The following is a 114,923-nucleotide window of genomic DNA, read 5'->3' on the forward strand; positions in this document are numbered from 1 at the left end:
TACCCTGCGAATTGAAGTGATTTAAGCCTTCTTCTTAGCTGGCTTTGCAGCAGCTTTAGCTTCTGCAGCAGCAGCTTTTTTCTCAGCTGTTTTAGCAGCGCCATCACCGGTAGCCTTAGCAACAGCTTTAGTACCGAATTTCTGACGGAATTTCTCAACACGACCAGCGGTATCCATAATTTTTTGGGTGCCGGTGTAGAAAGGGTGTGATTCAGATGAAGTCTCGATCTTGGCCAATGGATATTCTTTGCCATCTTCCCACTTGATTGTCTCTTTAGTAGACATGGTGGAGCGAGTCTTGAAGCTGAAGTTATTAGAAACGTCTACGAAGACGATTTCACGATATTCGGGGTGAATGCCAGGTTTCATTTTGAGTCCTATGAGCGGGTAGCCGTTTAAGTTAAAAGAACCTAAATACTTTCCCAGTTTTTAAAAGCAGTGATTGGTGCAGCAAAGGCAAAATTATGCCATGAAATCAACAACAAAGCGCACTTTTGGGGTCTAAAAGGGGCTAAAGCAAGCCCCTGAGCCTGTAAACAGCCCCTAAATTAGCCTCCGCGACGCATCAGGTCAAAGAATTCACTGTTGTTCTTGGTCGATTTGAGCTTATCCACGATGAAGTTCATCGCTTCAATATCGTCCATATCGGCCAGCAATTTACGCAATACCCAGATTTTCTGGAGGTTTTCTGCCTTAACCAACAATTCCTCGCGGCGGGTGCCAGACTTATTGAGGTTAATCGATGGGTAAACGCGACGTTCAGCCAAGCGACGCTCAAGGTGAACTTCCATATTGCCCGTGCCTTTGAACTCTTCATAAATCAGGTCATCCATGCGGCTACCCGTTTCAATTAGGGCAGTGGCGATGATGGTTAATGAACCGCCTTCTTCAATATTACGAGCTGCACCGAAGAAGCGTTTTGGACGTTGCAAGGCATTGGCATCCACACCACCAGAGAGCACTTTTCCAGATGAAGGAATTACGGTGTTGTATGCGCGAGCAAGGCGGGTAATGGAGTCAAGCAGAATGATGACATCTTTACCCATCTCGACTAAACGCTTCGCCTTTTCAATCACCATCTCAGCAACTTGCACGTGACGCACTGCTGGCTCATCAAAAGTGGAAGCAACCACTTCACCACGAACGGAGCGCTGCATCTCGGTCACTTCTTCAGGACGCTCATCCACTAGGAGAACAATCAAGATTGCATCAGGGTTATTGGCGGAGATAGCGTGAGCGATATGCTGCATCATCACTGTCTTACCGGATTTAGGTGAAGACACAATCAAACCGCGTTGACCAAAGCCAATCGGAGAAATCATATCGATGATTCGGCCGGTTAAATTTTCTTCTGCCTTGATATCGCGCTCTAACAAAATCGTACGATTTGGGTGCAGTGGAGTTAAGTTCTCGAACATGATGCGGTTTTTGAGGGCCTCTGGAGCTAAACCGTTGATCTTGTCGACTTTGACTAATGCAAAGTAACGCTCACCATCTTTTGGTGTTCGCACTTCACCTTCAACGCTATCACCCGTGTGAAGGTTAAAGCGGCGAATCTGTGCAGGGGAAATATAAATATCGTCAGGAGAAGCCATGTAGGAGGCTTCAGGAGAGCGCAAGAAACCAAAGCCATCTGGCAATACCTCTAAAGTACCGTCACCAAACACCATTTCACCGGCTTTAGCGCGCTTTTTCAGAATGGCAAACATTAATTCTTGTTTGCGCATCCGTTGCGTATTTTCAATCTCCAAGCTAGCTGCCATTTCAAGCAGGGCGGATACGTGGAGGACTTTGAGTTCAGTTAATTGCATGTGGTTCTCTGGTGTTGATAAAGAAAAAAGGGATTAGATCAATTGGTTTTGGGGTATCGCTGCGCTGATGGAAATCAAGCAGATGTGGAAAAACAGAATTTGGGAGATTTACTTAAAAGATGGGGGGAGGTAATTGCTGAAAATGAACGCTTTGCTTTGTAAGTGCGAGGCGCTGAACTACTGTTAAACGCAATATTACACTAAAAAATGGGGCAGGCAAGTGCAATTAGCAGGTAAAAACCACAGGCTCAGCTAGTGAACCCGTGGTGTGGGACTATTTACAGATGACTATCAATAAAGGTAGACAACTGGGATTTGGCCAAAGCGCCTACTTTTTGAGCAGCTACGGTGCCATTTTTGAATAGGATCAAGGTCGGAATGCCGCGAATGTTGAACTGTGCTGGAACACCTTGGTTCTCATCCACATTCATTTTTGCGATTTGCAACTTGTCACCATACTCACCAGAAAGCTCTTCTAGGATTGGACCAATCATTTTGCAAGGACCGCACCATTCAGCCCAAAAGTCGAGGAGAACAGGTTTATCAGACTTCAGGACGTCTTGTTCGAAAGAGGCGTCAGTTACGTATTTAATACCGGCACTCATGAAAATTCCTTATTTAGACTTATTTAGTGAGTTATTTAATTGTGGCGTTACAAAGCTTATATTAGCAATAAGCCAAACATTCTGCCGAATTTTCCAAATAAGCCCTAAAACACCAATCCAACAGCCCCTGTAATGCTTCACCCATTTCCGACCATTTCAAAGCAAAAGCAGCCACAGGCTTGGGCAATTACCCCCAATAGCCAGGCGCTGACAGAATTGGCCAAAGGTATTTGGGATTGTGCGAAACAAACCCAAAAACGTCCCTTAGTAGTCCTTAGCACTGCCGGACCACTGATTGGGGTGCGGGCAGCCTTAGAGCAAAACCGACCAAAGGATCTGCCAAGTAACATCGCCTTCTTGCCGCAAGTCATTAGTTTTGCTGATTGGTTAGAGGCGGCGCCAGGCGCATGGAAGTTTCCAAAAAAGCAAACGGATTTAGAGAGATGGTTATCAGTCTTTGTGAATTTGCGTAAACACAAAGTATTGCAAAGCTGGTTTAAGGCAGAGAGTGAAGCGGGTGCGTGGGGATTAGCACAAGCTGTCATTGATGCCTGCGATTCATTATCAGAAGTGGTGGTTCCGCAATTACAAGGCGAGTTAAATGACTTGCTACAAACCCATACACTCGATACCGAAGCCTGGCTAAAAAAAGTAGCGCTGGTTTTAGATCAAGCCATTGCCAAAGCCTATGTAGGGCTCTCACGCAATGTGGTCGATGAAGAGTCTGCAGTTCTCTTAACTTTCTGGCGTTACTTAACAAACATTGGGGATCCAGTCATTCGCAAACATTTAGCGATGGCTGCCCAGATGCAATTAGCAAAAACCAATGCAGAAAAAGACTCCACTACAGTACGTCCACTCATCTGGGTACAGACTGCTGATCCAAAGCCGATTGATCAAGAGTTAATCGATGGATATCTCAATGATTATGCTCAATTTGCATGCGTAGTCCGTGTAGATCTCAACTGGCAATCGGTTGCCTTATGGCCTGAGGCGCTTTGTGGGCTGGATGCAGAAGGACATATTGTAGTTGTGAGCCCCCAAGAAGACGCTCAAATTAAGAGCAACATTCAAGTTCATCAGCAGGATGACTGGCGCTTACTGGCAGCAAGACGTTTTGAAGAATTAGCCTGGACTGCAACTAAATCGATTGAGTCTCATTTGATTGCTGGTAAGAAAAATATTGCGCTAGTTGCGCAAGATCGATTAGCAGCACGCAGAGCACGTGCATTACTCAGTCGTTTAGGCGGCGCATTACGGATTCGTGATGAAACTGGCTGGAAATTATCGACCACTAGAACTGCCGCAGCATTAGATAGCTGGCTAGAAATCATGCGTGCTCCTAAAGAGGGGCCCAGCGCAAGTGCTTTACTCGAGTTTTTGCAAAACCCCTATTTCGATCTTTCTCATAGTCTCAATACATCACCCGAAGCGTGTAATGGCCTTACTGCTCAGCTTGAAGATATTTTGATTGCCAGTCAGGCGAAGTCTGGTTGGGAAACTTTTATGATGGCAATAGAGCGAGCCAATAGTTACGCTGCCAGCAATGGCGATTCACCCAACACGCACTTAATCGATCTCATCAAGTTTGTCAGACATCTACATACTGGCTGGCAACAGTCAATGGTCGATTGCTCTAGCGCCTATGCGCTCTTACAAAAAAATCTTCAAGAAACTGGTATGGCACAGCGCCTTGAAAAAGATGCCGCAGGTAAGCAGCTCCTCAATGTATTAAAGGGATTTGATTTCAGTAGCGGTATCTATAAAGACGTCAAGATGCGTTTACCAGAATGGTTAAGCCTTCTTAAGACAGTGATTGAAGAAGCTTCTTATGAAGAGGCTGGTCAAGAGGCGCAAGCAACCCTCAGTATTTTGCCGCTGAGCTCAACGCGACTTCGTCAATTTGATGCGGTAGTTGTAGTGGGGTGTGATGAGCAGCAATTACCCGCATTTTCTGAGCCGCCCTTATTTTTCTCAGACACACTCAATCGATACTTGAAGTCATCTACGATTGCAGCGCAGTACATCCAGCAAGCAAGAGACCTTTCTCAGTTGTTAGTGTCATGTAAAAACGTCGATTTGCTTTGGCAGAGCAAAAGTAAAAGCGGAGAACCGCTGAGGCCATCGGCTTGGATTGCGCGTTTACAGACTCAATTAAAAGACTGGCGAGTAGTTGATGCGAAGCCAGATACGTATGAAGGTCAATCTCAGCCTATTACGATGTCGGTCAGCACGCCTAGTCAGAATTTGGCTATTCCAGTCACTGTTTCGCCCAGCGCCTATAAGGCTTTACGTGATTGTCCTTATCGCTATTACGTCAGTAACTTATTGGGCCTGCGTAAGGCAAAAGAATTTGAAGAGGGCTTTGATGCTTCTTTAGCAGGGCAGACATTACATGCACTGCTCAAGACCTTTTTCCAAGCACTCAAGACTGAACAAGAGAAGTCACATTCACCAACACATCAAGGTAGCGAGGCGCGACGTCAGTGGATGGTCGATCATCTCATGAAGTATTCAGAAAAAGAGTTTGAGCGCCTCATTGCTGGAGATGCCCGAGTATTAGGAGCCTTGAGAGATTGGCAAAAACAAATCCCTAGCTTTGTTGATTGGCAGCTCAAAAGAGAAAGTGATGGTTGGCACTATCACGATGCTGAGCTACCCATTGGCTTTACATTAAGCTTGAGCGACCCTGATGGTATCCAAAGAGATATCCGTATTGCAGGGCGCGCTGATCGATTTGATATTCATGAGTCTGATGGTACTGCGGCGGCAGTGATTGACTATAAAAATCAGAAGATGAAAAAGATTGTCGATCGCGCAGAGAATATCTTGGATGATCCACAGCTTTTAATCTATGCTCGCGCTGCCAATGAGAATGCCATTGCAGCCCATCTGCCAGGACGGACAGTAGGAGAGGCGCAGTGGGTCTCACTCAAAGCAGAGCTTGATAAAGGCGAGGATAAGAATATTCGGGCGCATACGGTAGAAGATATGCCAGATGTGATGACTCAGTTTTCTGAGCAGATCGAGAAAGATCTCAATAGTTTGTGGGCGCGCAAGCCCATGCAAGCATTTGCTCCTGATAGCGTATGTCAATACTGCGAAGCCAGAGGCGTCTGCAGAAAGGGGATGTGGTGAGCGAAGAGTTCGATTACCCCTTAGCCTGCAATCCCGAAAGATCGGTCATTGTTTCTGCTTGTGCAGGCAGTGGCAAAACTTGGTTACTAGTAGCTCGCATGATCAGGCTACTGTTGGCTGGTGCAAAGCCGCAAGAAATCTTGGCACTCACTTTTACACGTAAAGCCGCACAAGAAATGCGTGATCGTCTGTATGGTTTGCTAGAAGAATTTTCTGTCGCTGATGATGAGAAGCTCATACATGACTTATATATCAGAGGCCTGACAAAAGAAGAGGCCAAAAACTTGCTACCTCAAGCTCGGGCTCTGTATATCAAAGTCTTATCAAGTCCACAGGCCATCGTGATTGACACCTTCCATGGTTGGTTTGGACGCTTATTAGGTGCAGCGCCTGTATCAGCAGAAGTTCAGCCTGGCTTTAATCTGAGAGAAGACGCCAAGCGTCTACAAGAAGAGTGTATGCAAGACTGGTGGGGCGATCTACCTGACAATCTTAAAAAACACTATGACGTACTCCTAGCTGAATTTGGTGCAAGCGAAACCCAAAAGTTCTTGATGGGTAATTACAGCCTTTTTAAGCAAAGAGGTGCATGGACATTTTTCCAAGAGGCTTGTGCCTCTAAAAACATTAAAGCAATTGATTATTTAGATCAGGTCTTACCATACTTAAACCAGCAAAACCCACTACAAATCTTTTGGGAATGCCCCGAAACTAAAGAAAATCTAGAAGTACTCTACAAGTGCTTTAGTAATGGCACACCAACCCAAATAAGTAAAGCTCCTTATCTTGAAGAAGTGATGGCGCATCATGCTGCCGGTAGATCTGTGATGGATATTGCCGATCAGTTTGAAACTTATTTTTTGACACAAAACCGCACACCATTAGCAGATATCGAAAAAACTTCTGCTCCAATACTCAAGTACCTTAGTAAAACGGGCGGAGATCCCGCACAAATTACGATCATTCGTAATGATTGGGTGCTGGCCTATGAAGCGCTATTTGCTTGGCAAAGCGAGCATCTAATGCATGAACTCAATGCAGCTTGGTTTGCTATGAGCGAAGCAATGCTCAGCCATATGGAAAAAGCCAAAGAGGCTATGCGAGTACGCGACTTTGATGATCTAGAAATTGGCGTGAGTCAATTAATGACGAATTCTGCTAATGCTTCGTATTTGCAGGCCCGCTTAGATGCGAAGTACAAACATATTCTGATTGATGAGTTTCAAGATACCAATCCATTGCAATGGCAAATATTGCGTTCTTGGTTAGACGGCTATGGCGATGATGGTTCTATGCCAAGCGTCTTTATTGTGGGGGATCCCAAACAATCTATTTATCGTTTCCGCCGCGCCGATCCAAGACTGTTTGATAGCGCTCGAGATTTTCTGGTGAATAAGTTAAATGCCAAGCCTTTATCGCAAAATAAGACTCGCAGAAATGCACCTGCCATTAATGATGCAGTCAATGATGTGTTCTTAGCGGGCGCCTTGCCCGAGAGTTATCAATACACTAGGCAGACAACTGCCTGGAAGCCTTTGCTAGATGGCCTTCCAGTAGAAGACTATGCAGCAAAAGGTGTAGCGCAATTACTACCACTCATCGAGCGGGTGGAGAAGGTGCAGCCAGAAAGATCTGGTACGGCTTTTGATAATGCTATTAAAGATGCCAGCCAAACAATTGATGTGCAACAGCGCTATGAAGAGGGTAAGCAAGTTAGTCGCTTGATTCATCAAGTGATTGCGACGCATCAAGTAATGGATAAAAAGGATGGTAAGGAGTATTGGCGTGCTGCAAGAGCGAGTGACTTCATCTTATTAGTTAAGCGTCGTAAATATTTGCCGCAATTTGAGAGGGCTTTGCGAGAAGCAGGTCTAGCTTATGACAGCTCACGTTTAGGAGGCCTCTTAAATACTCTAGAGATTGATGACTTGATTGCCTTGCTGACAGTCTTGGTTTCTCCAAGACATGATTTACCCTTGGCTCAGGTGCTACGCAGTCCGATCTTTGGCTTTACTGAAGCGCAGATGCAAGTACTTAGTATGAGTACTGGTGGTAATGAGGGCTATCGCTCTTGGTGGGATGCCTTGCAAGCGAGTCAAGACAGCGAGATTCAGAGGACAGCAAGGTATTTAGAGCATTGGCGTACTTTAGGTGAGGCATTGCCAGTTCATGACCTACTCGATTTGATTTATCACGAGAGTAATTTGCGAGTGAGCTATGCCATTGCTGCTCAAAATCTGGCACGTGCGCAAGTCTTAGCAAATTTAGACGCCTTTTTAGAGCTCGCCTTAAATCAAGATGGCGGACGCTATCCAAGCCTGAGTCGTTTTATTGATGATATGAATGCGATGCGTCGTGGCGATGATGATGAGACGCCCGATGAGGGAGATGTAGAGGCGGAAGCTGATACCAATGAAGATATTGGTGAGGTAGATGAGCAAAGCGAGATGTCAGAAGAAGATCGGCATCAGCGTGTGCGCTTAATGACGATTCATGGGGCTAAAGGATTGGAGTCACCGTTTGTCATCATGCTCGATACCAATCACACTGAGTGGAGAGCGCCACATCGAGGCGTTCTGCTCGATTGGTCTCCAGAGCATGCTAGCCCAAGTCATCTCTCTCTGTATACCTCTAAGACATTGACTGGTGAGCGCAGTGATATTTTCAAAAAAGAGAATGAAGTGAGTCAGAATGAAAATTGGAACTTACTATACGTTGCAATGACCAGGGCCAAGCAGGGCTTATGGCTTAGCGGCGTTCAAAGTAGAACTAAAACGGGTATTAATGAGCGTTCCTGGTATGGCAGAGCCCTCACTGCAGGAATGCCAATTTTAGATATCGTTGATCTTAAAGAAGTTCTCCAGACTCAGAATGAGTTCAAGGTAGAGTTAGGTAGCATGCCATTTAAGATCGATCACTTTGAGATCGCATGGGATCAAGCCAAGAAAGAGTATCAAGACTCAATTTTAAAGATTGAGAGTGGAGCGCTAGCGAAGGAGCTGGAAGTAAAGTCTTTAGAGCAGGCAAAAGAAGAACCCGATCCAGAAATTCTGGAAGAGGGTACGAACTTTCATAGGCTGCTTGAGTTCTTGACCGCTGACTCAAACAACCCAGCCAAACCGCCTATGCCAAGTGAGCAAGAGATAATGAATTGGCTAGGCGTAGATCAAGAGCATGCCCAAAAGTTAATGACTCGAACCAACACGGTATTAGAAGCGCCGGAATTGAAGAGCTATCTCACTTCAGGGCAGTGGATTGCCGCTTGGAATGAGCTTGACATTGCGAGCGAAGAGGGTAAGAGTTACCGCATGGACCGCTTGGTCGAGTTAGATGACCACTTAGCGATTATTGATTACAAGCTCACGATTCCAGAGCCTAATAGCGAGAAATATGAAAAGTATCGCAAGCAGTTACAGGGCTATCAGACTGAGCTCACACGCATCAGAAAAGATAAACCTAATAAGGCTTACTTAATTTCTTCTAAAGGTGAGATGGTAGAAGTGAAGTAGGGCGTTAAGCGGCGGCCTTGAACTTGTTAGTAATCAGGGCGCCCTTGTTCAGCTTCTTTATCAATTCTCAGGGTAACTTGCTCTTTAGTTCCGCTGCCTATAGACCTCCCCCACCAACCCATTTTGAACATAGTAGGGTCGGATATGCACAAAAAATGTGCAAAATTTCATAAAGGCTACATCTTTTTTTGGTAGTCTATTAATAATAAAAATCTTAGGTAAGGTTTTTTATCCTTGGCGTTGCAAGGGTTAGCTCATCAAAAAGAAAAAGGGCGTTAGGAGATGACTGAGGGAATATTAATTGGAGGCTTGGTAGTGTTAGGCGGCTTAGTTGCTAGCTACATGAAGAAGCACCCTTTTTATCTCCATAAAACTCAAAAACGTAAAGAGCACTACCAACATAAATTACAAGACGCGCTCGCTCAAACTTACGGCACAACTGACGCCTATTGGTTGTCACGCGCGATTGCCGATAATATTTTTGATTTTGGTACGAGAACTTATCATGATTACCATGTTGAGCGTTTCGAGAAAAAAGCAAAATCTGAAAGGCCACATCTCTTCGAGTTAAAAATTGAAGAGCCCAGAATTTTATGTGAGCACTTAACAGAGCGTGCTATTGAGTTAAAAGTTCCGCTAAGTGCTTTTACTATGCATATGCGATCTCTCTGGCTAGAGTACCTGATACCCGTTGGCCGTTTGACGCCAGGAGCGGTTGAGCGTTTGCCTGGCTCAAATCTTTACGTTGCTGAGTTAAAAAACTTACCCGTCTCCCAAGAAGATATGCAAACCTTCATGCGTAAAACGGGGGAATCTTAAACACTTAAGCTCACTTAATCATTCCTGCATTCTTCGCATCTTCCATCGCTTGCGGAATTTTCTCTTTCATGAAGGCCGGCATTTTTGCCAACGGCACATCCACAATCACAAATCCAGTCTCTTCCAGTTTCTTTTTGGTTTCAGGGTCAGCATTGAGTTTGGCAAAGTAATCAGACAGTTTTTGTTGTAATACCAGTGGAGTCGCTTTAGGTACAGCAACACCACGATAAGCGCCGTCTACCCAGTTCAAGCCAAGCTCTTTAAAGGTTGGCACATCTGGCAGGGCAGGGTTACGTTTTTCAGTAGCAATGGCCAGTGTACGTACCTTACCTTTTTGCTGAATCGCTAATGGCAGATACCCCATTGCGCCATCTACGTGCATCCCAATCAAGGCAGTAATTAAATCGCCGGTACCTTTAAAAGGTACGTAAGTAACTTTGACACCTGCCAATTTATTTAAGCGCTCTACCGCCATATGGTTGGCAGAGAACTGTGCCGAGCCCGCTAGGGTCATCTTGCCAGGATCTTTTTTAGCGGCAGCAATAAATTCTTGGTAGCTCTTGTAAGGGCTATCGGCAGAGACCATCAAAGCATCTGGAGTGAAGTGGTAGTAATAGATCGCATTAATGTCTTCAGTTTTGTACTGAATACCTTCTTGTAAAGGTTGCAAGATCGTATGCGGAATATTGACACCCACTACGGTAGTGCCGTCAGCAGGATAGGTATTAAGAGCGCTCCATACCAAAGCACCGCCAGCACCAGCACGATTCATCACCACCATTGGCTGATTAAACTTTCTGGCAGAGATATCGGCTTGGTAACGCGCTACTAAATCAGACTCACCGGCAGCAGGAAAGGGAATGATGTACTGAATGGTTTTATCTGGGAAGGGCTGAGCATTAGCCCCCGATAGCAAACCAAAAGCAAGCAAGCAAGCACTCAGTAATTTAAATAGCTTCATTTGGAAATCTCCTCGATAACTGCATTAGTAACATCACTCATCATCGCGCTGCCGCCAAGATCGCGAGTGTGTAGTTTTGGATTGGCCGTCACTTTTTCAATTGCAGCCATTAATTTAGCGCCTAGGGCTTTTTCACCTAGGAAGTCGAGCATCATCACTGCGGACCAGAAGGTGCCAATGGGATTGGCAAGGCCTTTGCCCATGATGTCAAATGCAGAACCATGAATGGGTTCAAACATGGATGGATAGCGGCGCTCTGGATCTAGATTAGCGGTTGGTGCAATACCTAAACTACCTGCCAGTGCCGCGGCTAAATCACTCAGTACGTCTGCATGCAAGTTGGTAGCCACAATGGTGTCTAAAGACTCGGGGCGATTAACCATACGCGCTGTTGCGGCATCAACCAATTCTTTATCCCAAGTGACATCCGGAAAATCTTTAGCAACGATGTTGGCGATTTCATCCCACATCACCATGCCATGACGCTGCGCATTGGATTTTGTGATAACGGTCAGATGCTTGCGGGGGCGTGACTGCGCTAACTTAAAAGCAAAGCGCTGTACACGCTCCACTCCAACGCGCGTCATGATGCTCATATCGGAAGCCACTTCAATGGGGTGGCCTTGATGTGCTCTGCCGCCAACACCAGAGTACTCACCTTCGGAGTTCTCACGCACGATCACCCAATCGAGTTGACCAGGCTTGCAATTGCGCAATGGTGTTTCAATTCCGGGAAGAATGCGAGTAGGGCGCACGTTTGCATACTGATCAAAGCCTTGGCAGATTTTGAGACGCAATCCCCACAAAGTAATGTGATCGGGAATTTTTGGGTCACCAGCTGAGCCAAACAAGATGACGTCTTTAGAGCGCAAAGGCTCCAGACCATCGTCGGGCATCATGATGCCGTGTTTACGATAGTAATCACCACCCCAATCAAAGTGCTCAAACTCAAAAGCGATTTCAGGATGTTTTTTACTTAAGGCGTTTAGAACCTTTTCGCACTCAGGAATGACTTCCTTGCCAATTCCGTCACCCGGAATGGACGCTATCTTGTACATCTTCATGTATCTCCTACTGTTTTTATATGTGACTGCATTGGCAGATTTATGACCCATTATGCAATCCCTGACCCCCTAAAGACCTCAAAACAACAAAAATAGCCTCATTTTTACGGTTTTTACATATACTGTATAAACATACAGTATATTAATGACTATGAGCCAACCAATGAGTGCCACTAAAGTAAGCCTAAGCCAGAGCCCACAAGCCTTGGGAGCTTATTTTGCCGCCTATGAGACTAGGCTTCTGAGTCACCGGATTTCGGCAGGATTTCCTAGTCCAGCAGCGGATTACGCTGAAGATGGCCTCGATTTGAACCATTACCTAGTGCAGAACAAGCCAGCCACTTTCATGTTCACCGTGAAGGGCGATTCGATGCTGGGGGCAGGCATTTGTGATGGCGACAAGGTAGTCGTTGATAAAGCCCTTAAGCCAAAACACAAAGACATCGTGGTGGCGGTAGTCGATAGCGAGTACACCATCAAGCGCCTGTATCAATTACGCGGCCGCATTGAACTCCAAGCAGAAAACCCCAACTATCAAGCCATCACCTTTAACGAAGGCAGTGAGTTGCAAATTTGGGGTGTGGTTGTTGGGGTAGTGCGCAAGTACAGCAATGCCAGTAGCAGATATAACAAAGAGGCAAAGTCATGAACCCCCTTTTTGCACTCGTTGATGTCAATAACTTTTATGTTTCTTGTGAGCGCGTGTTTCAGCCCAAGTTAGAAGGCGTGCCGATGGTAGTGCTCTCCAATAACGATGGCTGCGCAGTAGCACGTAGCGCGGAGGTCAAAGCGCTGGGTGTCAAGATGGGTACGCCTTGGTTTCAGATGCAAGAGCTTGCTAAGAAGCACGGCATTCAGGCTTATTCATCGAACTACACTTTGTATGGGGATATGAGTAGCCGCGTAGTACAAGTGCTCAAGGCTTTCACACCAAATCTCGAGGTCTATAGCATCGACGAGAGCTTTTTGCAGATCGAGACTGTCTTAAAACAATATCAAGACACGATTGAGCTAGGAACAAAAATTAAGCAGCAAGTCAAAGACACCACTGGTCTACCAGTTTGCGTCGGTATTGGGGCGAGTAAGACCTTAGCCAAGTTAGCCAATCACTTGGCTAAAAAACACAAACAGTTTGCTGGAGTGTGTGATGTCAACGCCATGGCAAAGCCAGAGCTCTATCAGTGGATGAGTGAGACAGCAGTAGGTGAGGTGTGGGGTGTTGGTCGGCAAATCGCCAAAAAACTCACAGCCCAAAATATTCATAGTATGTTTGACCTCCTGCAGGCTTCACCACAGGCAATGCGCCAACAGTTTGGGGTAGTAATGGAGCGCCTTTGTTATGAGCTGCGCGGGACTTCTTGCCTGGAGCTCGAAGAAGTGGCGCCAGCCAAACAACAAATCATTGCCTCACGCAGTTTTGGAAAACTCGTTACTAGTCAAGCAGAGCTTGCCCAGTCAGTAGCTACCCATGTAGCGCGCGCAGCGGAAAAGTTGAGAACCCAAAATAGCACTACGGGCGCGCTCACGGTATTTATTCAGACTAATCCGTTTAAGCAATACGAGCCACAACATCATCAGAGCATCACCATTCCACTGCCTGATGCAAGCGATAACACGCTGACATTAACCAATGCAGCCCTTGCAGGCCTCAAGCAAATTTACAAACCAAACTTTCGGTATAAGAAAGCAGGCGTCATTCTCAATCTCATTAGTGATAAGCCTACTATGCAGCAATCCTTATTTGAAGATGTCGAAAGTAAAGGCAAATCTGCACATCTGATGAAAGCGATGGATCAGATCAATACGCGTTTTGGTAATGCAGTACTCAGATCAGCGGCAGCAGGAACAAACAATACAAAGCAAGGGTGGCAAATGAAATCAGGCAATAAGTCACCAAACTACACCACGCAGTGGGATGAGCTACCAATCGCAAGATAAGAAAAGAAAATAAAGATGAAAAAACCACAGCAAAACAGTTATTTTTTACAAGCTCATTTCGTGAGCTTTTGACCCACTAATCTGAATACGTAGCAACACACTCAATAGCGAAAGAGGAGAAAGCAAATGGAAACAATTGGCAACTTGATGAATAACTTTAACGGCATCTCATTGGCAGTCATCATGATTTTGTCTTACTGCGCAGTGCTCAAAAACACCAAGCGTCATGAAAGCGCAACAAAGCCAGTATTTAATCGTAGATACGAGTAAAGATCAGTAGCAGCAGGAAATAGGCAGTAAATAAGCAGTAAACCGCAGCAGGCAAAAGCAGAGGGGAATAAGGAAATCACGGATTCCTTATTCCCTAATTCTTTTTGGGCCCTGTATAAGGCTATTAGGCATAATGCTCCTAAGTAATAGATGCATTTTCATTAAGCAACAAAGGGACAAAGTTCGTTAATATTGAAAAATGAATGAAGACAAGCAAACCTATCTAGATAAAAAATTGCGCCCATTACCACGTTGGATATTTATGTCGCGTTGGTTGCAAGCACCTTTATATATTGGCCTTATCGTTGCCCAAGGCGTTTATGTTTGGCAGTTCTGGATAGAGCTCTACCATCTGATTTCCATGATGGCGAATAAGGATATGACTGAAACGGCATTAATGCTTGTCGTCTTAGGTTTAATAGATGTAGTGATGATTTCTAACTTGTTAGTTATGGTCATCGTTGGTGGTTGGGAGACTTTTGTATCGCGTTTGGAGCTAGAAAACCATCCTGACCAGCCTGAGTGGTTATCTCATGTGAATGCCGGTGTTCTGAAGGTGAAGCTAGCAACCGCCATTATTGGCATTTCATCGATTCATTTGCTCAAGACCTTTATTAATGCCGCATCCTATGATGAAAAGACATTAATGTGGCAGACCCTCATCCACGTTACCTTTGTATTGTCTGCCATTGCCATTGCCTATACCGAAAAAATAGTAACTTCAGCCCATAAACCGCATTGAGAATGAGGGTAGGTAGGCCTAGGCCCACTCAGAAGTCTAGAAGCATGTTTTCAATGAATGTTCAAGAGGCCAAATGACATCAAACCCTTGTTTTGAATGCGGCCAGTGTTGCCAACATTTTCGGGTGAGTTTTTATCATGCTGAAATTGAAGGTAATGGTGTTGGCACAGTGCCAGCAGAGCTCACTACCAAAATATCAGAGCACCTCGCGTGCATGAAGGGTACAGAGAAGGGCGGAGCACCTTGTATCGCCCTTATTCATAATAAAGAAGAGGGTTGGCGCTGCTCTATCTATGAAGATCGACCAAGCCCATGCCGAGAATTTAATATTCTCAATGAAGACGGCACACCCAACCCCGATTGCCTAAAGCTACAGCAAGTAGCCAAACAGAAAAAAGTCTTACTTAGCCAAATTTAGACTCTTCACGATTTGACTAAATGCTGCGTACTCTTGAGTGAGCTTATCTTGCAACTCTTTACCAGTGAGTACAGCAGAAGACTCCCCTGACTCATCTAAGTAACGTAAGGTATCTGGCTCTTTCATCGCCTTACTGTAGGCTTGGACAATTTGATTGATGCGTTCGGGCTTTGTGTCCTTAGGGGCAAGAATGACACGCCATAGCAAAGTCTCTTCTTTAGCAAGGCCAAGATCTTTTAAAGAACTAGCATTTGGGAACTGTGCATTTCTATTAACCGAGGAAACTAATAAACATTTAGCCTTACCCACATTGGCGTGTTGTAGTACTGGTGGAATAGAGCCCACATAGATATCAATCTGATTCGATAAGAAGCCGATAATGGTTTCGCCAGCACCTTTATAGGGAACATCGACCGTTTGAATATTTTGGGTTCTAAAGATGCGCTCAGCAGCAAGCTGTGCAGGACCGCCTAGACCATCGGTTCCGTAAGTGTATTTCTTGGGATTTTTACGCAACTCTTCCATCAATGCTTTACCGTCATTTGCCGGAAAGTCAGGGCGTACACAAAAGATATAAGGAGCCGTAGAAAGCTGAATCACTGGAATGTAATCACTCGGCGTGTAAGGCACTTTGCTAGTTTGCGGCACGACGGTCACTGGCGCAGGCCATACACCAGCTAAGGTGTAGCCATCGGGCGTAGAGTTAATCACTTGTGCAAGGCCAATGGTGCCACCAGCACCAGCTACGTTCTGAATACTAATCGGTCCACCAATAAAGCGTTGCGCATCTTTCGATACCACCCGAAAGAGGGCATCAGTGCCGCCACCAGGCGCAGTAGGCACAATCAATTTCGTAACCGTTTGTGCAAGGACAGGGCTTTGCAATAAATAGATAACGCTAAGACCAAATAAACCCTTAGCAAGGGATTGAGTGAGTGAGATGATTAAGTGGCGCATATTAGAACCTTAGAAGAAACTGAGTCTAAAAATGAAACAGCGATTTAGGATTATGAATGAAAATATCTTCCCAAACCACCGAATCGTCAACTTCTGATTGAATCCAAGTTAAGCAATCAGCGTAAGTAAATTGGTTTTCATAACTTAACCAAGGCCAGTCGCTAGCCCAGACCAACTGTTTTGGGTTTGCAGCCACTAGGGCATCAACATAAGGCTTAATGCTGACACCATTCAAAGAGCCCACTCGATAGGGTGCAGAAAGCTTGACCCAAACCTGGCCGGCTTCAAGGGCTTTTAAAGTGTTCTGAAAGGATGGACTGTTAACGCCTAACTTCGGATCAGGGTGGCCAAAGTGATCCAGCACCAAAGTGGCACCACTTGCCAGAATCTGTGGAACGACCTGTTCTTGTAGGTGGTCCTCTATAAATAATTCAATATGCAGATCAAGGTCTCTTGCTAAAGCCAGCAGTCTTTTATATTGCGCACTATTAATATCTGGAAGAACTTTTTTCTTATTCCAATTGAGTCGTATACCAACGATGCCAATTTCTTGCATTAGCTGTAATTGACGCTCAAGGGCAATGATCTCTGTAGCAGGATCGATAATTGCTGTACCCCTCAGTTGATCCGGAAAGCTACGGAGCGCATCAAATAGCAAGGCATTATTTGCGCCATAAAAACTTGGGGCGGTTAGAACACCATGAGAGATGCCATGGCTATGGAGGACTTCTAGATATTCTTTGGCACTCACATCTCTCGCAGGGCGAGAGTGAATGTCGGGGGCTAAAGGAAAGTCCAACGCCATAATATGAGCGTGGCAATCTATTCCTGTAACTTTGCCTTTATCTTGCATCTATCCCTTGATTCATCCTTATAATTCTGTAAAAAGGAGACTACCATGTCCATGCACTTAGGCACAAAATTGCGCAAGCTCATTAATGAGAAGCGGGGTTTGCTGGTACCAGGAGCAGGTAACGCTTTAGCAGCACGCGTGATTGAGGATGCGGGTTTTGAGGCTGTCTATTTAAGTGGCGCAGCAATTACTAATCAGTTCTACGGCATTCCTGATCTAGGCTTTATTGGTCTCAATGATGTTGCGGCGCACACTGCAGCAATTAGAGAGGTTACCCAAATTCCCTTAATTGTCGATATTGACGTTGGCTTTGGTAATGCCGTTAATGTGCACCACACCATTAAAGTGCTCGAGCGCGCTGGCGCCAATGCAGTTCAAATCGAAGATCAAGCAATGCCTAAGCGTTGTGGCCACTTCGCTGGCAAGATCATCATTAGTAAAGAGGAGATGTGCAGCAAGATTAAAGCTGCAGTGGATGCCAGAGTGCATGATGACTTCTTAATCATTGCTAGAACGGATGCTAGATCAATCTATGGCCTTGAGGATGCACTTGATAGGGCACAAAGCTATGCGCAAGCAGGCGCAGATATGACTTTTATCGAAGCACCAGAAAGTGTAGAAGAAATGAAGCTCATCGCTGCGCAAAGTTATTGCCCACAACTAATCAATATTGTTATTGGTGGAAAAACTCCATCCTTACCATTAAAAGACTTATCTGCGATGGGCTTTGGAATCGTGCTCTACGCTAATGCTGCTTTGCAGGGCGCTGTTCGTGGCATGACTAATGCCTTAGATCATTTAAAGAAAACAGGTGAACTTAAAGAAGATCCTATATTGGTAGCTACCTTTGCTGAGCGCCAAAGTGTCGTCAAAAAAGAAGACTTTGATGCGTTAGAGAAAAAATTCTCTTAATGCAAACAAAAAAATCAATCAGATTCAATGCAAAGGATGAGTAATCGATGGTAAATATAGCTCGTCTAGGATTTTTGATTCCGCCTGGGAATCCCAATACTGAAGGTGAAGTCATTAAGATGGCTAGGCTAGAATTCTCGCTTCACTTCACAAGAATGGTCGCTCATGGCGAGACGGGAAGTCTTGATGGGCAGGACGAGCGCAATCAAACGCAGATCGATCATTTACCTGAGAATATTGAGCTTCTCAAGTTGGTCAAGCCTGCTGTGATAGCGATGGCCCATACTGCCAGCAGTTACACCCTTGGCAAGGAAGGTGAGGCCAAGCTGATTCAAAAGCTTGAGGATCAATACGCAGTGCCATTCATTACCGCCTTTGGTAGTGTGGTGAAGGCATTGAATCACCTCAAAGTAAAAAAGATTGCCTTTGGTACGCCTTATAGTGAGCAGAACACTTTGCGTTGCAAGCATTTATTAGAGGCATATGGTTTTGAGATTGTGAGTTTTGGAAATTTGCCAGGTGTCAAAAATATCTATGATGAAACCACGCAGCGTGCACTTGAGCTGGTGCGCCAAGTTAATAGCCCCGCTGCGCAAGCTATATTCGTGAGTGGGGTGGGAATGCCCACGATTGATATTCTGGCGCAAGGCGAGGCCGAGACGGGTAAGCCCGTGATTTCAAGTATTGCCGCTACGATGTGGAATGCACTTCAAGCGGCAAAGGTCAGTAGCAGTATTGAGCAATTTGGCAGCTTACTTTCAGGAAAACACTAAAGTGAAATTCATCCAATATGTATTAGCCACACTAGCAATCACGATTGCTTCACTATCCCATAGCGCTCCATTTCCAGATAAACCGATTCGCCTAATAGTTCCATTTACAGCTGGAGGTAATGTGGATAATTCTGCGCGCACAATTAGTCAGGGATTATCTGAGCAGTTAGGGCAGAGCGTGATTGTTGATAACAAACCCGGGGCTAATACCCTCATCGGCGCTGAGTTTGTGGCGCGCGCTAATCCAGATGGCTATACCTTATTATTAGGAACGCCTGAGAGTCTAGCAATAAATCCTCATGTATATAAAAGGATTAACTATGATCCGCTCAAAGATCTTACTGCCGTAGGCTTAGTCGGTAATTTTCCTTTTGCGTTGGTTGTCAATCTAAAATTACCCGCTAAAAATATCAAAGAGTTTGTGGCACTTGCAAAAAGCATGCCTGGAAAAATGAACTACTCATCATGGGGTATAGGTAGTACATCCCAAATTACATTTGAGAGATTTAATCAAGTAGCCGGTATTGAATTAGTCCATATTCCCTTTCAGGGAGCTGCTCCAGCGATTACTGCAATTGCCGCAGATGAGGTGCAGGCGATGATGGTACCGCTCTCGGTGGCCTTGCCACAGGCAGCCGGCGGCAAAGTCAAAATTTTGGGCATTACCACTAGTCAACGCTTCGCTAGTGCCCCAGATATTTTGACTTTTCAGGAGCAGGGCTATCCAGTAGTCATGAGTGGTTGGCATTTAATCGTAGCGCCAAATAAAACAAGCCCATCTGTTTTGCAAACCCTGAACCGAAACCTGAATAAAGCGTTAGAGACTCAAGCTACTAAAGAGGCATTAATCAGGATTGGGATTGAGCCAAGCCCAGGATCAATTGCTCAAGCCAATAAACTTATCCAGACTGAATATGAGCGTTGGGGCAAAACCGCTAAAGATGCTGGCATTGCAATTGAGAAATCAGAGTAATAGCCTAGTTGCTCATTTTGATGGTTGGCAAAAGAGAAGAGTGAACGCATTGAAAATTTTCGTAACGGCATTGGCTTTCATTTGCTCTTCACTCGCATTTGCAGACTATCCCGAAAAGTCGATTCGTTTAGTAGTGCCATTTGCTACTGGAGGAACTTCAGAGATCATTGCGCGCTCTGTGGCCAGTAGTCTCAGCACAAGCCTGGGTCAATCTGTCTATGTGGATAACAAGCCTGGCGGTGCAGGCAACATCGCGATGGAAGAGGTCAAACGCGCCAATCCAGATGGCTACACCTTGATATTGGGTCACGTCGGAACCCTGGCTGTGAACCCTGCACTCTTTGGTAAAAAACTTCCTTATGATCCCAATAAAGATTTTGCGCCCGTAAGCTTAGTAGCAAAAGTGCCTAATGTCATTGCAGTGAGCGAGAAAAGTAATTACAAGACCTTGGCCGATTTAGTGGCCGATGCTAAAAAGAACCCGGGAAAAATAAATTATGGCTCTGCAGGCAATGGCAGTGCAGGGCACCTGGCAATGGAATACTTTTCATCTGAAGCCGGAATTGATCTAGTCCATGTGCCCTATAAAGGTTCTGGTCCAATGCTGACTGATTTAATCGGCGGTCAAATTCAGGCAACATTTAATGGTATGCCTTCATTAATGGGCCAGATTAAAGGTGGTGCTTTACGTCCGCTAGCTGTTGGATCATTGGAGCGCTCAAAAGTATTGCCCAATGTGCCCACCATTGCTGAGTCTGGTTACAAAGGATTTGAGACCTCGCAATGGTATGGAATTATGGCTCCTGCTGGCACGCCGCAACCGGTGATTGATCGCCTGCAAAAAGAGATTGCAAAATCGTTAAAGTCAAAAGAAGATTCTAAAAAGATGCTCGATGACGGTGCGGTATTAGTGGGAGATACACCCGCTCAGTTTGGAGCATTCATTAAAACTGAGCAAAGCCGTTGGGCTAAAGTAGTTGAAAAGGCGAAAATCACAGTCGATTAAGGAAACACTGCAGGTAGCCCCTCTCTGGGATGGCAGGCATTAAGATAGAGTTACTTAAATCCACGGCTAAACCCCAATGCCAAAAAAGACAAAAGAATCCCTGCGTAGTGCCCGTTGGTTTGCACCAGATGATTTGCGCTCATTTGGACATCGCTCACGCGCTATGCAAATGGGCTATGGCCCCGAGGATTGGGCTGGTAAGCCAGTCATTGCCATTATTAATACCTGGTCAGACATTAATCCGTGTCATACGCATTTCAAGCAACGGGTTGAAGATGTCAAGCGCGGTATCTTTCAAGCAGGTGGATTTCCACTAGAGCTGCCAGCAATTTCACTGGCAGAGCAGTATGTCAAACCGACAACGATGCTCTATCGAAATATGCTCGCCATGGAAACAGAAGAGCTGATTCGCTCTCATCCTGTGGATGGTGCAGTGCTCATGGGCGGCTGCGATAAAACTACTCCCGGTTTAGTAATGGGCGCTTTATCTGCCGGTCTGCCATTGGTGTATCTACCTGCTGGTCCGATGTTGCGTGGTAATTGGAAAGGCAAGGTTCTCGGTTCAGGATCTGATGCTTGGAAGTATTGGGATGAGCGCCGCGCTGGCAAGCTCTCAGAAGCGCAATGGTTAGAAGTGGAGGGTGGCATCGCGCGCAGTCATGGTACTTGTATGACGATGGGCACGGCTGCCACCATGATGGGTATTGCCGAAGCATTGGGGCTGACATTGCCTGGTGCATCGAGTATTCCGGCAGCCGATGCTAGTCATCCACGCATGGCAGCAGCCTGTGGCAGAAGAATAGTCGAGATGGTCTGGGAAGATTTAACTCCCGCAAAAGTCTTAAATAAAGCGAGTTTCTTAAATGCAATCAATGCCGCCATGGCCATGGGTTGCAGTACAAACGCCATCATTCATTTGATTGCAATGTCAAGACGTGCTGGAGCAGAGTGCACTGTGACCCTAGATGATTTTGATTCAGCCAGCAGAAAAGTTCCGGTGATTGCCAACATTCGTCCTAGTGGTGATCAATATTTGATGGAAGACTTTTATTACGCCGGAGGCATGCCAGCACTACTCAAGCAAATGGGCTCGCATCTCAATCCACAAGCGATGACCATCACTGGTAAAACGATTGGCGAGAATATTCAAGACGCAGAAGTGCATAACGAAGATGTGATTAGGCCCTTAAATAAAGCAATCTATCAAGAGGGGGCACTCGCAGTACTCAAGGGCAATATCGCTCCTGGTGGTGCAGTGATTAAGCCAAGCGCGTGCGCAGAGAAATTCTTAAAGCATACGGGTCCAGCCTTAGTGTTTGATAGCTATCCTGAAATGAAAAAAGCCGTTGAAGATGAAAATCTTGACGTCACCGAAAATCACATCTTAGTTCTCAGAAACGCAGGCCCCAAGGGTGGACCTGGTATGCCCGAGTGGGGCATGTTGCCCATTCCAGTAAAGCTTGTTAAGCAAGGTGTACGCGATATGCTGCGCTTATCTGATGCGCGGATGAGTGGGACGAGTTATGGCGCTTGTATTTTGCATGCTTCGCCAGAAGCCTATATTGGTGGGCCATTAGCGCTCGTTAAAACAGGCGATCTGATTACCGTTGATGTACCTAATAGAAAAATTCATCTAGAGATCAGTGATGAAGAGCTCAGTCAAAGAAAAGCGAAGTGGGTTGCACCAGAACCTAAGTATGAGCGTGGCTACGGTTGGATGTTTAGCCGCCACATCTTGCAAGCAGAAGAGGGTTGTGACTTTGATTTCCTAGAGACCAGCTTTGGTAAGCCAGTGCCAGAGCCTGATATTTTCTAATTTCTTCCTGTGCCTCATCAATGAACTATTTGAGGCAAAGGATTTTTTAGCGGTAGAGTGGGTTGAGCGAAGTCCAAAAATCTGAGAAATAGCCTGCAAAGTAACTGTAGGCACCAAAAACCACAACACCACCAATAATCCACTCCCAGAGTGGTGCGGCCGAGAAAAAATCTCGTAGACCCTGCTTTAGCTCAACGAGTTCGATTTTGAGTCGCTCAAGCCTAGACTTGGGCAGGTGGACAATTTTGCGCGCAACTGGCACAGGCTTTTTGGGATACATATACATATGCTCCTTTTGCACAAGGCAAAGTGAACTGCTGCTTTAACTACTTGGAACTCCTTTTCACTACTGCTTCCAGCCTACGCCTAATTTAGGCATACAGGGTTAAAACCTTCAAAAATATGAGATATAGATCAAAATTTGGCGACTTTTGTGGGTAGTTTGCAAAAATGAGCACTTGTCTTAGACTTGCATGGGATGCAAAAGCTTGGCAACCATGCCTTATATTTAAAATAATTAAAGATTAACTAATATCCCGTTCAGTTTATGAAGAGTCAGTATCTATTCTTGTTATGTATTTTTTTGATGGCAAACCTATATGGTGGCGCTAGCGCAAACCCCACTAATTCAAGCGAGCAAAATACGAATAAGACCAAACCTAGTCCACTGAGGGACATCACCTACTCTTGCTCAAATGACTATGTGAAGGCTGGGGGCATCAAAATACTCTGGTCAGAGGCTAACTACAGTCTACCGATTTCAGTTTTGGATGGATTTAATTCTGAGACCTGCATTGGTAAGGTGAGTAAAAACACTTTCACCTGGGATAGAGGCACTAGTCAGGCATCTTTAGATCGGCGTACTGGAGCGCTCACCATCAAACCCAAAAAAGATGGTGCGACAATTTCGTTAAAGTGCACTGTGGTTGAATAAAGCGACTTTCCTACAGAGGACTTACCTTGTTTGCCAACCCCAGACTCTGGCATTAGGAATCCTCCAAGATGATTTAATGAGTGACTTCAACAGGGCTTTTTTACATGGTTTATAGTTCAAAAGTCGTAATGCGCAGCTGTTTTACTACTACATTGCAAGATTGCTAATCGGAGACAAAAAACAGATGGGCGATTACACGGAGATGTCGGCTTATTACGACACAATCATGACTTCAGGTTATTACGACTACCCGGCCATTGTGGACGGTTTGCTCAACCACCACCCCTTTGAAAATGTGTTGGAGATTGGTTGCGGTACGGGTTTGATTTTAGAAGAAATTGCCAAGCGCCAACCGCATGCCAATATTCGGGGAATTGATCTTACCCAATCAATGCTCAACATTGCGCAAAAAAGATTAGAGCAGTTTCCCAATATCAAACTCAGTCAGCAAAATGTTACCGAGCTCAGTCTAGAGCAACAATATCGTTTAGCTTTTTCCTATGGCGGGGTTTGGTATTTTGTGATCGATGGCGATAATGAGCCGTTTTTGGTAAGTCACATATATGATGAGCGGGCAAATCACCTTGGGTTTGAGAGTTTGAGTAAATTTATTAAGACCGGTGGAAAGTTGCTCTTGGGAATTCAAGGTCCGCATCACGATTATGAAAAGCCCATTTCGAATGGCATGATTTATTCACAAAAAATAGAGCCTTTGGAGCTGGGATTTACCAAGCACTATTACTTAGATGACAAAGACGAGCGAGTGATGGCGCAAACAATTCACTATCGTACTTATAACTTTTCTGATGCTAAAAAATTATTAGCAAGCTACGGCTTTGAGTATGAGGACCGGACAGCGTCGCATCGTCATTTTCTTGAATTTAAGCGAGTGTAGTGATGCCCAGTGTGACCCCTAAGCCTTCAATTGGCTTTATTGGTGTTGGCAATATGGGCAATCCCATGGCTGCCAATTTAATCAAGGCCGGCTATTCTATAAGCGTTTTTGATCGCGATGCTCATAAGGCAAAAAACCTAGTGGCCTTAGGCGCAAGCCTAGCACCAAGTATTGTTGAGCTAGGCAAGCACTCCCAAGTAGTCATTTGCTCTTTGCCAGGTCCCGCGCAAGTCAAAGAGGTGATGTTTGGCGAGGAAGGTCTCATTAGCGTAATGAAGAGTGGGACGACCATCATTGATACCTCGACAAGCTCTGTAGAGCTTGCGCAAGAGTTAACCAAGCTATTAGAGCAAAAGAATGTGGGCTTTTTAGAGGCGCCCGTAACCAATGCGGTTGATTTTGCTGCATTGGGTAGGCTATCGATTTTTGTTGCTGGCAAGCAATCTGACTTTGATAGACATAAACCGATCTTTGAAGTGCTGGGCGAGAAAATATTTTATGTTGGCAAGCCAGGTAATGGCGCCACAATCAAGCTATTAACTAACCTATTGTGGTTTACCCACGCAGCAGTAATTGGTGAGGCGTTGATGTTGGGTGCCAAAGCCGATATTCCTTTAGAAATTGTGGCGCAGGCCATTCAGTCTTCTGCGGGTAATAGCTGGGTGGCACAACATGACATTCCTTCTATTTTTGCAGGGCACTACGATCCGAGTTTTTCTTTGGCGCTCTGTTGCAAGGATTTGGATTTAGTCAATCAAATTGCACGCTCTCAAGGTTTTGATTTGACGATGGGTCAATTTGTACAAAAACTCTTTGAAGAGGCAAAGGCAACTTATGGCGAATCTGCTGCTGAATTGCATGTCGTTAAACTATTAGAAGATAAAGTGGGAACGTATTTACGTCCTTCTTCAATGATATCCCCATGACATTAAAGAACCAAGCTATGTTAATGCAGGAGGCTCACTTGCATATGCCGCAAGGCGTTGCCGAAAACTATCGTTATTGGGGCGACGAGCAAACGGTATTTATCTCCTCTGCTAAAGGCGCACAGTTGACAGACTGTGATGGAAAAAAATACATTGATTTTCGACTAGGATATGGGCCAATTATTTTAGGTTATCGCGATGACCGAGTAGACCGTGCCGTTATCAAGCAAATTACAGAGGGCGGAACTCTATCGGGTTTTTCTACTCAGCTTGATACTGAAGTTGTAAAGCAAATTAAATCACTGTGCCCACACATTGATAAAGTGCGTTTTGCCAATTCTGGTACCGAAGCGGTGATGGGGGCAGTCAGAACTGCGCGCGGTTTTACTGGACGAGACCGGATTGCGATTGTCGAAGGCAGCTTTCATGGTTTAGTGGATGAAATGATGTGGAAGTCTGATATTGAGCATTGGAATGCTGACGATATCAATCCCCCCAAAATTATCCCGTTTGGGGCAGGTATTCCGCAAAACACCAAAGAGCTAGTTGATTTTATTGAGCTCAATGATTTTGAAGCTCTTGAGCAACTCTTTATTTCACGAAAAGATTCTTTAGCCTGTGTTTTATTGGAGCCCATTATTGGTAATGCGGGCAGCATTGCGGCGTGTCAATGTTGGCTACAACGCTTACGCGATCTTTGCACCCAAAACGGTACGATGCTCATTATTGATGAGGTCAAAACAGGGTTTCGGGTTGCTAAGGGAGGGGCGCAATCGCTCTATGGTATTTACGGCGATTTGACGACCTATGCCAAGGCGATGGGCAATGGATATCCCGTTGCTGCTTTTGGTGGTAGGGCCAATGTCATGGATGTGGTTGGTTCGCACGCTGGTGGGGTTGTGCATGGCGGTACCTATACCGCCAACTTGATTGCTTTAAGTGCGGCGTATGCAACCTTAGATGTGTTAGCCAATACTGATGCCCTCAAAACGGTAGATGATGCAGGGCAAAAGATTACCGCCTTATTGGGACGCGTATTTACTGCCGCCGGAATTGAGCATACCTTTGCTGGCCCTCCTGCGATGTTGGGGATCCATTTTTCAAGGCAAGTACCTAATAACTATCGCCAGTGGCGCAAAGTCAATAACACTTTATATAAGAACTTTGCCTGGAAATTAATCGAGTATGGTGTCATGCTTGAGCCTGATTCTAGGGAGCCTTGGTTTATCTGTGAGGCGCATGGTCAAATGGATTTTGCCTGGTTAGAAGAGGTTGCTACTAAAGCAATCAAAGCTGCACTTGAAATGTAATTTTTGTACGCAATTATTTGAGATTAGTCAAAGAGCATCCCTATAATAGGTAACATCATGATTAATCATTTTGTTCGCGCCTTAGCTTTTGCTGCCGACAAGCACAAGAATCAGCGCCGCAAAGATGCGCAAATAACACCCTACATCAATCATCCCATCGATTTAGTCAATGTACTAGTTAACGAAGGCGGAGTAGTGTCTTGGGATGTGCTGTGCGCAGCGCTACTGCATGATGTTATTGAGGATACAGAAACGTCTGAAGAGGAACTGCTGGCGCATTTTGGTAAAAAAGTCACAGCCATTGTGAAAGAGCTCACAGACGATAAGTCCCTGGCCAAGGATGTACGTAAACGCTTGCAAGTAGAGCATGCCCCTTTTGCTAGTCACGAGGCAAAGCTAGTCAAATTAGCAGATAAGATTTGTAATCTTCGCGATATGCTCAGTAACCCACCAACTGGCTGGGACCTCAAACGCAAGCAAGAATATTTTGCTTGGTCAGCAGCAGTGGTTCTTGGCATCCGTGGCACGCACTCAAAGTTAGAAAAAGTCTTTGACGGCTTAATAGAGCAAGGTAAACAATTGCAGTAAAAAGTGTTGTAAATAAGCGCAGTTGATTGACATGAAAATAGAAAAGTCTTTATAATTGCTACATACATGAAGAGGGGGCGAAAGCCCACAGCAACCGGTCCATTGGACAACGGTGCTACGCTTACAGCGAATGTGATCTAGCCTAGCTAGATAACTAAACGAAAAGCCCCTTCTTTGGGGCTTTTTTCATTTCTAAAGCCCACGTTCTTTAACAACTTAAGGAGTATCAATATGGCCAGAGTCATCGTGGGCGATCAATTATTGCCCGCAAAAGTAGTTTATGTTGGAAGTGCAATACAGATTTGGATTGTGGATGATATTTATCGTTTGTTTGTGGGGGATAAAAGCCTCTCAATCACCGATCCAGAAGCGAGTCAGTTAGCAGCTGACATCGAAAACCTTAGCGCACCAGAGCTAGAGCAAAAGTGGCTAGCGATTGCACAGGAGTTTTTAAGTAGTTTGTAGAAGATATTGCGTAGCGCAGGTAGTAACAGTATGAAAGGTGGAGTTATTCCCAATTGCTAGGCCTGACACCTTGTCGAACTGGCTAAATAGGAGAAAAAAATGAGTCGGTTATTTTGTAAGGTCGGCGACCTCGCGGTTACCGTGGAGGCGGAGTTACCAATTAATCTTGGCAACGTCGTCAAAATTGTTGGTGTGAGTGGTTATCAGAACTGGTCTACTTTTGGCGGCAAGATATTTTTATGGAAGGTAGAGGTCGCATCCTCAGAAAGACCTCTTGTATATGAAAACCCGGATGGTTCTACTGAGCGTGCACTCAGTGGCCGAGTGCCTGATCACTATTTAAGGCCTATTCGGCCTGATGAGTTGGAGTCAGTTCATGAAGCTGACGAGGACTTAGGTTTGCCAGTACGCTCAACAGAAGTGCAGGAGGTGGAATATGTTTAGACCACCACCTGAATATATCTGGGGCCTTAGTAGAAAAAAATATGAGGAGCGCTTTCGTAGGAAAGTACCCCAGTGGGTTTTAACGCTAGATCGCGACTCCTCTAAAGCCTTATTAAATGTCTGTTGTAAGTTGGGCTTTAAATTGCATCCCGAAGTGCTTACGGTGGCTGAGCTGTATGACGGGCCAGGAAGTATTTGGAGTACCAAGGCGTGCTTTCGCTTTGATCAACCTGCTAAGCCGCCGCAAAAACTGAGTCAGAGCAGCAAAAAACCATGAGGCTCACTTTTTGAGCCAGCAGGTTTTTACAATTGATATATCAATTCCAACAAGGAGAAATCATGCGTGATTACACATACCTAGGTGGTGCCCGTTTTACGATCAACAATCTTTTTCGCAGTCAGCGCTTTGATATTGACCGCTTAGACATGAGCTGGGTCGATGGTGAGAAACCTCAATTTACCCGCGGGCTCAGAATCGTCGATCAAGAAGAGGTTAATACCATCACTGTCGATGGTGAGGACGGCGATAACCTGATCTATAGCCTCACGTTAATCTTTAGCAATGAAGGTCGTTTTGATTTAGCTTACAAAGCGATCATGCAATCGGCCAAAGCAGCATTACAAGCCAAAGGCTATCGGGTGCTTACCAGCAAGCCAGGACATCACCAGCTCATGTTGCAAGCCTTGCCTCTCACCGTCGGCATAGATAAATCTAGCCTTATCTTGCTCGATCATTTACGTAAGCAAAGAAATGCAATTGACTATTCTGGAGATCTTGTTTCAGATGCTTTGACGACAGAAGCGATTACTCAGGCTGAGACCTTATTAAATCTTGTTCAGACTTTATTGATTCCAGTTATACATTTGGAAGATACGAACTTCGAATGGATCGATCCAGACGATGCCCCAGAATTAACTGAAGAGGATCTCAAACGAGGTATATGGAAGATCAACGGGCGAATAGTGTCTGAAGCAGAGGGTAGAGCGGCTTTTGCCGAGAGACTTCGTAATAGTTCTAAGAACAAGGCTGGTAAGACTTAACCGTTCCTGTAATGCATACCCCTAAAAAGGTATGCTTACATCCAGCAAAATTTCTCTTTAAAGAAAATCTACTGCCCACGTTACCTTCTTAATTTCTTACTGATCCGTAAATTGCAGTTTAGCCAAGCGGGCATACAGACCACTACGCAGAATTAAATCCGCATGCGTCCCCGTTTCAATGATTCGGCCGTTCTCTAATACCAAAATCTTATCGGCTTGCTTTACTGTAGACAGGCGATGCGCAATCACAATGGTAGTACGATGATCCATCGCAGCTTCCAAAGCGCGCTGCACCAGTAATTCGGATTCAGCATCTAGAGCGCTTGTGGCTTCATCTAACAGTAACAAGGCAGGATTTTTTAAGAGGACTCTGGCAATGGCAATACGTTGCTTTTGCCCTCCTGATAAACGAATCCCGCGATCACCCAAGAAGCTTTGATAGCCTTCAGGCAACTTAGAGATAAATTCATCAGCAATTGCCAAACGAGCAGCAGCAAATACTTCTTCATCGGTGGCATCCATTTTGCCAAAGCGAATATTCTCCATCGCGTTATCAGAAAAAATCACAATGTCTTGTGGCACTACACCAATCATTTTGCGCAGAGCTTCGAGCTCCAGGTCTCGAATGTTGATGCCATTAAACAGAATCTTGCCGCTAGTAGGATCATAAAAGCGCTGCAGTAGCTGGAAGAGTGTGGTCTTACCAGCGCCTGAGGGGCCAACAACGGCAATGCGCTCACCCGGTTTGATCTCAAAGGAGACATCCGATAAAACGCTATTTTGATTAGAGGGGTAGTGAAAGCACAAGTTATCCACTGCCACTCCAATGCCATTGGCATTAACCTCTGGGATTGATTGCACCACTGCTACCGTCTGAATAGATGACTGTACGTTAAGAAGCTCTAAAAGACGATCACTCGCACCAATCGCTCTTTGGGTATCACCGATCACTTCAGAGATACCAGCAATCGCACCAGCAACAATCACGGCATACAAAATAAATTGAGAGAGCTCACCAGCGGTAATTTGGTTATCCATAACGGCATAAGCGCCAAGCCACAGAACCAAAATGATGCTGGTAAAGCCAAATAGAATTGCTACAAAGGTCAGCAATGACCGAGCTTGTGTCCGAGTAATAGCCGCAATCAGTGCAGTTTGAATGGATTGATTAAAGCGATTGATTTCAATCTTTTCATTGGTAAAAGACTGAATTGTTGGAATGGCGTTCAATTTCTCACTGGCTAGGGCAGAGGCCTCGGCAATCTTATCTTGCGAATTTCTCGAGAGCTTGCGAACACGCCTGCCCATGATCACGGTCGGAATGATGGTCAACAGTAAAGTAGCAAATATCAGCACCGATAATTTTGGGCTAGTAATAAACATCATGACCAGGCCACCTGCTAGTAAAAGCATATTGCGAATCGCCATCGAGACACTCGTGCCAATCAATGTCTGAATCAGCACCGTATCGGTGTTGAGACGCGAGAGGATTTCACCGCTGTGGGTCACTTCAAAGAACTCAGGGCTTTGTTTGATGACATGGCTATAGACAGCCGAGCGAATATCAGTCGTAATCTTTTCACCAAGCCAAGACACCATGTAAAAACGCAGAGAGGTGCCTAATGCCACTAAACAAGCCACAGCAAATAAGGTTAAAAAAGTCGTGTTGATTTGGCTGCCATCATTGGCATTAAATCCCAAATCAATGATTTGTCTAAAAGAGAAGGGAACGGCTAAGGTTGCACTGGCAGCCAGAACCAAACTAAAGATCGCTAGAACAAATTGCTTTTTATAGGGCTTTAGAAAAGGGGTGAGTGCTGCAAGGGTACGAAACCCACGGGGATTGGTCTTGCTCTTCTGCTTGGTCATTGAATAATCCCTAATAATTATCTATGATAGTTCACTTAGATTGGCTTTGGATTTTTAGAGATATCAGCAAGATGGCAGGCGAGAGTTCCGCAACGAATAAAGACCCCCTACATAAAAGAAGCCCCTGGCTGCCTCGCGGTCAAGCACGCAAGATCATTTTTCTAGGGCTCATCATCATGGCCGGTTTGGGCTCAACACAGCATTGGTCTTTCCTCATTCTGCTTGCACTAACAATTATTTGCCTCTCGCCAAAAGTATTGCTAGCTACCGCCTATTATTATGGACGCTCTGCTATGTATTTTGGCCAGCGGTTTAGTAAATGAGTAGTCAATGAAAAGCAAATGAGCACCCCATGAAAATCTTCTTGACCGGTGCCAGCGGTTTTGTGGGAAGTCATTTGGCCCAGTCTTTAGAAGCAGCAGGCCATGAGATCGTTGCGCACTATCGCTCACCACAGGTGCTCAATATCCAATCTCAACACAATCTGGAAGTTTGGTTGGGCGACTTAAATGATGTCCACAGTTTAGCCAAGCGACTGCAGGGTATGGATAGTGTGATTCATTGCGCTGCAGAGATGAGGTTGTGGAATTGCGAAAAAGAATTACATGAGACCAATGTGCTCATGACTCAACATATTTTGAAGGCTGCCAAGCAGGCTGGAGTTTTGCAGTTCATATATATGAGTGATGCATCGGTTGCTAAAGATCCATCCATTGCCAATCTAGATGTTTGTGAATTGCGCGCTTTGCCATCTCTAGAAAAATTCCCCTATAGCCATAGCAAGTCCTTGGCAGAGCAGTATGTTCTGGCGGCTGGAGATGAGTCTTTTCGAGTCATCAGTCTTCGGCCAGCATCAATTTGGGGTAAAGGTGATCTGATTGATCGCATCTTAGGTAAGGCTGCCAACCTCAATCAATTTGGTTGGTTTGATCAGGGCAACTATCTCTTTTCAACTTGTAACATTGACAACCTGTGCGTGGCAGTTCAAAAAGCCTTGCTATCTAAAGCAAACCGAGAAAGCTTTTTTATTAGCGATGGGTCCCCAGTTCCATTTCGGCAATGGATGAGTAGAAGACTTTTGGCAGGCCATTACAAAGTGCCGACTTTATCTATCCCCCGTTTCTTAGCCTGGCCATTGGCGCGCTTTACGGAAAATGGTTGGAACTACTTGCCGCTGCGTGGAGAGCCCCCTTTAATTCGGGAGATGGTGCACTTAATGGCGCACCCGTTTTCTGTCTCGATTACCAAAGCCCAAGAGCAACTGGCTTATCAGCCGCTCTGTGGGATGGAAGAGGGCATGCTGGAAATAGAGAAAAATCATATTTAATCAAGGGTTTACCCTAGATATCTTGACTCTCAGAATGGCGCGGTTTAAAGTTTTCATAGTAAATAAGTACTGATGCATTGGTGATGCACTGAGGGTCTGATGAAGATCTAGTGCGCAAAAGATAAAACCTTGAAAGGATACAAAGCATGATGAAATTTCATGATGTAAGAGACCAGATTTCTAAAATAGCTGGATTTTGCGGCATGGTGATTAGCATTACCGTTGCTTTTTATCTGATCTTCCCTTCAGGCCAGACCCAATCTAAGTTTGCCATGCTGTTAGTGTCATTTGGAATCGGAATTGCTTTAAGTGTCCTGACCTTCAAGGCGCTGCTCAAGTCCCAGCGTTAAAAGGCCAATTCTGAACCCATAAAAAGCCCCACAATATTGCAGTATTTGGGGCTTTTTCTTTGGGTCCAAAATAGCCCAGCCAATAGCTCAGGACCCCATTAAACCCCATTTAATCGGTGTAAACACTTATATCTAAAACCCCTCAAGAGGCTTTTACTTAGGCATCTATAGATCAACGTTTTACGGTATGACTCATTTTTGGCTTGACCCCCTTTTTGAAATTGGTTTGAAGACAAACCAATTTCATTTTCTATTCATTTCTTATAGCAAAGTCTGAGGTAAGAATTGAATTCTGTATCCCAAGAAGTCGTGCTAGATTCCCAGCCCATCAATTTCCAGCCCTTAAAAGAGCGTGGTCAACGAGAGGTTTTCTGTGGTCTGACTGGAATCATCTGGTTGCATCGCAAAATTCAAGATGCCTTTTTTCTAGTAGTCGGTTCTCGCACCTGCGCTCATTTGATTCAGTCTGCAGCAGGCGTGATGATTTTTGCAGAGCCCCGTTTTGCCACTGCCATTATTGATGATCGCGATTTAGCCGGTCTGGCAGATGCGAATGATGAACTCGATAAAGTCGTCAAACAGTTACTCGATCGCCGTCCTGATATCAAACTCCTATTTTTAGTAGGCTCCTGTCCTTCGGAAGTGATTAAGTTAGATTTATCTAGAGCAGCGCAGCGCCTAGGTAAAACCTTTGCACCTAAAGTGCGCATTCTCAATTACTCTGGCAGCGGCATTGAAACGACCTTTACTCAAGGTGAAGATGCCTGCTTAGCTGCGCTAGTGCAAGATCTGCCTAAATCAACCGAATCAAATCAAGCGGATGAGCTCGATTTATTAGTGGTGGGTTGTTTGGCCGATGTAGTCGAAGATCAATTTAGCCGAATCTTTAAAGACCTGGGTCTGAAGTCCTTTGCTTTTTTCCCGCCTAGAGAATCTACGCAAAAAATTGTGGTTGGCCCCAAGACGAAATATTTACTCGCTCAACCATTTCTGACAGATACCGCCAGATTCTTAGAAAATCTGGGGGCGCAGAGAATTGCAGCACCTTTCCCATTAGGAGTTGAAGGTACAGAAAAATGGTTCCTAGCTGCCGCTAAAGAATTAGGCGTTTCTGCCGATACCTTTGAAAAAGTGATTGCCCCACAACGCGAGCGCGCTAAGAAGTCACTTGAGCCTCATCGTGAAATCCTCAAAGGCAAATCTATTTTCTTCTTCCCAGACTCTCAATTAGAAATTCCTTTAGCGCGCTATTTAAATAGAGAGCTCGGTATGAATCTGATGGAAGTAGGGGTTCCTTACTTACATCGTCAGCACATGGCAGAAGAATTAGCGATGTTAGATCCCAAGACACAATTGGCTGAAGGCCAAAACGTCGAGAACCAATTAGATCGTTGTCGTGAACAGCAACCCGATATGGTGGTCTGTGGCCTGGGCCTAGCCAATCCATTAGAAGCAGAGGGCTTTACAACCAAGTGGTCCATTGAGCTCGTCTTCACGCCGATTCAAGGATTTAACCAAGCAGCTGATTTAGCAGAGTTGTTTGCACGTCCTCTGACCAGAAAGAACAAGCTCATGATGGTGGAGGCGGCATGAAATTAACCCTCTGGACTTATGAAGGGCCACCTCACGTTGGTGCTATGCGCATTGCTACCGCAATGGATAAAGTGCATTACGTCTTACATGCACCGCAAGGGGATACGTACGCTGACCTCCTGTTCACCATGATTGAGCGGATGAAAAAAAGACCGCCGGTGACTTATACGACTTTTCAGGCGCGCGATTTAGGAAGTGATACTGCAGAATTATTTAAAGATGCTGCTAGAACAGCCTATGCCCGTTTTCAGCCGGACTTATTAATGGTGGGCGCTTCTTGTACTGCAGAACTCATTCAAGATGATCCGGGTGGCTTAGCGGCTGCTCTCGATTTACCGGTACCCATCTTGCCGCTGGAATTGCCTGCATATCAAAAGAAAGAAAATTGGGGCGCAGCAGAAACGTTTTATCAGATGGTTCGCCTATTAGGCCAAGATCATGTTTTACCTCCAGGTCAGCAGCGCGCAGCCCGAGCAGCAGGCGCCAAGCCTAGTTGCAATATTTTGGGACCTACCGCTTTAGGCTTTCGTCATCGTGATGATGTTCAAGAAATCTCCCGCTTGTTGCGCGAGCTAGGAATTGAAGTCAATGTGGTTGCACCGCTAGGCGCCAATCCAGCCGATATTGCCCGTTTGTATGAAGCAGACTTTAATGTCAATTTATATCCTGAGACTGCCAATACGGCAGCCACTTGGATGACGAGAAGTTTTGGTCAGCCCTCTACCAAATCAATCCCGATTGGATTTAAAGGCACGCAAGCTTTTATTACTGAAGTTTGCCAACTAGCTGGCATTGAATGTGATGTGCAAAAGTTCAGTCAATCCTCAAAAGCGCGTTGGTACGCTTTATCTGTGGACTCTACTTACCTCACTAATAAAAGAGTCTTTATTTTTGGTGATGCCACCCATGCGATTGCTGCCGCCAAAGTGGCAGCCCATGAAATGGGTTTCAAAGTCGTTGGCCTAGGAACCTATAGCCGTGAATTGGCTCGTGAAGTGCGTGAAGCTGCTGCCGAGTTAGGTCTTGAAGCCATGATCACGGATGACTATTTAGAAGTTGAGGCCAAGATCACAGAACTGCAACCGGAGTTAATTTTGGGTACGCAAATGGAGCGCCATATTGCTAAGCGCCTACAGATTCCCTGTGCAGTGATTTCTTCACCAGTGCACGTGCAAGATTTTCCAGCGCGCTATTCCCCACAAATGGGATTTGAAGGTGCCTGTGTTTTATTTGACTCTTGGGTCCATCCATTGATGATGGGCCTAGAGGAACATTTAATTGGTATGTTCAGAGGGGACTTTGAGTTTCATGAGGGCGCAATGCCATCGCACCTGGGTCATAGCTCAGCCCCGATGAAGGCAGAAACAGGAGGAGCAGGAGCGGGAGCAGAGCAAATTACCGCTCCTAATCTCAATTTAGGTAATAAAACCCTTGCCTGGGAAACAGATGCAGAGAAAGAGCTCAATAAGATTCCCTTCTTTGTCAGAGGCAAAGCCAGGCGAAATACCGAGAAATATGCAGTAGAGCAGGGCCTTTTAAGTATTACCTTAGAAACTTTGTATGATGCAAAGGCGCACTTTAAAAGTTAAATCATGACCTTAGGTCAAAAATAGCAAAGGCAATTCAAAATGAAAGCAATCAACATACCAATCTCAGATGCTCGTAGCGCACCACCGGATGGTGAGGGCAGTCTGCAGGTTCAGCTTGATCCGAATTTGAAAATTGGTAAAGCCAAGGTCTTTGCAATTTACGGTAAAGGCGGAATTGGTAAGAGCACCACCTCATCTAACTTGTCAGTTGCTTTTTCTAAGCTAGGTAAGCGGGTCATCCAAATTGGCTGCGATCCAAAGCACGACTCGACATTTACGCTCACGAAAAAACTCATGCCCACCGTCATTGATGTGCTTGAGAAAGTGGACTTTCATTCTGAAGAGTTGCGCATTGAAGACTTCGTTTATGAAGGCTATAACGGTGTGATGTGTGTTGAAGCGGGCGGCCCACCAGCCGGAACCGGATGTGGTGGCTATGTTGTTGGACAAACTGTCAAACTCTTAAAAGAGCATCATTTACTAGACGATACCGATGTTGTGATCTTTGACGTCTTGGGCGACGTGGTATGTGGTGGCTTTGCTGCGCCACTTCAGCATGCTGATCGTGCATTAATTGTGACGGCGAATGACTTTGATTCTATTTTTGCGATGAATCGCATTATTCAGGCCATTGGCGCAAAAGCGAAAAACTATAACGTGCGATTAGGCGGTGTGATTGCCAATCGCAGTAAAGATACGGATCAAATCGATAAGTTCAACGAACAAGTCGGATTAAAGACGATGGCTCATTTCCCAGACTTAGATGTGATTCGTCGTAGCCGTCTGAAAAAGTCCACCTTATTTGAGATGGAATACTCTCCTGAGCTTGAATTAGTCCAGCAAGAGTACATGCGTTTGGCTGCGGCGCTATGGCTCGGAGCAGATCCATTGCCATCGATCCCAATGAAAGATCGGGATATATTTGATTTGCTAGGCTTTGATTAAACAGCCAGCTTAGTCAGTGGGCATGCCAACGAGCTTGGCAGTAATTTCCCAGAGGTCTTTGCTCAGCTTCTCGCTCTTGGCTTTCATGGAAAGCTCTTGAGCGAAAGGCTCTCTAATGGCTGAATTGCGATTGCCCCAACTCCAGTGAACACCTGATTGGGTAAAGTGCGGGTCTGCCACGACTTGAGCGACCCGATCACCTGCAAGCTCTTGGCTCACATACCCTTTAGTAATGTTCTTCTGAAACCAAGGGAAGATTTTCTGAAAGAGTGGCGGCGTATCTCTAAAGAGCGCTGTCTCAGCTACGCATCCAGGATACAAAGTATTAAAGATCACCCCAGTACTGGCGTGATATCTTTTTTGGAGCTCGCGATTCATGACCATATTGCATAACTTACTGTCCTTGTAGGCTTTGCCTGGTTTAAAGGGTTTACCGTTGATCATCGCAATCGGGGCTTTAAAGCCAGCCATCAAACCTTCTAGCGCACCAATATCTGCAGGAGCAGGAATGGGCACCTTGCCACCAAACTCTTCTGAGTTTGCAGTCACAGTACCCAAGGTAATGAGGCGCGCATGCTCATGTGCTTTAGCAGTTTGGATTAGATTTTCTAGCAACATTCTGCTCAGAACATAGTGCCCAAAATAATTGGTAGCAACGCTGATCTCAAATCCTTGAGGCGAACGTGCAGGTTCTTTTAAGAGCGGCAGGTAAGTAGCTGCATTACAGAGCAGGGCATTGAGCTTTTGACCGCTGTCATTAAAGCGCTTCACAAATGCTCGCACGCTATCTAGATTACCGAGGTCTAATTGCCAGATTTCATATTGGCTAGAATCAAATTGATGCGCCTTGGCAGCCAGTTCCATTTTCTGGGGATCGCGAACCGCTAGAATGAGACGCCACTTTCTAGCGAGTAGGGCTTTTGCGGCATATAAACCAACACCAGAGGAAGATCCAGTAATAATGGCAAGTGGTTGATTGGTAGTGGAGGTCATTTTTCTATTACAGTCTTAGTGTTGGTCAAGATTCAGGTAAAGATTCATTGTTGTCATTTTAAGGCTAGAACTCGATGTTCCTCAAAGCGCTCAAGATCATTGCTCTTGCACTCATCAGCTTGATATTACTGGCCGCTCTCTACTTATGGACGCCAGATAAGTCTAAAGCAGAGCTTGAGAAAATCTATGGCTCACCTAGAAATGCTTATGTCAGCGCATTGGGTGTCAATCTCCATTACCAAGATACTGGCCCTTCTAAAAACGCAATCCCTATTGTGTTTTTGCATGGCTTTGGTGCGAGCCTACAAACATGGGAGACCTGGGCACAAGCTTTAAGTGAAGACTACCGAGTGATTTCTGTTGATCTACCAGGATTTGGTTTGACTGGAGAAGACCCAAGCGGTATCTATACCGATCAGAGAAGTGTGGAAGTCTTAGAAGCTTTTCTGAAAGAGCTCAACATTCCAAAGGTGGTATTGGTAGGTAATTCCATGGGTGGCAAGTTTGCTTGGCAATTTGCAGCCCATTATCCCAATCAAGTTGCGAAGTTGGTACTGATATCCCCAGATGGATATGCAAGTCCTGGAATAGAGTACGGTAAAAAACCAGACGTTCCAGCCATTGCCGATCTCTATCGGTATTTCTTTTCTAAAGCATTTTTAGCAATGAACCTAGAGCCCGCTTACGCTAATCCAAAGACCTTAAGTGATGCCCTAGTCAATCGTTACTATGATCTGATGTTGGCCCCTGGAGTGCGAGGCGCCATCTTGGCTCGCATGCAGCAAACGGTTTTACAAGACCCGGTGCCATCCTTAGCGAGCATTCAAGTTCCCACCTTATTAATCTGGGGTGAAAAAGATGCCTTCATTCCAATTAGCAATTCGAATGATTACTTGAAGGTCATGCCCAATGCTAAAAGAGTATCCTTACCGAATATTGGTCACTTACCGCAAGAAGAGCAGCCTTCCATTGGTCTTGCCGCACTTAAAGAGTTTTTATAAGCAATGAAACGAATCCCCTTAGATTGGCCTAATCGAGAACACAGCAGTATTGTCTCTGTGGGCAATATCGATTGGCATGTGCAGCTCACCGGTAAAGGCCCAGTTGTATTGCTACTGCATGGCACGGGTAGCTCAACCCATTCTTGGTCTGATCTGATTCCTTTATTAGCAGGCCATGCGCAAGTACTAGTACCCGATTTACCTGGCCATGCCTTTACCTTGGGCGCAAATCTAGAAGATCTTAAGCTCGATGAAATCGCCCGTTCATTGCAACTACTCATCGACCAATTAGGAATTGAGGCACCATCGATCGTAGTAGGGCATTCTGCTGGAGCACCCTTAGCGATTCGGTTTGCAGTAGCGTCAGCAAAGCAGCCTAAGCTCGTGATTGCATTGAACCCATCTTTTATACCGCCACCGCCGGTCTACACCAGTTTCTTTGGACCGCTCTTAGGCCCGATTACCAGATCTTCAACCCTCTCTAGCTTGCTCGCTTCACTATCACCGAGCCTTGGAATGGTAGATAAGTTACTAGACTCCACCAATACCATTTTGCCCGAGGCTCGCAGAGTGTATTACCGCACGCTTTTTGAGCGCCCAGACCATGTACGGGGTTCCATGAACTTTATGGCAGCGGCAGATATTCATAAAGTATTAGCAGAAGCCAATTTGTATCGCGGTAAATTGATTTGCGTATTAGGTAATCAGGATGCGTGGATACCAGCCAAGCCTTTAGAGAAAATTATTCAAGAACATTTCCCTGCTGCTCAGGTTCTCAAGTGGGAGGGCGGTCACATCATGCATGAGTTAGAGCCTGCCAAGGTAGCGCAACTCATTCTTACAGGACTAGCAGAGTAGAGCACCCAGCAACTAAGCCTTTTTAAGTCCTTGCATGATGGCTTGAGAAACTTCATTGGCTCCTGCGTTGGGTAAAGGTAAGTACATTGAACCTAGTAGCGCTGCCATGGCTTTGCCTTCATCTCTGGCTTGCGGTGAAGTATCAATCCACAAAGACTTAAATGAGTAATAAGAAGCGGCTCGTGCTGACTGCTGTGCGTCTTCCATGGCTTTGGGTCTGCCAGGAGAGCCATCTTTAGCAATATTGGCCCTACCATCGGTTAAGAAAACCAAAGCAGGGGTTAGTCCTTTTCTCATCGATGCGTTTGCTACTTCAAAAGACTCATCAATCGCGCGAGACAAGGGAGTGCCACCGCCACCAGGCAGCCCACTTAAAGCGCGCTTGGCTTTTACTAAAGAGCGGGTAGGGGCTAGGATGAGTTCGGCAGCACTGCCTCTAAATGACATCACTGCTACTTGATCTCGCCGGATATAGCATTCAGCCAATAAGAGTTCTACAGCACCCTTAGCTTCTGCCAAGCGATGCATTGCAGAAGAGCCAGAAGCATCGACGATAAACATCGTTAAAGTTTGAGTGCGTTCTTGATAGCGCTTAATCCGAAAATCTTCTTTACGGATCATGATTTTTCCAAGAGGAATAGTTTTGCCAGCAGCCAGCATTTCTGCGCGACGAACCCTTTGCCAGGGAACGGCTGCTCGTAAGGTGTCAATGATGCTCAGCGTCTTACCGCCTTCAGGCATGCCCGGCATATTACCCAGTGGGCGACCACGCATACGGCCTACCTTGACAGCACCCGTTTTACCGCCCATACCTTTGGGTGATTTCAGATCCGCTAAATCTGCCAAGCGGGCCAAGAGATCTGCAGGGATTGCTGCTTGAGCTGCTTCTAGAATTTCATCTTCTAAAGCTTGCGGAGTTTCTGCATTGCTTTCGGCTTCCTGATCCTCTTGCTCTTGTTCTTCTTCCTGCTTCTGATCTTCTGGCGAAGTTTCTGGCGGAGGTTCTTGATCTACAGGCTCTTGCTCATTCTCAGGCTGCTCGTCTGATTCAGATGGAAGCTCTTCCTCTTCTGGAGGAGCGCTTTGTGGCATGCGCGTAGCGCGTGGGGATAGAACTAAGGCAATCGCGCGTTGCAAGTGCATGCTACTGACTTCATCTTCTTTGTCAAAAGCAGCCAAACACTTTGCGGTATTGATTGCTAAATTCAGAGCCCGTATTGATATCACCCCTAGCTGCTCGGCAACACCCACCAAAGCATCCAGACTATCTTCACTGACAGTAACGTTTGAGAAGTTCTCGCGCGCATCTTGAAGTGATTGGCTATCTGGCACAAAGTCATCATCGGTTTCTGGTAAATCTCTCCAGCCGAGGATATCGAGATTTAATAGAAAGGCTACTCTTTGCCGGATTTTTTCATTCGGCTGTTCATCATCTTCAATGCCCTCATCGAGAGCCACAACACCAAAGTGACTTTCAATTCTGCGACTTTGACCATCACGCTCAATTGCAATAAATCCATTATCTAAAGCGCTCACTACTTTTGCTACAGCGCCTACTTCCACTCTCTCTGCCATTGGCATGAGTAATAGCTGCTGATCGCATTGAGCCAGTAAGCCTTGTCTGAGAATAGCTTTGCCAGTGCGTAAGGTTTGATCCAGATCGATTCCACCAATCAGGTTTTCATCAGAGATGCCCAGCGGCATCTTGCGCAGGGGTAGGCGCATGCCGCCTAATTGAGCGATGGTATTGAGATAAGCTAACCAGCGATCCCGCACTGGGCCAGAGCGTGCTCGCAGGATGACGCCACCTAAACCATGGGGGTTAATGACTAAGAGCTGAGCGACCTGAAGCGCGCGCAACCAAGTTTCGAGTTTGGCGCTCTTACTGATCTCTTGCGTTTGTTCTGGATTTTCCAAAAGACAGTATGTGTTTGTTGAGCTTGCTGATTAAACTTACTTCGTTTTTTCTGGAAACAACTCTTCTAAGGCTCTTTTGACTCTGACGCCAGAACTAGAGTCATCTAGTGGATTACGCCTGAGTCGATGCTGAAGAGCGGGTACTGCAATCTTTTTCAGATGCTCAATCGTCACCTGATTTTTTCCACACAAAGCTGCATAGGCACGCATTGCTCGAAGAAGAGTGAGTTCGCCGCGAAGGCCATCGGTGCCTAAGTAGCTGCAAAGCTGAGTAACCTTTTCGAGCATGGCATCGTCTACTTTGACGTTTGGCAATTTCTTTTTGCCAGCCTGGATCTGTGCTCGAATGATGTCGTCTTCTTTTTCCCAAGTCTGCATGAACTTGGCTTGATTGCGCTCAAATTCATCACGTCGCTTAATAATTTCTACACGGGCTTTGGGTTCTTGTGGGGTCTTCACTTCAACTGCGAGACCAAAGCGATCGAGTAGTTGAGGGCGCAGCTCACCTTCTTCAGGGTTGCCGCTGCCTACCAAGACAAATTTGGCTGGATGACGAATACTCAAACCTTCTCTTTCAACCACGTTTGCTCCAGAAGCAGCAACGTCAATTAATAAGTCCACCAAGTGATCTTCTAAAAGATTGACCTCATCGATATACAAAAAGCCGCGATGGGCTTTAGCAAGCAAACCAGGCTCGTAAGCTTTCTCTCCAGAGCTCAGTGCTTTTTCAATATCCAACGCACCAATCACGCGATCTTCAGTAGCGCCTAAGGGTAGGTCAACTACGGGCACTGGTTTCTTAACGGTTTTGAGCTTTCCACCAGGCTTGAGATTTGTGCGCAGTTCATCGCAAATAGGGCAGGTTCCTGCTGGGGCATTTGGATCGCAAGCATAAACACAATGTTGAACTGCGCTCATCTCGGGGAGTAATGCTGCAAGGGCACGAACAGCGGTAGATTTTCCTGTCCCGCGATCTCCCATCACTAACACTCCACCCACGCTGGAATCGAGAGCTGCAATCAAGATTGCTAACTTCATATCCTCCTGCCCAACGATTGCTGAGAAAGGGTAATTACGCGCCATTAAGATTCCTTGAAATTTTTGTACTGAAACTAACTTATTGCAGAGCAACAAAACGCTGGATTAGAAGACAACGATCTAAATATACTGGCATTCATTTTTTATTGGGATTTACCCTATAAATGATAGCTTTGAAGGGAAATAGATGTCAATTTTAGTTGACACTATTGTAGGATTCTTTAAGAATCAATCTCAGACAAAAGGATCAAAAAGAGCGAACAGTAAATTTAGAGAACTTCACACTTTTTAATCAAAACTAATCAATGTTGACCAAAACAAAATCCTCCAACTTGCATGAGCCAATCAAGCTAGTGCTAGTGACGATGGATACCCACCTGAATAGCGCTGCGAATCGCGCTTATCAGGACCTGAAGAAGTCAATTCCAGGGGCAACACTGAGTATTCACTCGGCTAGTGAATTTTCTGGCAATCCCACCCATTTACAACAATGCAAACAGGATATTGCTAGTGCTGACATTGTGATTGCCACAATGTTGTTTCTTGAGGATCACTATTTACCCATCTTGGATGATCTCAAAGCAAGGCGAGATCATTGTGATGCCATGGTTTGCGCTATGTCTGCAGGAGACGTTACCAAGCTGACCAAAATTGGTAAGTTAGATATGAGTAAGCCGGCCAGTGGTTTGATGGCCATGCTGAAAAAATTACGCCCAAGCGCTAAAGATAAAGACGGTAAAAGCAAGAGCTCGACCGCAGGCGCTAAGCAAATGAAGATGCTGCGCGTGATTCCGCAGATGTTGCGCTTTGTGCCAGGTACTGCTCAGGATCTCAGGGCTTATTTCTTATCCTTGCAGTATTGGTTGGGTGGCTCTCAAGAGAACATGTACAACATGATGGCCAACCTGATTAATCGCTATGCCTCGGGCTCGCGCGAGTCTTTGCGTAAGAATGCCAAGGCGCTTGATCCAGTCGAGTATCCAGACTCTGGTGTATATCACCCCCGCATGAAAAATCGCTTGAGTAGCAATTTAAGTGATTTACCAAAAGTAGTGCCAGATGCCAAAGCCCGTGGCCGAGTAGGGCTCTTAGTACTGCGCTCATATCTAGTCTCTGGTAACAGTGGCCACTATGATCCGGTCATCGCCGCATTAGAGGCACAAGGCCTACAAGTAGTCCCCGCATTTTCTGCTGGCCTAGATGCCCGTCCTGCAATTGATGATTACTTTACTCAAGACGGCAAGCCAACCATCGATGCCATGATTTCTTTAACAGGCTTCTCTTTGGTAGGCGGACCTGCTTACAACGATGCACATGCTGCTGAAGAAGTATTGGCTAAATTAGATATTCCTTACATCGCTGCTCACCCTGTTGAGTTTCAGAATCTAGAGCAGTGGGGAGGCTCCGAGCGCGGCTTACTCCCAGTAGAGAGCACCATCATGGTGGCGATACCTGAGTTAGATGGCTCTACGATTCCAATGGTTTATGGCGGACGCCCTGGCGCATCCGGTACTACCTGCAATGGTTGCCATAAGCAATGCTCATTTACGGATGACCATAACCCACAAGACATGTTCACCTGTACCGAGCGCGTAGGAATGTTGGCTGCACGCGTTGGTAAATTGGTTGACCTGCGTCGTTCAGAGCGCGCAGAGCGTAAGGTAGGCATCGTCTTGTTTAACTTCCCACCAAATGCCGGCAATATTGGTAGTGCAGCTTACTTGAGCGTATTCCAATCAGTACAAAACTTGTTGATTGGCATGAAAGAGCGCGGTTATACCGTCGAGGTTCCAGAATCGGTTGATGAGTTGCGTGATTCGATTCTGAAAGGTAATGCTCAGCAATATGGCGCAGATGCCAACGTGCATACCTTAATTCCGGTGGATGACCATGTGCGTCGTGAGCGCTGGTTAAAAGAGATTGAAGCGCAGTGGGGCCCAGCTCCAGGCAAACAACTCTCAAACGGTAGCTCCATCTTTGTTCTTGGTAAGCAGTTTGGTAATGTGCTGATTTCAGTTCAGCCTTCTTTTGGCTATGAAGGTGACCCAATGCGCTTGCTGTTTGAACGTGGCTTTGCACCAACCCATGCATTTTCTGCTTACTACCGTTACTTGCGTGAAGACTTTGCTGCTACAGCCGTAATCCACTTTGGTACGCATGGTGCCCTGGAGTTCATGCCAGGCAAACAAACGGGTATGAGTGGAGCATGTTGGCCTGATCGCCTAATTAATGATCTGCCGAATATTTATTTGTACGCATCGAATAATCCTTCTGAGGGCGCGATTGCAAAACGTCGCTCTGGTGCAACTCTGATTAGTTATTTAACTCCTCCAGTAACGCAAGCCGGTTTATATGCCGGCCTTGCCGATTTAAAAGCCTCGATTGAGCGCTTTAGATCTTTGGACAAGGATGCAGATCAGGAGCGGATTGATTTAGGAGATCTGATTCAGGCGCAAGCAGCAGAGATTGATCTTTGCAAAGCAGACCCTGTATGGGATAAGACGGATCTGAATGGTTTACAAAATATCGTGAGCAATCTCTTTAATGAGTTGCTCGAGTTGGAGTACACCTTAATACCGCATGGCTTGCATGTGGTTGGCGCAGTTCCTCCTCTTGCAGAGCGCTTCGGCTTGCTAAAAGCCATGGCCGATGTCGCTTTGGATCATCCAGTAGGAGATGCTGTAGTAGAGGCGCTGATGAATGGCGAGGATTTTGGCAAGGTGATTGATTCCCATCCAGAGTTACTAGAGCTTGGTACCCGCGAGATATTAGAAGAGCTATTTGGCAAGATGGTCAAATCCAATGAGCTGATGTCTGCAGAGACTGAAGTTACTGGCATGTTAGATGCATTAGACGGGCGCTTTATTCGCCCAGCAGCTGGTGGTGATGTGATGCGCAATCCTGAAGTATTGCCAACGGGTCGTAACTTGCATGGCTTTGATCCTTTTAGAATTCCAAGCGTCTTTGCTGTCAAAGATGGCGCTAAGCAAGCTCAGCGCATTCTGGATAAATACCAAGAAGATAGCAATTCGCTTCCAGAATCCATTGCGATGGTTTTATGGGGAAGTGATAACTTGAAATCGGAAGGTGGCCAAATTGGTCAAGCGCTCGCATTGATGGGTGCTAAGCCCCGCTTTGATAGTTATGGTCGATTGGCTGGTGCGCAACTCATCCCTTTAAGTGAATTAGGGCGCCCCCGAGTTGACGTCGTGATCACCTTGTCAGGCATCTTCCGTGACCTCTTGCCATTGCAAATTAAGTTACTAGCTGAAGCCGCATTTATGGCGGCCTCTGCAGAAGATGAGCCGCTTGAGCAAAACTTTATTCGTAAGCATGCCTTGGCTTATCAAAAAGAACATGGCTGTGATTTAGAGACTGCGTCATTACGTGTTTATGGAAACGCTGATGGCGCCTATGGTTCTAACGTGAGCAATATGGTTGAGAACAGTGTGTGGGAAGAAGAGGACGAGTTAGCAGAAACCTACACACGCAGAAAAGGATTTGCTTTTGGACGCTCTGGCATACCGATTCAGAACAATGCTTTACTGAAGAGCGTTTTATCTGATGTGCAAATGACTTATCAAAATCTAGATTCGATGGAGTTGGGTGTTACAACGATCGATAACTATTTCGATACCTTAGGCGGAATTACCAGAGCTGTGAAGCGCGCTAAGGGTGGAGTAGATGTGCCCGTCTTTATTGGTGATCAAACCAAAGGTGAGGGCGCTGTCAGAACACTCTCAGAGCAAGTCTCCCTAGAAACACGCACTCGCATGCTCAATCCAAAATGGTATGAAGGCATGTTAGAGAGTGGTTACGAAGGCGTTCGGCAAATTGAAGTGCACATCACCAATACCATGGGATGGTCTGCGACAACTGGCCAAGTTCAGCCTTGGGTCTACAAGCAGCTGACTGAAACTTTCATGCTCAACCCAGAAATGCGTGAGCGTTTAGCTAAGCTCAATCCGACCGCTGCTGCCCGTTTAGCAAATCGCCTCACCGAAGCCTCGCAAAGAAATTATTGGCAGCCTGAACCAGAAATGCTCAAGGCAATGCAAGAAGCTAATGATGAGCTAGAGGATCGCTTAGAAGGTATCTATGACAACAACTCTTTAGCAGCCTAATTTATTTCAGAAGCTAGACCTTTTTCTTAAACACATCACTTCAACACAAAACAACACAAAATGACTATGAGCACCTTAGACCGAATCAATCAAAGCCTTGAAAAAGCCATGATTTTGGCGCACTCAAAACAAGGGCCACAGCTCTTACAAGAAGCGATGCACTACTCAGTGTTTCCTGGCGGCGCTAGGATTCGTCCGCAATTATGTTTAGCGGTTGCTGCAGCTTGCGGTGATGATGATCCTGCACTATCAAATGCGGCAGCGAGTGCGATTGAGATTTTGCACTGCGCTTCCTTAGTGCATGATGACTTACCTTGTTTTGATAATGCTGAGCTCAGACGTGGCAGGCCCTCAGTGCATGCAGCCTATGGTGAGCGCATTGCAGTGCTAGCAGGCGATGCTTTGATTGTTTTAGCTTTTCAGGTCTTAGCTAATTCTGGTACACGTTCTATCTTCCGTTTAGGCCCTCTCATGAACACCATTGCGACGAGCGTTGGCTCGCCCCATGGCATTGTGGCTGGTCAGGCCTGGGAGTGCGAATCAAAAGTTGTGTTGAGAGATTATCAACGCGCCAAAACGGGTTCATTGTTTGAGGCGGCTACTGCTGCCGGAGCTCAAGCTGCAGGCGCTGATGCAGCAACTTGGAGACCTCTGGGTGAATGGCTGGGTGAAGCTTATCAAGTAGCAGACGATATTCGTGATGTCGTTGCTGATCAAGCTGAATTAGGTAAGCCTGCAGGTCAGGATATCGCTCATGATCGGCCTAGCTCTGCAAGGGATTTGGGTTTGAGTGGAGCGGTGCAGCGTTTTGATGAGTTAGTGCAAAAATCGATTGCTTCGATACCCCATTGCAAAGGCGAGAAAATGTTGCGCGCTCTTGTTACTCAAGAGTCTGAGCGTCTTGTGCCCTCAGATTGGTTTAAGGATGCGAAAAGAAAAATTTTGTTTCGTCAAACCAGTCATTCTTAATTTTGACACCGCTGCTGTCTAAGTTCTCAATTGCCATTCATGGAAAGCTTCTTCGATTGGCGAAATCGTTTAATTGCCTCACCTAGCTTTCAGCGCTGGGCAACTCGTTTTCCGCTCACCCGTTGGTTAGTCAGAAAGCAAGCATCCGATATCTTTGATTTGATGGCAGGGTTTGTGTACACCCAAGTTCTACTTGCCTCTACCCAAGTCAATCTCTTTGATATTTTGGCCAAGGGGGCTCTGAGCTTTGATGATCTGCAAAAACAAATTCCATTAAAGCCAGCTGGCTTAAGGCGTTTATTAGATGCCGCAGTGGCGATCAAGTTATTAGTTAAGCGTAGTGAAGACCGTTATGCCTTGAGCATGATGGGCGCGCCTTTGGTGGGCAATGTCGCTATTTTGGATATGGTCAAGCATCATGCCGATTTTTATCGCGACCTCTCCGATCCAATCGCTTTATTGCAAGGCGATACAAGCTCTGCGGCTTTGAATGAGTACTGGCAGTATATCACTCCAGAGCAGGGCGCTGCTCCAGAAAACCTATCTGCTGAAAAGGTTGCCGACTACTCCAAATTGATGGCGCATACCCAATCCTTGGTCACAGACGAGATTATGGATGCCTATCCCATGGACAAGCATCACATGGTTCTCGATATCGGTGGTGGTCAGGGTGCCTTTGTTAAAAGATTGGCTGCGCGCTATCCGCATTTAGAGTTCAAATTATTTGATATTCCTGGAGTGGCAGAGCTCTCCAATGCCCACTTTAGGGAAATTGGACTCTCACAGCGGGCTCAAGCGATTGGCGGAAACTTTTTTCAAGATTCGCTGCCTAAGGGGTGTGACCTAGCGACCCTTGTACGGGTGATTTTTGACCATGATGATGCCCGTGTAAAACAATTGCTTGCCAATGTGTTTGACGCCCTCAATCCAGGCGGCACTTTATTGCTGGCAGAACCTATGGCGGAGACCAAAGGCTTTGAGGCGATGGGTCATGCCTATTTTGGTTTTTATTTGCTGGCAATGGGCAGGGGAAGGCCGCGAACTGAAGCAGAAATCAGTGGTTTATTACGTCAAGCAGGGTTTACAGATATCAGACTATTAAATTCTTTTATGCCCCTAAATGCACAAATATTGCGGTGCAATAAGCCTAGCACTCCTATGGCATAAAGCCTTGCTCAGAAGTCACTCTATTTAGACTCCAAAATAGACATTATTTAGTAGAGAAAACCCCTAGATGACAAGTGGGCAATTAAGGATTAAAAACTATTGTGTAAACATTTTTTTACACTTTTGACGAGAAATAGAGCACTTAAACAGACATGGCTGACAAGTATCAAACAAGGGCAATTGTTCTGGAAAAGCCAGAAAGCGTCATTCTTGCTGATCTGGAACTAACACCCATGACCCCGATCGATATCTTGGTTGATATGGAGTGGAGTGGCATTAGTACTGGCACAGAAAAATTATTGTGGACCGGCAAAATGCCCAACTTTCCTGGCATGGGCTATCCACTTGTTCCTGGTTACGAATCTGTAGGCAGAGTAGTGAAAGTCGGTTCAGACTCCACACTCAAAGTAGGTCAAAGAGTATTTGTTCCCGGAGCGAAATGCTACGGTGAGATTAAAGGTTTGTTTGGTGGTGCAGCCTCACGAGTGATTGTGGATAGTAATCGCGTGGTTGCTATTCAAGATCATTTGGGTGAAGAAGCCATTCTCTTTGCTTTAGCTGCAACTGGATATCACGTCACCTCTGGTCCTGGACAGGAACAACCCGACTTAATTATTGGACATGGCGTATTAGGTCGCTTGATTGCACGTATCGCTGTTGCCAAAGGTAAGCGCCCCGTAGTTTGGGAGACCAATGCAGGCCGCCGAGAGGGTGCGGTAGGTTATGACGCCATAGATCCTAAAGATGATCAGATTAAGAAGTACAAAACGATTGTGGACGTGAGTGGCGATGCCAAATTAGTAGATACATTGATCAGCTGCCTTAGTCCTGGCGGCGAAATTGTTTTGGCAGGTTTTTATGACACGATTTCTTTTTCATTCCCACAAGCATTTATGCGGGAAGCACGTATTCGTATCGCAGCACAGTGGGCACCTGGAGATTTAGTGGCAATTAAAGATTTGGTGGAGTCGGGTAAGTTAAGTTTAGATGGCTTGATTACGCATCGCTCTTCACCTAATGATGCAAATGAGGCCTATCACACGGCTTTCAACAATATCGATTGTTTAAAAATGGTTCTAGATTGGAGAAATCTACAATGAGTTCATCAAGCATCCCAGCAACAGCAACAATTCAGTTCATGGACCTCAAAAAAGAAGCTGCTATCGAACCTGATCCAGTCTCTACAGGTCCAGTGACCAAAGAAACCCAAATCATTGCTATTTATGGCAAGGGCGGAATTGGTAAGAGCTTTACGCTTGCCAATCTGTCGTACATGATGGCTCAACAAGGTAAGAAAGTATTGTTGATCGGTTGCGATCCTAAAAGCGATACCACTTCACTCCTGTTTGGTGGCAAGGCTTGCCCAACCATTATTGAAACTTCATCGAAGAAAAAATTAGCTGGTGAATCCGTATCCATTGGCGACGTTTGCTTTATTCGTGATGGCGTATTTGCGATGGAGCTCGGCGGCCCAGAAGTGGGAAGAGGTTGTGGTGGTCGCGGCATTATTCACGGCTTTGAAACTTTAGAAAAACTGGGCTTCCATGATTGGGGCTTTGACTATGTTCTCCTCGATTTCTTGGGTGACGTAGTTTGCGGTGGCTTTGGTTTGCCAATCGCACGTGATATGTGCCAAAAGGTCATCGTAGTTGCCAGTAATGATTTGCAATCTCTTTACGTTGCGAACAACGTTTGCTCAGCCGTAGAGTACTTCCGTAAATTAGGCGGCAACGTGGGTGTAGCCGGTATGGTGATTAATAAAGATGACCTCACTGGTGAAGCACAGGCTTTTGCTGAAAAGGCCGGCATTCCAGTATTGGCTGCCATTCCTGCGAACGAAGATATCCGTCGCAAGAGTGCTAGCTATGAAATTATTGGTCAGCCTGGCACGCAGTGGGCCCCACTATTCGAAGAGCTTGCTACCAATGTTTCAGAAGCTCCCCCAGTGCGCCCTAAACCATTAAGTCAAGACGAGTTGTTGGGCTTGTTCTCTTCAGAAGTCACTGGTCGCGATATTGTTTTGAAGCCAGCGACTGTGAAAGACATGATGGGCAAAGACGAAGTCATTAAGAAAACACTTGAAGTTATTTACGACCAAGCCTAAAGAGATAGAGAGCAATCTGCTGCTATGAATAAAACGATCATTCCGATTACCCCAGAGGAAAAGTTAAAGACTGATCCGACTTTAGGTGATGGTCTGGGCTGTCATTCTGGTGAAGCAGAGATGCTTGCTGCTGCTAAGGCAGCAGGTAAGTCTGAGACTTTGCAGCAATATGCAAAAGACTATCCTAAAGGCCCGCATGATCAACCTCAAAGTATGTGCCCTGCATTTGGAGCATTGCGGGTAGGCTTGCGGATGCGCAGAACTGCCACCATTCTTTCTGGTTCTGCATGCTGCGTATATGGCTTAACTTTTACATCCCATTTCTATGGCGCCCGTCGCAGCGTGGGTTATGTACCATTTAATTCTGAGACATTAGTAACTGGTAAGTTGTTTGAAGACATTCGTGATGCGGTTTATCAAGAAGCAGATCCAGAAAAATACGACGCGATTGTCATTATTAATTTATGCGTACCAACCGCCAGCGGTGTACCGCTACAGTTATTGCCAAAAGAAATCAATGGTGTGCGCATCATCGGCATTGATGTGCCAGGATTTGGTGTGCCAACCCATGCTGAAGCAAAAGATGTGCTCGCTGGTGCCATGCTGAACTACGCACGTAATGAAGCGATGTCTGGCCCAGTGCAAGCGCCACGTACTGGCCGCTCAAGCAAGCCAACCATTACTTTATTAGGCGAAATTTTCCCAGCAGATCCAGTCGGTATTGGCATGATGATTGAGCCGATGGGCTTGGCAGTAGGCGCTTCAGTACCAACGCGTGAGTGGCGTGAAATGTATCAAGCACTCGATTGCGTAACCGTTGCCGCATTACATCCTTTCTACACTTCTTGTATTCGGGAATTTGAAGCAGCAGGGCGCTCTATTGTTGGCTCAGCACCGGTAGGGTATGAAGGTACGGCCCGTTGGTTAGAGGCCATTGGTAAATCAACCAATACGCCACAAGACTTAATTGCCGCTGCGCAAAACCGTATTCTTCCAGCGATTAAGGGTGTACTTGCTGCTGCTCCAATTAAAGGGCGCATTACCTTAAGCGGCTATGAAGGTTCAGAGTTGATTGTGGCGCGCTTACTGATTGAGAGTGGTGCTGATGTGCGTTATGTTGGCTCTGCCTGCCCACGCACTCCTTGGAGTGATGAAGATCGTGAATGGTTAGAAGCAAAAGGCGTTCATGTTCAATTCCGCGCTTCCTTAGAGCAAGATTTAGCAGCGATGAAAGAGTTCAAGCCGGACTTAGCGATTGGAACCACTCCAGTAGTGCAAGCCGCTAAACAAGCTTCAATCCCATCGCTGTACTTTACCAATCTGATTTCAGCAAGACCATTGATGGGACCTGCAGGTGCGGGTTCATTAGCACAAGTGATTAATGCGGCGATTGGTAATCAAGCCCGCTTTGATGAGATGAAAGCATTCTTTGGTGATGTGGGATCTGGTTATAAATCTGGCGTTTGGGAAGATATTCCACAAGATCATCCAGATTTCAAAGCTGAAGTACGTCGCAAGTTAGAGAAAAAATTGAAGAAGCGTAAAGCTGAGGAGATGATGTAATGTTCGTCATTGATCACGATCGCGCTGGTGGCTATTGGGGAGCAGTATATGTATTTACTGCTATCAAAGGCTTACAAGTAGTCATTGACGGTCCCGTAGGTTGCGAAAACCTACCTGTGACTTCAGTACTGCATTACACCGATGCTTTGCCACCACACGAGTTACCGATTGTGGTGACTGGTTTAGAGGAAGAGCAGTTGGGTCGCGAAGGTACCGAGGGCGCTATGAAGCGTGCCCACGCAACCTTAGATCCTGATCTACCGGCAGTAGTGGTGACAGGCTCCATTGCAGAGATGATTGGTGGCGGCGTTACTCCAGAGGGTATGAATATTGCCCGCTTCTTGCCAAGAACTATTGATGAAGATCAATGGCAGTGTGCTAACCGCGCGATGTATTGGTTGTGGACTGAATACGGTACTCGTAAGATTCCAGAACGCAAACCGAGAGCAGAAGGTGAGAAGCCACGCGTCAATATTATTGGCCCATGCTATGGCACCTTTAATATGCCTAGCGACCTTGCAGAGATACGCCGCTTAGCGGAAGGTATTGGCGCTGAAATTAATATGGTTTTCCCACTAGGATCTCATTTAGCTGAGGTGGAGAATCTAGTTAACGCTGATGTGAATATCTGTATGTACCGTGAATTTGGTCGCATGCTATGCGAAGCCTTAGAGCGCCCTTATTTACAAGCACCTCTCGGTTTACATAGCACTACCCAATTCTTGCGTAAGCTTGGCGAGTTGCTCGGTTTAGATCCAGAGCCATTCATTGAGCGTGAGAAACATACCACCATTAAACCAATCTGGGACTTATGGCGTTCAGTGACCCAAGATTTTTTCAGCACTGCAAGTTATGCAGTCGTTGCAAATGAAACCTACACCCGAGGCATTCGCCATTTTTTATCTGATGAGATGGGTTTGCCTTGTAGCTTTGCTGTTCCCAGAAAACCTGGTGAAAAAACCAATAATCAAGATGTGCGCAAGCTTACTAAAGAGAAGCCACCGCTGGTGATGTTTGGTAGCTACAACGAGAGAATGTATTTGGCTGAGACCGGTAGCAAGGCATCGTATATTCCATCATCATTCCCTGGCGCGATTATTCGTCGTCATACCGGCACACCATTTATGGGTTATGCCGGCGCAACCTACATCATTCAAGAATTTTGTAATGGTTTATTCGATGCACTCTTTTATATCCTGCCGCTGGGCACTGATATGGATAAGGTTGATGCTTCGCTCACTCGTACTTATCGCTCTAATTCTTTGCCTTGGGATCAAGACGCGCAGAAATTAGTAGCTGACTACATTAAAACCAGACCAGTCCTGATTCAGATTTCTGCTGCTAAAGAAATGCGTGACCGTGTTGAGCAAGATGCAGAAAAAGCGGGTGAAGAAAGAGTTACGGCAGGAAGAGTGAAGTCTTCCTGTAAAGAAATCATTGAGGAGGTAGAAGCTTAATGACCTCATTGAAAAAACTTCAGTACAACAAGTCAGCCGATTTGTTGGAAACAGAATGTGGCATGCCGTACGCTACAGCCCATGTCGCGCGGGTAAAGCGCGATAACGGCCGCAAGGCTATTTTTGAAGGAGGTAATTGGTTATGAGCGACCACAGAACAGGTTCAATATCTGGCCTTACTGATGACGAAGCCAAGGAGTTTCACCAGCTGTACATCCAGGGCTTAGTTGGTTTTAGTTCAATTGCTGTAGTAGCCCATATTTTGGTTTGGGCTTGGCGTCCTTGGTTCCATTGAAACTGGACTAAATCTTAGGGGAATGAAATGAAAATTAGTCACGTTATGAGCAAAGAAAAAAATATGATCAGAGAGGATTCAATTACTTTCAATCTTATTTTTATTTTGTGTTTTTTAGTGTGCTTTGCTATTTCTTTATTTACCCAGATTTTGCCAAATAAGTGGAGTTCTTGGCTTCCAGGAGCTGAAGAAAAATCGCTTATCGATGGTACGAAGTCGGCAGTCTATGGCTTTATGTCTTACTTAAATTAGGAGAAGATTATGTGGAGAATTTGGAAACTGTATGATCCGTTGCGATCAATGGTTGTTCAAGGTATTTTTCTGTTTGGTCTTGCAGCAATGATTCACTTGATTTTGCTGAGCAGTGTTCGTTTTAACTGGTTGGATGGTTTGAGCCAAGCCCAGTTCAAGGCGATGGAAGCAAAAACAGGTTCTGCAATGCCACCATCAGTTCCAGCAGCAAAGTAATTTGTATAAAAAAATGGTGAATAGGGTTAGGTTAAATCGCTTTTTAGCTCAACCCTATTTATCCATTCATTGGAGAATATAAAAAATGGCCATGCTAAGTTTTGAGAGAAAGTACCGAGTTCGTGGTGGTACCTTAGTTGGTGGGGACTTATTCGATTTTTGGGTAGGGCCGTTTTATGTTGGATTTTTTGGTATTACGACTGTCTTCTTTGCCTTCCTAGGCACCGCACTCATTTTATGGGGCGCTTCACAGGGTCCAACCTGGAACCCTTGGCAGATTAATATTGCGCCTCCAGATCTGAGTTATGGATTGGGCTTTGCTCCCTTGTTAAAAGGAGGCCTGTGGCAGCTGATTACAGTATGTGCCTTAGGCGCATTCTTCTCGTGGGCTTTACGTGAAATAGAGATTTGCCGAAAACTCGGCATGGGCCTTCACGTTCCTTTTGCCTACTTAATGGCGGTGTTCGCTTATTTCACTTTGGTGGTGATTAGGCCGGTACTCATGGGTGCATGGCATCACGGTTTCCCATATGGCATCTTGAGTCACCTCGATTGGGTATCCAATACGGGCTATCAGTACTTACATTTTCATTACAACCCAGCGCATATGATCGCTGTGACCTTATTCTTTACTACCACTTTCGCTTTGGTATTACACGGCGGCTTAGTCTTATCGTCTACCAATCCGCAAAAAGGGCAGTTTGTTAAAACACCTGAGCATGAAGATACTTTCTTTAGAGATGCGATTGGTTATTCGATCGGAACTTTAGGAATTCATCGTCTCGGATTATTTTTAGCTTTAGCAGCAGTTTTCTGGAGCGCCGTGTGCATTGTGATTAGCGGCCCATTCTGGACTCGTGGTTGGCCAGAATGGTGGGGCTGGTGGTTGAACCTGCCGATCTGGCGATAAGAGGGGAATATAAAAATTATGGAATATCAAAACCTTTTTACTCAAGTTCAAGTCGTTGCGCCACCGCATCATGGGGTGTCTATAGATCCCCGTGATGAACGAGAGCGTTTTGGAGAGCCTAAGCTTTATCACTTATTTGGTAGGCTTGGTAATGCTCAGCTTGGTCCCATTTATCTGGGCGGCTTAGGTATTGCCTCATTATTTTTTGGCATTATTGGATTTCAGATTATTGGTTGGAATATGTTGGCCTCGGTCAATTGGGATCCAATTCAATTTGTGCGCCAATTATTTTGGTTATCACTAGACCCACCTCTACCTAAACATGGCCTGTCTTTATTCATGCCCTTAAATGAGGGCGGCTGGTGGATGATGGCAGGCTTCTTTCTTACCGTAGCGATTTTGTTATGGTGGGGAAGGATGTACCGACGTGCTATCGCTTTGGGTATGGGCACTCATATTGCCTGGGGTTTCTTAGCAGCCATTTGGTTATATCTGGTGCTGGGATTCATTCGCCCCATCATGATGGGTAGCTGGAGCGAAGCAGTGCCATTTGGCATCTTCTCGCACCTAGATTGGACTGCTGCTTTTTCACTACGTTATGGAAATTTATTCTACAACCCATTCCACATGCTCTCGATTGTTTTCCTCTATGGCTCAGCACTTTTATTTGCCATGCATGGTGCCACTATTTTGGCAGTGAGCCGCTTTGGTGGTGAACGCGAGATCGAGCAAATTGTCGATCGTGGTACAGCTTCAGAGAGAGCAGCTTTGTTCTGGAGATGGACCATGGGCTTTAATGCCACGATGGAATCGATTCACCGTTGGGCTTGGTGGTTTGCAGTACTAACACCTTTAGTTGGTGGTATCGGTATTTTGCTTACTGGCACCGTAGTGGATAACTGGTATTTATGGGCAGTGAAACATAATGTGGCACCTTCTTACCCCTATGTTTTTGGTACCCCAATTCCTGATCCTGCTACTTCTGGATTTGTACCGCCCGCTGCACCTACCTACATAGGAGTTAAGCCATGAAGCAATTAAGAAAATTTCTGATATTGCCGGCTTTATTGCTCAGTGTGCTGGTTTTGTCGGGTTGCGAGAGACCTCCCATTGAAGCTGTCCAGCATGGTTACCGTGGAACTGCCATGGATATCATTTACAACCCACGTACCTTGGCCGAGCAAGCTGAGAAGAATGCGGTACCGGCTTCATATGGAGCAGCTCCAGCAGATGGTCCTAAGGCTGGCGCTGTTTATAAGAATGTCAAAGTTCTCAATAACTTAAGCGTTGCTCAATTTACTTCATTCATGGTTTCTATGACCAGTTGGGTTGCGCCAGAGCAGGGTTGTAGTTATTGTCATAACGCTGCGAACTTTGCCGATGATTCGCTTTATACCAAGCAAGTTGCACGGAATATGATTTTGATGACGCAGCGGGTGAATACTCAATGGCAAGATCACGTTGCGCAGACTGGTGTGACTTGCTATACCTGTCACCGCGGCAACAACATTCCGCAAAATGTGTGGTTCAAGGAGCCTAAACAACAAACAGGCAACGGACTATTGGGCAATAAAGATGGGCAAAATACACCAGTTGCTGCCTCTGGGTATTCATCCTTGCCAAATGATTATTTCTCTAGCTATCTCAGCAAATCGAGCAATATCCGAGTGGCGGGAAATACTGCATTGCCGACGGGTAATAAACATAGCATCAATGAAACTGAAGCGACTTATGGTTTGATGATGCACTTCTCAAAATCACTGGGAGTGAATTGCACCTACTGTCACAACAGCAGAAACTTCTCATCCTGGGAAGAGAGCCCTCCACAAAGAGCCAAAGCCTGGTATGCCATACGGATGGCGCAAGATATCAATAACAATTACATGGATCCGATTAAGGGCTTGTTTCCGCCACATCGCTTAGGCCCAACGGGCGATGTTGCCAAAGCCAATTGTGCTACTTGCCATCAAGGTGCTTACAAGCCGCTTTATGGGGTATCGATGTTATCTGATTATCCTTTCTTAACTGGTCCAGCTAAGCCGCCACTGAAGGGTCAAGATTCTGCACCACCAGCAAAATCGGTGGCAATGAAGTAGTCTATAGTTTGTGATAACCAATAGCGTCATAGGAATAATATGACGCTATTTTTTTGTAGAAAAGTTGGTTTGAGGAAATGTTAAAGAAAGCTGACTTTAAGGAAGACGAAGCATCCACTGCTATTGTGATTGGGAGTGGATTTGGCGGATTAGCAGCAGCTATTCGTTTGTCTTGCAAGGGCTATAAGGTCATTGTTCTAGAAAAGCTAGATGCTCCAGGGGGTAGAGCATATGTCCATCGTCGCGATGGCTATACCTTTGATGCAGGCCCCACCATCATTACTGCACCATTCCTGCTCGAAGAATTATGGGAGCTGTGTGGCAAGAAGATGTCAGATGATGTTGATCTGCGCTTAATGGATCCTTTTTATCGCATCCGTTTTGATGATGGAACCCATTTTGACTATACCGGTGACCCCGCCAGAATGCGCGCTGAAGTGGCGAAGTTTGCACCAGAGGATTTACCAGGTTACGAGCGATTTTTAGCGGAAGCAGAAAAATGCTACAAACTTGGATTTCAGGAGTTAAGTTCTACGGCATTTGATTCCATTGGGGATTTAATCCGCGCCATTCCATCGATGATTAAGATGCGGGCTTGGGAGAGTATCTATAAATTAGTGGCACGTCACTTAAAGAACGACAAAATACGTCAGGTGATGAGTTTTCATCCGCTGCTCATTGGTGGTAATCCTTTTTCGGTAACAGCAGTCTATGCACTGATCAATTCCTTAGAGCGTCGCCATGGTGTGCACTCTGCAATGGGCGGTACAGGATCTTTAATCAAGGGCTTAGCAGGTCTACTAGCAGGTAGAGGAGTGCAAATTCGCTTGAACTCTGAGGTCAAACGGATTGAAGTAGTCAATGGCAAAGCTCAGGGTGTCACCTTAGCCAATGGTGAATTTATTCCTGCAGATATTGTCGTATCGAATGCCGATGCGGCATGGACTTATCAAAAGCTCATCGCTCCAGAGCATCGCAAAGTTTGGACCGACGCTAAAGTTAATAGCAGCAAGTACTCCATGAGTCTCTTCGTTTGGTACTTTGGTACAGATAAACAATATCCAGATGTTCCTCACCATATGATCTTGTTGGGCAAGCGTTACAAAGAACTGCTTACAGATATTTTTAAGAAACATGTACTAGCAGATGACTTTAGTCTGTATTTGCACAGACCAACGGCTACTGATCCATCTTTAGCGCCTGCTGGAGGCGATGCATTTTATGTATTAGCTCCAGTGCCGAATTTAGCAAGTGGCACAGACTGGGCCAAAGAGGCTGAGCCTTATCGTCAAATGATTGCAAAGTACTTAGATGAGAGTGTTTTGCCTGGATTTGAAAAGCACATTAAAACGTCCTTTCTCATGACCCCTCAAGATTTTCAGGATCGCCTCTTGTCTGTCAAAGGCGCCGCCTTTGGTTTTGAACCACTTCTACTTCAAAGCGCTTGGTTTAGACCGCATAACCGTAGTGAGGATGTTCAAGGTCTGTATATGGTCGGAGCTGGAACTCACCCAGGTGCGGGTATCCCCGGTGTTTTATCTTCAGCAAAAGCATTAATGTCTGTAGTAGCTGAACCTAAAAAAGTCGTGGCATGAGTCAAAATATTAAAGATCTTCAAGAGTGCGTTGCAACCATGCGGGATGGATCAAAGTCCTTCTTCGCCGCCTCCAGAATTTTGCCGCAGAGGGTGAGGGATCCTGCAACTGCTCTCTATGCCTTTTGTCGGATTACTGATGATGTGGCTGATGCAGTTGACGCAGAACCCGATGCGATACCCAAATTGCGTGAACGGCTTGATCGCATCTACCAAGGCAAACCAGATGATATTGCTGCTGATCGCGCTTTATCGATTGTGGTTAAAGAATTTGATTTACCGATCAGCTTACCGCTCGCACTCATTGAGGGTTATGAGTGGGATACCCAGTTTAAAACGTACGACACCCTAGAAGATCTACTGGATTACTGCGCGCGTGTTGCAGGCACGGTAGGTGCAATGATGTGTGTGATTATGGATCGTCGAGAGCCTGAGACTTTGGCAAGAGCATGCGAACTGGGCCTTGCCATGCAACTCACGAATATTGCGCGTGATGTGGGTGAGGATGCTGCAAATGGCAGGATTTATTTACCGCTTAACTGGCTCAGAGAGGCTGGACTTGATCCGCAAGTCTGGTTACAAAAACCAGAATTTAATGATCAAATTGCTAGCGTGATTGCACGCCTCCTAAAACATGCGGATGTTTTATATTCTCGTGCAGAGAATGGGATTTCTGATTTGCCCTGGGATTGTCGTCCAGCGATTCAGGCGGCCAGGCTCATTTATGCCGAGATTGGTCGCCAAGTAGAAAAGCTTAATCTAGATTCTGTCTCAACTAGGGCATACGTTCCCTCGAAGAGAAAAGTGGTTCTTTTGGCTGAAGCCTTTACTGCAATCTCTAAAATATTTTCTAAACAACTGAAAGTGGATGCGGATAAAGCCATTCAGTACTTAGTGGATGCGGTGATTGAAGTGCCACATGAAAAGCGCTTTGATGGAACGGCCCATGACCGTTTGCTATGGTTCGTTGATCTCATGGAGAGACAAGAACGTCGTCGTAATCCTCGCAAGAGTGGCAGGTCCCTACAGTAAGTTACAGACTAACTACCAAGTAATACGCGGCATTCTCCAGGGCAGCATCAATTGGGTTGCTGTTGTGGTGAGCTTGGGAACATTCAAGGTTTCATGAAACGAGATTACTTTCTCGCCTAATAGTTCAGAATTCAAAACAGAGCGCGTATAAAAGGGTGTATTTTCTAACATCTGAATCACTTCTAAGCCCTCAGAGCTTTGATTACGCATATGCCCTTGAATACCCCAAATGGTTTTTGGTAAGGCTTGTCTTGGAGGAGCTTCAAAATGATCAATCGTGCCATTAGGATTAAAGGTGAGTGCTAAGATTTTTTCTTGAGCGTTCTTTTCTCGCACATCATAAATGACTGAAGTTCTACCGCCACTCATCTCCGCTCTAGACCAATCCCATTCATGAAAAGATTTACTGATCGGCTCATCACCTTCATTGGAATCTAAATAGGCGTTACCCTCCCATTTCAAGTCGGGAGAATTTAAGTGCACCTTTACTCGTGCGGAAGGGGAAAGGGGCCCCCAACGGTGTTTACCTGCCGCATCTAAGGGTGTACTGAAGTTAAAGAGGGTATTGGGATAGAGCTCAACAGTGCCTGAAACTTTTTGCCCAAAGGGTACTGCACGCTCTTCAATTTGAACAATCAACTTATTGCCATCCCAGCGAAGATTGCTAGGGCCGATCACAAATTCAGTAGAGCTCCGGGAAACTTGCTTTTCACCACGTTCAGTCATGGCCCAGCGATTTTTACCTTTGCTATATATAGCAACATTGAGTGAGCAATGATTTTCAGGATTAACTAAGGTATCGCCTCTTCTAGCCCAGGCATAGTAGGGTGAAAAAACACTACCAACAAATGCGATTAAGACAATGCCATGTTGACCATCATCACTTAGAGCATCGATGTACCACCAGAGATAAGCGTTCTTCCCGACAGCTTGGTCAAACCGAGGTGTCCCATCAGGGTTGCGGCCGCCATGCGCCCCGATAGGGCTGCCATTGGAACTCCCGGTCCCGGATGCACGCTGCCCCCCGCTAGTAGTAGTCCCGGTATCGGGCTTTGTGCTGAAGCTCGCCCAAAAGTTTCCATCCATCCATGATTGGCTTGGCCATAGAGGGCTCCGCCCGTCGCCGGAAAGAGCTGGTTGAAAATAGCGGGTGTCGTACGGTGACATATTGCGCTGTCCAAATCGATGTTCAAACCACATTGTTGCAGAAGACCAAAGGTTTCGTGTTCGCATTGTTCGATTTCCTGGGCATGAAATTCAGATTGATCACCTTTAGCTGGGGCATTTACAAGGCAGAGTAGTCTTTGTAAATCGGGCTTAGCTTGGTAGCTATCCCCTTGATCTTGGGCGCAGACATAGACGGTGGGTTTATGGGGAAGGCGGCCCCTATTAAAGATGTCGTCAAACTCAGCTTGATAGTCTTGATTAAAGAAAACATTGTGCCTCACCAAAGGGAAGCCATCTGCCTTGGCATTCATTGACCAAGTCATTGCAGAAAGCGATCTCTTGGCAGGTGAGGGCGGAGTCATCTTTTGGTTAAATGCTTTTATTCCTTCTGCATTGAGTAGGCCATTATGGAGTGCAGCGAGATCACCATTGAAAACAACGTGATCTGAATAGAGCAGGGCTCCATCTGTTAATCGAATGCCGCTGACCTTGCCATGTTTGAGCAGAATTTCTTCGCAAGCCTTCCCAGTCATCAATTGCACACCTTGATCTTGTGCTAACTTGCGAATGGCCGCAACGAGGCTATACATGCCACCTTCGATCGCCCATACTCCTTGGGTTTCAACATCGGCAATGAGCATAAGAGTGGCAGGTGCTTGATAAGGTGAGGAGCCGCAGTAAGTAGCATAACGACCAAATAATTGATGCAATCGAGGATCGTGGAAGTAATTGCCTAAGGATTTCCAGAGGGTGCTAAATAAACCAATGTCATATAAGACTTTGGAGCCAGCAATTCCTAAGTCAGCAATCATGCCGCTAAAGTTTGGTTTGGCTGAAAGCATATAAGGCTTTTCAAGCGCCTTGTATAGATCACGGCATTGAGCAGAAAATTGTAGAAACCGTTTTGCTTCTGCAGGAGAAGAAAACTCTGCAATCGCTTGAGCTGACTGCTCTGTATCTGAAAATAAATCCAATCTTTCATCTTGACTCCAAGCGTGTCTTGCGAGGATGTTGAGTTTTTCTAGCTTTAATTCTGATTCTAAAGAGCTGCCTGCTTTTTCAAAGAGAGCATCAAATACCCAGCGCATCGTAAAGACTGTAGGGCCAGAATCAACGGGCGCCGGCGCTAGAGGATTATCAGAGCAATTGATTTGTCGAATCTTGCCGCCAACTTGAATTTCTTTTTCGACCAGAATAACTTCAACTCCAGAAGAGGCAAGATCGAGTGCGCATGTAAGTCCAGCAATGCCGCCACCAATAATAATGACGGGAGCTTTAGCCAAGAGTGCGGCCTTTCCAGCTGCCTTGCGCATCAAAGGGCAGGTAGCGAGAGAACATGGATTCAGAAAAATAATGACCGCTTAAGGAGGCGCTAATAGCACGCTGATGGGCGCCTTGCCTTGCATATTGATCCATTGCTGCCTGAGATTCCCAGATCGTGAAGGTAGCCTGACGAAAAAAAGGTGCCTCACCAACACCAGCAGCAATAATGCAGCCCGATGATTGTTGGAGAGATACTTCTGCAGCCGGTTGCTTACGCCAAAAGGGCAGGCAATAGAGAGGTTTAATGGATGCTCGTGTAATGGAAACGATTGGGCCTGATTGTGGAGTCTGCGCTGTAATTTGCGGAACAAATCCTGACCACTGACCCTTTAGCGAATACGCTTTCAGTTTTACAGAAAAGAAATCTTTTGCATGCTCTTTGTACCATCGCATGAGCTTGGAAGATTGGCAAAATGCATCGAGACTAGCGCTATCTTGAAAAACACAGAAAAGGGCTTGATGGGTTCCGCTTGGGTGAATGGAGAAGCCCCCATTTCTTCCTGATCCCATATGTTTGTAAAACTCCAGACCTGGAGTAGACCAAAGCCATAGTCTTGCAAACATGAGTCTTAAAATACCGCTGATTTTTGCTGATGACTGGATATCGACAAGAACCATCAATGCAACTTGACTACTCATTGCTGACTTTCTAATCAATATCCTTTTGGGGGTCTACTAGACCATACTTTCTGAGTTTGATGTATAGACTTTGTCTAGATAGCCCTAAGATTTCCGAGGCAGAAACACGATTATCTTGAGTCAGGTCTAGTGCGGCTTTGATACAGAGCTGCTCAATTAAGTCAGTTGTTTCAGCGAGGATATCTTTCAAAGGGACTTTTCCGACTAGCATTGACAACTCTTGAGAGCTACGCACAAGTTTTTTGTCGATGCGTGTGCCTTTGTTCTCCCTTGAATCTACTTGGCGAAAGATCATGCCAATGCAGGGACGAGGTTGCGCTACGGATACTGCAGAAATATCGACCAACTTAATACTGCTAGTGGCGTTAGTGATCGAAGAAACGCAAGATTGTGAGCTGGCCTTGCCTTTTAAGGATTGCATCATTTGATCAAAATCTGCGCTCTCTGGTCCTAAATAATTTCTGATATTGGTGCCAATGAGGTCTTGTTCGCTCCTAGTGGCACTTAATTTATTGAAGGCTTTATTCGCCTTCAGAATCAGACCCTCTGGGGTGCAAACGACAAAACCATAGGCGTTATTTTCAATAGCCTTAACTGTTAATGAGTCAGCATCTAACAGGCTAGATGCTCTCGCTAAATCCAGCGGCTTCAGATTTAGCAGTAAGTAGGGAACCCCACTGTTGATAAAGGAAGTTGCGCTGATTTGAGTTACTTCGCTATTGCTCAATAATGTTATGAGGATGCTAGGCTCATCTGTATCTTGTACACCTTTCAGAAAACTCACAGCCTTACTTAGCTCACTAGCAGGGAAGAGGGATAGAAGCGAATTTCCAATGAAATTATTTTTAGCAAGAAGCAGTTGTTTAATAGCATTTCTGTTCATCTCGACTATCGGGTATGCATCATCTGCTTTAACGATGACGATAGATTCGGTGCCAATTTCAAAGATAGATCGAAACCGTTCTTCTAGCTGACTTATTTGTAAATAATTTTGACTAATCTCTTTTTGGGCCGACACTAAATTTTGCTGCAAGCGAGAGACCTCTGTGATGTCTCTGCCAATCACAATAATCTTTTGATTCGATGATGTTTTGATGGAAGCGCACATCATTGGCAATGCAATATTTCTCTCATTGCCAATCATATTAATTTGCCTAAACTTAGAGATGGTGTCTGAGCTAGCATCGTCTAGCAAGCTTTGCACTTTTTTTCTACTATCAGGCTCTACTACTTCTGACCATTTTTTCCCAATCAGATCTTCTGAAATTTGTTTGGCTAAATTTTTATTATCAGAGTAGATGCTTTTTATCGATCCTAAATCATCCAAAACAAAAGAGATATCTGCCGATGCTCGCGCTATCTGGCTGAGTTCTTTTCCGCTTAATTCTGCGAAGAGTTTGTCTGGATGATGTGAGATGGACATATTAATTTAAGGCGGATTTTTGTGCTATTAGGTCTGCAACTTTTTTAATGGCATCTTCGGCTGTGAGCTCGCAAACATCTGCGGAACACTCATGAATGAGTTCCGGTTTGAAATCGAATAACGGGCCACCAGCCATTGTCAGGATTCCCTTGTTTTTTGAGACCTTTTTTACTTCATTGAGCAATGTTTCCATGGTACCCCATTGATCCTCGCAGGAGATAGAAATTGCTAATAAATCATATGCTTGTGAGTGAATGCGATCCTTGAGATTGTAGCTGGTCGTTTCAATTTCGACCGTCGTATTCCAGCCGTTCAATTTGAAAAATTCACTCATGATCAGGATGCCTAGGGTGTGTTGTGATCCTGGTGCATTGATCAGTAGCGCATTTCCCTGGAATTCAGAGAGTTTGCCTTGGCTCATAAAGGCAGGGCTTAGCTGATGGATCAGATTCTGGGCTCGACCTAGGGCTAAAGTCACTTCTGTAAAGCTATTTTCATCCGTTTCCCAGAGCTGTTGCAAGCGCCTAGTCGATGCTGGAATTAGATTCATATAGAGCGATATCAGACTATGCCCCGATTTTTGCATTCGATCGATAAAAGTGAAGCAGTCTGCTATAGGGCCATCGAGCAAAGTCTGGCAAAAATCGACAATTTCAGTCTGTTTTACCTCGATGTTGTTATTTTGGGCGTCAGCTACGTGATTGGCCGATTCCAGCTTATGCCCCATCAGTAAGCGGGGGATGATTTCTGACTCTATTGTTTTATTGAGCCATTGCATCATTTCAGCATTATCTAATTCGCCTAAACTGGATTGGAATGTTTTTTTCAGCGAGTCCGACAAAGCCAATCTCCTAGTGATGCATTAATCGAGACAAATTAGGGGCGCTTAACTTAATGCGGTTATCAAAATGCTGCACCGCAAAAATTAATCACTTTTTCCCCATAAAGGGGCTATTTGCTAACAAACCTATTTGGCATTCTTTTTCCATAAATAGCCATAGGGAAACTACCAGTAATAGGGTTAGCCCGAGGGGTATATTTTACTAAATAACGTAAACTTTGATTGACACTTTTAGACTTTAAAAGTGGGCTGTAGATTGTTTTAGAGGCGTTTAAGAAAATTTAGCAGACTGTACATGGAAAAAACATATAGACCACTTTACACCCCGGAAGAAAGGGTAAGAAGAGATGCGACTAAATGGACCCTGGTTCAGGGAATCTTAGCGCCTATTCAGTTTGTGGTTTTCCTAGTAAGTCTGTATCTCGTATTGCGTTTTCTGTTCACTGGAGAGGGTGAGAGCGCAGCGAATATTTCGGTAGTGATTAAAACACTCACGCTATACACCATCATGATTACCGGATGCATTTGGGAAAAAGTTGTTTTCAATTGCTACTTATTTGCGCCAGCATTCTTTTGGGAAGATGTATTTAGCATGCTGGTATTGCTTTTGCATACTTTGTATTTGGTGGCTCTAGGAACTGGGTATTTGGATCAAACCCAGCTCATGTTGCTCGCTTTAGCAGCTTATGCAACGTATGTTGTTAATGCCGGCCAATTTATTTGGAAGTTGCGAATGGCGCGTTTGGATGAGGCTAAAAAAAAGTTGGCAGCTACCTCTCCCAATCCTGCGATGGCAAGCGTTCAAGCACTGGTGCCTCGATCGCCAACTGCGACCTTGACGGGCTTAACCGTGTCAGAGGCAGAGGAGTTACACCGCAACCTGATTCAAGGGACGCAAATTTTTGGATTTACAGCGGTCATAGCCCATCTGTTGGCCTATATCTATTCCCCATGGTTGAAATAATTTAAAGGCGATGAATTGATGCTCGAAAATTCTTACACCCAAAAGCGCAGTCAGTTGCAAGAGTATTTCGATCGCACTGCAGTAGATGCTTGGGCTAAGCTCACGTCCACTGCGAAGGTAAGCGGTATTCGTGCCAAGGTTCGTGCTGGGCGCGAAGAGATGCGCCATGTGTTACTCAGTTATTTGCCGAGTGACTTGACTGGCCAGCGCGTTTTGGATGCTGGCTGTGGCACTGGAGTCTTAGCCGCTGATTTAGCAAAGCGAGGAGCTCATGTCGTTGCGATTGATTTATCCCCAACCTTGGTCGATTTGGCGCGAGAGAGAATTGGTCAGGATGTTGGGTCTGGTTCTATTGAGTTTCGCTCTGGCGATATGCTAGATCCTGCTCTAGGCGAATTTGATCATGTGGTTTGCATGGATTCAATGATTCATTATCACCATTTGGATATTGCCGATGCAATGGCAAAGCTTGCTGCTCGGACCAGAGCCAATATTGCCTTTACCTTTGCCCCCAACAATGCTGCGCTGAGTACCTTATTAACAATTGGTAGCGTATTTCCGAGAAGCGATCGATCACCATTTATTCAGCCCATTTCAATGGACTCCCTCACAAGAACCTTTAGCAAACATGCTGGTTTAGTAGATTGGGCGCCAGTCAGTACGAAAAAAGTACAACGTGCTTTTTATTTTTCACAGGCGATGCGTTTAAGCAAAAAGCCAACCGACCAGAGTAAAGCGCGATAACCATGAAAATGTTTACTCTGACCTGGCGTGGCAAAGAGTTATTTGAAAATTGGAAGAGAGTGAGTCCAAGGTTCTTACCTTTTGCCGATATCGCCACCAAAGAGTTGCCATTAAGTCGTCTTTTAAGACTGTCACTATTTCAGGTCTCTGTTGGTATGGCAATGGTGATGCTGATTGGCACACTCAATCGAGTGATGATTATTGAGTTGCACGTGAGCGCCGCTTTAGTATCGATTATGGTTGCCTTGCCGCTACTGTTCGCACCTTTTAGAGCATTGGTTGGATTTAAGAGCGATAGTCATAAGTCCTTTTTGGGATGGCGCAGAGTTCCCTATATCTGGATTGGCTCTTGGTTGCAATTTGGCGGTTTTGCAATCATGCCTTTTGCACTCATTCTTTTATCTGGTGATACCACCTGGCCTGCTTGGTTTGCGCAAGGAGCAACTGGACTTGCCTTCTTATTGGTCGGCGCTGGTATGCAGACTACCCAAACTGCTGGTCTCGCTTTAGCATCAGATCTGGCACAGCCAGAGGCTAGACCAAGAGTGGTCGCGCTCATGTACATGATGTTATTGGTTGGCATGGCAGTCAGTAGTGCCATCTTTGGTTATTTGCTGATTGATATCACCCCCATTCTGTTGATACGAGTAGTGCAGGGTGTTGCAGCAACCACTTTAGTACTCAACCTCATTGCTGCCTGGAAACAAGAAGCTCGCCAACCGCATTTAACAGCGCACTCCATTCCAACACCAAGCTTTAAAGAAACTTGGACTACTTTTTCGCAGCAGGGCAAAGTGATGCGTTTCCTGGTGGCCTTAGGCTTAGGTACTGCTGCATTTAGCATGCAAGATATTATTTTGGAGCCTTACGGTGCTGAAGTGCTCGGCCTATCAGTCAGCGCTACGACAGTGTTAACCAGTCTTACTTCCTTGGGCGCGCTACTGGCATTTGGGGTGGCTGCGCGATATTTAAATCGCTCCATTGATCCATATCGTCTTGCCTCCATCGGTGCATTGTTTGGCATTCTGGCATTTAGCTGCGTGATTTTTTCTGAACCACTACTGTCGCCCATGCTATTTCGTTGCGGCGCATTTTTGATTGGCTTTGGCGGCGGATTATTTTCTGTCAGCACTCTCACTGCCGCAATGAGCTTTGAGTCAGGCGGCATGAATGGTTTAGTCCTTGGTGCTTGGGGCGCGGTGCATGCTACCGCCTCTGGTCTTGCGATTGCGGCTGGTGGTGTCATACGCGATGTCATTTCTACGTTGGCGACCAGTGGTCTTTTAGGCGAGGGCCTTATTTCCACTGCTACAGGCTACAGTTTTGTGTATCACATTGAATTTTATTTACTGTTTGCTACATTGATTGCCATCGGACCTTTAGTGGTGATGAATAAGCATGCCGTAATGAATGCTTCAAAGAAGTTTGGTTTAGATGAATTACCAAGTTAAGTAGTGGCAAAGTATGTTTTATCTCAATAAGCATTATTGTTAAAAGGGAGAGCAAGATGGCAACCGGAGCAATTACAGAGTATGTAGATGTTGCACAATTGGTGCTGTATGCATTTTGGGTATTTTTTGCGGCCCTCGTCTATTACCTTACTATCGAAAGTAAGCGTGAAGGCTTTCCACTAGAGTATGACGTTCGTGGCGAGAACAGGCGAGCGGCGGGAATTGCTGGCATGCCGGCACCGAAGACTTTCCATACTGAGTACTGGGGAGATGTGACTGTGCCTAAAGATGAGCCTCTTGAAAAAGTAGCTGCCCGGCCATCAAGCTACTTAAATGGAGCGCCATTAGTTCCAACAGGCAATCCTATGCTCGATGGAGTGGGGCCAGGCGCCTTTACGAATCGCGCAGATATTCCTGATATGACATCGGAAGGTCAAAAGCGCATTCTGCCAGGGCGTTTGCTAGGTCAATTTACTGTTGCCAAGCAAGACAAAACTCCTGTTGGCATGCAAGTGATTGGCGATGATGGTGTTGTAGCTGGCACCGTGAAAGAGCTCTGGATTGACCAGGCTGAAGTCGTGATTCGTTATTTTGAAATTGAAACCTTGCCAGAGTTTGGTGGCAAAAGAGTATTACTGCCAATCAATTTTTCTAGAATTGGCAGAGACTCTATCAAGGTGGAATCGATTCTTGGCAATCAGTTTGCTTTGGTACCAGGCTTAAAGAGCCAGGATCAAATCACCCTGTTAGAAGAAGAGAAGATCATGGCTTATTACGGTGGCGGCACTCTGTATGCAACCCCTGAGCGTCAAGAGCCACTCATTTAATGAATAAAGGTAATTATTTGTGAATCAAAAACCATACGAATCAGCAGAGCATGAGTTCGAGGCAGCCTTAGGGTTGCCCGAACCATTACCTGCTGGCGAAACGATTCTTTGGCAGGGCGCTCCGAGTTGGACTGCCATGGCTAAACATGTATTTCGTCTGCAATGGCTCGCAGTGTATTTTGCAGTGATTGTGGTTTTGCAAGTCTTTTCAGTAGCAGGCAGTGAAGGTGGGCTAGCTGCAGGTTGGAGTAGTGTTGCACTCGCTGTTTTTTTAGCGCTGATCGGCTTATTGTTCACTGGTCTGATGGCTTACTGGTCAGCAACGACCACTATGTATACCTTAACGAATCGCCGCATTGTGATGCGGGTAGGCATTGTTCTCACAGTGACTTTTAATCTTCCATACAAGTCACTGAAAAGTGCAGATCTAAAGTTATATAAAGATGGCACCGGCGATATTCCGATGCAAATTGCCTCTGAAGATAAGATCGCCTACTTTCATCTATGGCCTCACGCACGCCCATGGCGCTTGGCAAAACCAGAGCCAATGATGCGGTGTATTCCTGAGGCAAAGCAGGTAGCGGCATTGCTTACAGAAGCATGGATGGCTTCTACTGGATTAAGCAATATAGAAAGACAAGATATCCGACTTGAGCAAACAGGGGCGCAGACTGCATGAGCACTCTAGAGAGCAAAGATTTTTTATCGCCAGTTGCGAAGGTGTTGATCGCCGCTCTGATGAGCATTATTTTATTGCTGGTCTTTATCAATAGTCGCGATCTGAGTAAAGTGCGTGAGCCTGATGCATCGCCAGCACAGGTTTTGCAGCTGCGTTTTGAGGATCGTCCTGACGGTTCAATCGCCATAATCGATTACAAAACTGGTAAACAAATTGACACTGTGCAAGGCGAGGCAGGTTTTGTCAGGGGCACTTTGCGTGGCCTTGCGCAAGAAAGAAAACGCAGAGGCTTAGATAGTGGGCCACCATTTGAGCTAATTTATCGTGCCGATGGTCGCCTTACTTTATCGGACACCGCAACTGGTCGTCTGGTGGATTTAGAGTCATTTGGTCCTACCAATGCAGGAACATTTTTTCGGTTATTTAATGCATCGAATGTAGTGGCAGCAAGTAAGTCATAAATCTTTATTGGAGTTGGAAATGAATTTAGACAGCGCAGAAAGCATGTTGCAAAGCCAGATTCCTGCAAAGGGGTCCATTAATGAGTCTACCAAGATGGCATTGGAAGACGCGGTATTAAGTCCGCGTTTTTATACGACAAACTTTAAAGAGATGGATCGCATTAGCATTGATTCATTACGCCCAGAGTGGGATGCATTGATGGCAGAGTATGAGGGCGACAATAATGCGGATCACTTCCAGCGTCCTGCGGATATGGATAAGAACTATTCCAATCTCCATCCCGCCTTATATGATGAGTTCGTTGAATTCTTAATCAGCTCCATTACCTCCGAGTTTTCGGGTTGTATTTTGTATGCTGAGATTAAGCGTAAGGTCACTAATCCCGATATGCGTAACTTGTTCGGCTACATGGCTAGAGATGAAAGTCGACATGCTGGCTTTATTAACCAGTGGCTCAAGGACTTTAATATTGGTATTGATTTAGGCTTTTTAGCGAAAGCCAAGAAATACACTTACTTTAAGCCGAAGTTTATTTTTTACGCTACCTATCTTTCTGAGAAGATTGGCTATGCGCGTTACATCACTATTTTCCGGGAACTTGAAAGTCGCCCTGAAACACGCTTTCATCCGATCTTCTTATGGTTTGAGCGCTGGTGTAATGACGAGTTCCGTCATGGTGAATCTTTTGCATTGATCATGCGTGCAAATCCGAAGTTGCTCCAAGGTGTCAATAAGTTATGGATTCGTTTCTTCATTCTCGCGGTATATGCCACGATGTATGTTCGTGACCATACTCGGGTTGAGCTTTACAAAGCGATGAGAATTTCTCCAACGGATTACGACAAGAAAGTATTGTTCATCACTAACGAAATTATTAAGCAGGTATTCCCAATCTCCGTGAATTTGGATGATCCTCGTTTCTATCAGTATCTTGAAGAGATGAGAGCACTGTTTGAAAAGATGGATGCCTATAAGAAAGAGGGCGGCCTGATCAATAAATTGAAGTCTGCTGTTTTGAGTGCCCGCGCTGGTTTAGTGTTCTTAAAGCTTTACTTGATCCCGGTCCAAGACAACACCTTGCCTGCTAACGTTCGTATGGTTCCTACTTGGTAATGTCATGAGCATTGTTTGGCCTATCCTCTACGCGATTTTTATATGGTGGTTTAGCACTGGGATCATTCTTTTGCTCAACCAGCGTAATCCTTCGACCTATAAAAATACCTTTTGGGTAAGTGGCATGGTTTTGGCTTTAGCGTTAGTCGGATTAAAAACGAGCGCTAATTTAAGTACGGTAGCCGGTGCTTATTGTGGCTTTACCTGTGCCATTTTGGTTTGGGGCTGGCAAGAAATTGGTTTTTTATTTGGTTATGTGACTGGTCCTCGTCGAGAGCCTTGCCCAGAAGATTGTCGGGGCTTGCAGAAGATGTACTATGCATTCCAGACGATTCAGCATCATGAGATTGCTTTAGTTGTATTAGCATTGGCAGTGACGGTAATGACTTGGGGCGGCTCAAACCAAACAGGCTTTTGGACTTTTATCATTCTTTGGTTGATGCGTCAGAGTGCTAAGCTCAACGTTTTCTTGGGCGTTGCAAATCTCAATGAACGTTTTTTGCCAAATCACCTGAAGTACATCTTTACCTATTTCACTTGTAAGCCAATGAATCCTTTGCTCCCGCTATCGGTCATTGGGGGCGTTCTCTGCGCAGTTCCTTTGTGGTTATCCGCAGTGCATCCTAGTTCAAGTGACTTTCAGGTTGCTTCAATGTCATTGACTGGCGCTATTTTGTCGCTAGCAGTCTTAGAGCATATTTTGATGGTGGTGCCTTTCTCAAGTGAGCGCCTTTGGAAGTGGGGTATGCGATCATAAGTACACTCACAGTGCGCCGTTTCCCCGCGCCATCCGCTATTCTAGAATTACTTAAACCCATTACTTGGTTTCCTCCAATGTGGGCTTTTGCCTGCGGTGTGATTGCTACTGGTGTTTCCTTTGAGGGGCGCTGGCACTTATTAGTTGCTGGTGTGATTCTTGCAGGCCCGATGGTGTGTGCTGCAAGTCAGGCAGTCAATGATTGGTTTGATCGTGAGGTGGATGCCATTAATGAGCCACACCGTCCGATTCCATCGGGCCGGATGCCAGGTACTTGGGGTCTTTATGTTGCTTTTATTTGGACTATCCTCTCACTCTTATTAGGCTGGCTGATTAGTCCCTGGGCATTTGCAGCGACTTTATTAGGTCTCTTATTAGCTTGGCTTTACAGCATGCCGCCACTCCGCTTTAAACAAAACGGCTGGTACGGTAATGCTGCTTGCGGAATTTCTTATGAGGGATTGGCCTGGTTTACAGGCTCAGCAGTGATGATGGGTGATTTGCTTCCTTCTACTCCATCAATTCTTCTAGCGGTTCTCTATAGTATTGGTGCACACGGCATCATGACATTAAATGATTTCAAAGCAATTGAAGGTGACCGTCAAATGGGCGTGCTTTCTTTGCCAGTTCAACTTGGTATCGCAGGTGCAGCCGAGAATGCGTGCTTGATGATGTTAGCGCCACAATTTGGCGTTGTTGGACTCTTAATGATCTGGGGTGCTTATTGGCAGGCATTCGTGATCCTGCTACTCATCGCGGGTCAAATTAAGATGATGCATTATTTTTTACAGGACCCAGTTAAGCGCGCATTGTTCTTAAGTGGCTTTGGGGTGCCATTGTTTGTTGCAGGAATGATGGTCAGTGCATTTGCAGTGGCAGGACGTTTCTCGGTAAATTAATTGAACTATGAACGCTCCTGAAACCACCTATCTCACTTGGCCCCAAATCGCCAGACTAGGTTTAGTCCAAGCATCTTTGGGATCGATTGTGGTGTTAACGACCTCACTCTTAAATCGTGTGATGGTCATTGAGCTAGCCTTGCCAGCAATCCTGCCCGGCGCATTGGTGGCATTACATTACTTTATTCAGTTAATACGCCCACGAATGGGTTTTGGTTCCGATCAAACGCGTAGAGCAAGCCCATGGATTCGTGGGGGAATATTGGTATTGGCTAGTGGCGGCGTATTGGCTGCTACCTCCACAATCCTCTTAAGTAACTCCGTTGTTTTGGGTATTGCATTAGCAACCGTTGCCTTCTTAATGATCGGCATTGGCGTGAGCTCTAGTGGCACTGCATTGCTGGTGCTTCTGGCAAAACGAGTAGAGCCAAAAAAGAAGGCAGCAGCAGCTACTTGCGTTTGGTTGATGATGATTTTTGGTTTTGCTTTTACAGCCAGCGTTAGCGGAAAGTTCCTCACACCATTTTCATTTGAGCGTCTGCTCATGGTTTCATCTACGGTATCGGTGATTGCAGTGGTAGTGACGTTCTTGGCGATCTGGGGCATGGAGTCGCCTGTTGCTAAGCCTGGGCAGTTAACGCCTAACGTAGATGCGGCCGAGTCAGATAGTCCAAGTAAAGCCAGTTTTCGTGAAGCCTTTGCTGAGGTCTGGAAAGAAAGTAGAGTGCGTTCGTTTACCTGGTTTGTCTTTGTGTCGATGTTGGCTTATAGCTCACAAGATTTGATCTTAGAGCCTTTTGCAGCAGTTGCATTTGGTTTCACACCCGCCCAAACAACCACTTTGTCTGGTTTACAAAATGGTGGAGTGCTTGTTGGGATGCTAGCTTTAGCTTTTATCACCAGCAAGGCTAAATCACAGACTCTGACGACACTGAGCAACTGGACGATTGGTGGCTGTCTGGCCTCGGCCCTTGCGATGCTAGGCCTTGTTTTATCTGGTCCGATTGCTAATGTGGTTTTCTTTCAGGTGGCCGTTTTCTTATTAGGCATCTTTAATGGCGCATTTTCAATTGCCGCTATCGGCTCGATGATGCAATTTGCCAGCGTCGGTAGTGCACGGCGTGAGGGTGTTCGTATGGGAATTTGGGGAGCATCGCAAGCAATGGCCTTTGGTTTAGGTGGAATTATTGGAACTGGTTTAAGCGATATTGCGAGGATTGTTTTGGGTGATCCAGCTTCTGCCTATGCTTTTGTCTTTTTCTTAGAAGGTGTTTTATTTGTTGTGGCTGCGTACTTGTCGTATCAGACTCGTACGCAAAAACAAACAAGCAATATGTCGAGTCATTTAGTGGGTGTATAGCAAATCAATCAATTAACTGAAACAATTAACTGAGTATGATGGAGATAAAAATGGGTACCCTAGAAACTTTTGATGTCGTTGTTGTTGGCGGTGGACCTACAGGAGCTACAGCAGCAAGTGATCTTGCAAAGAAAGGTCGAAAAGTGCTCTTATTAGATCGTATGGGCCGAATTAAGCCTTGCGGTGGCGCCATACCTCCACGCCTCATAAAGGATTTTGAAATCCCTGATGAGCTCCTAGTAGCCAAGGCTAATTGCGCCAGAATGATTGCACCGTCAGATAAGGCGGTAGATATGCACATTGAGGGCGGCTTTGTCGGGATGGTTGATCGCGATAAGTTTGATGAATTTCTGCGTGTCCGGGCTGCCAATAATGGCGCCGAGAGAAGAACGGGCATCTTTGAGAAAATCACCAGAGATCAAGATGGAGTCTCAGTCATTCACTATCTTGTACGAGGCAAGCATGGTGCGTCTGATGAAACCATGTCAGTTCGTGCTAGGGCAGTAATTGGTGCGGATGGGGCTAAATCTGGTGTTGGTCGCCAGGCTATTCCAGGCGCTAAAGATGTGGAATATGTCTTTGCCTATCATGAGATCGTCAAAGTTCCTGAAAATCCTCCTGCAGGGTTCGACGGCAGCCGTTGCGATGTGTTTTATCAAGGCGCTTTATCACCAGACTTTTATGGCTGGATTTTTCCGCATGGCACAACGATGAGTATCGGAACAGGTACGGCTGACAAAGGCTTTTCTTTGAGAAGTGCAGTGGAGACTCTGAAGAAGCAAACTGGCTTAGAGAATGCTGAAATGCTCAGGCATGAAGGTGCACCCCTACCAATGAAGCCATTGAAGAAATGGGATAACGGTAGAGATGTGATTTTGGCGGGAGATGCTGCTGGTGTGGTGGCGCCTGCTTCCGGTGAAGGAATTTACTACGGCATGTATGGTGGCCGTGTAGCTGCAGAAGCAGTAGAAGAGCTACTGGTGACTGGTAATGGCAAGGTTTTAGCAAAAGCCCGTAAACACTTTATGAAGGAACACGGTACTGTATTTTTGGTCCTCGGAATCATGCAGCGTTTTTGGTACAGCAACGATAAACGTCGCGAGCGCTTTGTCAAAATGTGTGAAGATAAAGACGTTCAGCGCTTAACATTTGAATCGTATATGAATAAGAAACTCGTTCGCCGTGACCCTATGGCGCACTTCAAGATTTTCTTAAAAGATACAGCCCATTTATTAGGTTTTGCAAAAGTCTAAGCAGTGGATGTAGTAATTTAGCAGCAGTTCTTTTTGAATTAGCTTTAACTACTGAAGGGAAGTGGAATCATGAGAGATAACAGCGCAACAACATTGAAGAACAAAACTGGCAAGATGTACCTGATTGGGATCGTTGCATTTTCAGGTTTGCTTATCGGAATTACCTTTATTAAATTCCTGTTTTCAGTTTAGTTTTGGGGTGTCAGGCTCAGCTGCTCAAGGCTGAAGCCATTGTCGTTTACTAGGCGCCCTAGAAGCGCTTGATACTTGCTGGAATCGACTTTCTTGGTGCGAGAAAGTATCCAGAGATATTTTCTACCGGGATCGCTTACCGCGGCTAGTTGATATTCGGGATCGATATCGATTACCCAATAATCACCCCAGACCATCGGCAGAAAAGCCAACCAAGCTGGTGCAAACCGAACCTCTAGGATGGGGGATGTGGAGTGACCAATTTGCCTTGCGGTACCAATCGCCTCACCTTTTTCTCCGCCCTCAAATGTGCAGCGATTAGTCACACTCACATTGCCATCTTCTTTGATCTTGTAGGTGGCATTGGTATCGGCGATACATTTTCTTTGAAACCAATTTGGAAACTTGGCAATCTCATACCAAGTTCCCTGATAGCGGGCAACATCCAATGAGGTAATCGTTTTAATGGGGGCTACTACCTTTTGTTCTGCTTGAGCTGATTGAGCCATGGCCCAATTGAGTGAGCAACAGAAAACAAGTAAGCCAATGATGTAGTGATTTTTTCTCATGATGTATGCCCTATGATTTTTTTAATTCTGCCACACAAGTAGTGACTTGTTCATTACCACTTTTGAGCTGAGTCAACTCATTGCCCATCTTATTGATTTTGAGCTGCCCAATTTGCGGATCAAAGCGCATGATGATTTGATAAAAATCTTTTACTTCTAGCAGGTTCACCTTAATCTCTTTGCTTTCATGGAGTAGGTTTGCATCAAGGGAGCCCTTGGCAATCAATATCTGAGCGGTGCTGCCATTGAGAGAGCATGACAATATTTTGCTTTGGTTATCAATCGCTTCTATTGTTGGTCCCTGAGCATCACATCCGCACAAAACCAGTGTTAACACAGCACTGATGAGAGCTGCTTTAGCGTTCATGCTGGATGATTTCGCAAGAGCTCTCAAGACAGCTGGGCAAGAGGAGAAACTCCAATGAGGTATTGGTGTAATCCAAATAGGAAGACTACCCAAAGAATCACACCAGAGGCGATGGTAATAACCGTTGCTTTGGTGCTGACTTGGGCCTGTTCAGCAATATGAACGGGGCGCTTTCTGGCTGAACGAAAATCCAATACTGCCCAGATTAAAAAGGCGCCAAAGAGAATGAGATCTACCAGTGTGCCATTGGATATCAAATGCGCTAGTGCCCATACTTTGACACCTAAAATCATTGGGTGCTTCAGCTTGAGACGAATCGCATTATTAGAGGGTGAACTTCCTGCCAAGAAAATAAAAGCGACTAAGTTTAGTGCTAGAGCAATGTAGATGAGAGCAACATTGGGTTGCCATAAGACGATTGTATTTTGCCTGGCTTGGCCATAGCCAATCACCATGATGACAAATCCAATCAAGGAGATGATAGTGTACAAGCCTTTCCATTTCACCTCCCCGAGGCGATCAATCATCTGGTTGCGCCATGACTCAGCAAAGATGCGACAAGAGTGGCTAGCAAGAAAAATAACAAGACCGATCAGAAATAAAGCCATGGAATGCTCCAAAGGAAAAATAGGTTTTAGGGTTTATGAATTTCTTGTTCGCCAGGCTTAATTCCATAAGGCTCTACTAGAGGCCAGATGTGCCCAGGAACCATCGAAGCCATTTTTGCAGGTTGTTCTCTGCGTAAGTGAAGCACTGTTTCAATCGCTTTCATCTCAACGCGGGTGCGAGCAAATTCCAGACCACGAGGACCCACTTTAGGCATTAGCCAACCCACAATGGGTCTTAACCAGTTCGGCATTTTCCTCAAGGGCAGGCCCCCAGCAGCACGCTCCACGTTTTTCATGAAGCCAACGACAGCAGAGTGACGTTTCCCAGCAGTCCCTGGTGCAGAGGTGCGAACTTCATCGCCTAAAAGAGCCAGCAATTCTTCACCACGTTCATTACGAACGATGAGCCATTGTTCACCTTGTCCGCCCATATAACCAACCGTGATGTCCGATAGCACATTGGTGTAATCGACACAGGTACGGCAGGTTAGGGGAAAGAAGTCATTGGGCAAAGTGGAGAGGGGTAATTGAAGAAACGGAATCTCTTTCTTTTTGCCATTCTTAAAGCGGACTTCAACGTGGTAATCCGCTCTAAATTCAAGATAGTTAATCTCATCAGGCTCTGAACTAATGAGCGACAGAAAGTGATGAAAATTTTCCGTAGTAGTGTTGTCAGAGCAGGGTGTGCCAATGACATAAAGCTTTTCTAGGCCAAGCTCTTTCTCTAGAGCCCTTAAGGCATATACCTGGCAGGGGATGCCAATGACAGCCATCTTTTTATAGCCTTTAGCAATCGCCGGCTCTAGCAAGGAGAGAAGTGGGGCATAACCCATTCTCATGCCACGGCACTTAGCCATATCAGATGCTTTATCAATAATGATCGGCAAAGGCTTCCAGCGATCATTGGGATCCTCAGTCATCGTCAGAATGGCATCAACTGCACCGGTTTCTAAGAGGCGCTCACCAATGCGGGTTGTAATCCCAGTCCATTGCGCACCTGTACTCGGATTTTTGAGTGCTGCTCTGAGCATTTTGATAAAGGGACCAAAATGCAATTCATCGGGACGGCTTAAATCTCTCGCTCTTCCGTGAACCTCAGTTTCTAGCGCTGGGTAATTAGGCTTAATAAATTGACAAGCCTCACCGCAGCGTTTTGGATTGCTAGTTCGAGAAATACCGCAGTCGGTGCACAGGCTTCGATAGGGTGCTGTATCTATTGTCACGCAAGCCTTTAATAATCTTGATAGTTTAGGGGAGGCAAAACCATAGAGCGAAAGCCTAATAATCCATTTATTATCACCTGAGTATAGAAGATTTGTAGATCGATTTAATCATCTTGGAGAATGAAATATGTTGCCGAATATCCCCTTAAAAAGACTCAATGGAGACCAAGAAAATCTTCAGGATTATGCTGGCAAGACACTCTTAATCGTGAATGTTGCCAGTAACTGCGGATTCACTTCTCAATACCGTGATTTACAAAAACTGTATGAGGCAAACAAAGCCCAGGGCTTGGAAATTTTAGGGTTTCCATGCAACCAATTCGGCGCTCAAGAGCCGGGCTCTGCAGAACAGATTCAAAACTTTTGCAGCGCTAACTATGGCGTGACTTTTCCGATGTTTGAGAAAATTGATGTGAATGGGGACGGCACCCATCCCTTGTATGCTTATTTAAAGGATCAGGCTCCTGGCATATTGGGAACTACCGGTATTAAGTGGAACTTCACTAAGTTTGTCGTGAGCAAAGATGGTCAATCCATCACACGACTTGCATCTGCAGAAGGCGCAAGCAAGATGGCAGAAGCGATTGTGAAACTGCTCTAGATTAGGAGCAGTTCAGTAGCAATTCAGCAGCAATCACTTCTTTTTCTTCTTATCAGTATCTAGCCACTCATTGACATCGGGGAAGGCATCTTGCACTTCTCCCATAAATTCACGAACCATAAAATATAGGCCAGCAATTAATAGGCAAAAAACAAAGATGGATAGAAGGAGTAAGGTTGTATTACTCATTTTTTACGATTCAATAAGGCAGACAATTTGAAGTAAATCCCAAAGCAAAATATTGAGGGTACCCATAGTGCTGTAAAGATCGACTGCTCTCGGTCCTGAACCACAAACCATAAATAGGCAGAGGTAAAGAAAGAAATCACCACTGCCATGAGAATGAAGTAATCTGATTTTTTAAACATATTCACTCCTTCACTTCGTTATTAAAATAATCTCCAATGCCGTAGCCAATTGCGCTCAATAGGCATCCAATGATAGCGCAGCCGCCTAATACACGAATGCCCGAAGAAATACCAAAAGAAAATAGATCTACAGAAATGAAGTCCCACAGACTCAAGGTAATCAATATAAAGCTAATTGAGCTAATGAAGAAGCCAAAAATAATGAGGATCTTTTCGGCTAATTGCGAAATGGTGGTCAATTAGGCAACCGATTCTACTGGCTTAGCTGGCCATATAAAATTCGTCATAGCGGCGATCGTGATTAACAGCAAGATGATTTCTAATAGGTAGACGCCACAATAACCCGTTGCTGGAGTATTGAGATCTGCGCCAAAATAATTTCTGGAGGCCATGCCGCCCAATATATCCCGAAATATTCCTCCGACACCCACCGCAATGCCTGCGGCAGTAGCTTGCACGGCTCCCCATGCGCCCAATGCCAAGCCGCTTTGATTTTCTGGGGCATATTTCATAGTGGCAGTTAAAGTCCCATGACTAAATAGTCCATTGCCAAATCCAATCAATACGACACCCACAATAAAAATGAGGGTGCTATTGAAGGGTGCAGCCGCGATCACCAGCATAAATGCAGGAATACCAATTTTGGCGCCATTGCTAGCCATCTTAAAGGGGTCGTAACCAGCACTTAATACCTTGGAGGCAATGCTAAAGCCAAATAAACAGCCCACGGCTAAGGTAGCAGTTAAGACAGTGGTAGCACTGACGCTCATGTTTAATAGTTCGCCTCCATAGGGCTCTAGCAAAACATCATTCATGCTAAATGCCATAGTTCCAAAACCCACTGCAATTAAGCGACGAATTGCTTGGCCACCTTCTTTAAAAGTTTCCCAAGATTCTTTAAAGTTTTGCTCTCTAGCGACCAATGCTCTTGCACGAGCTTCTTCACGACTTTCCTGCTTCCAAAGTGCAATCGCATTCAATACGATCGTAACTACAGCACAACCTTGAATCACTTGGATTAAGCGGCCTGGACTGTACTCCTCTAATAGCTGACCAAAAATCAATGCGCTACCAATCATGCCGATTAATAACATTACATACATCAGGCCAACAATATTCGCTTGGGATTTAGGTGGAGCAAGATCGCAAGCCAAGGCAAGGCCTACCGTTTGGGTAGTATGAATACCAGCACCTACAAATAAAAATGCCAGTGCAGCAGCTGCTAATCCAATCCATGCTGGCGCTTCACTAGCGTTGCCTGCACCGGCTAAGACAAGAAGAGCAAAAGGCATGATGGCAAGTCCACCAAACTGAACCATCGTTCCCATCCAAATATAAGGAACGCGCCGCCAGCCTAAAGCGGATTTATGAGTATCTGAGCGAAAGCCAATCAAGGCTCTAATGGGGGCAAAAATAATCGGCAAGGAAACCATGATCGATACCAGTGATGCTGGTACTTGTAACTCAACAATCATGACTCGATTTAAGGTGCCCACAAGAAGTACTAGGGCCATGCCAACGGATACTTGGAATAGGGATAGTCTGAGTAATCTGCTAAGCGGTAATTCAGCAGAAGCAGCATCAGCAAAAGGCAAGAAGCGAGGGCCTAAATTTGCCCAAGTGCTAATTAATTTTTGACTAAAACGATTCATGTAAAGCTTAGTTTAAGTGATATAGCGGCGAAACAAAAAAATAAGACCCAGATCTAATGATCTAGGTCTTATGAGGCAAGATAAAACTTATTTTTTTGCTACTGGTGCCGCGGGTGCTCCTGAAGCAGCAGCAGCGCTAGAAGACTTACCGCCCTCTAAGAATGCTTTCACCCAAGTTGTATTGTTAAGTAATGCTAAATGCACTGAAAAAGAACCGATTGCGCACGCACCCAAAAACAATGGAATGCCAACGGTTGGTCTTACTACTGTCCACATTTTTCCGTAGATCATCTCAATCTCCTTTAATTACTTCAACCAAGGTGAATAGATGTAAGCAAGTAAGTGGGCGAGTGCTGCAATCATCCCAAAAAATTGCGTACCTTGAATGAGGTTGCGATGTAACTCTTCCGCTTCCTCAACACTCAGACCTGTAAGAGTGTCATTTGTCATAGATTTTTTCCTCTCAAAATCTAACTGCGTCGTGCTAACCCACACGAGGGTGCTAATTAACCTACTTACCACAGGGTCAATTTAGTACGAATGTGTAAAAAAATCTATACACTTTTCTTAGGAATTTCCCTTATATCCCAATATATTGCGTTGCAAAAAAACTCATCCGTAACAGTGGCTTTTTGAGATCCTTTGGGGGATCTGGGATATAAAATGACCCCATCCAATTTTTTTGATTTTGGGATGTGAAATGACACAAGCCCATGGGCGATTTAGCACCATCAAACTACTGTTCGAGATAGTCTGTGCTGCAGGTGGGTTTGCCATGGGCCTTTTATTTGCCAAGCAGCTTGATTTGGGAATCGTTCCCGGTGTTTTTATGGGGCTGATGGGGGCAATCTTCACGTTTATCCTTGCCCAGGGCTTCACTACCTTCATTTTTCGTATACTGAGGCGAGATTAATCAGGGGCCCAGCCTCTTCAGTCATAAGGATAGGTAATGAATAAGCAATCTGAATCAGGCCCAATCGATGCCAAGTTTAAAAGAACCATGCTTTGGCTCAAATTTGCCATGGTGGTATTCCCAATAGCCCTAGCTGGCCAGATCTGGATTCTGTACCAAGAGTACTCTTTTACCAATTTAGCATTCGTATTGATCACTGCCTTCGCCTTATATTCCACGTTCAGTTCATTCAAAAAATTTAAAGCCTACGAGGCTGCCGCTAAGGATCAGTAATCCGTTGACATGTGGGTTTTCCCTAGGTAGGGGAGCTTAAATAGGTGTCAATCTTGATTGACAGATTGCGATTCAAGAGGAAGAATCATTTCTATGATTTTTCTAGATCCACACAAAGCTATTTTTAATAGCCTCTAGCATGCAACTACTCAATCTTGGTGTGAATCATCACACGGCTCCAATTGATATTCGAGAGAGTGTTGCTATTTCTCCTGCAGATTTGCAGGACTCCTTATTAGATCTTCGTAATTATTTAAGAGGTACCCATTCTGAATTAATGCCAGAGGTTGCGATCTTATCTACGTGTAACCGCATGGAGATTTATTGTGCTGCGAATGATGTTTCTAATCCTGCACATCATTTAGAAGAGCGTGCTTTTGATTGGCTGACCTCTCAAAAGCATTTGCATGGCGATGTATTGAAGCCCTATATATATTCTGCAAAAGAAACAGATGCAGTCAAGCATGTGTTTAGAGTCAGCTGTGGAATGGACTCAATGGTATTGGGTGAGACTCAAATACTGGGTCAAATGAAAAAAGCGGTTGAATTCGCTGACCAAGCTGGCACATTAGGAACCTATCTAAAACCTTTATTTAATAAAACTTTTTCAGTTGCCAAAGCGGTCAGAGCAACTACGGATATTGGTACGCATTCAGTTTCCATGGCAGGGGCCTCAGTACGTTTAGCTGAAAGAATCTTTGGCGATCTCAAGAACTCCAAAATTTTATTCATTGGTGCAGGCGAAATGATTCAACTGTGCGCCTCTCACTTTGCTGGTCGAAAGCCAAAACAAATTGCCATCAGCAACCGAACAGTTGATCGTGGTGATGAGATGGCAAAAGTATTTGCGGAAAAGGGCCTGCAAACAGATTCCTTTCCTTTGCAATCTTTGCCAACGCGCTTGCATGATTTTGACGTGATTGTTTCCTGCACAGCAAGTTCATTGCCAATCATTGGTATGGGGATGATTAAAACCGCCTTGAAAGCCAGAAATAGCAGGCCGATCGTATTGATTGATTTAGCTGTACCGCGGGACATAGAGCCAGAGGTTCGATCCCTTAAAGATGCTTATCTTTATTCCGTCGATGATTTGGGAGGTGTTGTGAATGAAGGTCGCAATATTCGCGAACTTTCGATGGCCGACGCTGAAACTATTATTGATAAAGGCGTGAGTGAATTTTTCCAGATGCTGCAAAAAAGAACGCTAGTACCGATTATTCAATCGCTGCAAAATACCGCAGAGCGACTCAAAGAAATTGAATTAGAAAAGGCAGTGCGGCGTATTAAGCGGGGAGAAGACCCGGTTGAGGTCTTATCGATCATGGCTGAAGCCTTGGCTAATAAATTTATGCATGCACCTATTAATGCCTTGCAAAAATCACCCAATAACGAGATTGAAGATTTCAAGCGAATTCTCTCTAGTATTTATTCTCCAAAATAATTTCGGCGTTAAATATGCTCCAGGCAACCAAAGTACTTCACACCATTAACTCCTCACAGGATTTAAAGCAGCTTGAGCAGTCTGAGCTTGCCCAGCTATCGGTTGAATTACGTGAATTCATTCTGCAGTCTGTGGCCAGTACTGGTGGGCACTTATCCTCTAATCTCGGAACTGTTGAGCTCGCAATTGCTTTGCATTATGTTTTTGATACTCCAGAAGATCGCATTGTCTGGGATGTGGGACATCAAAGTTACGCCCATAAAATTTTGACAGGGCGTAGAGAAATGATGCCGAGCTTGCGTCAGTTTGGCGGCTTATCTGGATTTCCGAAGCGCGCAGAAAGCCAATACGATGCTTTTGGCACAGCGCATTCTTCTACCAGTATTTCAGCCGCTCTTGGGATGGCAGTTGCTAGCAAAGTAAAGGGTGAAAAGCGAAATGTCATTGCAGTCATTGGCGATGGCTCCATGAGTGCTGGCATGGCTTATGAAGGTTTAAATAATGCGGGGGTTGATAAATCCATTCCCTTAATCGTCATTTTGAACGATAACGAAATGTCGATCTCTCCTGCGGTTGGAGCCCTGAATCGATATTTAGCAAAGCTCATTAGTGGTTCACTCTATGGAGCCACTAAAAAAGGTTTGGATAAGATGCTTTCTTATACCCCTCCCTTAAGAGAGTTTGCCAAAAGACTGGAAGGTCATGCCAAAGGGATGATTGGCCCAGCTACTATCTTTGAAGAATTTGGTTTTGACTACTATGGTCCGATCGATGGCCATAATCTTGAGGACCTCATCATTACCCTTGAGAACTTGAAAAAGATTGCTCAGACTGATGGTCCACAGTTTTTGCATATCGTTACCAAAAAAGGCAAAGGGTATGAGAGGGCAGAGTTAAACCCTATTTCTTATCATGGGCCCAGTAAATTTAATCCTAGCGAAGGTCTGAAACCTTCTGCGCCTGGTAAAAAAACCTATACCGAAGTGTTTGGTGAATGGCTTTGCGATATGGCTAAAGAGGATCAGCGTCTCATTGGTATTACGCCAGCAATGCGTGAGGGCTCTGGCCTGGTCCAATTTGAAGCTCAGTACCCCGATCGTTACTTTGATGTAGGTATCGCAGAGCAGCATGCAGTCACTTTTGCGGCGGGTATTGCTTGCGAGGGTCTAAAGCCAGTGGTAGCGATCTACTCCACCTTTTTACAGAGGGGTTACGATCAACTCATACACGATGTGACCTTGCAGAACTTACCGATCGTCTTCGCTATAGATCGAGCTGGTATGGTTGGTGCAGATGGACCAACCCATGCAGGTGTATTTGATGTTGCTTTTTTAAGGTGCTTGCCTAATGTTGTCTTAATGACGCCATCGAATCAAGAAGACTGCAGAAATATGCTCACTACTGCATTTAACTTGAATGGTCCTTCAGTCGTGCGCTACCCCCGTGGTGCTGGAGTGGGTCCAGAGGCATCTCAAACACTAGAAACTATCGCTGTCGGAAAAGGCTTGATTGTTCGTAAAGCCAAAAATGCACAAGCCCAAGGTAAAAAGATTGCGTTTGTTTGCTTTGGTCCATTGCTATACAACGCACTAGAGGCTGCAGAGGAGCTTGATGCTACTGTTGCCGATATGCGATTTGTAAAACCATTAGATGAGCAATTGCTATTAGATCTTGCGAAAAGTCATGATGCTTTGGTCTTTATTGAAGACAGCGCAACTCAAGGTGGGGCGGGTAGCGCCTGTCTGGAAGCGCTATCGGCTCACAAGATTCAGATACCTACTCTACAAATTGGTCTACCCGATGAGTACGTCGAGCATGGGGATATCAATGTGCTCTTAGATTTATATGGACTATCTTCGAAGAAAATCTTGGCCAAAGTGCGGGATCATTTTTAGATATAAGCAGCTCATTTATGTTTAAGAAAAAAAATCAGACTCAACTGTTATCAAAAGAGGCAAAGTGGCAATACATCGGTAAGCCTGTTTTGATCATCTTTGGCACCCTGAATTTATTCATTCTCATCTTTTTCTTAATCTACTATTACACTTAAATCCTGAACTTTCAGAACTTGATGATGAATAAAAAGATGCTCGTGCCATTAGTCTGGGGTTTAACAGTGGCCATTCTAGGCGGTTTGGCAACGGACTTAGGGCCCTGGTATCAAGCCTTAAAAGAACCTTTTTGGAAACCGCCTGATATAGCATTTGGCCCGATCTGGTCGATTATTTTTATTTTATCTGGCATGGCTTGGGTGGCCGTAAAGCACTTGACCTCAAACGCCACCATTCTGAGCCGCTTAAATTTTTTCTTTTGGCTCAATGCTTTTCTGAACTTGCTCTGGAGTATTTTGTACTTCCGCTTTCAAAGGCCAGATTGGTCTTTGTATGAAGCGGTGCTTTTATGGCTTTCAGTTCTCGCCATCCTTCTGACAATACGAAAAGTTTCTACTAAATATAGTCTTTACATCCTGCCATATCTCATCTGGGTCAGTATTGCGATTGTCTTGAATTGGGATACTGTGCGACTGAATGGACCTTTTGGTTAAAAGGCTTGCCAGCATTTAATACTGGCTCCAAATGGCAAAGATACCAGTAATTAAAATAAGCCCATACAAGCAGGCATAAATTTTGAAATCTTTCAGAATCACTGCAGGGGCTAACTTTTTATATTTCCAAAGGTAGTAATGAAAAACGATTGGTGAAATCAAAATTACACCAAATTCAATTACCAGCTCGAGCATGACACCCGTCATTTTTGGATGAATTTATTCTTAGAAAAAATCAATAGGGCTACGCAGATGATGCCGATCGCAAACAAAAGAAGCGATCTCGTTTTTACAAAAACGACGAATCCCAAGAGCGCAAGACCAAAGGCCATTAATCCTAATTTATCTCTAGACATTCATTTCCCCTGATTTAAACAAGCCTTCTACATAGAAGATGGCCGTTCGATTAAAACTATACCAATAATTGACTCTGTATTAGGGGGGGGTGGATGAGCCAAACCCCCGGCACTGGCAGAAATTGGGTTTGGCTGCTTCGTTCCCGACCTGACCAGGTTATCCAACCCACCATGCGGGGAGGCCCATCCACTTCTATTTTAGCTTGTTAGAATGTAAGACATGACAGCATTGGCATTAGCCCGTTCGTGGCGCCCCAAAACATTCTCTGAGCTAGTAGGACAAGACCATGTGGTTAAGGCTTTAACCCATGCTTTGGATCAGGGCCGCCTACATCATGCATGGCTTTTCACGGGCACTCGTGGGGTAGGCAAGACCACCATTGCACGCATTATGGCCAAAGCCCTCAATTGCACGGGTGCGGATGGTTCAGGCAAGATGACTTCAGAGCCTTGCGGAAAATGCCCAGCCTGCATGGAAATTGATGCTGGTCGTTTTGTTGACTATATTGAGATGGATGCCGCAAGTAATCGCGGAGTTGACGATATTGCCGCTCTATTAGAAAAAGCAGCTTACGCACCAAGCAATGCTCGTTATAAGGTCTACATGATTGACGAGGTACACATGCTCACCAATCATGCGTTTAATGCCATGCTTAAAACTTTGGAAGAACCTCCAGAGCACATCAAATTTATTCTAGCTACTACTGATCCCCAAAAGATCCCCGTCACGATTCTGTCTCGTTGCTTGCAGTTCAACCTCAAGCAAATGCCTGTACCGCTGATCGTTGAACATTTAGAGAAAGTGCTGGCAGCAGAAAAAGTGGCTTATGAAGTTAATGCATTGCGTGTCTTAGCTAAAGCAGCTCAAGGTTCTATGCGTGATGCTCTATCTCTAACCGATCAAGCGATTGCCTATGCAGCAGGTAAAGTGACTGAAGAATCAATACGCAATATGCTGGGCACATTAGATGATGCTTATCTCATTCGTATTCTCGATTGCTTGATTGCAAAAGACGGCGCCAGCCTGCTAGCAGTTGCAAACGAAATGGGGGAGCGCAGTATGTCTTTCTCCTTGGCATTGCAAGATCTATCTAGTTTGTTACAAAAGATTGCAGCAGCCCAAGTGGTTCCAGAATCCGTATTAGAGGATTGGCCAGAGGCAGGCGAGATTCGTCGCTTGGCTACTCAACTTACAAAAGAAGAGGCGCAACTCTTCTACCAAATCACGATTACTAGCCGCCCCGACTTATCACTCGCACCAGATGAGCAAACTGGCTTTGCCATGACGCTCTTACGCATGTTGGCATTTCGTCCGGGCAGAAATGGTGGTGGCGGGGCGTCAGCTCCAGCGCCATCAGCCCCACCAGTCGCTAGTGCGCCACGCCCAGCGACAACGGCAAAAACGGTAGCGCCCGCAGCAGCAGCCTTAGCATCACCAATCGCAACTAAGCCAATTACCAAGGCAGCTCCTGTAGGTGATGCTACAAATATTCCAGACTGGCATAGCCTGATGCGTCAATTACCAGTAAAGGGTTTAGTCCAACAGTTAGCGTTTCAGACCGAGTTACAAGATTGGAAAGATTCTGCAGCAGGTGTGAAAGCAACGATTGTGACGCCAATGCCACAGTTGGCTTCAGAAGCTTCTGTTGCAAGATTGGCTGATGCGCTGACAGCTCACTTTGGTAAGCCAGTTAAGATCGTGATTGAAAAAGGTGAAGTAGAGGGCAAGACCGTTGCTAAGGTTGATGCCCAGATTCATCAAGAGAAAAGAATGAATGCCGAGCAAATGATTGCGGCTGATCCTTTTATTCAGCAATTAGAAAAAGAGTTTGGCGCTAAAGTGGTTGGCGGCTCTGTTAAGCCTCATTAATTTAAATTCACTAATAAATAAGCACTAAGGAAAAGAAGCGATGATGAAAGGTGGACTTGCTGGCCTCATGAAACAGGCCCAGCAGATGCAAGAGAAGATGAAAGTAGCGCAAGAGCAGTTGGCTGCCTTAGAGGTCACTGGCCAAGCGGCTGGCGGCCTAGTTAAAGTCACCATTTCTGGTAAATACGAACTCAAGCGTGTCCAAATTGATCCAGGCGCAATGGATGACCGTGAGATGCTAGAAGACTTGGTTGTGACGGCGTATACAGAAGCATTCAAACAAGTAGAAGCAGCTAGCGCACAAATGATGTCTGGCGCTACCGCTGGAATGCCAATGCCTCCTGGCTTTAAGCTTCCCTTCTAAATTTAATGGCACGCATAGAAGCACCTGCTGATGCACTCGGTCGTTTGATCGAGGCCTTGCGTGTGCTCCCGGGAGTGGGCCCCAAGTCTGCTCAGCGGATGGCATTCTATCTTTTGCAGCATGATCGTAATGGCGCGGCAGTACTTGCACAGTCCCTAGGTGAGGCAGTGCAAACGGTGGGTCACTGCACTCGCTGTAATACATTCTCAGAAACTCAAATCTGTATCACCTGTGCAGATGAGCGCCGCGATCCATCCTTGTTATGCATTGTAGAAACACCTGCCGACCAAGTGATGGTGGAGCAGACCCTAAGTTTCAAAGGGAATTACTTTGTGTTGATGGGCCGCCTTTCGCCACTCGATGGCATGGGCCCTAATGAAATTCATTTTGATCGCTTACTTACCCGTATTGAAAATCCAGATACGAACGTGCCCATTCGGGAAGTAGTGCTAGCGACAAACTTCACTAGTGAAGGTGAGGCTACTGCACATTACATTGGTGAAGTGCTCAAAGCCAAAGGCATCAAAGTCACGCGTATTGCTAGAGGTATTCCAGTAGGCGGGGAGTTAGAGTACGTTGATGCAGGCACATTAGCTAGAGCTTTGATGGATCGCCGCTAGCCTTTAATTGCTATTTCCTCTACATATCAAAAGGTTGCAAATTGCAACCTTTTGTGTTAAATTGGATCCAATATTTAATTGGAGGTATCTATGGCCATAGCTATCAAGTTATCGGGTCTTTTAGTAGAGGATGCAAAGCCTTATGCACAGGCAATGCATCGCTCTGTTCCTAAGCAAATTGAATATTGGGCTCGATTGGGCAAAGTCGCAGAGGAGAATCCCGACCTACCGATTAAAATGCTTCAGGATATGCTGGTCAGTATTGAAGAGGTGAAGGCTGGTAATCTGAATCCGTATAAATTCGGATGATCGTATCCACCACTCCTAGATTTGATAGGGCAATTAAGAAAATATCACCCGCTGAGAAAAAGACCCTTGATGGTGCGATTAAGAGCATCATCGCTGAGCCATTCAAAGGAGAAACTAAAAAAGGCGACTTATCGGGGATTCAAGTAATTAAATTTAGGCATCTTAAGCAGCAGATGTTATTAGCTTATTCGGTAAGCCTTGACGGCACTCAATTGGCGCTTATGGGTTATGGGGTTCACGAAAACTTCTATCGCGATTTGAAGCGTTAGAGCTTAAAACCATGATTATCGATAGTGATTTATCGTCCATTAAAGTATGTCGATGCAGGTACTTTGGCTCGAGCTTTGATGGATCACCGCTAGTCCATACAAGTTCGAAGCTTTAAGCTCTCTCTGCCCGATTTCCTCCACTTATAGGGGAACTACTTAAATACCTACTTGAATAGATGAGATAGAGTGAACCCATTATAAGAAAGTAGTTCAATCAGGGAGATGAATCATGGGTAAATTTCAATCAAGCAAAATTTTGGTAGCTAGCTTAATGAGTGCTGGCTTCATATTGACTTCCAATATTACCCAGGCACAAGTAGGTTTTCCGCCACCACCACCTAAAGTGAGTCCTGCAGCTGGCGTGATTGATATGCACGTTCACCCAGATCCCGATGTTTTTGGCCGATCCTTAACCGATTACGAATTAGCGACTATTGCTCGTCGTAAAGGGATGCGCGGTATTGTGATTAAAAACCATGTGATCACGACGAATGCTCGAGCCGCTTTAGTGATGCAGCAAGTCCCTGGTATTGAAGTATGGGGCGGTATTGTGCTGAATAAGTCCGTAGGTGGTGTAAATCCTGCAGCTGTAGAGTGGATGCATCGCATGTCTGGTGGCCGCGGAAAAGTAGTTTGGTTGCCGACTTTTGATTCGGATATGCATGTCAAGACTTTAGTAGATAAAAATCAATCAGGCATTGTGGTTGCGCCAAATGGTCAAGTCACACCAGAGTTGGAGCAGGTTCTAAAGATCATTGCTCGCGAAGATTTGATTCTAGCTACCGGCCATATTTCTGCGGATGAAGTGGTTACGGTCGTCAAGCGCGCAAAAGAATTAGGCGTGAAAAATATTTTGATCACGCATGGTCTTACCAATATCCCAGGACTTTCTTGGGAGCAAGCAAAGCAAGTTACTTCGATGGGTGCATACATTGAAATTTGCTATTTGCAATTTATGACTGGTCCTACAGCGCAGTACAAATGGATGACCCATTGGGAGAAGGTGGATGCAACCGTGGTTGCTAAAGCAGTTAAGGAAATTGGCGCAGACCATTTAGTGCTTTCAACCGATTTGGGTCAACAAGGCATGATGACTCCACCAGATGGCGTTGAGAATCAAATCGCAGCGGTTAAGGCAGCGGGCGTATCGCAAGCTGATATCGATAAGATGATGAAAAAGAACCCAGCCAAACTGTTGGGTCTAAAAGACTAAGACGCATTTCTTCGCAGGGCTATTGCGTTTTTGTCATTCCCTCGACATAAAGACTAGGTAAATTTCCCCTTTTTGGGGATAATTTGGTCTGCACCACCCTTGGGCTTCAATCTCAAGCTGTGTTTGCCTAGTTTTTCCTATCGGCATGTTGCTATTGCATTGCACTGGCATCCCAATTAGAAATTGTGAATGACCCGCAAGTTTTATATCCTCCTCCTGCTGAGCATTATTTGCACTTTTCTGGGTGCCTCTGCATTTGCGCAAAGGGCAGGGTCCGGTGCCGACCAAATTGCGAGCTTTGCATCACCGATTGAGAATTTGCCTACTGAAGGTGAATTGTTTGGTTTACCAGTAAACGTACATGGCCAAACGACTTATATCAACCAGCGCTATAACAATTTCACCTCTAGCTATTCAGGGATGAATAGCCTGGCTGCTCAAAAAGCCATGAGCTATACCTGGTCAGGAACATTATTCTTTGGCGCTCGGGTTGCTCCAGATACTGACGTGTATTTCAATCCCGAGGTGATTTCCGGCGTTGCATTTTCGGGTCTAACTGGTTTGGGTGGTTTCTCAAATGGCGAGGGCAGTAAGGCTGTTGGAACGCAAGCAAAGTTTTACTCTGCCAGAGCATTTATGCGACACACGATCAATCAAGAGGGCGATAAAGTTGTTCTCGAGAATGAGGCCAATCAAATTACGCAAACGGTGAGTAGTAATCGCGTGGTAGTGACAGCTGGCCAGTTTTCTACTTTAGATATTTTCGATGACAGCCGTTATGCAAAAGACCCCCGTGTCCAGTTCATGAACTGGGGCAATATGACTTACTTGGCTTATGACTATGCCGCTGACGCACGCGGCTACAGTACTGGCCTCGCAGGCGAATGGTACCTTGACCATTGGGTGCTGCGTGCCTCTCGTATGCTGGCTCCAAAGAATCCGAATGGCCGTGACTTGAACTGGCAAATTTTTAATACCTATGGCGATCAATTTGAGATTGAGCGCCAACATCATATTGGCAAGCTTCCTGGCAAAGTGAGTGTGCTCGCTTATCGCAACAAAATGATCTTGGCTCGTTTTTCTGATGCAACCAATTATGTGCTCACCAATAATGCACAAGGTACTCAAGCAATCAATAATGTTCGCACTAATTACCAGTACAAAACAGGTGTGGGTGTTCATGGGGAGCAGGCCTTAACTCATGACCTCGGAATCTATGCTCGTGCATTTACCTCAGATGGGCGCACTGAAACAATGTCTTTCACAGAGGCTGATAACTCAATCTCTGTTGGCATGGGTATGAATGGCACAAGTTGGGCGCGTCCACATGACAGTATTGGCATCTCGATGATGCAAAATGGCTTATCCAGCTATCGCCGTTCATACTTACAAGCTGGTGGCGTGTCTTACTTTATTGGCGACTATGCTGGTCCTGGCCAGACAATTTCTTATCGTCCTGAGCGGGTAGGCGAGGTCTATTACAACGCTAACGTGGTTAAGAATGTCCTTGCAGGATTGAACTTTCAGCACATTAATAATCCTGCTTACAACGCAGCCCGCGGTCCAGTGAACATCGTGTCTTTCAGGATTCATGCCGAGTTTTAAAGGCTCAAGAGGCGCAGTACTTCATTATTATCTTTAGAATCAATAAGATAGAGATTGTCAATAATTAGACTTTTGACTTTTGTCACCTATAATCGATAAAACCCCCTGAAACGGGTATTTGTAATATCTAAATCTGCATCAGGGGCTATAAAAATAGCATTTTATTGATTTAGAGGGCAGCCGCATTTGTTGATTCACGGCAAACGTAAAACGAGCGTAGTCAAGCTACTTAAAAGCATTGCACCATATGCAATGGCTACTTTTGCTATTTCGGCGTTTGCACAAGGATCTGGTAGCGGCACTCCTGCAAGTGTCACGGTGCAATCGGGCGACTCCTCCTTAGCATCGCCACCATCGATTGGGGCGCAGCTGAGGGCTCAAGACCAAAGCACAAAAGCTGCTGAATTATTTGCTCCGGTTACTAAAGAAAATACTCCGAAGATCTATGTCAAAAGTGCGCCATCAGGCCCAACAGAGATGGATTTGCGTCAGCTATGGAATGAGCTCAAGATCAACAATCCGCAACTATCTTCTTTGCGCGAGTCCTATCTGTCTGCTAAGGCAACCGTTCCACAAATTGCAGCACCTGCAAATCCTCAAGTAGGTTTGGTGTGGTCTGGTATGCCAGCGAATTCACCATTTGCCTTAGGTGCTGCAAATGCGCCATCAGCAGCCAACCCTAATGGCATTAGTAGCAACAACTCGATTTCTGTAGCGCAGCCTTTTCAGTTCCCTGGGAAGAAGAGTTTGGCAGCAGACATTGCTGATACCAATGCAGAAGCTCTCTTAGCTAGCTCTGAATCAACCTATTTGCAATTGGGTGCACAGCTCTCAACTCTGTACTACGGGGCACTAGCCGCTCAGAAGCAGTTACAGGTCTTAAAAGAGACGGTTGTACGCTTAGAGATGGTAAAGAATGTTGCTAAAGCGCGTTACTCCAATAATGCTGCAGCCTATGTTGAGTTTCTGAATGCGCAAGTCGCACAAAGCGCTGCCCAAGCCGACCAATTCAATGTCGAGCGTCAACTCCAAGTCGCTCTCAACAACATCAATACTCTAGTGGGCCGTCACTCACGCGAAAAATTAGTATTGCGTGGAGATGTGCGCCGTGCCATGAGTGTTGTGCCGACCTTGCTTGAGTTAGAGGATTATGCTGAGTCGAGTCATCCCGCCTTAAAGAGTTCAGCTTTGCAATTAGATGCCGCACGCAAAGGTGTGACCCTAGCTAAAAAAGCATACCTACCAGATTTTCAGGTGATTGGTTCTTCTTATACGCCGCGCGGACCGTTTGCATCTAACAATGGCACGATGTTTTATCAGTTTGAGTTGGATCTGATTATTCCGCTGTATTTCTTTACTAAGGAAAAGTATGGGGTAGAGCAGGCACAGCGCAATCAAGCCGCTGCTGAGGCGGGCAATATTTCGAATCGCCAGCAAATTGTGTTGGCCGTCAACACCGCTTATGCAACTTATGAGCAAGCCAAGTCCCAAACCCAGTTTCTGAGAGATCGCCAAGTCCCGCAAGCTGACGCTGCCTATAAGGTAGGTCTGACCCAGTATTCTAATAATGGCCAGGGATTTAATGATTTATTGACTGCGCAAACTCAATTGCGTAACTTAGAGATTGCATTGGCGCAAGCAGAGAGTAATCTATTGCAAGCGCAAGCAGTATTAATGGTTTCTGCAGGCAAAGAGCCTTTTTAAGGAGTAGTTTTGATCGATAAATTGATTTCGTTTCTAAAGCGTTTGTCTGAAAAGGCAAAGCCACTTTTGCATAAGGGCGCTGATCATGGTACTCATCATGCAAAAACTGCTGCTGCAAGCTTAGCAGGCTTATATTGGAATCTCTCTCCAGCGAATCGATACCGCGTTCGCTTAGCTGCTTTTGCTTTCGCAATTTTGTCTTTAGGTATTGTGGTGGGTCGCATCACCAATGTGGATCGCGCAGTCAAAATTGAAAGCTCTGGTAAGAACCTGAAGGTAGAAACCAGTGGCATCTTAGAGTTGAAGTTACCTGGCGTCAAACTCAATCCTGAGATTTATACATTTCAGTTGGCAGAAAAAATTCCAGTACCAGTGAATATTAAAGTGCCAGGCCGTTTAGCATTTAATGCAGAAAAATCAAAAGTAATCTCAGCGCGTGCTCCAGGTAGGGTAGAGCGTATTTATGCTTTTGATGGTGCCCAAGTCGATGTTGGTTCGCCAATCGTAGAGCTCTATAGCCCAGACTTTCTTTCTGCTCAGCAAGAATATTTGCTCTCTTCTAAAACTGCCAAGGTGTTAGGGGGCAATAAAACAATTAGTGATTTACTCGGTGATGCGCTCATTACTCAGCAAGCCGCCGCTAATCGCATGAGAAATCTGGGTGCTAGCGAAGGCGATATTAAGGGCATTGAAGCCACCGGTAAGACTACTAGTAATTTAGTGATGCGTTCGCCCTTGAAGGGTGTAGTAGTGAAGCGCAATGTTGAGCCTGGTACTGCGGTTAATGCTGGCGATGTGATTACTACCTTGGCTGATCCTCAACATCTCTGGTTTTTGGGTAACGTATTTGAGCAAGACTTCAGAATGATTAAGCAGGGCCAGAAAATGGTTTTACGCCTTGAGGCATATCCCGAGAAAGAGTTTGTCGCTTATGCCAATTACATATCGCCAACTGTTGATCCGCAAACCCGTGCTTTACTCATTCGTGCTGATGTAGAAAACATCGATGGTTTATTACGCCCCGATATGTATGCTTCGGGCTTACTGACTACGGGTATGTCAGATGCGGTTGTAGTGCCTCAGACAGCCATTGTCCGGATTCGTGAGAACCGCTTTGCCATTGTTAAGGTTGGAGATGAAACCTTCCGGCGTTTGCCAGTGAAGGGTTACGATCTCAATAGTAAGACTTTTGCGATTACCGAGGGTGTTGAACCTGGATGGAAGGTGCTAATAGAAGGCGCTGTCTTGTTAAATGACCGCTTTGCTAAGCAGGAGGACTAATTGAGTATTTTTACCTCCTTCATTCGAGGAGTAATCGAGAAGCGTGTATTAGTTATCTTTGCTTCTGTAGCATTGCTTGGATTGGGCATGCTCAGTTTGAGCAAATTACCTATTCAGCCATACCCAGGCGTTGCACCATTAACGATTCAGGCAATCTCTCAATGGCCTGGAAGAAGTACTACTGAGGTCGAACAACAGGTCACTATTCCAGTTGAAAGTGCATTGGCTGGCATTCCAGGCTTACAAGCATTTCGCTCCGTATCTTTGTTCGGCTTATCCGTAGTCACACTTAAATTTAATGACGCTACTGACCCATTTAAAGCGCGTCAGGTGTTTGTTGCCAATTTATCGAATGTCAGCTTTCCACCAGGTGTCACTTCTAGCATCAGCCCAGACTCTGATGCCACTGGTGAGATCATGCGTTATGAGGTTCGCTCCGATTACGCAAGCTCTACATTACTCAAAACATTACAAAATTATGAGATCTATAAAGAGCTTAAGCAAACGCCTGGTGTAGCTGACGTTTCTTCATTTGGCGGCAAAGTTCGCCAGTATCAGGTAATTGTGAGCCCTGAGGGCTTACAAGCTAAAGGTGTTTCAGTTAACCAATTGATCTTGGCACTCACTAATGCTAATAGTAATACTGGCGGTGGCTTGCTGCCTAGTGGTGAACAGCAGTTCGTTATTCGTGGTGTAGGCCTGCTGAAGAATATCGACGATATCAAGCAAGTAGTCATCACTATTAATAATGGCGTGCCCATTCGGATTGGAGATGTTGCTAGGGTAGAAATCGGTAATGCGCCACGCCTTGGTATGTTCCAGTTCAATGACAATCCAGATTCTGTTGAAGGCATTGTTTATTTACGCCGCGGTGAGAATGCTACAGAAGTACTAGCGCGAGTGCGTAGCACAGTTGATAACATTAATAAGCATGTATTACCACCTGGTATTGAGGTGAAGCCGTTCTATGACCGCCAAGTACTTTTAGACATCACGATTGGTACGGTGAAACATACTCTGTTCTTTGGTATCTCATTGGTTTTAGCAGTGTTGTTCTTCTTCTTAGGCAATATTCGTGCTGCTGCTGTTGTGGCCGCCGTAATCCCGCTCGCTTTGTGCGTCTCATTTATTCAGATGCATTTATGGAGCGTGCCTGCTAATTTGATTTCCTTAGGCGCGATTGACTTTGGTGTGATCGTTGATTCTGCGGTGATTCTGACCGAGAACGTGATGCGTCACCTAGAGCAGGGTGGCAAGCGTTTAAACCAAAGCATCATTTTGGCAACAAGTGAAGTGCAGCGAGCGATGATTTACTCAACCGGCATCATCATCGTTGCTTACTCGCCATTGTTCTTTATGGGCGGAGTTGAAGGCATCATCTTTAAGCCAATGGCTTTCACGATGGGCTTTGCTTTGATTGCAGCAATGGTCTTGAGCCTCACCTTTTTGCCAGCAATGATTTCTTTAGTATTTGGCGAGAACCTGCATCACAAGCCCCCCTCGTTTATGACTAAGATTCTCAATGGCTATAAACCGTTGCTGAGAAGGTGGATGGATCGTCCGCTAACCGTTTTCTCGGTAGCAGTATTTGTTCTGGGATTAACGCTACTCAGTATGACTCGCTTAGGGACTGCATTCTTACCAACTTTGGAGGAGAATAATATTTGGTTGCGCGTTACCTTACCAAATACCGTGGATCTCGATTACTCTGTAAAGGTTGCCAATCAATTACGTGAAACCTTTATCAAGCAACCAGAGATCGACAAGGTTGCCGCACAAATTGGTCGTCCTGATGATGGCACGGACTCTACTGGTGTATTTAACCAGGAATACGGACTCTATTTAAAGAGCCCCGATAAGATGCCGGCGGGTTCATCCAAGAAAGACCTCATTGCGAATCTAGAGAAGGAGTTAAACCGGATTCCGGGTATTACCTATAGCTTCTCTCAGTACATTCAAGACAACGTCAATGAGGCCTTGTCAGGTGTTAAGGGCGAGAACTCAGTCAAAATTTATGGCACTGATCTTGAGGTTCTGGATCAAAAGGCCCATGAGGTAATCGATCAACTCAAAAAGGTTCGCGGTGTAGCGGATGAGGGTATTTTGAAAGAGCTTGGTCAGCCCACTCTGAACATTCAGATCGATCGTGAACGTGCCTCACGCTATAACATTAACGTAAATGATATTCAAACGGTTGTGGCTAATGCAATTGGCGGGGCCGCTGTAACAAGCTTACTTGAAGATGAAAAAACTTTCGGTATAGCAATTCGCTTAAATGAGGGAAGTCGTAATGACGTAGCTGATATTGGCCATTTATTAGTGGAGTCTCCTGATGGCCTGAAAATACCTCTCTCAATGGTAGCCACTGTGAAATTAACGGATGGACCATTCTTTATTTATCGCGAAGCGGGTAAGCGTTATATCGCCATTAAATTTAGCGTGCGTAACCGTGACTTAGGTAGCGCTGTCGAGGATGCACAGTATTTAGTTGAGCAAAACATCACATTACCGCCAAATTACTCTATTAGCTGGGATGGTCAGTTCAATCAAATGAAGCAAGCGCAAAAAAAATTGATGTTGATTGTTCCTTTGGCTCTGATGGGCATCTTCTTGTTGCTGGTTAGTGCTTTTGGCAATTTCCGCGATGCTACTATTGTGATGATTAATGTACCCTTTGCTGCCATTGGTGGTGTGCTTGCCTTGCACCTCGCTGGTGAGACACTGAGTATCTCGGCATTCTTCGGCTTCTTATCACTCTTTGGGATTGCAATTCAAGATGGCGTAATCTTGATCTCGTTTATCAATAAGACAGTTGCAACCGAGCATGGGCAGATGAAAGATGCCATGGTTGAAGGTGCTTCATTGCGCGTTCGTCCAGTGTTGATGACGGCCATGCTCTCTGGTTTAGGTTTATTACCTGCAGCTCTGTCCCATTCCATTGGTTCAGAAGCTCAGCGTCCACTGGCTCTGGTGATTGTGGGAGGCATGGTAACAACCACTGTCCTTACGCTCTTAGTCTTGCCAGTGATTTATGGCTGGTTCAGAGGTCGTGCATTGACACCTGCTAGCAATATTTAATACAGAAAGTACTCTAGAGTGATGAGCGAACGCAAACCCCATATCTTGGTCTCCAATGACGATGGTTACCTCGCTCCTGGTTTATTGGCTTTGGTAAATGCAGTTCGTCCATTAGGGCGCATTACCGTGATTGCTCCTGAGCAGAATCATAGTGGGGCGTCTAACTCTCTCACATTATCTAGACCACTTTCAATTCATCGCGTTGCTGGTGGCGAACGTGATGGCTTCTTCTTTATCAACGGTACTCCAACAGATTGTGTGCACGTAGCGATGACTGGCTTTTTAGATGAAAAGCCTGATCTCGTGATTTCTGGGATTAATCAGGGTGAGAATATGGGTGAAGACGTGCTCTATTCTGGTACGGTTGCAGCAGCGGTTGAAGGGGTAATGTTCGGCGTGCCGGGGATTGCCTTCTCGCAAATTGATCGTGGCTGGAATCGAATTGAGGATGCTGCTAAAGCGGCCCACGATGTTGTAGCGCAAATGCTAGTCTCAGCACTTACTAGAACCGAAGGCACTGCCACTTTACTGAATGTGAATATTCCGAATCGTCCTTATGCCGATTTATCTCGCTGGCGTGTGACGCGTTTAGGTAATCGCCATCACTCACAGCCGGTAGTTGTTCAGGATAGTCCGCGGGGTGACAAGATCTATTGGATCGGTGCTGCCGGAGACGTTAAAGAGGGCTCTGAAGGCACAGATTTTCATGCAATTGATGAGGGCTGTATATCCATTACTCCAATGCAATTGGACCTGAGTCATCACGCACGCTTAGCGGCGATGCGCGCTAATGGTTGGGACCGCGGTTGAAAGCTCCTACCGAAAGATTCGCTGCTTATCGTCAAGCACTAGCGGCCAAGGTGCATGCTAGTGGCGTGAAGCACGGTAAAACGCTCGAAGCAATTGCTACTGTGCCACGCCATGCATTTATTGATGCTGGTTTACATGCCCAAGCTTACGAAGATACAGCGCTTCCGATTGGACAAGAACAAACTATCTCTAAGCCCTCAGTAGTGGCCCGCATGATTGAGCTATTACATAAACCTAGGCACAAGCTTAGTAAGGTTTTAGAGATTGGCACTGGCTGTGGGTATCAAGCTGCTGTACTCAGTCTATTGGCCGATGAGGTCTATTCCATAGAGCGTATTCGGCCGCTGCATGATTTAGCTAGAGCGAAGCTGCGTCCATTTCGGATCAATAATCTGCGCTTAATCTATGGCGACGGTATCTTGGGCTTACCTCAGGCTGCCCCCTTTGATGGAATTATCCTAGCCGCAGCCGGTTTGGGTATTCCGGATGCCTTGTTAGATCAACTGGCTATCGGCGGGCGTTTGGTTGCCCCAGTCGCCAAAAATGAAAAAGAGCAGCAGCTCATCATGGTTGAGAGAATGAGTTCTCAGCGCTATCAAAGAACTGTGCTGGACGAGGTCTTTTTTGTCCCCTTACAATCAGGGGTAGTATGAGATCTCACCAGAATTTAATATCAATTATGTCTACTAGCTTATCTAAGAGCCTCCTGATTGCACTCATGTCTGCATCCCTGATGCTGACAGTCGGCTGTTCTACACCTCGCACCAAGCCTGCTAGTGTGACTGATCGCACCAGCGCATTACCCGAACCCACACCTCCTGCCCCTCCTGGCTACTATCGCGTGAAGAAAGGCGACACCTTAGCGCGTATCGCCTTAGATCATGGACAAGCACCACGTGATGTCGCGCAGTGGAATATTGCAGCTAATCCAAGCTTCAACCCAAATATGATTGAGGTCGATGATTTGGTATTAATTAGAGCGCCTGCAGGATTAAAGTCTGCAAAAGTAGCTGACAAGAAACCAGCAGGCGATAAGGTGGATGAGCCTGCGCCAGAAGTTAAAAAACCCGAAGTGGTTGCAGAGCCAGGCATTCGTTTATCCTGGCCCGCGAAAGGCAAGGTAAGTGCTGAATTTAATGAAACCAATAAAGGTATTGATATTGCCGGTAAGGTTGGCGAACCAATATTAGCAGCCTCTGAGGGTAAGGTGGTATATGCCGGCAATAGCTTACGTGGTTACGGTAACTTAGTCATTATTAAGCATGACAATACCTATCTCACTGCCTACGCGCATAACAGCAAGCTCGTAGTTAAAGAGGGTGATGCAGTTCGCAAGGGGCAGAAGATCGCCGAGATGGGCGATACGGATGCTACTTCTCCTAAGCTGCATTTTGAATTACGCGTAAACGGTAAGCCAGTTAATCCAACGCCGTATCTGCAGTAATAGTCAAAGAGCACATGGCTACTGTTCTCGTCTTTGATATCGAAACGATTCCGGATGTGGCTGGCCTACGTCGTCTAGAGGATTTACCAGACTCCATGAGCGACGCTGAAGTAGCGGCTAAAGCCATGGCTGACAAAGCAGCTAAAACGGGTAGTGAGTTTCTGCCACTCTTCTTGCAAAAGATTGTTGCCATTTCTTGTGTGATTCGGAGAAGCACGAAAGAAGGCGCGCCACAAATTAAAGTCGGAACCCTCGGTACTCCGCAAGACGATGAAAAAGTATTGATTCAGGCTTTCTTTGATCTGATTGAGAAGTACACGCCGCAACTCGTATCCTGGAATGGTAGTGGCTTTGATCTGCCTGTGTTGCATTATCGTGCGCTCGCTAATCACATTCAGGCACCACGTTATTGGGAAATGGGCGAGAGCCAAGAGGCTGATAGCCGCGACTTTAAGTGGAATAACTACATCAGCCGCTATCACATGCGTCATCTCGATATGATGGATCTCTTGGCCAAGTTCAATGGCAGAGCGAATGCTCCCCTTGATGGTTTAGCAAAGCTCTGTGGTTTTCCTGGGAAGATGGGCATGGATGGCAGTCAAGTTTGGCCTGCCTATCAAGATGGCAAGATTGATGATATTCGTCGCTATTGCGAGACGGATGTTGTGAATACTTATCTGATGTATTGCCGCTTTCAATTGCTGCGTGGCGGCTTTTCTTTAGCTGAATACCAAGAAGAAATTGCGTTTGTAAAAACCTATCTAGAAAAAGAAGCTAAAGAGCCTCATGGCGCTCAATGGCAAGAGTATCTCCAAGGCTTCGCACCGGATGCGTAGAGGTGCTAAGCCAGTCAATATTGAAGTGACTGAGCCAGTTAAAGTTGAAGCACTGGATTTAGATGCCCAAGGCATTGCCCGTTTAGCCCCTAATGAAGAAGAACAAGCTCTTGGCCAAAGTGGCAAGGTCATTTTCATCAAGGGGGCATTGCCAACCGAGTTGGTCACTTACACCATCACCAGTGATAAGGCTCGTTTTAGCAAAGCGAAGGTACGCGATATCTTAAAACCAGCGGTATTTAGGGTGGAGCCTCAGTGCGCAGCCTTTGGTGTGTGTGGTGGCTGTACTATGCAGCACTTAGATATTCGGGCGCAGGTTGCGATGAAGCAGCGAGTGCTTGAAGATGACTTGCAACACATTGCCAAAGTAAGGCCACAAGAAATTCTGCGACCGATGGGCGGTCCCACTTGGGAGTACCGTCATCGTGCACGCCTAAGTGCAGTCAATCGCTCCATAAAGAAGGGTACGGTTCTGATTGGCTTTCATGAAGGTAAGAGTGGCTATGTAGCCGATATGCTGGCCTGCGAGATTTTGCCAAAGCACGTTTCTGATTTATTGCCAGAGATGCGCAAATTGGTTATGAGCCTATCGATTGTCGATCGTATGCCTCAAATTGAAATTGCTGTTGGTGAGCCAGAAGAACCTGATTCGGATGATCCACAAAAGAGTAAGCCCGTCACGGCATTGGTATTTCGTAACCTGCAGCCCTTAACAGCTGCAGACGAAGCCTTACTTCGAGGATTTGCAGACCAGCATCAAGTCTGGATCTGGTTACAGCCCAAAGGCATTGAGACCGTAGCCCCGTTTTATCCAGAGACTGGCAAGCTTTGCTACCGCCTACCCGAGTTTGAAATCGAGATGCCATTTAAGCCAGCTGATTTCACACAAGTTAATCATATGATGAACCGTGTGCTCGTGAGTAGGGCAATTCGTTTGCTGGAAGTAAAAGAAACCGATCGTGTACTCGATTTATTTTGTGGACTTGGAAATTTCACACTACCACTTGCTAGAAAAGCAAAACAAGTCTTGGGCATAGAGGGCTTGGAAAGCTTAACAACACGCGCAAAAGAAAATGCAGTGCATAACGGCCTTGAAGAAAAGGCTAGCTTCATGAAAAGCGATTTGTTTGAAGTGACTACAGAGACCATTGCATCTTGGGGGAGGGCGGAGCGTTGGCTCATGGATCCACCCCGCGAAGGTGCCATGGAAATTTGTAAAGCGCTTGCAGACTTGCATACTCAAAAAAGCGACTTACTACCAGAGCGCATTGTCTATGTCTCTTGCAACCCCAAAACATTGGCTAGGGATGCGGAGATTTTGTGTCATCACGCTGGCTATACACTGAGTAGCGCTGGGATCGTCAATATGTTCCCGCACACCTCTCACGTGGAGTCCATGGCAGTCTTTAGTCGCTAAGGACTAAATCCCCGCTTTAGTGCATCACGCATTCTTGCGGTGCAAGGGGCTCATGAGACCATCTTTGTGGAGAGTAGATTGAATCTATGCAGTGAGCCATGGCTGCTAACAATCTTACTAAGCACTGGGAGAGTGTCATGAAAGCCTCAGATAGTTTTGCGATCATCTTAATTCTGATTGCACTGTCTTATGCGGTGAGCATGTTTGTAGCGAACTAATCGTTCATTACAAAAGTGTGAAGACCAAAAACTAAAGGCGCCCGCAGGCGCCTTTAGAGAACATCTCACTAAAAAGTCCTTAGACTTTATTAATCTTTGTTTCCACCAACAATACCTAACAGTGCCAGTAAGTTGGTAAACACGTTATACACATCCAAGTAGATAGCCAAAGTAGCCATGATGTAGTTGGTCTCGCCGCCATTGATGACGCGTTGTACGTCAACCAGAATGAAGGCTGAGAAGATTGCGATAGCCAAAACCATCACAGTCAACATTAAGGCGGGTAACTGTAGCCAGATGTTTGCCAATGAAGCAACGATCAACAGCAGTACGCCAACCATCAACCATTTACCCATGCCTGCAAAATCACTTTTGCTCACAGTAGCAATGGTGGCCATCGTAGCGAAGATCGCTGCTGTGCCGCCAAAAGATAGCATGATGAGCGTAGCGCCATTGCTGTAGCTATTGAGCGTAAACCCAATTAGGCGGGACATCATGATGCCCATAAAGAATGTGAAGCCTAAGAGCAGCAGAACGCCTATGCCAGTCTCTTTATTCTTTTCAATAGCCCAGAAGAAGCCAAAGGCAACTGCCATGAAGACAATGAAACCAATAAATGGGCTACCAGCAAAAAGGGTAAAGCCCATCGCAACACCAAGCCAGGCGCCAATCACGGTTGGAACCATAGATAGAGCTAGGAGAGCATAGGTATTGCGCAGTACGCGGTTACGTACCTGTAGGTTGGTAATTGAACCGGTTTGACCAAAGCCGTAAGAGTTGAGATCACTCATATTGACTCCTTTTTCAAAGTGATTACATGAGCCCATGAAGGGCTGTTGACAGTAAGTATAGACAAAACAGCCTGATTTCAAGCCCCCAGAGAAAAGACCTACAAAATGAGGGTTTATGCCCTGTAAATTCAATAGCTTAGCCCTACTCTTATAGGGGTAAATACCCTCAGGCAATGTATAATTCGGGGGTCGTTGAGCTTGGGCGGGCTTTTTAACCCGTTTTCACCTTAGCCAACAAATATCTATGAAATCACTATTGGAGTCTTGCATGGCAATTGAACGCACCCTTTCTATCATCAAACCTGATGCTGTCGCTAAAAACGTCATCGGCAAAATCTATGACCGTTTTGAATCCGCTGGTTTGAAGATTATTGCTTCCAGAATGGCGCACCTCTCACAAGTTGAGGCTGAACAGTTCTATGGCGTTCACAAAGATCGTCCTTTCTTTAAGGATTTGGTGAGCTTCATGATTTCTGGCCCAGTGATGATTCAAGTGTTGCAAGGCGAAGGCGCAATTGCAAAGAATCGTGATTTGATGGGTGCTACTGATCCTAAGAAGGCAGACAAAGGCACAATCCGTGCCGATTTTGCTGACAGCATTGATGCAAATGCGGTTCATGGTTCTGATGCTCCTGAAACAGCTGCTGTGGAAGTTGCTTTCTTCTTCCCCGGTATCAATGTTTTCAATCGTTAATCATTAACTTATTTATTTATAAGTAGGCGCATTGACCTCCCCGCGCGTAAATCTCTTAGATTTTGACGCTGACCAAATGGCGGCGTATGTCGCGGGGTTGAATGAAAAGCCCTTTAGGGCTAAGCAGCTCATGCAGTGGATACACCAACGTGGTGTAGCAGACATTAATGACATGAGTGATTTAGCAAAAAGCTTTCGAGCGACATTGCTAGATAAAGCAGAAGTTCTTTCCCTACCGATTATTAAAGACGAGCACGCCTCAGACGGTACCCGTAAGTGGCTGCTAGACGTGGGTGCTGGTAATGCAGTTGAGTCCGTTTTTATTCCCGAGGATGATCGAGGTACCTTGTGTATTTCTTCTCAGGCAGGTTGCGCAGTCAATTGCCGTTTTTGCTCTACTGGGCGCCAAGGTTTTTCACGCAATCTCACCTCAGGTGAAATCATTGGGCAACTGTGGTTTGCTGAACATCTCTTGCGCAGCGATCCAGAGGCGATACGCAGAATAGAAAAGTATCCAACCCCAGGCTGGGAGCACACAGGCCGAGTCATTTCGAATGTAGTGATGATGGGTATGGGTGAGCCATTACTCAATTACGATAACGTAGTCTCTGCACTGCGTTTGATGCTGGACGATAGGGCTTATGGCTTATCACGTCGTCGAGTCACAGTATCAACATCCGGTGTGGTGCCGATGATTGATCGCTTGGCACAAGATTGCCCAGTTGCTCTAGCAGTGTCATTGCACGCATCAAATGATGCCTTGCGTGATCAACTCGTCCCACTCAATCAAAAATATCCTTTACGTGAATTACTCGATGCCTGTGAGCGTTACTTACCATTTGCACCGAGGGATTTCTTGACCTTTGAGTATTGCATGCTAGATGGTGTCAATGACTCAGACATTCAGGCAAAAGAATTGGTGCGCTTACTGAGAAACATTAAGTGCAAAATCAACCTCATTCCATTTAATCCATTTCCAGAGTCAGGCTTAAAGCGTTCATCGGCTCAGCGTATACATGCTTTTTTTGGCATCCTCTTAGATGCAGGCATGGTGGCGACAGTGCGCAAGACTCGTGGTGATGATATTGCAGCGGCCTGCGGTCAGCTAGCAGGAGATGTTGTGGATCGTACCCGCGTACGTGAACGTGCTGTGCACGATGAAGAGATTATTACAGAATCACAAGAGCAGCCCATTGAGTGGCTCAAAAAGTTAAATTAAATTTAGGTCTATATGAGCTCTAATCATTCCTCATCACCCAAGTTACCGAATTTACCTTTGGGACCATCTCCAAAGCGTGAGACTCGTCAAGCAACCGTTGCTTGGAAAACGAACATCATTACGGTGGGTGGTGATGCACCTGTGCGTGTGCAATCCATGACCAATACAGATACTGCAGATGCGGTAGGTACAGCAATCCAAATTAAAGAGTTGGCACGCGCTGGTTCTGAGATGGTCCGCATTACGGTTAATACGCCAGAAGCTGCAGCTGCAGTGCCTTATATTCGTGAGCAGTTGGACAAGATGGATGTCTTGGTCCCATTGATTGGCGATTTTCATTACAACGGCCATACTTTGTTAAATGATTACCCTGATTGCGCTAAAGCACTCTCCAAATACCGTATCAATCCAGGCAATGTAGGTAAGGGTGCTAAACGCGATCCACAATTTGCGCAAATGATTGAAGCGGCTTGTAAATATGACAAGCCTATTCGCATTGGTGTGAACTGGGGGAGTCTTGATCAAGAGCTCTTGGCATCGATTATGGATAGCAATGCAGCTTTAGCAGATCCGAAGACAGCACAAGAGGTGATGATCGAAGCACTCATTCAGTCTGCACTGCAATCCGCAGAAAAGGCGGTTGAGTTGGGCATGAACCCCAATCAAATTTTGCTGTCTTGTAAAGTGAGTAATGTGCAAGACTTGGTGGCAGTCTATCGCGATCTCGCGCGCCGCTCTGACTATCCACTGCATTTAGGTTTGACTGAAGCGGGCATGGGTAGCAAAGGAATTGTTTCCTCTACTGCTGCAATGGGCATTTTGTTGCAAGAGGGTATTGGCGATACGATTCGGGTTTCTTTAACGCCAGATCCTGGTGCTCCTCGTGAGAATGAAGTGATCGTTGCGCAAGAAATTTTGCAAACTATGGGCCTGCGCAATTTCACACCAATGGTCATTGCTTGTCCTGGTTGTGGCAGAACGACTAGCACTACTTTCCAAGAGCTCGCAGCCGATATTCAATCGTATTTGCGCCAACAAATGCCGATTTGGAAGAAAACCCATCCTGGCGTGGAGAATATGAATGTCGCCGTGATGGGTTGTATTGTGAATGGCCCAGGCGAGAGTAAGCACGCTAATATTGGTATCTCATTACCAGGAACCGGTGAAACTCCAGCAGCACCGGTATTTGTGGATGGCGTTAAGGTGAAAACTCTGCGAGGTGAGAAAATCGCCCAAGAGTTTCAGGTCATCGTCGACGAATACGTGAAAAAGAACTACGCAGCAAAAGCACCCTAAAGCTAAATTAGTAGAACAAGAATAAAAATGACTGATCAGCACAATAAAACTAAAGCCCAGAAGATTAATGGCGTGCGCGGCATGAATGACTTGCTGCCAGCAGACGCTGCGCAGTGGGCTCACCTTGACCATGTCTTGCGAGATTTAACTCGTGCTTACGGTTATGAGTTTTTGAGAACCCCGATTGTCGAGGCAACTGCGGTATTTCAACGTGGTATCGGTGAAGTGACAGACATCGTTGAGAAAGAAATGTATTCCTTTGAGGATCGCTTAAATGGCGAGCAGCTAACCCTGCGACCTGAAGGCACTGCTGCATTAGTACGCTCGGTGATTGAGAATAATTTACTCTACGAAGGTCCTAAGCGTCTTTGGTATACCGGACCGATGTTTCGCCATGAGCGCCCACAGCGTGGTCGCTATCGTCAGTTTCATCAGTTTGGTATCGAGGCTTTAGGCTTTGCCGGCCCCGATATTGATGCTGAAATCATTCTGATGGGTCAGCGCCTTTGGGATGAGCTTGGCCTTATTGGAGTTCGCCTGGAGATTAATTCTTTAGGACAGGCTAACGAACGTGCTGATCATCGCGCTGCCTTAGTTGCTTACTTTGAGAAAAATAAAGCGCAGTTAGATGAAGATTCGCAACGACGCCTCATCACCAATCCCTTACGCATTCTGGATTCCAAGAATCCAGAGATGCAAACATTGATTGAAGGCGCGCCAAAGTTATTGGATTTCTTGGGAGAAGAATCCCTTGCGCACTTTAACGCTGTCCAAGCTTTACTAAAAGCGAACAACATTCCTTGCAAGATCAATCCACGTTTAGTCCGTGGTTTGGATTACTACAACCTCACCGTGTTTGAGTGGGTGACTGATGAGTTGGGCGCGCAGGGCACGATTGCTGGCGGCGGTCGTTACGATCCCTTGATCGAACGCATGGGTGGTAAAGCAGCACCCGCTTGTGGTTGGGCTATGGGTATGGAGCGTGTGCTCGAGTTGATGAAGGTCTCTGGATCATTGCCCGAGGCCCAATCCCAGTGCGATATCTTTGTATTGCATCAAGGTGGCGAGACGTTGACCACAGCCATGATCATTGCTGAGCGTTTACGTAGTGCTGGTATTGACACCATTCTTTTCTGTCCACCAGACGGGCAATTAGCTAGCTTTAAGTCACAAATGAAGAAGGCAGATGCCAGTGGGGCAGCCTTTGCAGTCATTATTGGCCCAGATGAATTAGCCAAGAATGAGGCTCAGATCAAAGACTTGCGAGCTAGCGGTGAGCAAAAAGCCGTGCCATTGGATGGGGTACTAGAGGCCGTAATTGAAGCCTTAGTAGGCGCCTCCGAATAGAATGAGTCTATTGTTTATCTTTAATAGCAATAAACCCCATATTAATGAGTTTGGATTCACATGCCTTTAGATCTAGAAGAACAAGAACAGTTAGACCAACTTAAAGCGTTTTGGCAAAAGTACCGCAATCTGATCACTGGGGTCTTGACCGCCGTGTTATTCGCATATGCTGCCTATAGCGGTTATGGATGGTGGCGTAATAGCCAAGCTTTGGAGGCATCTAAGCTCTATGAAACGATGGTGAGCGCTATTGCCAAGGGTGATCAAGCTCAAAGCTTTCGTGCCGCCGATGACTTACAAAAAGATTTTACGCGTACACCTTACGCAGCGATGTCTAGTTTGATCGCTGCGCGTATTGCTGCTGATACTGGAAATGTCGCTAAGGCGATCGACTATCTCCGTTGGACTGCAAAGAATGCATCCAATGATGGCTACTTGGCTTTGGGCAAATTACGCTTAGTAACTCAGTTAATTGAGCAGGGCAGTGAAAAAGATTTTGCCGAGGCAGACCAAGTCCTGAAAGAAACACCAATTGCTGGCTTTGAGGCATTGTGGTTAGAGCGTCGTGGTGATTGGTATTTAGTACAAAAGAAAAATACTGAAGCCAAAAAAAGCTATGAAGATGCATGGAAAAAATTGGATCAAGCGAAAGAATTTCCTGAAGAGGCACGTCGCCTCTTGAAGGTGAAATTAGATGCAGTTGGAGGGGTAGCACAGTGAGACGATCAGTAAGACTCGTTAGCACCACCATTCTGATAGGTGTAGTTGCCGTAGCACTCGTTGCCTGCTCTGGTAGCTCTCGTGTTCGCAAGCCGTCTGAGTTAGTAGCGGTAACCAATCAGTTTGACATGCAGACGGTATGGTCAACTAGTGTCGGCTCTTCAGAGGGTTTTAACTTTCATCCAGTCGTTGCAGGCGATGCTGTGTATGCAGCCTCCCATCGTGGTAATTTAGTCAAGATTGATTTGGCTACAGGTAATAAGGTTTGGGAGGCATCTGTTCCTGAGCGCCTATCTATTGGTCCTGGATCTGACGGTCGCACCACAGTTGCTGTGAGCACCAAAGGTAACGTCTATGCATATGACGATACGGGTAAACAGATTTGGAAAGTCAATGTCAGTAGCGAAGTATTGAGCGAGCCAGTTGTTGCTGGTGGAATTGTGATTGTGCGAGCCCTCGATAATCGTTTTATTGGCTTGGATGCACAAACAGGCGTTCGTAAGTGGATTTATCAACGTCAACAATCTGCCTTGTCACTGCGTGTTGGTTACGGCATGCTAGCTATCGGTAATGAAGTGATTGTGACTGGCTTTTCTGGCGGACGTTTTGGCATGATTGCGATCGCTAATGGCGGTTTGGTTTGGGAAACACCAGTGTCATTTCCAAAAGGCTTCTCAGAAATTGAGCGCTTGAACGATGTCACTGCTAAACCGAGCATGGAGGGCGATATCATCTGCGCAGTTTCTTATCAGGGTCGAGTTGGTTGTGGACAAGCGCGAACCGGAAATTTGCTTTGGTTCAAAGATTACTCAAGTTATACCGGTACCGCACAAAGTGCAGAGCTCGTTTTCTCATCCAATGAAAAATCTTATGTGACAGCATTTGCCACCAAAGATGGTACGCAGATTTGGGAGAACACTCAGCTGACCCATCGTGATGTAGGCGAGTCATTGGCGGTTGGAAAGGTTCTGCTTTTAGGTGATGCTCAAGGCTATGTGCATGCACTGACACAGGCCAATGGCGAGATGATCGCGCGGATTCGTCACGATAGCAATCCAATCTCCGCTGCGCCTATTGCAGTGGGTGGACTCATCTTGATTCAATCTCAGGGTGGAAAAATCTCGGCCTACAGTCCTAAATGAACCCAGTCATCACTATCGTCGGCCGCCCCAATGTTGGGAAGTCGACACTCTTTAATCGCCTGACTCGTTCGCGCGATGCATTGGTAGCAGATTTTTCTGGTTTAACAAGGGATCGTCACTACGGCAAAGGCCGCATTGGTGAACGCGCCTTTATTTGCGTTGATACCGGTGGCTTCGAGCCTGTTGCTAAAACTGGCATTGTTGCGGAGATGGCAAAACAGACTAAGCAAGCAGTAGCAGAGTCTGACATTGTGATTTTCTTGGTGGATGGCCGCTTAGGCATGGCACCGCAAGATCGTGTCATTGCAGATTTTTTACGCAAGACTGGTCGCCCAACTATTCTGGCAGTCAATAAAACAGAAGGCATGCAAGCTGGCATTGTTACTGCAGACTTTCATGAGCTGGGTTTAGGGGAGCCATTCCCTATCTCCTCTGCGCACGGCGATGGTGTCCGCGGATTAATCGATGACGCCTTAGATTCATTAGGGATTGCAGAGCCCGATGAAGAAGAATTAGTCAATGATCCAAATCGCCCAATGAAAATTGCGGTGGTAGGTCGTCCAAATGTTGGTAAGTCGACCCTGATCAACAAATTGATCGGTGAAGAACGGGTGATTGCATTTGATATGCCCGGCACGACTCGTGATGCGATTGAAGTTCCATTTGAGCGCAATGGCAAGCCATACATCCTAGTGGATACAGCGGGTTTGCGGCGTCGTGGCAAAGTATTTGAGGCAATCGAGAAATTCTCGGTTGTGAAGACATTGCAAGCCATTGCTGATTGCAATGTGGTGATCTTGATGCTTGATGCGCAGCAAGATATCTCTGAGCAAGATGCGCACATTGCAGGATTTATTGTTGAGGCAGGTCGCGCACTAGTCGTTGCGGTAAACAAGTGGGATGGCATTGACACTTACGTGAAAGAGCGCGCTCGTTTAGAAATCGCACAAAAATTGCGCTTCCTAGATTTTGCAAATGTACATCCCATTTCTGCTAAAAAGGGCACGGGCCTCAAGGAGTTATTTAAAGATGTGGATTCTGCTTATGCAGCTGCTATGGCGAAATTGCCAACCCCACGCTTAACTCGGATTTTGCAAGAGGCAATCGAGCATCAACAACCAAAGCGCGTTGGCATGGGCCGCCCGAAATTACGCTATGCACACCAAGGGGGCATGAATCCCCCAATCGTAGTGATTCATGGAACATCCTTGAGTGGTGTTACCGATAGCTATAAGCGTTATCTAGAAGGGCGCTTTAGGGATGTCTTTAAGTTGCGGGGCACCCCCTTGAGAATCCAAATGAACACTGCCAAAAACCCTTATGTGGATGCGGATAAAGGAAAAAAAGGTAAGAAGCGGTGACTTTGAGCTTGATTTTTTTATAATTGAGCCCAATATAGAAGATTCGGTAGTAGCCATTTTTAAAGGTTTTGATTTCATTAAAAAAGCAAGACTCCCTGATTACAAAAGATATAAGGAGTAGTATGAGCGCCAACAAGATTCAGTTACTACAGGATCCATTTCTGAATGCCTTACGCAAAGAGCACATTCCTGTTTCGATCTATCTCGTGAATGGTATTAAATTACAAGGCAATATTGAATCCTTTGATCAATATGTTGTGCTCCTGCGTAATACTGTCACGCAGATGGTTTACAAACACGCAATCTCCACGATTGTTCCAGCACGTGCGATCGACTTTCGTATAGAAGAAGGCGCCCCTGTATAAAACTGGAGTAGATGCGGCACGCGCCGTTCTCGTTGGAGTTGATACGGGACGCGAAGATTTTGCAGATAGCATGGCTGAACTCAGTCTCCTGGCTGATAGCGCTGGCTCTATACCCGCAGCTAGCGTGATTGCCCGCAAAGGTCGAACAGATCCCGCTTTATTTATTGGTTCTGGCAAGGTAAACGAACTGAAGCGCGTGATGGAGGAGCAGAATGCAGAGCTCGCGATCTTTAATCATCCGCTTTCGCCAACACAGCAGCGTAACTTAGAGCGTCACCTCGATCGTCATGTGATGGATCGCACTGGTTTGATATTGGATATCTTTAGTCAAAGAGCGCAAAGCCACATTGGTAAAACGCAAGTGGAGTTAGCGCAAGTACGCTATCGCATGTCTCGCTTAGTCAGAGCCTGGAGTCACTTGGAGCGTCAACGCGGCGGTATTGGTGTACGTGGCGGTCCTGGTGAAACCCAGATGGAATTAGATCGCCGCATGCTGGCAACCAAAGCTAAGCGTTTAGAAAATGAACTCGAGAAGCTCCAGCGCCAACAAAGAACTCAGAGAAGAGCTCGTCAGCGTCAGGATGTGTTCTCTGTCTCCTTGGTGGGATACACCAATGCTGGCAAATCCACCTTATTTAATTCCCTAACAAAAGCAGGGGCTTATGCGGCTGATCAACTTTTTGCCACTTTAGATACCACCTCTAGAAAAGTCCATTTGGACGGGGTGGGCTCTATTGTGGTTTCGGATACCGTAGGATTTATTCGAGATCTGCCTCACCAGCTAGTTGAGGCTTTTAGAGCTACCCTGGATGAAACCATCCACGCAGATCTGATTTTGCATGTGATTGATGCCTGCAGCCCCGTAGCTCGGGAGCAGAAGGCCGAAGTTGAGGCGGTTTTGGAGGAAATTGGAGCAGATCAGATCCCCCGAATAGAGGTCATGAACAAAATTGACCAGATGCCTCAAACCTTTACCCGCGGAGCAGTTTTAGAGCGTGATGGGCAGGGCTTTCCTAGTCAGGTTTTCCTGTCCGCCAAGACAGGCTTGGGTCTTGATTTGCTCCGCATAGCCTTGGCTGAATGCTCCCAAATGACTGATAGAATAAGGTTCGAGCACAACCGTGCCAAGAAGCAATTGGCCCCGGACGAGTTTTTAGAACCCTTACCCGAACGACCAGATACTGCTGAATTCAATCCCACTCTAAACCGAAACTATTTTTCTAATGATGCGTAAATTTCTAGACCTCTTTTCGGTCAATGATCCAGGCTGGGGCAATAGCCACAATAGCGGGTCCAAAGATGCCAAAGATGGGCAGGGGAGCGATCAAACTCCTAAAGCCGATCCAGATACAAATAAACCAACAGAAACTGCGCCAAAGAATTCACCGGCTAAGCCAGGTGGCCCACCAGATTTAGATGAGCTCTGGCGCGATTTCAATGACAGAATTTCGGGTATCTTTGGTGGCAAGAAAAAGCCAGGAGCGTCATCTGGTCAAACGGGTAATAAACCTAA

The 114,923-nt window shown here is 45.7% G+C and carries 116 protein-coding genes, 1 other RNA gene, 1 pseudogene and 1 riboswitch (1 of these 119 cut by a window edge); of the genes and pseudogenes, 88 read left to right on the top strand and 30 right to left on the bottom strand.

From position 1 onward, the window contains the following. Positions 1–21: 21 nt before the first annotated feature. The 3 genes from ICN31_RS01895 to trxA form a co-directional block, all read right to left on the bottom strand. Positions 22–369, bottom strand: coding sequence for a type B 50S ribosomal protein L31 (locus ICN31_RS01895; RefSeq protein WP_216258051.1), 348 nt, complete (start codon positions 367–369; stop codon positions 22–24). Between the two features lie 179 nt (positions 370–548). Further along, entirely contained in the window at positions 549–1,811 is a 1,263-nt protein-coding gene (gene rho / locus ICN31_RS01900) for a transcription termination factor Rho (RefSeq protein ID WP_216258054.1), read from the bottom strand. A gap of 278 nt (positions 1,812–2,089) precedes the next feature. Next, complete coding sequence (gene trxA, locus ICN31_RS01905) at positions 2,090–2,416, bottom strand: thioredoxin TrxA (protein ID WP_216258055.1); 327 nt, start codon at positions 2,414–2,416, stop codon at positions 2,090–2,092. Between the two features lie 132 nt (positions 2,417–2,548). Between trxA and ICN31_RS01910 the strand changes: the two genes are divergently transcribed. The 3 genes from ICN31_RS01910 (at position 2,549) to ICN31_RS01920 (ending at position 9,882) form a co-directional block, all read left to right on the top strand. Continuing rightward, complete coding sequence (locus ICN31_RS01910) at positions 2,549–5,554, top strand: PD-(D/E)XK nuclease family protein (protein ID WP_216258057.1); 3,006 nt, start codon at positions 2,549–2,551, stop codon at positions 5,552–5,554. Continuing rightward, positions 5,551–9,063 (top strand): UvrD-helicase domain-containing protein, encoded by a 3,513-nt coding sequence (locus ICN31_RS01915; protein WP_370624254.1) that lies wholly within the window; start codon positions 5,551–5,553, stop codon positions 9,061–9,063. Before ICN31_RS01910 ends, ICN31_RS01915 begins: the two co-directional genes overlap by 4 nt. A 282-nt stretch (positions 9,064–9,345) precedes the next feature. Then, positions 9,346–9,882 (top strand): hypothetical protein, encoded by a 537-nt coding sequence (locus ICN31_RS01920; protein WP_216258061.1) that lies wholly within the window; start codon positions 9,346–9,348, stop codon positions 9,880–9,882. A 10-nt stretch (positions 9,883–9,892) separates the two neighbouring features. Here ICN31_RS01920 and ICN31_RS01925 read toward each other — a convergent pair whose 3' ends face one another. Both ICN31_RS01925 and ICN31_RS01930 read right to left on the bottom strand, forming a co-directional pair. Then, positions 9,893–10,843 carry a tripartite tricarboxylate transporter substrate binding protein gene (locus ICN31_RS01925; protein ID WP_216258063.1) on the bottom strand — a complete coding sequence of 317 codons (951 nt, stop codon included), beginning with the start codon at positions 10,841–10,843 and terminating at the stop codon, positions 9,893–9,895. After that, a complete protein-coding gene (locus tag ICN31_RS01930) occupies positions 10,840–11,907 on the bottom strand; it encodes a tartrate dehydrogenase (protein WP_216258065.1) in 1,068 nt (355 codons plus the stop codon). Before ICN31_RS01930 ends, ICN31_RS01925 begins: the two co-directional genes overlap by 4 nt. 145 nt (positions 11,908–12,052) lie before the next feature. Between ICN31_RS01930 and ICN31_RS01935 the strand changes: the two genes are divergently transcribed. From ICN31_RS01935 to ICN31_RS01955, 5 genes are all read left to right on the top strand, one after another. Next, on the top strand, positions 12,053–12,556 hold the full coding sequence (locus tag ICN31_RS01935) for a LexA family transcriptional regulator (protein ID WP_216258074.1): 504 nt from the start codon (positions 12,053–12,055) through the stop codon (positions 12,554–12,556). Further along, a complete protein-coding gene (locus ICN31_RS01940; protein WP_216258076.1) occupies positions 12,553–13,845 on the top strand; it encodes a Y-family DNA polymerase in 1,293 nt (430 codons plus the stop codon). The genes ICN31_RS01935 and ICN31_RS01940 overlap by 4 nt, the downstream gene beginning before the upstream one ends. A gap of 126 nt (positions 13,846–13,971) precedes the next feature. Beyond that, positions 13,972–14,115, top strand: a complete 144-nt coding sequence (locus ICN31_RS01945; protein ID WP_216258078.1) for a hypothetical protein — start codon at positions 13,972–13,974, stop codon at positions 14,113–14,115. A gap of 199 nt (positions 14,116–14,314) precedes the next feature. After that, positions 14,315–14,857, top strand: a complete 543-nt coding sequence (locus tag ICN31_RS01950) for a TIGR00645 family protein (protein ID WP_216258080.1) — start codon at positions 14,315–14,317, stop codon at positions 14,855–14,857. A 73-nt stretch (positions 14,858–14,930) separates the two neighbouring features. Continuing rightward, positions 14,931–15,275 (top strand): YkgJ family cysteine cluster protein, encoded by a 345-nt coding sequence (locus tag ICN31_RS01955; protein ID WP_255530875.1) that lies wholly within the window; start codon positions 14,931–14,933, stop codon positions 15,273–15,275. Here the strand turns inward: ICN31_RS01955 and ICN31_RS01960 are convergent. Both ICN31_RS01960 and ICN31_RS01965 read right to left on the bottom strand, forming a co-directional pair. Further along, on the bottom strand, positions 15,258–16,232 hold the full coding sequence (locus ICN31_RS01960) for a tripartite tricarboxylate transporter substrate binding protein (protein WP_216258084.1): 975 nt from the start codon (positions 16,230–16,232) through the stop codon (positions 15,258–15,260). The two genes, ICN31_RS01955 and ICN31_RS01960, sit on opposite strands and share 18 nt — an antisense overlap. A gap of 25 nt (positions 16,233–16,257) precedes the next feature. Then, a complete protein-coding gene (locus ICN31_RS01965) occupies positions 16,258–17,085 on the bottom strand; it encodes an amidohydrolase (RefSeq protein WP_216258086.1) in 828 nt (275 codons plus the stop codon). Between the two features lie 51 nt (positions 17,086–17,136). Here ICN31_RS01965 and ICN31_RS01970 point away from each other — a divergent pair, with 51 nt between their 5' ends. The 5 genes from ICN31_RS01970 to araD all read left to right on the top strand — a co-directional run bounded on the left by ICN31_RS01970 (position 17,137) and on the right by araD (position 22,565). Then, a complete protein-coding gene (locus ICN31_RS01970) occupies positions 17,137–17,997 on the top strand; it encodes an oxaloacetate decarboxylase (protein WP_216260682.1) in 861 nt (286 codons plus the stop codon). 47 nt (positions 17,998–18,044) lie between these two features. Next, positions 18,045–18,770 carry a hypothetical protein gene (locus ICN31_RS01975; RefSeq protein WP_216258088.1) on the top strand — a complete coding sequence of 242 codons (726 nt, stop codon included), beginning with the start codon at positions 18,045–18,047 and terminating at the stop codon, positions 18,768–18,770. A 1-nt stretch (position 18,771) separates the two neighbouring features. Beyond that, entirely contained in the window at positions 18,772–19,743 is a 972-nt protein-coding gene (locus ICN31_RS01980; protein WP_216258090.1) for a tripartite tricarboxylate transporter substrate binding protein, read from the top strand. Between the two features lie 40 nt (positions 19,744–19,783). Next, positions 19,784–20,749, top strand: coding sequence for a Bug family tripartite tricarboxylate transporter substrate binding protein (locus tag ICN31_RS01985; protein ID WP_370624255.1), 966 nt, complete (start codon positions 19,784–19,786; stop codon positions 20,747–20,749). 76 nt (positions 20,750–20,825) lie between these two features. Then, positions 20,826–22,565, top strand: coding sequence for an L-arabinonate dehydratase (gene araD / locus ICN31_RS01990; RefSeq protein WP_216258092.1), 1,740 nt, complete (start codon positions 20,826–20,828; stop codon positions 22,563–22,565). Positions 22,566–22,611: 46 nt separating this feature from the next. Here the strand turns inward: araD and ICN31_RS01995 are convergent, their stop codons facing one another. Beyond that, a complete protein-coding gene (locus ICN31_RS01995; protein ID WP_216258095.1) occupies positions 22,612–22,845 on the bottom strand; it encodes a hypothetical protein in 234 nt (77 codons plus the stop codon). Positions 22,846–23,151: 306 nt separating this feature from the next. On the opposite strand from ICN31_RS01995, the gene ICN31_RS02000 reads away from it, so the two are divergent. The 9 genes from ICN31_RS02000 to ICN31_RS02040 all read left to right on the top strand — a co-directional run bounded on the left by ICN31_RS02000 (position 23,152) and on the right by ICN31_RS02040 (position 29,168). After that, the gene (locus tag ICN31_RS02000) at positions 23,152–23,499 is read left to right on the top strand and encodes a hypothetical protein (RefSeq protein WP_216258098.1); all 348 of its coding nucleotides are present in this window, start codon (positions 23,152–23,154) and stop codon (positions 23,497–23,499) included. 184 nt (positions 23,500–23,683) lie between these two features. Beyond that, a complete protein-coding gene (locus ICN31_RS02005; protein ID WP_216258100.1) occupies positions 23,684–24,394 on the top strand; it encodes a trans-aconitate 2-methyltransferase in 711 nt (236 codons plus the stop codon). 2 nt (positions 24,395–24,396) lie between these two features. After that, positions 24,397–25,320: an NAD(P)-dependent oxidoreductase gene (locus ICN31_RS02010; protein ID WP_216258102.1), complete on the top strand. Its 924-nt coding sequence runs from the start codon at positions 24,397–24,399 to the stop codon at positions 25,318–25,320. After that, on the top strand, positions 25,317–26,630 hold the full coding sequence (locus tag ICN31_RS02015) for an aspartate aminotransferase family protein (protein WP_216258104.1): 1,314 nt from the start codon (positions 25,317–25,319) through the stop codon (positions 26,628–26,630). Before ICN31_RS02010 ends, ICN31_RS02015 begins: the two co-directional genes overlap by 4 nt. A gap of 60 nt (positions 26,631–26,690) precedes the next feature. Then, positions 26,691–27,218 (top strand): HD domain-containing protein, encoded by a 528-nt coding sequence (locus tag ICN31_RS02020; protein WP_216260685.1) that lies wholly within the window; start codon positions 26,691–26,693, stop codon positions 27,216–27,218. Between the two features lie 59 nt (positions 27,219–27,277). Then, positions 27,278–27,386, top strand: a riboswitch (SAM-I-IV-variant riboswitch). Positions 27,387–27,449: 63 nt separating this feature from the next. Continuing rightward, the gene (locus ICN31_RS02025) at positions 27,450–27,683 is read left to right on the top strand and encodes a hypothetical protein (protein ID WP_216258105.1); all 234 of its coding nucleotides are present in this window, start codon (positions 27,450–27,452) and stop codon (positions 27,681–27,683) included. Between the two features lie 99 nt (positions 27,684–27,782). After that, positions 27,783–28,127 (top strand): hypothetical protein, encoded by a 345-nt coding sequence (locus tag ICN31_RS02030; protein ID WP_216258108.1) that lies wholly within the window; start codon positions 27,783–27,785, stop codon positions 28,125–28,127. Next, entirely contained in the window at positions 28,120–28,404 is a 285-nt protein-coding gene (locus ICN31_RS02035) for a hypothetical protein (protein WP_216258111.1), read from the top strand. The genes ICN31_RS02030 and ICN31_RS02035 overlap by 8 nt, the downstream gene beginning before the upstream one ends. A gap of 62 nt (positions 28,405–28,466) precedes the next feature. After that, entirely contained in the window at positions 28,467–29,168 is a 702-nt protein-coding gene (locus ICN31_RS02040; RefSeq protein ID WP_216258113.1) for a hypothetical protein, read from the top strand. Between the two features lie 96 nt (positions 29,169–29,264). Here ICN31_RS02040 and ICN31_RS02045 read toward each other — a convergent pair whose 3' ends face one another. Then, positions 29,265–31,037, bottom strand: a complete 1,773-nt coding sequence (locus tag ICN31_RS02045; RefSeq protein WP_216258115.1) for an ABC transporter transmembrane domain-containing protein — start codon at positions 31,035–31,037, stop codon at positions 29,265–29,267. Between the two features lie 23 nt (positions 31,038–31,060). On the opposite strand from ICN31_RS02045, the gene ICN31_RS02050 reads away from it, so the two are divergent. The 6 genes from ICN31_RS02050 to bchL all read left to right on the top strand — a co-directional run bounded on the left by ICN31_RS02050 (position 31,061) and on the right by bchL (position 36,841). Beyond that, on the top strand, positions 31,061–31,360 hold the full coding sequence (locus ICN31_RS02050) for a hypothetical protein (protein ID WP_216258117.1): 300 nt from the start codon (positions 31,061–31,063) through the stop codon (positions 31,358–31,360). A gap of 29 nt (positions 31,361–31,389) precedes the next feature. Further along, the gene (locus ICN31_RS02055; protein ID WP_216258120.1) at positions 31,390–32,364 is read left to right on the top strand and encodes an NAD(P)-dependent oxidoreductase; all 975 of its coding nucleotides are present in this window, start codon (positions 31,390–31,392) and stop codon (positions 32,362–32,364) included. A 146-nt stretch (positions 32,365–32,510) separates the two neighbouring features. Next, positions 32,511–32,714, top strand: coding sequence for a hypothetical protein (locus ICN31_RS02060; protein ID WP_088524695.1), 204 nt, complete (start codon positions 32,511–32,513; stop codon positions 32,712–32,714). Positions 32,715–32,999: 285 nt separating this feature from the next. Then, complete coding sequence (locus ICN31_RS02065) at positions 33,000–34,307, top strand: ferredoxin:protochlorophyllide reductase (ATP-dependent) subunit N (protein ID WP_088524696.1); 1,308 nt, start codon at positions 33,000–33,002, stop codon at positions 34,305–34,307. Next, positions 34,304–35,896: a ferredoxin:protochlorophyllide reductase (ATP-dependent) subunit B gene (gene bchB / locus ICN31_RS02070; RefSeq protein WP_088524697.1), complete on the top strand. Its 1,593-nt coding sequence runs from the start codon at positions 34,304–34,306 to the stop codon at positions 35,894–35,896. Before ICN31_RS02065 ends, bchB begins: the two co-directional genes overlap by 4 nt. A 60-nt stretch (positions 35,897–35,956) precedes the next feature. Beyond that, positions 35,957–36,841 (top strand): ferredoxin:protochlorophyllide reductase (ATP-dependent) iron-sulfur ATP-binding protein, encoded by an 885-nt coding sequence (gene bchL, locus ICN31_RS02075; RefSeq protein WP_370624320.1) that lies wholly within the window; start codon positions 35,957–35,959, stop codon positions 36,839–36,841. 9 nt (positions 36,842–36,850) lie between these two features. Here the strand turns inward: bchL and ICN31_RS02080 are convergent, their stop codons facing one another. Beyond that, a complete protein-coding gene (locus tag ICN31_RS02080; protein WP_088524699.1) occupies positions 36,851–37,834 on the bottom strand; it encodes a protochlorophyllide reductase in 984 nt (327 codons plus the stop codon). A gap of 74 nt (positions 37,835–37,908) precedes the next feature. On the opposite strand from ICN31_RS02080, the gene ICN31_RS02085 reads away from it, so the two are divergent. Together ICN31_RS02085 and bchO are read left to right on the top strand one after the other, a co-directional pair. Then, entirely contained in the window at positions 37,909–38,835 is a 927-nt protein-coding gene (locus ICN31_RS02085) for an alpha/beta fold hydrolase (RefSeq protein ID WP_216258123.1), read from the top strand. Between the two features lie 3 nt (positions 38,836–38,838). Further along, complete coding sequence (gene bchO / locus ICN31_RS02090) at positions 38,839–39,693, top strand: alpha/beta fold hydrolase BchO (protein WP_216258124.1); 855 nt, start codon at positions 38,839–38,841, stop codon at positions 39,691–39,693. 12 nt (positions 39,694–39,705) lie between these two features. Here the strand turns inward: bchO and ICN31_RS02095 are convergent, their stop codons facing one another. Beyond that, positions 39,706–41,610: a magnesium chelatase subunit D gene (locus tag ICN31_RS02095; RefSeq protein ID WP_216258126.1), complete on the bottom strand. Its 1,905-nt coding sequence runs from the start codon at positions 41,608–41,610 to the stop codon at positions 39,706–39,708. A gap of 36 nt (positions 41,611–41,646) precedes the next feature. Next, positions 41,647–42,693, bottom strand: a complete 1,047-nt coding sequence (gene bchI, locus ICN31_RS02100; RefSeq protein WP_216258128.1) for a magnesium chelatase ATPase subunit I — start codon at positions 42,691–42,693, stop codon at positions 41,647–41,649. 260 nt (positions 42,694–42,953) lie between these two features. Between bchI and ICN31_RS02105 the strand changes: the two genes are divergently transcribed. The 16 genes from ICN31_RS02105 to ICN31_RS02180 all read left to right on the top strand — a co-directional run bounded on the left by ICN31_RS02105 (position 42,954) and on the right by ICN31_RS02180 (position 60,427). After that, the gene (locus ICN31_RS02105) at positions 42,954–46,772 is read left to right on the top strand and encodes a magnesium chelatase subunit H (protein ID WP_216258129.1); all 3,819 of its coding nucleotides are present in this window, start codon (positions 42,954–42,956) and stop codon (positions 46,770–46,772) included. A gap of 66 nt (positions 46,773–46,838) precedes the next feature. Next, complete coding sequence (locus tag ICN31_RS02110) at positions 46,839–47,741, top strand: polyprenyl synthetase family protein (protein WP_255530878.1); 903 nt, start codon at positions 46,839–46,841, stop codon at positions 47,739–47,741. Between the two features lie 39 nt (positions 47,742–47,780). Beyond that, complete coding sequence (locus tag ICN31_RS02115) at positions 47,781–48,908, top strand: methyltransferase (RefSeq protein ID WP_216258134.1); 1,128 nt, start codon at positions 47,781–47,783, stop codon at positions 48,906–48,908. Positions 48,909–49,060: 152 nt separating this feature from the next. Beyond that, the gene (gene bchC / locus ICN31_RS02120; protein WP_216258137.1) at positions 49,061–50,008 is read left to right on the top strand and encodes a chlorophyll synthesis pathway protein BchC; all 948 of its coding nucleotides are present in this window, start codon (positions 49,061–49,063) and stop codon (positions 50,006–50,008) included. Further along, positions 50,005–51,012 carry a chlorophyllide a reductase iron protein subunit X gene (locus ICN31_RS02125; protein ID WP_088524707.1) on the top strand — a complete coding sequence of 336 codons (1,008 nt, stop codon included), beginning with the start codon at positions 50,005–50,007 and terminating at the stop codon, positions 51,010–51,012. Before bchC ends, ICN31_RS02125 begins: the two co-directional genes overlap by 4 nt. Before the next feature lie 24 nt (positions 51,013–51,036). Beyond that, positions 51,037–52,575, top strand: a complete 1,539-nt coding sequence (gene bchY, locus ICN31_RS02130; RefSeq protein WP_255530879.1) for a chlorophyllide a reductase subunit Y — start codon at positions 51,037–51,039, stop codon at positions 52,573–52,575. After that, positions 52,575–54,032, top strand: coding sequence for a chlorophyllide a reductase subunit Z (gene bchZ, locus ICN31_RS02135; protein WP_216258140.1), 1,458 nt, complete (start codon positions 52,575–52,577; stop codon positions 54,030–54,032). Before bchY ends, bchZ begins: the two co-directional genes overlap by 1 nt. After that, positions 54,032–54,178, top strand: coding sequence for a hypothetical protein (locus ICN31_RS02140; RefSeq protein WP_216258141.1), 147 nt, complete (start codon positions 54,032–54,034; stop codon positions 54,176–54,178). The genes bchZ and ICN31_RS02140 overlap by 1 nt, the downstream gene beginning before the upstream one ends. Further along, complete coding sequence (gene pufB, locus ICN31_RS02145; RefSeq protein WP_216258143.1) at positions 54,175–54,327, top strand: light-harvesting antenna LH1, beta subunit; 153 nt, start codon at positions 54,175–54,177, stop codon at positions 54,325–54,327. The genes ICN31_RS02140 and pufB (ICN31_RS02145) overlap by 4 nt, the downstream gene beginning before the upstream one ends. 27 nt (positions 54,328–54,354) lie before the next feature. Beyond that, the gene (locus ICN31_RS02150) at positions 54,355–54,579 is read left to right on the top strand and encodes a hypothetical protein (protein WP_216258145.1); all 225 of its coding nucleotides are present in this window, start codon (positions 54,355–54,357) and stop codon (positions 54,577–54,579) included. A gap of 9 nt (positions 54,580–54,588) precedes the next feature. Next, positions 54,589–54,795, top strand: a complete 207-nt coding sequence (gene pufA / locus ICN31_RS02155) for a light-harvesting antenna LH1, alpha subunit (RefSeq protein WP_088524712.1) — start codon at positions 54,589–54,591, stop codon at positions 54,793–54,795. 91 nt (positions 54,796–54,886) lie between these two features. After that, positions 54,887–55,705 (top strand): photosynthetic reaction center subunit L, encoded by an 819-nt coding sequence (gene pufL / locus ICN31_RS02160; protein WP_255530880.1) that lies wholly within the window; start codon positions 54,887–54,889, stop codon positions 55,703–55,705. 18 nt (positions 55,706–55,723) lie between these two features. Continuing rightward, positions 55,724–56,737 carry a photosynthetic reaction center subunit M gene (gene pufM / locus ICN31_RS02165; RefSeq protein ID WP_216861385.1) on the top strand — a complete coding sequence of 338 codons (1,014 nt, stop codon included), beginning with the start codon at positions 55,724–55,726 and terminating at the stop codon, positions 56,735–56,737. Beyond that, positions 56,734–57,801 (top strand): photosynthetic reaction center cytochrome PufC, encoded by a 1,068-nt coding sequence (pufC, locus tag ICN31_RS02170; RefSeq protein WP_216258148.1) that lies wholly within the window; start codon positions 56,734–56,736, stop codon positions 57,799–57,801. The genes pufM and pufC overlap by 4 nt, the downstream gene beginning before the upstream one ends. Positions 57,802–57,878: 77 nt before the next feature. Next, on the top strand, positions 57,879–59,396 hold the full coding sequence (locus ICN31_RS02175) for a phytoene desaturase (protein WP_216258150.1): 1,518 nt from the start codon (positions 57,879–57,881) through the stop codon (positions 59,394–59,396). Then, positions 59,393–60,427, top strand: coding sequence for a phytoene/squalene synthase family protein (locus tag ICN31_RS02180; RefSeq protein WP_216258153.1), 1,035 nt, complete (start codon positions 59,393–59,395; stop codon positions 60,425–60,427). Before ICN31_RS02175 ends, ICN31_RS02180 begins: the two co-directional genes overlap by 4 nt. A 12-nt stretch (positions 60,428–60,439) precedes the next feature. On the opposite strand, the gene ICN31_RS02185 is transcribed toward ICN31_RS02180, so the two are convergent. The 5 genes from ICN31_RS02185 to ICN31_RS02205 form a co-directional block, all read right to left on the bottom strand. Next, positions 60,440–61,153, bottom strand: a complete 714-nt coding sequence (locus tag ICN31_RS02185) for a carotenoid 1,2-hydratase (RefSeq protein ID WP_216861386.1) — start codon at positions 61,151–61,153, stop codon at positions 60,440–60,442. Positions 61,154–61,311: 158 nt separating this feature from the next. Then, positions 61,312–62,877 carry a 1-hydroxycarotenoid 3,4-desaturase CrtD gene (gene crtD / locus ICN31_RS02190; RefSeq protein WP_255530881.1) on the bottom strand — a complete coding sequence of 522 codons (1,566 nt, stop codon included), beginning with the start codon at positions 62,875–62,877 and terminating at the stop codon, positions 61,312–61,314. Then, a complete protein-coding gene (locus ICN31_RS02195) occupies positions 62,870–63,556 on the bottom strand; it encodes a spheroidene monooxygenase (protein ID WP_216258158.1) in 687 nt (228 codons plus the stop codon). Before ICN31_RS02195 ends, crtD begins: the two co-directional genes overlap by 8 nt. Before the next feature lie 10 nt (positions 63,557–63,566). After that, positions 63,567–64,979, bottom strand: a complete 1,413-nt coding sequence (gene ppsR, locus ICN31_RS02200; RefSeq protein WP_216258160.1) for a transcriptional regulator PpsR — start codon at positions 64,977–64,979, stop codon at positions 63,567–63,569. Between the two features lies 1 nt (position 64,980). Next, a complete protein-coding gene (locus ICN31_RS02205; RefSeq protein ID WP_216258161.1) occupies positions 64,981–65,826 on the bottom strand; it encodes a B12-binding domain-containing protein in 846 nt (281 codons plus the stop codon). Between the two features lie 289 nt (positions 65,827–66,115). On the opposite strand from ICN31_RS02205, the gene bchF reads away from it, so the two are divergent. From bchF to ICN31_RS02265, 11 genes are read left to right on the top strand one after another with little or no spacing between them, the layout of a single operon-like run. Beyond that, positions 66,116–66,784: a 2-vinyl bacteriochlorophyllide hydratase gene (bchF, locus tag ICN31_RS02210; protein WP_255530882.1), complete on the top strand. Its 669-nt coding sequence runs from the start codon at positions 66,116–66,118 to the stop codon at positions 66,782–66,784. Between the two features lie 18 nt (positions 66,785–66,802). Continuing rightward, on the top strand, positions 66,803–67,528 hold the full coding sequence (bchM, locus tag ICN31_RS02220; RefSeq protein WP_216258164.1) for a magnesium protoporphyrin IX methyltransferase: 726 nt from the start codon (positions 66,803–66,805) through the stop codon (positions 67,526–67,528). Between the two features lie 2 nt (positions 67,529–67,530). Next, on the top strand, positions 67,531–68,979 hold the full coding sequence (locus ICN31_RS02225) for a BCD family MFS transporter (protein WP_304608603.1): 1,449 nt from the start codon (positions 67,531–67,533) through the stop codon (positions 68,977–68,979). A gap of 56 nt (positions 68,980–69,035) precedes the next feature. Further along, complete coding sequence (gene puhA / locus ICN31_RS02230) at positions 69,036–69,806, top strand: photosynthetic reaction center subunit H (protein ID WP_216258165.1); 771 nt, start codon at positions 69,036–69,038, stop codon at positions 69,804–69,806. Positions 69,807–69,825: 19 nt separating this feature from the next. Next, positions 69,826–70,485, top strand: a complete 660-nt coding sequence (puhB, locus tag ICN31_RS02235; protein ID WP_216258166.1) for a photosynthetic complex putative assembly protein PuhB — start codon at positions 69,826–69,828, stop codon at positions 70,483–70,485. Beyond that, positions 70,482–70,946, top strand: a complete 465-nt coding sequence (gene puhC / locus ICN31_RS02240; RefSeq protein ID WP_216258168.1) for a photosynthetic complex assembly protein PuhC — start codon at positions 70,482–70,484, stop codon at positions 70,944–70,946. The genes puhB and puhC overlap by 4 nt, the downstream gene beginning before the upstream one ends. Positions 70,947–70,965: 19 nt before the next feature. Beyond that, positions 70,966–72,060: a magnesium-protoporphyrin IX monomethyl ester (oxidative) cyclase gene (gene acsF, locus ICN31_RS02245; RefSeq protein ID WP_255530883.1), complete on the top strand. Its 1,095-nt coding sequence runs from the start codon at positions 70,966–70,968 to the stop codon at positions 72,058–72,060. 4 nt (positions 72,061–72,064) lie between these two features. Next, positions 72,065–72,817: a putative photosynthetic complex assembly protein PuhE gene (gene puhE, locus ICN31_RS02250; protein WP_216258170.1), complete on the top strand. Its 753-nt coding sequence runs from the start codon at positions 72,065–72,067 to the stop codon at positions 72,815–72,817. Positions 72,818–72,828: 11 nt separating this feature from the next. Beyond that, positions 72,829–73,716 (top strand): chlorophyll synthase ChlG, encoded by an 888-nt coding sequence (chlG, locus tag ICN31_RS02255; RefSeq protein WP_216258171.1) that lies wholly within the window; start codon positions 72,829–72,831, stop codon positions 73,714–73,716. Positions 73,717–73,723: 7 nt separating this feature from the next. Then, on the top strand, positions 73,724–75,076 hold the full coding sequence (locus tag ICN31_RS02260) for a BCD family MFS transporter (protein ID WP_216258173.1): 1,353 nt from the start codon (positions 73,724–73,726) through the stop codon (positions 75,074–75,076). 50 nt (positions 75,077–75,126) lie between these two features. After that, positions 75,127–76,329: a geranylgeranyl diphosphate reductase gene (locus ICN31_RS02265; protein WP_216258175.1), complete on the top strand. Its 1,203-nt coding sequence runs from the start codon at positions 75,127–75,129 to the stop codon at positions 76,327–76,329. A 188-nt stretch (positions 76,330–76,517) separates the two neighbouring features. On the opposite strand, the gene ICN31_RS02270 is transcribed toward ICN31_RS02265, so the two are convergent. From ICN31_RS02270 to ICN31_RS02285, 4 genes are read right to left on the bottom strand one after another with little or no spacing between them, the layout of a single operon-like run. Beyond that, positions 76,518–77,090: a lipocalin family protein gene (locus ICN31_RS02270; RefSeq protein ID WP_255530884.1), complete on the bottom strand. Its 573-nt coding sequence runs from the start codon at positions 77,088–77,090 to the stop codon at positions 76,518–76,520. 10 nt (positions 77,091–77,100) lie between these two features. Beyond that, positions 77,101–77,457 carry a hypothetical protein gene (locus ICN31_RS02275; RefSeq protein WP_216258177.1) on the bottom strand — a complete coding sequence of 119 codons (357 nt, stop codon included), beginning with the start codon at positions 77,455–77,457 and terminating at the stop codon, positions 77,101–77,103. A gap of 23 nt (positions 77,458–77,480) precedes the next feature. Next, entirely contained in the window at positions 77,481–78,065 is a 585-nt protein-coding gene (locus ICN31_RS02280) for an NnrU family protein (protein ID WP_216258178.1), read from the bottom strand. A 26-nt stretch (positions 78,066–78,091) separates the two neighbouring features. Continuing rightward, positions 78,092–79,288 carry a Coenzyme F420 hydrogenase/dehydrogenase, beta subunit C-terminal domain gene (locus ICN31_RS02285; protein ID WP_216258180.1) on the bottom strand — a complete coding sequence of 399 codons (1,197 nt, stop codon included), beginning with the start codon at positions 79,286–79,288 and terminating at the stop codon, positions 78,092–78,094. 127 nt (positions 79,289–79,415) lie between these two features. On the opposite strand from ICN31_RS02285, the gene ICN31_RS02290 reads away from it, so the two are divergent. Continuing rightward, entirely contained in the window at positions 79,416–79,889 is a 474-nt protein-coding gene (locus ICN31_RS02290) for a glutathione peroxidase (protein WP_216258182.1), read from the top strand. Between the two features lie 33 nt (positions 79,890–79,922). Here the strand turns inward: ICN31_RS02290 and ICN31_RS02295 are convergent, their stop codons facing one another. From ICN31_RS02295 to pufB (ICN31_RS02320), 6 genes are all read right to left on the bottom strand, one after another. Then, positions 79,923–80,078, bottom strand: a complete 156-nt coding sequence (locus ICN31_RS02295) for a hypothetical protein (protein WP_216258183.1) — start codon at positions 80,076–80,078, stop codon at positions 79,923–79,925. After that, positions 80,075–80,257, bottom strand: a complete 183-nt coding sequence (locus ICN31_RS02300) for a hypothetical protein (RefSeq protein WP_215295283.1) — start codon at positions 80,255–80,257, stop codon at positions 80,075–80,077. Before ICN31_RS02300 ends, ICN31_RS02295 begins: the two co-directional genes overlap by 4 nt. 2 nt (positions 80,258–80,259) lie before the next feature. After that, positions 80,260–80,496: a hypothetical protein gene (locus tag ICN31_RS02305; protein WP_216258185.1), complete on the bottom strand. Its 237-nt coding sequence runs from the start codon at positions 80,494–80,496 to the stop codon at positions 80,260–80,262. Further along, positions 80,497–81,909 (bottom strand): PucC family protein, encoded by a 1,413-nt coding sequence (locus tag ICN31_RS02310; RefSeq protein ID WP_216258187.1) that lies wholly within the window; start codon positions 81,907–81,909, stop codon positions 80,497–80,499. Between the two features lie 87 nt (positions 81,910–81,996). Continuing rightward, a complete protein-coding gene (locus ICN31_RS02315) occupies positions 81,997–82,200 on the bottom strand; it encodes a light-harvesting protein (protein ID WP_216258189.1) in 204 nt (67 codons plus the stop codon). A gap of 15 nt (positions 82,201–82,215) precedes the next feature. Continuing rightward, positions 82,216–82,359 carry a light-harvesting antenna LH1, beta subunit gene (gene pufB / locus ICN31_RS02320; protein WP_088526258.1) on the bottom strand — a complete coding sequence of 48 codons (144 nt, stop codon included), beginning with the start codon at positions 82,357–82,359 and terminating at the stop codon, positions 82,216–82,218. Positions 82,360–82,609: 250 nt separating this feature from the next. Here pufB (ICN31_RS02320) and ICN31_RS02325 point away from each other — a divergent pair, with 250 nt between their 5' ends. The 5 genes from ICN31_RS02325 to ICN31_RS02345 all read left to right on the top strand — a co-directional run bounded on the left by ICN31_RS02325 (position 82,610) and on the right by ICN31_RS02345 (position 87,081). Further along, positions 82,610–82,822 (top strand): hypothetical protein, encoded by a 213-nt coding sequence (locus tag ICN31_RS02325; RefSeq protein ID WP_216258191.1) that lies wholly within the window; start codon positions 82,610–82,612, stop codon positions 82,820–82,822. A gap of 36 nt (positions 82,823–82,858) precedes the next feature. Further along, entirely contained in the window at positions 82,859–83,095 is a 237-nt protein-coding gene (locus ICN31_RS02330) for a hypothetical protein (RefSeq protein WP_216258193.1), read from the top strand. A gap of 139 nt (positions 83,096–83,234) precedes the next feature. Continuing rightward, a complete protein-coding gene (gene hemA, locus ICN31_RS02335; protein WP_216258195.1) occupies positions 83,235–84,536 on the top strand; it encodes a glutamyl-tRNA reductase in 1,302 nt (433 codons plus the stop codon). 14 nt (positions 84,537–84,550) lie between these two features. After that, positions 84,551–86,431 (top strand): 1-deoxy-D-xylulose-5-phosphate synthase, encoded by a 1,881-nt coding sequence (gene dxs, locus ICN31_RS02340; protein WP_216258197.1) that lies wholly within the window; start codon positions 84,551–84,553, stop codon positions 86,429–86,431. Between the two features lie 176 nt (positions 86,432–86,607). After that, positions 86,608–87,081 (top strand): TspO/MBR family protein, encoded by a 474-nt coding sequence (locus ICN31_RS02345; protein ID WP_216258199.1) that lies wholly within the window; start codon positions 86,608–86,610, stop codon positions 87,079–87,081. A gap of 15 nt (positions 87,082–87,096) precedes the next feature. Here ICN31_RS02345 and ICN31_RS02350 read toward each other — a convergent pair whose 3' ends face one another. Together ICN31_RS02350 and ffs are read right to left on the bottom strand one after the other, a co-directional pair. Further along, positions 87,097–87,288 carry a hypothetical protein gene (locus ICN31_RS02350; protein ID WP_216258201.1) on the bottom strand — a complete coding sequence of 64 codons (192 nt, stop codon included), beginning with the start codon at positions 87,286–87,288 and terminating at the stop codon, positions 87,097–87,099. A 238-nt stretch (positions 87,289–87,526) separates the two neighbouring features. After that, an RNA gene (gene ffs / locus ICN31_RS02355) (signal recognition particle sRNA small type) lies at positions 87,527–87,625 on the bottom strand. A gap of 32 nt (positions 87,626–87,657) precedes the next feature. On the opposite strand from ffs, the gene dnaX reads away from it, so the two are divergent. The 15 genes and pseudogenes from dnaX to rlmD all read left to right on the top strand — a co-directional run bounded on the left by dnaX (position 87,658) and on the right by rlmD (position 104,257). Continuing rightward, entirely contained in the window at positions 87,658–89,307 is a 1,650-nt protein-coding gene (gene dnaX / locus ICN31_RS02360; protein WP_216258203.1) for a DNA polymerase III subunit gamma/tau, read from the top strand. Between the two features lie 40 nt (positions 89,308–89,347). Continuing rightward, complete coding sequence (locus tag ICN31_RS02365; protein WP_216258205.1) at positions 89,348–89,671, top strand: YbaB/EbfC family nucleoid-associated protein; 324 nt, start codon at positions 89,348–89,350, stop codon at positions 89,669–89,671. A 5-nt stretch (positions 89,672–89,676) separates the two neighbouring features. Beyond that, entirely contained in the window at positions 89,677–90,291 is a 615-nt protein-coding gene (recR, locus tag ICN31_RS02370) for a recombination mediator RecR (protein WP_216258207.1), read from the top strand. Positions 90,292–90,381: 90 nt separating this feature from the next. After that, complete coding sequence (locus ICN31_RS02375) at positions 90,382–90,600, top strand: ParD-like family protein (protein ID WP_216258209.1); 219 nt, start codon at positions 90,382–90,384, stop codon at positions 90,598–90,600. After that, positions 90,597–90,869: a type II toxin-antitoxin system RelE/ParE family toxin gene (locus ICN31_RS02380; RefSeq protein ID WP_216258210.1), complete on the top strand. Its 273-nt coding sequence runs from the start codon at positions 90,597–90,599 to the stop codon at positions 90,867–90,869. Before ICN31_RS02375 ends, ICN31_RS02380 begins: the two co-directional genes overlap by 4 nt. A gap of 229 nt (positions 90,870–91,098) precedes the next feature. Further along, positions 91,099–92,082: a DUF6282 family protein gene (locus tag ICN31_RS02385; RefSeq protein ID WP_216258213.1), complete on the top strand. Its 984-nt coding sequence runs from the start codon at positions 91,099–91,101 to the stop codon at positions 92,080–92,082. A 189-nt stretch (positions 92,083–92,271) separates the two neighbouring features. Beyond that, a complete protein-coding gene (locus ICN31_RS02390) occupies positions 92,272–93,687 on the top strand; it encodes a carbohydrate porin (RefSeq protein WP_216258215.1) in 1,416 nt (471 codons plus the stop codon). Between the two features lie 186 nt (positions 93,688–93,873). Beyond that, positions 93,874–95,391, top strand: coding sequence for a TolC family protein (locus ICN31_RS02395; RefSeq protein ID WP_216258217.1), 1,518 nt, complete (start codon positions 93,874–93,876; stop codon positions 95,389–95,391). Between the two features lie 9 nt (positions 95,392–95,400). After that, the gene (locus ICN31_RS02400) at positions 95,401–96,672 is read left to right on the top strand and encodes an efflux RND transporter periplasmic adaptor subunit (protein ID WP_216258219.1); all 1,272 of its coding nucleotides are present in this window, start codon (positions 95,401–95,403) and stop codon (positions 96,670–96,672) included. Then, positions 96,673–99,750, top strand: a complete 3,078-nt coding sequence (locus ICN31_RS02405; protein ID WP_216861388.1) for an efflux RND transporter permease subunit — start codon at positions 96,673–96,675, stop codon at positions 99,748–99,750. 21 nt (positions 99,751–99,771) lie between these two features. Next, positions 99,772–100,560, top strand: coding sequence for a 5'/3'-nucleotidase SurE (gene surE, locus ICN31_RS02410; protein ID WP_216258220.1), 789 nt, complete (start codon positions 99,772–99,774; stop codon positions 100,558–100,560). A gap of 29 nt (positions 100,561–100,589) precedes the next feature. Then, a pseudogene (locus ICN31_RS02415) lies at positions 100,590–101,213 on the top strand (protein-L-isoaspartate(D-aspartate) O-methyltransferase); the annotation flags it as partial. 26 nt (positions 101,214–101,239) lie between these two features. After that, on the top strand, positions 101,240–102,004 hold the full coding sequence (locus ICN31_RS02420) for a peptidoglycan DD-metalloendopeptidase family protein (protein ID WP_255530885.1): 765 nt from the start codon (positions 101,240–101,242) through the stop codon (positions 102,002–102,004). A gap of 14 nt (positions 102,005–102,018) precedes the next feature. Beyond that, the gene (locus ICN31_RS02425) at positions 102,019–102,840 is read left to right on the top strand and encodes a 3'-5' exonuclease (RefSeq protein WP_216258228.1); all 822 of its coding nucleotides are present in this window, start codon (positions 102,019–102,021) and stop codon (positions 102,838–102,840) included. Continuing rightward, positions 102,833–104,257, top strand: coding sequence for a 23S rRNA (uracil(1939)-C(5))-methyltransferase RlmD (gene rlmD, locus ICN31_RS02430; RefSeq protein ID WP_216260703.1), 1,425 nt, complete (start codon positions 102,833–102,835; stop codon positions 104,255–104,257). Before ICN31_RS02425 ends, rlmD begins: the two co-directional genes overlap by 8 nt. A gap of 307 nt (positions 104,258–104,564) precedes the next feature. Here rlmD and ICN31_RS02435 read toward each other — a convergent pair whose 3' ends face one another. Further along, the gene (locus ICN31_RS02435; protein ID WP_216258230.1) at positions 104,565–105,266 is read right to left on the bottom strand and encodes a Bax inhibitor-1 family protein; all 702 of its coding nucleotides are present in this window, start codon (positions 105,264–105,266) and stop codon (positions 104,565–104,567) included. 268 nt (positions 105,267–105,534) lie between these two features. Between ICN31_RS02435 and ndk the strand changes: the two genes are divergently transcribed. The 10 genes from ndk to hflK all read left to right on the top strand — a co-directional run. Further along, positions 105,535–105,960 (top strand): nucleoside-diphosphate kinase, encoded by a 426-nt coding sequence (ndk, locus tag ICN31_RS02440; RefSeq protein WP_088526277.1) that lies wholly within the window; start codon positions 105,535–105,537, stop codon positions 105,958–105,960. Between the two features lie 76 nt (positions 105,961–106,036). Further along, positions 106,037–107,179, top strand: coding sequence for a 23S rRNA (adenine(2503)-C(2))-methyltransferase RlmN (gene rlmN, locus ICN31_RS02445; RefSeq protein ID WP_370624321.1), 1,143 nt, complete (start codon positions 106,037–106,039; stop codon positions 107,177–107,179). A 12-nt stretch (positions 107,180–107,191) separates the two neighbouring features. Continuing rightward, positions 107,192–108,475, top strand: coding sequence for a flavodoxin-dependent (E)-4-hydroxy-3-methylbut-2-enyl-diphosphate synthase (gene ispG / locus ICN31_RS02450; protein ID WP_216258234.1), 1,284 nt, complete (start codon positions 107,192–107,194; stop codon positions 108,473–108,475). A 27-nt stretch (positions 108,476–108,502) separates the two neighbouring features. After that, the gene (gene hisS / locus ICN31_RS02455; RefSeq protein WP_216258235.1) at positions 108,503–109,822 is read left to right on the top strand and encodes a histidine--tRNA ligase; all 1,320 of its coding nucleotides are present in this window, start codon (positions 108,503–108,505) and stop codon (positions 109,820–109,822) included. 60 nt (positions 109,823–109,882) lie between these two features. Next, positions 109,883–110,542, top strand: a complete 660-nt coding sequence (locus tag ICN31_RS02460) for a tetratricopeptide repeat protein (protein WP_216258238.1) — start codon at positions 109,883–109,885, stop codon at positions 110,540–110,542. After that, positions 110,539–111,684: an outer membrane protein assembly factor BamB gene (gene bamB / locus ICN31_RS02465; RefSeq protein WP_216258240.1), complete on the top strand. Its 1,146-nt coding sequence runs from the start codon at positions 110,539–110,541 to the stop codon at positions 111,682–111,684. Before ICN31_RS02460 ends, bamB begins: the two co-directional genes overlap by 4 nt. After that, positions 111,681–113,045, top strand: a complete 1,365-nt coding sequence (der, locus tag ICN31_RS02470) for a ribosome biogenesis GTPase Der (protein WP_216258241.1) — start codon at positions 111,681–111,683, stop codon at positions 113,043–113,045. The genes bamB and der overlap by 4 nt, the downstream gene beginning before the upstream one ends. Before the next feature lie 122 nt (positions 113,046–113,167). Then, the gene (gene hfq, locus ICN31_RS02475) at positions 113,168–113,410 is read left to right on the top strand and encodes an RNA chaperone Hfq (protein WP_216258244.1); all 243 of its coding nucleotides are present in this window, start codon (positions 113,168–113,170) and stop codon (positions 113,408–113,410) included. After that, positions 113,403–114,644: a GTPase HflX gene (hflX, locus tag ICN31_RS02480; RefSeq protein ID WP_255530964.1), complete on the top strand. Its 1,242-nt coding sequence runs from the start codon at positions 113,403–113,405 to the stop codon at positions 114,642–114,644. Before hfq ends, hflX begins: the two co-directional genes overlap by 8 nt. Continuing rightward, positions 114,634–114,923: the 5' end (the start) of an FtsH protease activity modulator HflK gene (hflK, locus tag ICN31_RS02485; protein WP_216258248.1), read on the top strand. It continues 1,216 nt past the right edge of the window; the window shows 290 of its 1,506 coding nt (coding positions 1–290); its start codon is at positions 114,634–114,636; its stop codon lies off the right edge, out of view. The genes hflX and hflK overlap by 11 nt, the downstream gene beginning before the upstream one ends.

Origin of the sequence: Polynucleobacter sp. UB-Piko-W3 (assembly GCF_018881635.1) — a bacterium.
GTDB lineage: Bacteria > Pseudomonadota > Gammaproteobacteria > Burkholderiales > Burkholderiaceae > Polynucleobacter.

Excerpts from the sequence above, each read along its gene's own strand:
- ICN31_RS01895 (WP_216258051.1), bottom strand. The coding sequence starts at position 369 with ATGAAACCTGGCATTCACCCCGAATATCGTGAAATCGTCTTCGTAGAC.
- rho (WP_216258054.1), bottom strand. The coding sequence starts at position 1,811 with ATGCAATTAACTGAACTCAAAGTCCTCCACGTATCCGCCCTGCTTGAA.
- trxA (WP_216258055.1), bottom strand. The coding sequence starts at position 2,416 with ATGAGTGCCGGTATTAAATACGTAACTGACGCCTCTTTCGAACAAGAC.
- ICN31_RS01910 (WP_216258057.1), top strand. The coding sequence starts at position 2,549 with ATGCTTCACCCATTTCCGACCATTTCAAAGCAAAAGCAGCCACAGGCT.
- ICN31_RS01920 (WP_216258061.1), top strand. The coding sequence starts at position 9,346 with ATGACTGAGGGAATATTAATTGGAGGCTTGGTAGTGTTAGGCGGCTTA.
- ICN31_RS01925 (WP_216258063.1), bottom strand. The coding sequence starts at position 10,843 with ATGAAGCTATTTAAATTACTGAGTGCTTGCTTGCTTGCTTTTGGTTTG.
- ICN31_RS01930 (WP_216258065.1), bottom strand. The coding sequence starts at position 11,907 with ATGAAGATGTACAAGATAGCGTCCATTCCGGGTGACGGAATTGGCAAG.
- ICN31_RS01935 (WP_216258074.1), top strand. The coding sequence starts at position 12,053 with ATGACTATGAGCCAACCAATGAGTGCCACTAAAGTAAGCCTAAGCCAG.
- ICN31_RS01940 (WP_216258076.1), top strand. The coding sequence starts at position 12,553 with ATGAACCCCCTTTTTGCACTCGTTGATGTCAATAACTTTTATGTTTCT.
- ICN31_RS01945 (WP_216258078.1), top strand. The coding sequence starts at position 13,972 with ATGGAAACAATTGGCAACTTGATGAATAACTTTAACGGCATCTCATTG.
- ICN31_RS01950 (WP_216258080.1), top strand. The coding sequence starts at position 14,315 with ATGAATGAAGACAAGCAAACCTATCTAGATAAAAAATTGCGCCCATTA.
- ICN31_RS01955 (WP_255530875.1), top strand. The coding sequence starts at position 14,931 with ATGACATCAAACCCTTGTTTTGAATGCGGCCAGTGTTGCCAACATTTT.
- ICN31_RS01960 (WP_216258084.1), bottom strand. The coding sequence starts at position 16,232 with ATGCGCCACTTAATCATCTCACTCACTCAATCCCTTGCTAAGGGTTTA.
- ICN31_RS01965 (WP_216258086.1), bottom strand. The coding sequence starts at position 17,085 with ATGCAAGATAAAGGCAAAGTTACAGGAATAGATTGCCACGCTCATATT.
- ICN31_RS01970 (WP_216260682.1), top strand. The coding sequence starts at position 17,137 with ATGCACTTAGGCACAAAATTGCGCAAGCTCATTAATGAGAAGCGGGGT.
- ICN31_RS01975 (WP_216258088.1), top strand. The coding sequence starts at position 18,045 with ATGGTAAATATAGCTCGTCTAGGATTTTTGATTCCGCCTGGGAATCCC.
- araD (WP_216258092.1), top strand. The coding sequence starts at position 20,826 with ATGCCAAAAAAGACAAAAGAATCCCTGCGTAGTGCCCGTTGGTTTGCA.
- ICN31_RS01995 (WP_216258095.1), bottom strand. The coding sequence starts at position 22,845 with ATGTATCCCAAAAAGCCTGTGCCAGTTGCGCGCAAAATTGTCCACCTG.
- ICN31_RS02000 (WP_216258098.1), top strand. The coding sequence starts at position 23,152 with ATGGCAAACCTATATGGTGGCGCTAGCGCAAACCCCACTAATTCAAGC.
- ICN31_RS02005 (WP_216258100.1), top strand. The coding sequence starts at position 23,684 with ATGGGCGATTACACGGAGATGTCGGCTTATTACGACACAATCATGACT.
- ICN31_RS02010 (WP_216258102.1), top strand. The coding sequence starts at position 24,397 with ATGCCCAGTGTGACCCCTAAGCCTTCAATTGGCTTTATTGGTGTTGGC.
- ICN31_RS02015 (WP_216258104.1), top strand. The coding sequence starts at position 25,317 with ATGACATTAAAGAACCAAGCTATGTTAATGCAGGAGGCTCACTTGCAT.
- ICN31_RS02025 (WP_216258105.1), top strand. The coding sequence starts at position 27,450 with ATGGCCAGAGTCATCGTGGGCGATCAATTATTGCCCGCAAAAGTAGTT.
- ICN31_RS02030 (WP_216258108.1), top strand. The coding sequence starts at position 27,783 with ATGAGTCGGTTATTTTGTAAGGTCGGCGACCTCGCGGTTACCGTGGAG.
- ICN31_RS02035 (WP_216258111.1), top strand. The coding sequence starts at position 28,120 with ATGTTTAGACCACCACCTGAATATATCTGGGGCCTTAGTAGAAAAAAA.
- ICN31_RS02040 (WP_216258113.1), top strand. The coding sequence starts at position 28,467 with ATGCGTGATTACACATACCTAGGTGGTGCCCGTTTTACGATCAACAAT.
- ICN31_RS02045 (WP_216258115.1), bottom strand. The coding sequence starts at position 31,037 with ATGACCAAGCAGAAGAGCAAGACCAATCCCCGTGGGTTTCGTACCCTT.
- ICN31_RS02050 (WP_216258117.1), top strand. The coding sequence starts at position 31,061 with ATGATAGTTCACTTAGATTGGCTTTGGATTTTTAGAGATATCAGCAAG.
- ICN31_RS02055 (WP_216258120.1), top strand. The coding sequence starts at position 31,390 with ATGAAAATCTTCTTGACCGGTGCCAGCGGTTTTGTGGGAAGTCATTTG.
- ICN31_RS02060 (WP_088524695.1), top strand. The coding sequence starts at position 32,511 with ATGATGAAATTTCATGATGTAAGAGACCAGATTTCTAAAATAGCTGGA.
- bchB (WP_088524697.1), top strand. The coding sequence starts at position 34,304 with ATGAAATTAACCCTCTGGACTTATGAAGGGCCACCTCACGTTGGTGCT.
- ICN31_RS02080 (WP_088524699.1), bottom strand. The coding sequence starts at position 37,834 with ATGACCTCCACTACCAATCAACCACTTGCCATTATTACTGGATCTTCC.
- ICN31_RS02085 (WP_216258123.1), top strand. The coding sequence starts at position 37,909 with ATGTTCCTCAAAGCGCTCAAGATCATTGCTCTTGCACTCATCAGCTTG.
- bchO (WP_216258124.1), top strand. The coding sequence starts at position 38,839 with ATGAAACGAATCCCCTTAGATTGGCCTAATCGAGAACACAGCAGTATT.
- bchI (WP_216258128.1), bottom strand. The coding sequence starts at position 42,693 with ATGGCGCGTAATTACCCTTTCTCAGCAATCGTTGGGCAGGAGGATATG.
- ICN31_RS02105 (WP_216258129.1), top strand. The coding sequence starts at position 42,954 with ATGTTGACCAAAACAAAATCCTCCAACTTGCATGAGCCAATCAAGCTA.
- ICN31_RS02110 (WP_255530878.1), top strand. The coding sequence starts at position 46,839 with ATGAGCACCTTAGACCGAATCAATCAAAGCCTTGAAAAAGCCATGATT.
- ICN31_RS02115 (WP_216258134.1), top strand. The coding sequence starts at position 47,781 with ATGGAAAGCTTCTTCGATTGGCGAAATCGTTTAATTGCCTCACCTAGC.
- bchC (WP_216258137.1), top strand. The coding sequence starts at position 49,061 with ATGGCTGACAAGTATCAAACAAGGGCAATTGTTCTGGAAAAGCCAGAA.
- ICN31_RS02125 (WP_088524707.1), top strand. The coding sequence starts at position 50,005 with ATGAGTTCATCAAGCATCCCAGCAACAGCAACAATTCAGTTCATGGAC.
- bchY (WP_255530879.1), top strand. The coding sequence starts at position 51,037 with ATGAATAAAACGATCATTCCGATTACCCCAGAGGAAAAGTTAAAGACT.
- bchZ (WP_216258140.1), top strand. The coding sequence starts at position 52,575 with ATGTTCGTCATTGATCACGATCGCGCTGGTGGCTATTGGGGAGCAGTA.
- ICN31_RS02140 (WP_216258141.1), top strand. The coding sequence starts at position 54,032 with ATGACCTCATTGAAAAAACTTCAGTACAACAAGTCAGCCGATTTGTTG.
- pufB (WP_216258143.1), top strand. The coding sequence starts at position 54,175 with ATGAGCGACCACAGAACAGGTTCAATATCTGGCCTTACTGATGACGAA.
- ICN31_RS02150 (WP_216258145.1), top strand. The coding sequence starts at position 54,355 with ATGAAAATTAGTCACGTTATGAGCAAAGAAAAAAATATGATCAGAGAG.
- pufA (WP_088524712.1), top strand. The coding sequence starts at position 54,589 with ATGTGGAGAATTTGGAAACTGTATGATCCGTTGCGATCAATGGTTGTT.
- pufL (WP_255530880.1), top strand. The coding sequence starts at position 54,887 with ATGCTAAGTTTTGAGAGAAAGTACCGAGTTCGTGGTGGTACCTTAGTT.
- pufM (WP_216861385.1), top strand. The coding sequence starts at position 55,724 with ATGGAATATCAAAACCTTTTTACTCAAGTTCAAGTCGTTGCGCCACCG.
- pufC (WP_216258148.1), top strand. The coding sequence starts at position 56,734 with ATGAAGCAATTAAGAAAATTTCTGATATTGCCGGCTTTATTGCTCAGT.
- ICN31_RS02175 (WP_216258150.1), top strand. The coding sequence starts at position 57,879 with ATGTTAAAGAAAGCTGACTTTAAGGAAGACGAAGCATCCACTGCTATT.
- ICN31_RS02180 (WP_216258153.1), top strand. The coding sequence starts at position 59,393 with ATGAGTCAAAATATTAAAGATCTTCAAGAGTGCGTTGCAACCATGCGG.
- ICN31_RS02185 (WP_216861386.1), bottom strand. The coding sequence starts at position 61,153 with ATGACTGAACGTGGTGAAAAGCAAGTTTCCCGGAGCTCTACTGAATTT.
- ICN31_RS02195 (WP_216258158.1), bottom strand. The coding sequence starts at position 63,556 with ATGAGTAGTCAAGTTGCATTGATGGTTCTTGTCGATATCCAGTCATCA.
- ppsR (WP_216258160.1), bottom strand. The coding sequence starts at position 64,979 with ATGTCCATCTCACATCATCCAGACAAACTCTTCGCAGAATTAAGCGGA.
- bchF (WP_255530882.1), top strand. The coding sequence starts at position 66,116 with ATGGAAAAAACATATAGACCACTTTACACCCCGGAAGAAAGGGTAAGA.
- bchM (WP_216258164.1), top strand. The coding sequence starts at position 66,803 with ATGCTCGAAAATTCTTACACCCAAAAGCGCAGTCAGTTGCAAGAGTAT.
- ICN31_RS02225 (WP_304608603.1), top strand. The coding sequence starts at position 67,531 with ATGAAAATGTTTACTCTGACCTGGCGTGGCAAAGAGTTATTTGAAAAT.
- puhA (WP_216258165.1), top strand. The coding sequence starts at position 69,036 with ATGGCAACCGGAGCAATTACAGAGTATGTAGATGTTGCACAATTGGTG.
- puhC (WP_216258168.1), top strand. The coding sequence starts at position 70,482 with ATGAGCACTCTAGAGAGCAAAGATTTTTTATCGCCAGTTGCGAAGGTG.
- acsF (WP_255530883.1), top strand. The coding sequence starts at position 70,966 with ATGAATTTAGACAGCGCAGAAAGCATGTTGCAAAGCCAGATTCCTGCA.
- puhE (WP_216258170.1), top strand. The coding sequence starts at position 72,065 with ATGAGCATTGTTTGGCCTATCCTCTACGCGATTTTTATATGGTGGTTT.
- ICN31_RS02260 (WP_216258173.1), top strand. The coding sequence starts at position 73,724 with ATGAACGCTCCTGAAACCACCTATCTCACTTGGCCCCAAATCGCCAGA.
- ICN31_RS02265 (WP_216258175.1), top strand. The coding sequence starts at position 75,127 with ATGGGTACCCTAGAAACTTTTGATGTCGTTGTTGTTGGCGGTGGACCT.
- ICN31_RS02270 (WP_255530884.1), bottom strand. The coding sequence starts at position 77,090 with ATGAGAAAAAATCACTACATCATTGGCTTACTTGTTTTCTGTTGCTCA.
- ICN31_RS02275 (WP_216258177.1), bottom strand. The coding sequence starts at position 77,457 with ATGAACGCTAAAGCAGCTCTCATCAGTGCTGTGTTAACACTGGTTTTG.
- ICN31_RS02280 (WP_216258178.1), bottom strand. The coding sequence starts at position 78,065 with ATGGCTTTATTTCTGATCGGTCTTGTTATTTTTCTTGCTAGCCACTCT.
- ICN31_RS02290 (WP_216258182.1), top strand. The coding sequence starts at position 79,416 with ATGTTGCCGAATATCCCCTTAAAAAGACTCAATGGAGACCAAGAAAAT.
- ICN31_RS02295 (WP_216258183.1), bottom strand. The coding sequence starts at position 80,078 with ATGAGTAATACAACCTTACTCCTTCTATCCATCTTTGTTTTTTGCCTA.
- ICN31_RS02300 (WP_215295283.1), bottom strand. The coding sequence starts at position 80,257 with ATGTTTAAAAAATCAGATTACTTCATTCTCATGGCAGTGGTGATTTCT.
- ICN31_RS02310 (WP_216258187.1), bottom strand. The coding sequence starts at position 81,909 with ATGAATCGTTTTAGTCAAAAATTAATTAGCACTTGGGCAAATTTAGGC.
- ICN31_RS02315 (WP_216258189.1), bottom strand. The coding sequence starts at position 82,200 with ATGATCTACGGAAAAATGTGGACAGTAGTAAGACCAACCGTTGGCATT.
- pufB (WP_088526258.1), bottom strand. The coding sequence starts at position 82,359 with ATGACAAATGACACTCTTACAGGTCTGAGTGTTGAGGAAGCGGAAGAG.
- ICN31_RS02325 (WP_216258191.1), top strand. The coding sequence starts at position 82,610 with ATGACACAAGCCCATGGGCGATTTAGCACCATCAAACTACTGTTCGAG.
- ICN31_RS02330 (WP_216258193.1), top strand. The coding sequence starts at position 82,859 with ATGAATAAGCAATCTGAATCAGGCCCAATCGATGCCAAGTTTAAAAGA.
- hemA (WP_216258195.1), top strand. The coding sequence starts at position 83,235 with ATGCAACTACTCAATCTTGGTGTGAATCATCACACGGCTCCAATTGAT.
- dxs (WP_216258197.1), top strand. The coding sequence starts at position 84,551 with ATGCTCCAGGCAACCAAAGTACTTCACACCATTAACTCCTCACAGGAT.
- ICN31_RS02345 (WP_216258199.1), top strand. The coding sequence starts at position 86,608 with ATGATGAATAAAAAGATGCTCGTGCCATTAGTCTGGGGTTTAACAGTG.
- ICN31_RS02350 (WP_216258201.1), bottom strand. The coding sequence starts at position 87,288 with ATGACGGGTGTCATGCTCGAGCTGGTAATTGAATTTGGTGTAATTTTG.
- dnaX (WP_216258203.1), top strand. The coding sequence starts at position 87,658 with ATGACAGCATTGGCATTAGCCCGTTCGTGGCGCCCCAAAACATTCTCT.
- ICN31_RS02365 (WP_216258205.1), top strand. The coding sequence starts at position 89,348 with ATGATGAAAGGTGGACTTGCTGGCCTCATGAAACAGGCCCAGCAGATG.
- recR (WP_216258207.1), top strand. The coding sequence starts at position 89,677 with ATGGCACGCATAGAAGCACCTGCTGATGCACTCGGTCGTTTGATCGAG.
- ICN31_RS02375 (WP_216258209.1), top strand. The coding sequence starts at position 90,382 with ATGGCCATAGCTATCAAGTTATCGGGTCTTTTAGTAGAGGATGCAAAG.
- ICN31_RS02380 (WP_216258210.1), top strand. The coding sequence starts at position 90,597 with ATGATCGTATCCACCACTCCTAGATTTGATAGGGCAATTAAGAAAATA.
- ICN31_RS02385 (WP_216258213.1), top strand. The coding sequence starts at position 91,099 with ATGGGTAAATTTCAATCAAGCAAAATTTTGGTAGCTAGCTTAATGAGT.
- ICN31_RS02390 (WP_216258215.1), top strand. The coding sequence starts at position 92,272 with ATGACCCGCAAGTTTTATATCCTCCTCCTGCTGAGCATTATTTGCACT.
- surE (WP_216258220.1), top strand. The coding sequence starts at position 99,772 with ATGAGCGAACGCAAACCCCATATCTTGGTCTCCAATGACGATGGTTAC.
- ICN31_RS02420 (WP_255530885.1), top strand. The coding sequence starts at position 101,240 with ATGTCTACTAGCTTATCTAAGAGCCTCCTGATTGCACTCATGTCTGCA.
- ICN31_RS02425 (WP_216258228.1), top strand. The coding sequence starts at position 102,019 with ATGGCTACTGTTCTCGTCTTTGATATCGAAACGATTCCGGATGTGGCT.
- rlmD (WP_216260703.1), top strand. The coding sequence starts at position 102,833 with ATGCGTAGAGGTGCTAAGCCAGTCAATATTGAAGTGACTGAGCCAGTT.
- ICN31_RS02435 (WP_216258230.1), bottom strand. The coding sequence starts at position 105,266 with ATGAGTGATCTCAACTCTTACGGCTTTGGTCAAACCGGTTCAATTACC.
- ndk (WP_088526277.1), top strand. The coding sequence starts at position 105,535 with ATGGCAATTGAACGCACCCTTTCTATCATCAAACCTGATGCTGTCGCT.
- rlmN (WP_370624321.1), top strand. The coding sequence starts at position 106,037 with ATGGCGGCGTATGTCGCGGGGTTGAATGAAAAGCCCTTTAGGGCTAAG.
- ispG (WP_216258234.1), top strand. The coding sequence starts at position 107,192 with ATGAGCTCTAATCATTCCTCATCACCCAAGTTACCGAATTTACCTTTG.
- hisS (WP_216258235.1), top strand. The coding sequence starts at position 108,503 with ATGACTGATCAGCACAATAAAACTAAAGCCCAGAAGATTAATGGCGTG.
- ICN31_RS02460 (WP_216258238.1), top strand. The coding sequence starts at position 109,883 with ATGCCTTTAGATCTAGAAGAACAAGAACAGTTAGACCAACTTAAAGCG.
- der (WP_216258241.1), top strand. The coding sequence starts at position 111,681 with ATGAACCCAGTCATCACTATCGTCGGCCGCCCCAATGTTGGGAAGTCG.
- hfq (WP_216258244.1), top strand. The coding sequence starts at position 113,168 with ATGAGCGCCAACAAGATTCAGTTACTACAGGATCCATTTCTGAATGCC.